Source organism: Streptomyces sp. NPDC030183, assembly GCF_055573455.1.
In genome coordinates this window covers 115,344-230,686 of record NZ_JBVIBK010000004.1, presented here as the reverse complement: position 1 = coordinate 230,686, position 115,343 = coordinate 115,344, and the positions used below count along the sequence as shown (strand labels likewise).

84 protein-coding genes and 1 pseudogene (2 of these 85 cut by a window edge) are annotated in these 115,343 nt (G+C 72.6%); 40 read left to right on the top strand and 45 right to left on the bottom strand.

Features of this window, described 5'->3' with window-relative positions; genetic code table 11:
* The 3 genes from ACZ4Z2_RS07095 to ACZ4Z2_RS07085 form a co-directional block, all read right to left on the bottom strand.
* Positions 1-847: the 5' portion of a lytic polysaccharide monooxygenase auxiliary activity family 9 protein gene (locus ACZ4Z2_RS07095; protein ID WP_468073206.1), read on the bottom strand. Its footprint begins 227 nt before the window's first position; 847 of the gene's 1,074 nt are visible here — the first part of the coding sequence; its start codon is at positions 845-847; its stop codon lies beyond the left edge, outside the window.
* Positions 848-1,167: 320 nt separating this feature from the next.
* Complete coding sequence (acnA, locus tag ACZ4Z2_RS07090) at positions 1,168-3,885, bottom strand: aconitate hydratase AcnA (RefSeq protein ID WP_468073204.1); 2,718 nt, start codon at positions 3,883-3,885, stop codon at positions 1,168-1,170.
* Positions 3,886-4,057: 172 nt separating this feature from the next.
* A complete protein-coding gene (locus tag ACZ4Z2_RS07085; protein WP_468073202.1) occupies positions 4,058-4,276 on the bottom strand; it encodes a hypothetical protein in 219 nt (72 codons plus the stop codon).
* Positions 4,277-4,744: 468 nt separating this feature from the next.
* Here ACZ4Z2_RS07085 and ACZ4Z2_RS07080 point away from each other — a divergent pair, with 468 nt between their 5' ends.
* Positions 4,745-5,479, top strand: a complete 735-nt coding sequence (locus ACZ4Z2_RS07080) for a dienelactone hydrolase family protein (protein ID WP_468073200.1) — start codon at positions 4,745-4,747, stop codon at positions 5,477-5,479.
* Between the two features lie 559 nt (positions 5,480-6,038).
* Here ACZ4Z2_RS07080 and ACZ4Z2_RS07075 read toward each other — a convergent pair.
* Complete coding sequence (locus ACZ4Z2_RS07075; protein WP_468073199.1) at positions 6,039-7,061, bottom strand: hypothetical protein; 1,023 nt, start codon at positions 7,059-7,061, stop codon at positions 6,039-6,041.
* A 351-nt stretch (positions 7,062-7,412) separates the two neighbouring features.
* Between ACZ4Z2_RS07075 and ACZ4Z2_RS07070 the strand changes: the two genes are divergently transcribed.
* From ACZ4Z2_RS07070 to ACZ4Z2_RS07055, 4 genes are all read left to right on the top strand, one after another.
* Positions 7,413-7,682 carry a hypothetical protein gene (locus ACZ4Z2_RS07070; protein WP_468073197.1) on the top strand — a complete coding sequence of 90 codons (270 nt, stop codon included), beginning with the start codon at positions 7,413-7,415 and terminating at the stop codon, positions 7,680-7,682.
* Between the two features lie 160 nt (positions 7,683-7,842).
* The gene (locus tag ACZ4Z2_RS07065) at positions 7,843-8,040 is read left to right on the top strand and encodes a DUF4236 domain-containing protein (RefSeq protein ID WP_468073195.1); all 198 of its coding nucleotides are present in this window, start codon (positions 7,843-7,845) and stop codon (positions 8,038-8,040) included.
* Positions 8,041-8,183: 143 nt separating this feature from the next.
* On the top strand, positions 8,184-9,713 hold the full coding sequence (locus ACZ4Z2_RS07060; RefSeq protein WP_468073193.1) for a helix-turn-helix domain-containing protein: 1,530 nt from the start codon (positions 8,184-8,186) through the stop codon (positions 9,711-9,713).
* A gap of 162 nt (positions 9,714-9,875) precedes the next feature.
* Positions 9,876-10,439 (top strand): GNAT family N-acetyltransferase, encoded by a 564-nt coding sequence (locus tag ACZ4Z2_RS07055; RefSeq protein WP_468073191.1) that lies wholly within the window; start codon positions 9,876-9,878, stop codon positions 10,437-10,439.
* Between the two features lie 75 nt (positions 10,440-10,514).
* On the opposite strand, the gene ACZ4Z2_RS07050 is transcribed toward ACZ4Z2_RS07055, so the two are convergent.
* Together ACZ4Z2_RS07050 and ACZ4Z2_RS07045 are read right to left on the bottom strand one after the other, a co-directional pair.
* Positions 10,515-11,174, bottom strand: coding sequence for a DUF305 domain-containing protein (locus ACZ4Z2_RS07050; protein WP_468073189.1), 660 nt, complete (start codon positions 11,172-11,174; stop codon positions 10,515-10,517).
* 130 nt (positions 11,175-11,304) lie between these two features.
* Entirely contained in the window at positions 11,305-11,799 is a 495-nt protein-coding gene (locus tag ACZ4Z2_RS07045; RefSeq protein WP_468073187.1) for a DUF6153 family protein, read from the bottom strand.
* 126 nt (positions 11,800-11,925) lie between these two features.
* Between ACZ4Z2_RS07045 and ACZ4Z2_RS07040 the strand changes: the two genes are divergently transcribed.
* Together ACZ4Z2_RS07040 and ACZ4Z2_RS07035 are read left to right on the top strand one after the other, a co-directional pair.
* A complete protein-coding gene (locus ACZ4Z2_RS07040) occupies positions 11,926-12,294 on the top strand; it encodes a BlaI/MecI/CopY family transcriptional regulator (protein ID WP_468073185.1) in 369 nt (122 codons plus the stop codon).
* Complete coding sequence (locus ACZ4Z2_RS07035) at positions 12,291-13,256, top strand: M56 family metallopeptidase (protein ID WP_468073183.1); 966 nt, start codon at positions 12,291-12,293, stop codon at positions 13,254-13,256. Before ACZ4Z2_RS07040 ends, ACZ4Z2_RS07035 begins: the two co-directional genes overlap by 4 nt.
* 92 nt (positions 13,257-13,348) lie before the next feature.
* Here the strand turns inward: ACZ4Z2_RS07035 and ACZ4Z2_RS07030 are convergent, their stop codons facing one another.
* A complete protein-coding gene (locus tag ACZ4Z2_RS07030) occupies positions 13,349-13,960 on the bottom strand; it encodes a DUF418 domain-containing protein (protein WP_468073181.1) in 612 nt (203 codons plus the stop codon).
* Between the two features lie 829 nt (positions 13,961-14,789).
* Positions 14,790-15,497 (bottom strand): DUF5134 domain-containing protein, encoded by a 708-nt coding sequence (locus tag ACZ4Z2_RS07025; protein ID WP_468073180.1) that lies wholly within the window; start codon positions 15,495-15,497, stop codon positions 14,790-14,792.
* A 201-nt stretch (positions 15,498-15,698) separates the two neighbouring features.
* Between ACZ4Z2_RS07025 and ACZ4Z2_RS07020 the strand changes: the two genes are divergently transcribed.
* The 4 genes from ACZ4Z2_RS07020 (at position 15,699) to ACZ4Z2_RS07005 (ending at position 18,796) form a co-directional block, all read left to right on the top strand.
* Positions 15,699-16,220, top strand: coding sequence for a DUF4396 domain-containing protein (locus ACZ4Z2_RS07020; RefSeq protein ID WP_468073178.1), 522 nt, complete (start codon positions 15,699-15,701; stop codon positions 16,218-16,220).
* Positions 16,221-16,396: 176 nt separating this feature from the next.
* Positions 16,397-16,909, top strand: a complete 513-nt coding sequence (locus ACZ4Z2_RS07015; RefSeq protein WP_468073176.1) for a hypothetical protein — start codon at positions 16,397-16,399, stop codon at positions 16,907-16,909.
* 134 nt (positions 16,910-17,043) lie between these two features.
* Complete coding sequence (locus ACZ4Z2_RS07010) at positions 17,044-17,745, top strand: class F sortase (protein ID WP_468073174.1); 702 nt, start codon at positions 17,044-17,046, stop codon at positions 17,743-17,745.
* Between the two features lie 241 nt (positions 17,746-17,986).
* Positions 17,987-18,796, top strand: coding sequence for a carbonic anhydrase (locus ACZ4Z2_RS07005; RefSeq protein WP_468073173.1), 810 nt, complete (start codon positions 17,987-17,989; stop codon positions 18,794-18,796).
* A gap of 68 nt (positions 18,797-18,864) precedes the next feature.
* On the opposite strand, the gene ACZ4Z2_RS07000 is transcribed toward ACZ4Z2_RS07005, so the two are convergent.
* Positions 18,865-19,302, bottom strand: a complete 438-nt coding sequence (locus ACZ4Z2_RS07000; RefSeq protein WP_468073171.1) for a DUF6299 family protein — start codon at positions 19,300-19,302, stop codon at positions 18,865-18,867.
* 288 nt (positions 19,303-19,590) lie between these two features.
* Here ACZ4Z2_RS07000 and ACZ4Z2_RS06995 point away from each other — a divergent pair, with 288 nt between their 5' ends.
* A complete protein-coding gene (locus ACZ4Z2_RS06995; RefSeq protein WP_468073169.1) occupies positions 19,591-19,773 on the top strand; it encodes a DUF5999 family protein in 183 nt (60 codons plus the stop codon).
* A gap of 37 nt (positions 19,774-19,810) precedes the next feature.
* Here ACZ4Z2_RS06995 and ACZ4Z2_RS06990 read toward each other — a convergent pair whose 3' ends face one another.
* Both ACZ4Z2_RS06990 and ACZ4Z2_RS06985 read right to left on the bottom strand, forming a co-directional pair.
* On the bottom strand, positions 19,811-20,209 hold the full coding sequence (locus tag ACZ4Z2_RS06990; RefSeq protein WP_468073167.1) for a RidA family protein: 399 nt from the start codon (positions 20,207-20,209) through the stop codon (positions 19,811-19,813).
* Entirely contained in the window at positions 20,206-21,345 is a 1,140-nt protein-coding gene (locus ACZ4Z2_RS06985; RefSeq protein WP_468073165.1) for an acyl-CoA dehydrogenase family protein, read from the bottom strand. The genes ACZ4Z2_RS06990 and ACZ4Z2_RS06985 overlap by 4 nt, the downstream gene beginning before the upstream one ends.
* A 140-nt stretch (positions 21,346-21,485) precedes the next feature.
* Here ACZ4Z2_RS06985 and ACZ4Z2_RS06980 point away from each other — a divergent pair, with 140 nt between their 5' ends.
* Both ACZ4Z2_RS06980 and ACZ4Z2_RS06975 read left to right on the top strand, forming a co-directional pair.
* Entirely contained in the window at positions 21,486-23,084 is a 1,599-nt protein-coding gene (locus ACZ4Z2_RS06980) for an AMP-binding protein (protein WP_468073364.1), read from the top strand.
* 15 nt (positions 23,085-23,099) lie between these two features.
* Positions 23,100-23,918: a PaaX family transcriptional regulator gene (locus ACZ4Z2_RS06975; protein WP_468073163.1), complete on the top strand. Its 819-nt coding sequence runs from the start codon at positions 23,100-23,102 to the stop codon at positions 23,916-23,918.
* A gap of 56 nt (positions 23,919-23,974) precedes the next feature.
* Here the strand turns inward: ACZ4Z2_RS06975 and ACZ4Z2_RS06970 are convergent, their stop codons facing one another.
* Entirely contained in the window at positions 23,975-26,365 is a 2,391-nt protein-coding gene (locus ACZ4Z2_RS06970; protein WP_468073161.1) for a bifunctional salicylyl-CoA 5-hydroxylase/oxidoreductase, read from the bottom strand.
* Positions 26,366-27,193 (bottom strand): enoyl-CoA hydratase family protein, encoded by an 828-nt coding sequence (locus tag ACZ4Z2_RS06965; protein ID WP_468073159.1) that lies wholly within the window; start codon positions 27,191-27,193, stop codon positions 26,366-26,368.
* 332 nt (positions 27,194-27,525) lie between these two features.
* Here ACZ4Z2_RS06965 and ACZ4Z2_RS06960 point away from each other — a divergent pair, with 332 nt between their 5' ends.
* Positions 27,526-27,984, top strand: a complete 459-nt coding sequence (locus tag ACZ4Z2_RS06960; RefSeq protein WP_468073157.1) for an ATP-binding protein — start codon at positions 27,526-27,528, stop codon at positions 27,982-27,984.
* A 57-nt stretch (positions 27,985-28,041) separates the two neighbouring features.
* Here the strand turns inward: ACZ4Z2_RS06960 and ACZ4Z2_RS06955 are convergent, their stop codons facing one another.
* The 4 genes from ACZ4Z2_RS06955 to ACZ4Z2_RS06940 form a co-directional block, all read right to left on the bottom strand.
* A complete protein-coding gene (locus ACZ4Z2_RS06955) occupies positions 28,042-28,854 on the bottom strand; it encodes an amidohydrolase family protein (RefSeq protein ID WP_468073155.1) in 813 nt (270 codons plus the stop codon).
* A 142-nt stretch (positions 28,855-28,996) separates the two neighbouring features.
* Positions 28,997-29,818 (bottom strand): aminoglycoside phosphotransferase family protein, encoded by an 822-nt coding sequence (locus ACZ4Z2_RS06950; protein ID WP_468073154.1) that lies wholly within the window; start codon positions 29,816-29,818, stop codon positions 28,997-28,999.
* A gap of 87 nt (positions 29,819-29,905) precedes the next feature.
* The gene (argF, locus tag ACZ4Z2_RS06945) at positions 29,906-30,913 is read right to left on the bottom strand and encodes an ornithine carbamoyltransferase (protein ID WP_468073152.1); all 1,008 of its coding nucleotides are present in this window, start codon (positions 30,911-30,913) and stop codon (positions 29,906-29,908) included.
* A gap of 153 nt (positions 30,914-31,066) precedes the next feature.
* Positions 31,067-32,290, bottom strand: coding sequence for an arginine deiminase (locus tag ACZ4Z2_RS06940; protein WP_468073150.1), 1,224 nt, complete (start codon positions 32,288-32,290; stop codon positions 31,067-31,069).
* 147 nt (positions 32,291-32,437) lie between these two features.
* Between ACZ4Z2_RS06940 and ACZ4Z2_RS06935 the strand changes: the two genes are divergently transcribed.
* Positions 32,438-33,553 (top strand): SPFH domain-containing protein, encoded by a 1,116-nt coding sequence (locus ACZ4Z2_RS06935; RefSeq protein WP_468073149.1) that lies wholly within the window; start codon positions 32,438-32,440, stop codon positions 33,551-33,553.
* Entirely contained in the window at positions 33,550-34,449 is a 900-nt protein-coding gene (locus tag ACZ4Z2_RS06930) for an NAD(+)/NADH kinase (RefSeq protein ID WP_468073147.1), read from the top strand. The genes ACZ4Z2_RS06935 and ACZ4Z2_RS06930 overlap by 4 nt, the downstream gene beginning before the upstream one ends.
* A 121-nt stretch (positions 34,450-34,570) precedes the next feature.
* Here the strand turns inward: ACZ4Z2_RS06930 and uppS are convergent, their stop codons facing one another.
* The 5 genes from uppS to ACZ4Z2_RS06905 form a co-directional block, all read right to left on the bottom strand.
* Entirely contained in the window at positions 34,571-36,358 is a 1,788-nt protein-coding gene (uppS, locus tag ACZ4Z2_RS06925) for a polyprenyl diphosphate synthase (protein WP_468073145.1), read from the bottom strand.
* Positions 36,359-36,548: 190 nt separating this feature from the next.
* On the bottom strand, positions 36,549-39,155 hold the full coding sequence (locus tag ACZ4Z2_RS06920) for a polynucleotide kinase-phosphatase (protein WP_468073143.1): 2,607 nt from the start codon (positions 39,153-39,155) through the stop codon (positions 36,549-36,551).
* A complete protein-coding gene (locus ACZ4Z2_RS06915; protein WP_468073141.1) occupies positions 39,152-40,792 on the bottom strand; it encodes a 3' terminal RNA ribose 2'-O-methyltransferase Hen1 in 1,641 nt (546 codons plus the stop codon). Before ACZ4Z2_RS06915 ends, ACZ4Z2_RS06920 begins: the two co-directional genes overlap by 4 nt.
* A 266-nt stretch (positions 40,793-41,058) precedes the next feature.
* Positions 41,059-41,802 (bottom strand): SDR family NAD(P)-dependent oxidoreductase, encoded by a 744-nt coding sequence (locus ACZ4Z2_RS06910; protein ID WP_468073139.1) that lies wholly within the window; start codon positions 41,800-41,802, stop codon positions 41,059-41,061.
* A gap of 122 nt (positions 41,803-41,924) precedes the next feature.
* Complete coding sequence (locus ACZ4Z2_RS06905) at positions 41,925-44,825, bottom strand: NACHT domain-containing protein (RefSeq protein WP_468073137.1); 2,901 nt, start codon at positions 44,823-44,825, stop codon at positions 41,925-41,927.
* Positions 44,826-44,978: 153 nt separating this feature from the next.
* Between ACZ4Z2_RS06905 and ACZ4Z2_RS06900 the strand changes: the two genes are divergently transcribed.
* Positions 44,979-45,605, top strand: coding sequence for a class I SAM-dependent methyltransferase (locus ACZ4Z2_RS06900; protein ID WP_468073135.1), 627 nt, complete (start codon positions 44,979-44,981; stop codon positions 45,603-45,605).
* A 70-nt stretch (positions 45,606-45,675) separates the two neighbouring features.
* Here ACZ4Z2_RS06900 and ACZ4Z2_RS06895 read toward each other — a convergent pair whose 3' ends face one another.
* Positions 45,676-46,599 (bottom strand): LLM class F420-dependent oxidoreductase, encoded by a 924-nt coding sequence (locus ACZ4Z2_RS06895; RefSeq protein WP_468073134.1) that lies wholly within the window; start codon positions 46,597-46,599, stop codon positions 45,676-45,678.
* Positions 46,600-46,839: 240 nt separating this feature from the next.
* Here ACZ4Z2_RS06895 and ACZ4Z2_RS06890 point away from each other — a divergent pair, with 240 nt between their 5' ends.
* Positions 46,840-47,007, top strand: a complete 168-nt coding sequence (locus ACZ4Z2_RS06890) for a hypothetical protein (protein WP_167738935.1) — start codon at positions 46,840-46,842, stop codon at positions 47,005-47,007.
* Between the two features lie 177 nt (positions 47,008-47,184).
* Here ACZ4Z2_RS06890 and ACZ4Z2_RS06885 read toward each other — a convergent pair whose 3' ends face one another.
* From ACZ4Z2_RS06885 to ACZ4Z2_RS06870, 4 genes are all read right to left on the bottom strand, one after another.
* The gene (locus tag ACZ4Z2_RS06885) at positions 47,185-47,661 is read right to left on the bottom strand and encodes a DUF6099 family protein (protein WP_468073132.1); all 477 of its coding nucleotides are present in this window, start codon (positions 47,659-47,661) and stop codon (positions 47,185-47,187) included.
* Positions 47,662-47,844: 183 nt separating this feature from the next.
* The gene (locus tag ACZ4Z2_RS06880; protein ID WP_468073130.1) at positions 47,845-48,195 is read right to left on the bottom strand and encodes a nucleotide pyrophosphohydrolase; all 351 of its coding nucleotides are present in this window, start codon (positions 48,193-48,195) and stop codon (positions 47,845-47,847) included.
* Entirely contained in the window at positions 48,182-49,543 is a 1,362-nt protein-coding gene (locus ACZ4Z2_RS06875) for an AAA family ATPase (RefSeq protein ID WP_468073128.1), read from the bottom strand. Before ACZ4Z2_RS06875 ends, ACZ4Z2_RS06880 begins: the two co-directional genes overlap by 14 nt.
* Before the next feature lie 814 nt (positions 49,544-50,357).
* The gene (locus ACZ4Z2_RS06870) at positions 50,358-50,747 is read right to left on the bottom strand and encodes a cell division protein SepF (RefSeq protein WP_468073362.1); all 390 of its coding nucleotides are present in this window, start codon (positions 50,745-50,747) and stop codon (positions 50,358-50,360) included.
* 335 nt (positions 50,748-51,082) lie between these two features.
* Here ACZ4Z2_RS06870 and ACZ4Z2_RS06865 point away from each other — a divergent pair, with 335 nt between their 5' ends.
* On the top strand, positions 51,083-55,288 hold the full coding sequence (locus tag ACZ4Z2_RS06865; protein WP_468073126.1) for a molybdopterin-dependent oxidoreductase: 4,206 nt from the start codon (positions 51,083-51,085) through the stop codon (positions 55,286-55,288).
* 22 nt (positions 55,289-55,310) lie between these two features.
* Here the strand turns inward: ACZ4Z2_RS06865 and ACZ4Z2_RS06860 are convergent, their stop codons facing one another.
* Positions 55,311-55,913: a response regulator transcription factor gene (locus ACZ4Z2_RS06860; protein ID WP_468073124.1), complete on the bottom strand. Its 603-nt coding sequence runs from the start codon at positions 55,911-55,913 to the stop codon at positions 55,311-55,313.
* Positions 55,910-57,172, bottom strand: a complete 1,263-nt coding sequence (locus tag ACZ4Z2_RS06855; RefSeq protein WP_468073122.1) for a sensor histidine kinase — start codon at positions 57,170-57,172, stop codon at positions 55,910-55,912. The genes ACZ4Z2_RS06860 and ACZ4Z2_RS06855 overlap by 4 nt, the downstream gene beginning before the upstream one ends.
* Positions 57,173-57,334: 162 nt before the next feature.
* On the opposite strand from ACZ4Z2_RS06855, the gene ACZ4Z2_RS06850 reads away from it, so the two are divergent.
* The 5 genes from ACZ4Z2_RS06850 to ACZ4Z2_RS06830 all read left to right on the top strand — a co-directional run bounded on the left by ACZ4Z2_RS06850 (position 57,335) and on the right by ACZ4Z2_RS06830 (position 60,283).
* Positions 57,335-57,934: a hypothetical protein gene (locus tag ACZ4Z2_RS06850; protein WP_468073120.1), complete on the top strand. Its 600-nt coding sequence runs from the start codon at positions 57,335-57,337 to the stop codon at positions 57,932-57,934.
* A gap of 199 nt (positions 57,935-58,133) precedes the next feature.
* On the top strand, positions 58,134-58,544 hold the full coding sequence (locus tag ACZ4Z2_RS06845; protein WP_468073118.1) for a sortase-dependent protein: 411 nt from the start codon (positions 58,134-58,136) through the stop codon (positions 58,542-58,544).
* A complete protein-coding gene (locus ACZ4Z2_RS06840) occupies positions 58,541-59,215 on the top strand; it encodes a class F sortase (protein ID WP_468073116.1) in 675 nt (224 codons plus the stop codon). Before ACZ4Z2_RS06845 ends, ACZ4Z2_RS06840 begins: the two co-directional genes overlap by 4 nt.
* Before the next feature lie 110 nt (positions 59,216-59,325).
* On the top strand, positions 59,326-59,826 hold the full coding sequence (locus ACZ4Z2_RS06835) for an RNA polymerase sigma factor (RefSeq protein ID WP_468073114.1): 501 nt from the start codon (positions 59,326-59,328) through the stop codon (positions 59,824-59,826).
* Positions 59,810-60,283, top strand: coding sequence for a hypothetical protein (locus ACZ4Z2_RS06830; RefSeq protein WP_468073112.1), 474 nt, complete (start codon positions 59,810-59,812; stop codon positions 60,281-60,283). The genes ACZ4Z2_RS06835 and ACZ4Z2_RS06830 overlap by 17 nt, the downstream gene beginning before the upstream one ends.
* A gap of 43 nt (positions 60,284-60,326) precedes the next feature.
* On the opposite strand, the gene ACZ4Z2_RS06825 is transcribed toward ACZ4Z2_RS06830, so the two are convergent.
* Positions 60,327-64,256 (bottom strand): BTAD domain-containing putative transcriptional regulator, encoded by a 3,930-nt coding sequence (locus ACZ4Z2_RS06825; RefSeq protein WP_468073110.1) that lies wholly within the window; start codon positions 64,254-64,256, stop codon positions 60,327-60,329.
* Between the two features lie 198 nt (positions 64,257-64,454).
* Here ACZ4Z2_RS06825 and ACZ4Z2_RS06820 point away from each other — a divergent pair, with 198 nt between their 5' ends.
* Entirely contained in the window at positions 64,455-65,696 is a 1,242-nt protein-coding gene (locus ACZ4Z2_RS06820; protein ID WP_468073108.1) for a serine hydrolase domain-containing protein, read from the top strand.
* 137 nt (positions 65,697-65,833) lie between these two features.
* Here ACZ4Z2_RS06820 and ACZ4Z2_RS06815 read toward each other — a convergent pair whose 3' ends face one another.
* Positions 65,834-66,025 (bottom strand): response regulator transcription factor, encoded by a 192-nt coding sequence (locus tag ACZ4Z2_RS06815; RefSeq protein ID WP_468073107.1) that lies wholly within the window; start codon positions 66,023-66,025, stop codon positions 65,834-65,836.
* Between the two features lie 185 nt (positions 66,026-66,210).
* Entirely contained in the window at positions 66,211-66,711 is a 501-nt protein-coding gene (locus ACZ4Z2_RS06810; RefSeq protein ID WP_468073105.1) for a GNAT family N-acetyltransferase, read from the bottom strand.
* Positions 66,712-66,896: 185 nt separating this feature from the next.
* Between ACZ4Z2_RS06810 and ACZ4Z2_RS06805 the strand changes: the two genes are divergently transcribed.
* Entirely contained in the window at positions 66,897-68,237 is a 1,341-nt protein-coding gene (locus tag ACZ4Z2_RS06805; RefSeq protein ID WP_468073103.1) for a jacalin-like lectin, read from the top strand.
* A 172-nt stretch (positions 68,238-68,409) separates the two neighbouring features.
* Here the strand turns inward: ACZ4Z2_RS06805 and ACZ4Z2_RS06800 are convergent, their stop codons facing one another.
* Both ACZ4Z2_RS06800 and ACZ4Z2_RS06795 read right to left on the bottom strand, forming a co-directional pair.
* Positions 68,410-68,721 (bottom strand): putative quinol monooxygenase, encoded by a 312-nt coding sequence (locus ACZ4Z2_RS06800; protein ID WP_468073101.1) that lies wholly within the window; start codon positions 68,719-68,721, stop codon positions 68,410-68,412.
* A 55-nt stretch (positions 68,722-68,776) separates the two neighbouring features.
* The gene (locus ACZ4Z2_RS06795; RefSeq protein WP_468073099.1) at positions 68,777-69,739 is read right to left on the bottom strand and encodes a carbohydrate kinase family protein; all 963 of its coding nucleotides are present in this window, start codon (positions 69,737-69,739) and stop codon (positions 68,777-68,779) included.
* 248 nt (positions 69,740-69,987) lie between these two features.
* Between ACZ4Z2_RS06795 and ACZ4Z2_RS06790 the strand changes: the two genes are divergently transcribed.
* The 4 genes from ACZ4Z2_RS06790 to ACZ4Z2_RS06775 all read left to right on the top strand — a co-directional run bounded on the left by ACZ4Z2_RS06790 (position 69,988) and on the right by ACZ4Z2_RS06775 (position 74,166).
* Positions 69,988-71,016, top strand: coding sequence for a substrate-binding domain-containing protein (locus ACZ4Z2_RS06790; protein WP_468073097.1), 1,029 nt, complete (start codon positions 69,988-69,990; stop codon positions 71,014-71,016).
* Positions 71,017-71,207: 191 nt separating this feature from the next.
* Positions 71,208-72,203 carry an ABC transporter permease gene (locus tag ACZ4Z2_RS06785; protein ID WP_468073095.1) on the top strand — a complete coding sequence of 332 codons (996 nt, stop codon included), beginning with the start codon at positions 71,208-71,210 and terminating at the stop codon, positions 72,201-72,203.
* Positions 72,200-73,036, top strand: a complete 837-nt coding sequence (locus ACZ4Z2_RS06780) for an ATP-binding cassette domain-containing protein (RefSeq protein WP_468073093.1) — start codon at positions 72,200-72,202, stop codon at positions 73,034-73,036. Before ACZ4Z2_RS06785 ends, ACZ4Z2_RS06780 begins: the two co-directional genes overlap by 4 nt.
* A 77-nt stretch (positions 73,037-73,113) precedes the next feature.
* Positions 73,114-74,166 carry a LacI family DNA-binding transcriptional regulator gene (locus ACZ4Z2_RS06775; protein ID WP_468073091.1) on the top strand — a complete coding sequence of 351 codons (1,053 nt, stop codon included), beginning with the start codon at positions 73,114-73,116 and terminating at the stop codon, positions 74,164-74,166.
* 166 nt (positions 74,167-74,332) lie between these two features.
* Here the strand turns inward: ACZ4Z2_RS06775 and ACZ4Z2_RS06770 are convergent, their stop codons facing one another.
* Entirely contained in the window at positions 74,333-75,127 is a 795-nt protein-coding gene (locus ACZ4Z2_RS06770) for a MerR family transcriptional regulator (RefSeq protein WP_468073360.1), read from the bottom strand.
* 115 nt (positions 75,128-75,242) lie between these two features.
* Positions 75,243-75,779 (bottom strand): annotated as a pseudogene (locus ACZ4Z2_RS06765) (VOC family protein).
* A 367-nt stretch (positions 75,780-76,146) separates the two neighbouring features.
* On the opposite strand from ACZ4Z2_RS06765, the gene ACZ4Z2_RS06760 reads away from it, so the two are divergent.
* Both ACZ4Z2_RS06760 and ACZ4Z2_RS06755 read left to right on the top strand, forming a co-directional pair.
* The gene (locus ACZ4Z2_RS06760; protein ID WP_468073089.1) at positions 76,147-77,535 is read left to right on the top strand and encodes an alpha/beta hydrolase; all 1,389 of its coding nucleotides are present in this window, start codon (positions 76,147-76,149) and stop codon (positions 77,533-77,535) included.
* A 157-nt stretch (positions 77,536-77,692) separates the two neighbouring features.
* Positions 77,693-78,316, top strand: a complete 624-nt coding sequence (locus ACZ4Z2_RS06755) for a TetR/AcrR family transcriptional regulator (RefSeq protein WP_468073087.1) — start codon at positions 77,693-77,695, stop codon at positions 78,314-78,316.
* On the opposite strand, the gene ACZ4Z2_RS06750 is transcribed toward ACZ4Z2_RS06755, so the two are convergent.
* Positions 78,234-79,682 (bottom strand): MFS transporter, encoded by a 1,449-nt coding sequence (locus ACZ4Z2_RS06750; protein ID WP_468073085.1) that lies wholly within the window; start codon positions 79,680-79,682, stop codon positions 78,234-78,236. The two genes, ACZ4Z2_RS06755 and ACZ4Z2_RS06750, sit on opposite strands and share 83 nt — an antisense overlap.
* A 341-nt stretch (positions 79,683-80,023) precedes the next feature.
* Positions 80,024-83,245: a cytochrome P450 gene (locus tag ACZ4Z2_RS06745; protein ID WP_468073083.1), complete on the bottom strand. Its 3,222-nt coding sequence runs from the start codon at positions 83,243-83,245 to the stop codon at positions 80,024-80,026.
* A 217-nt stretch (positions 83,246-83,462) separates the two neighbouring features.
* Between ACZ4Z2_RS06745 and ACZ4Z2_RS06740 the strand changes: the two genes are divergently transcribed.
* The gene (locus tag ACZ4Z2_RS06740; RefSeq protein WP_468073081.1) at positions 83,463-83,648 is read left to right on the top strand and encodes a hypothetical protein; all 186 of its coding nucleotides are present in this window, start codon (positions 83,463-83,465) and stop codon (positions 83,646-83,648) included.
* A gap of 51 nt (positions 83,649-83,699) precedes the next feature.
* On the opposite strand, the gene ACZ4Z2_RS06735 is transcribed toward ACZ4Z2_RS06740, so the two are convergent.
* Positions 83,700-83,834, bottom strand: a complete 135-nt coding sequence (locus tag ACZ4Z2_RS06735; RefSeq protein ID WP_468073080.1) for a hypothetical protein — start codon at positions 83,832-83,834, stop codon at positions 83,700-83,702.
* A 208-nt stretch (positions 83,835-84,042) separates the two neighbouring features.
* Here ACZ4Z2_RS06735 and ACZ4Z2_RS06730 point away from each other — a divergent pair, with 208 nt between their 5' ends.
* A complete protein-coding gene (locus ACZ4Z2_RS06730; RefSeq protein WP_468073078.1) occupies positions 84,043-85,536 on the top strand; it encodes a cellulase family glycosylhydrolase in 1,494 nt (497 codons plus the stop codon).
* A gap of 52 nt (positions 85,537-85,588) precedes the next feature.
* Here the strand turns inward: ACZ4Z2_RS06730 and ACZ4Z2_RS06725 are convergent, their stop codons facing one another.
* Genes ACZ4Z2_RS06725 through ACZ4Z2_RS06700 form a run of 6 tightly spaced genes read right to left on the bottom strand, consistent with a single transcriptional unit; the run spans position 85,589 to position 93,061 of the window.
* Positions 85,589-88,267: a non-ribosomal peptide synthetase gene (locus tag ACZ4Z2_RS06725; RefSeq protein WP_468073076.1), complete on the bottom strand. Its 2,679-nt coding sequence runs from the start codon at positions 88,265-88,267 to the stop codon at positions 85,589-85,591.
* Positions 88,268-88,296: 29 nt separating this feature from the next.
* Positions 88,297-89,121: an SDR family oxidoreductase gene (locus ACZ4Z2_RS06720; protein ID WP_468073074.1), complete on the bottom strand. Its 825-nt coding sequence runs from the start codon at positions 89,119-89,121 to the stop codon at positions 88,297-88,299.
* A 35-nt stretch (positions 89,122-89,156) separates the two neighbouring features.
* A complete protein-coding gene (locus tag ACZ4Z2_RS06715; RefSeq protein WP_468073072.1) occupies positions 89,157-89,867 on the bottom strand; it encodes a thioesterase II family protein in 711 nt (236 codons plus the stop codon).
* 20 nt (positions 89,868-89,887) lie between these two features.
* Positions 89,888-91,006 carry an LLM class F420-dependent oxidoreductase gene (locus tag ACZ4Z2_RS06710; protein WP_468073070.1) on the bottom strand — a complete coding sequence of 373 codons (1,119 nt, stop codon included), beginning with the start codon at positions 91,004-91,006 and terminating at the stop codon, positions 89,888-89,890.
* Positions 91,007-91,055: 49 nt separating this feature from the next.
* Positions 91,056-91,979, bottom strand: coding sequence for an ABC transporter permease (locus ACZ4Z2_RS06705; protein ID WP_468073068.1), 924 nt, complete (start codon positions 91,977-91,979; stop codon positions 91,056-91,058).
* Entirely contained in the window at positions 91,976-93,061 is a 1,086-nt protein-coding gene (locus ACZ4Z2_RS06700; protein ID WP_468073066.1) for an ABC transporter ATP-binding protein, read from the bottom strand. The genes ACZ4Z2_RS06705 and ACZ4Z2_RS06700 overlap by 4 nt, the downstream gene beginning before the upstream one ends.
* Before the next feature lie 139 nt (positions 93,062-93,200).
* Between ACZ4Z2_RS06700 and ACZ4Z2_RS06695 the strand changes: the two genes are divergently transcribed.
* The 5 genes from ACZ4Z2_RS06695 to ACZ4Z2_RS06675 form a co-directional block, all read left to right on the top strand.
* Entirely contained in the window at positions 93,201-94,958 is a 1,758-nt protein-coding gene (locus ACZ4Z2_RS06695; RefSeq protein ID WP_468073064.1) for a fatty acyl-AMP ligase, read from the top strand.
* The gene (locus ACZ4Z2_RS06690; RefSeq protein WP_468073062.1) at positions 94,955-96,610 is read left to right on the top strand and encodes an acyl-CoA dehydrogenase family protein; all 1,656 of its coding nucleotides are present in this window, start codon (positions 94,955-94,957) and stop codon (positions 96,608-96,610) included. Before ACZ4Z2_RS06695 ends, ACZ4Z2_RS06690 begins: the two co-directional genes overlap by 4 nt.
* Positions 96,607-98,337, top strand: coding sequence for an acyl-CoA dehydrogenase (locus ACZ4Z2_RS06685; protein WP_468073060.1), 1,731 nt, complete (start codon positions 96,607-96,609; stop codon positions 98,335-98,337). Before ACZ4Z2_RS06690 ends, ACZ4Z2_RS06685 begins: the two co-directional genes overlap by 4 nt.
* A gap of 171 nt (positions 98,338-98,508) precedes the next feature.
* Positions 98,509-98,793, top strand: a complete 285-nt coding sequence (locus ACZ4Z2_RS06680) for an acyl carrier protein (RefSeq protein WP_468073058.1) — start codon at positions 98,509-98,511, stop codon at positions 98,791-98,793.
* A 2-nt stretch (positions 98,794-98,795) separates the two neighbouring features.
* Positions 98,796-115,343, top strand: the 5' portion of a protein-coding gene (locus tag ACZ4Z2_RS06675; RefSeq protein ID WP_468073056.1) for a non-ribosomal peptide synthase/polyketide synthase. 5,652 nt of this gene lie beyond the right edge of the window; only the first 16,548 of its 22,200 coding nucleotides appear in the window; its start codon is at positions 98,796-98,798; the stop codon falls past the right edge of the window.

The following is a 115,343-nucleotide window of genomic DNA, read 5'->3' as shown; positions in this document are numbered from 1 at the left end:
TGTTCTTGACGACGACCTCGGACTGGTAGCCGCCGCTCCATGTGCCCGTCGTACGGCGGGTCGCGGTGCACTGGCCCGGAACGGGCTCGGTGGGGTTGCCGGGCTCCTTGATGCCGGTCACCTCGCCGTTGCCGCCGTCGAAGACGACGTCGGAGCAGGAGTAGAAGGTCTCCTGACTGTCGGAGCGCTGCCAGACCATGTAGATGATGTGGCGGCCCGACTTGTTCGCGGGGAGCTGACCCCGCCAGGAGTAGTTGGCCTCGACCGTGCCCGGGCTGCCGTTCAGCGGCGGGTGGTCGACGCTCAGGAACGGCCGGTCCTCGATGTCGTTCCAGGTGAGCGTCTTCGTCGGGTCGAAGCCGTCCTTGGTGATGTACACATAGAACCAACCCGGGTGCGCCGCCCACGCGTTGTACGAGAAGTCGACGTTCGCGCCGGCGGTGAGGTGGGTCAACGGCCAGTCCCTGCTGGGCGTGTTGAACCCGGCGAAGTTGGTGTTGCCGCCGCTGCACAGCTGGCCGTCCGGGACGAAGCCCCGGGTGCGGCCGCCACCGTCCGAGCGGAGCACCGAGAACCAGTTGTAGAACGGGGTCGTCCCGCTCGTCTGCTGCGCCGCCCGGCAGGCCGGGTTGACCGGTTTGATCTCACCGGTGTCGGTCAGCGCGTCCTGCCAGCACAGGAAGGTACGGCTGCCGGGCTTCATCGGCGTGCCGTGCGCCTCCGCCTTGCCGCTGCCGGCGGTGACCACCAGGCCGAGCGCCGGGATCGTGGTCACGAGGGCCAGCAGGACGAGCAGCAGCGCCCGGTGGCGCCTGGGCAGCCTTAATCGCAATGTTGTCACAGGCATGACAAACGCTCCTTGGTGTACGGCCTTGAGGAACGTGCGTGTGCGCATGTGCGTGCGTACGGGTAAGTGGTGCGGGGCGGGAGCGGTCCCTGAGGGGCGGGTTCCGGTCCACCACTCGCATGGGAGCGCTCCCACCCCCACCTGCTCGGAAGCTAGCGCGAAGTGGTTCCGTTGTAAACGGTTGGCGCAGGAAGGGGGCGGAGGGCGGACACGGCGGAGGGCGAGGGCGGACACGGCGGGCGGACACGGCGGAGGGCCGCACCCCCGTCGCCGGGGATGCGGCCCTCACCTGCCCTGGGGCTTGTGCCCTACCGGATCGCTCAGTTGCGGATCAGGTTGCGCAGCACGTACTGCATGATGCCGCCGTTGCGGTAGTAGTCGGCCTCACCGGGGGTGTCGATGCGGACGACCGCGTCGAACTCGACGCCCGTGTCGGTGGTGACCTTGACCGTGCTCGGGGTGGTGCCCTCGTTCAGCTCGGTGACGCCGGTGATGGAGAAGGTCTCCTCGCCGGTCAGACCGAGGGAGTCGGCCGACTGGCCGGCCGGGAACTGCAGCGGCAGGACGCCCATGCCGATGAGGTTCGAGCGGTGGATGCGCTCGTACGACTCGGTGATGACGGCCTTGACGCCGAGGAGCGCGGTGCCCTTGGCCGCCCAGTCGCGGGACGAGCCGGAGCCGTACTCCTTGCCGCCCAGGATGACCAGCGGGGTGCCGGCGGCCTGGTAGTTCTGCGACGCGTCGTAGATGAAGGAGACGGGGCCGCCCTCCTGCGTGAAGTCGCGGGTGTAACCGCCCTCGGTGCCCGGCGCGATCTGGTTGCGCAGGCGGATGTTGGCGAACGTGCCGCGGATCATGACCTCGTGGTTGCCTCGGCGGGAGCCGTAGGAGTTGAAGTCACGACGCTCCACACCGTGCTCGGTGAGGTACTTGCCGGCCGGGGTGTCGGCCTTGATGGCGCCGGCCGGGGAGATGTGGTCGGTGGTGACCGAGTCGCCCAGCTTGGCCAGGACGCGGGCGCCGACGATGTCGGTGACCGGAGTGGTCTCCATCGTCATGCCCTCGAAGTACGGGGGCTTGCGGACGTAGGTCGACTCCGGGTCCCACTCGAAGGTGTCGCCGGTCGGGATCGACAGGGCCTGCCACTGGGCGTCGCCCGCGAAGACGTCCTGGTAGGACTTGGAGAACATGTCCTCGCCGATGGCGTTGGCGACGACGTCGTTGACCTCGGCCTCGGTCGGCCAGATGTCCTGGAGGTAGACCGGCTTGCCGTCCTGGTCGGTGCCGAGGGCGTCCTTGGTGATGTCCACCTTCATGGAGCCCGCGAGGGCGTACGCGACGACCAGCGGCGGGGAGGCCAGGTAGTTCATCTTGACGTCGGGGTTGATCCGGCCCTCGAAGTTACGGTTGCCGGAGAGGACCGAGGTGACCGCGAGGTCGTGGTCGTTGACGGCCTTGGAGACCTCCTCCGGCAGCGGGCCGGAGTTGCCGATGCAGGTGGTGCAGCCGTAGCCGACGAGGTTGAAGCCGACCTTGTCGAGGTACGGGGTCAGGCCCGCCTTGTCGAAGTAGTCGGTGACGACCTTGGAGCCCGGGGCGAGGGTGGTCTTGACCCACGGCTTGCGGGTCAGGCCCTTCTCCACGGCCTTCTTCGCGACGAGCGCGGCGGCGACCATGACGTACGGGTTGGAGGTGTTGGTGCAGGAGGTGATGGCCGCGACCGTCACCGCGCCGTGGTCGATCTCGTACGTCGAGCCGTCGGGGGCGGTCACGGTGACCGGGTTGGACGGGGTGCCGTTCGGGATCGTCGACGGGGCGTCGGAGCCGGGGAAGGACTCCTTGCTGGCCTCGTACTCGTCGTTGACGTAGTTGCGGACGTCCTGCTTGAACTGCTCGGCGGCGTTCGCGAGGACGATGCGGTCCTGCGGGCGCTTCGGGCCGGCGATGGACGGGACGACCGTGGAGAGGTCCAGCTCCAGCTTCTCGGAGAAGTCGGGCTCGGCGGCCGGGTCCAGCCAGAGGCCCTGCTCCTTGGCGTACGCCTCGACGAGCGCGAGCTGCTGCTCGGAGCGGCCGGTGAGCTTCAGGTAGTTGATCGTCTCGGCGTCGATCGGGAAGATCGCGGCGGTGGAGCCGAACTCCGGCGACATGTTGCCGATGGTGGCGCGGTTGGCCAGGGAGGTGGCGGCGACGCCCTCACCGTAGAACTCGACGAACTTGCCGACGACACCGTGCTTGCGCAGCATCTCGGTGATGGTCAGCACGAGGTCGGTGGCGGTGGTGCCCGGGGTCAGCTCACCGGTGAGCTTGAAGCCGACGACGCGCGGGATGAGCATCGACACCGGCTGGCCGAGCATCGCGGCCTCGGCCTCGATGCCGCCGACGCCCCAGCCGAGCACACCGAGGCCGTTGACCATGGTGGTGTGGGAGTCGGTGCCGACGAGGGTGTCGGGGTAGGCCTGGCCGTTACGGACCATGACGGTGCGGGCCAGGTGCTCGATGTTGACCTGGTGGACGATGCCGGTGCCCGGGGGGACGACCTTGAAGTCGTCGAAGGCGGTCTGGCCCCAGCGCAGGAACTGGTAGCGCTCCTTGTTGCGGCCGTACTCCAGGTCGACGTTCTGCTTGAACGCGTCGTTCGTGCCGAACTTGTCGGCGATGACGGAGTGGTCGATGACCATCTCGGCCGGGGAGAGGGGGTTGACCTTCGCCGGGTCGCCGCCGAGGGCCTTGACGGCCTCGCGCATGGTGGCGAGGTCCACCACACAGGGAACGCCGGTGAAGTCCTGCATGATCACGCGGGCCGGCGTGAACTGGATCTCCTGGCTGGGCTGAGCCTGGGAGTCCCAGTTGCCGAGGGCACGGATGTGGTCGGCGGTGATGTTCGCGCCGTCCTCCGTGCGGAGCAGGTTCTCCAGCAGGACCTTGAGGCTGTAGGGCAGGCGAGCCGAGCCCTCCACCTTGTCCAGCCGGAAGATCTCGTACGACTCGTCGCCCACCTGCAGCGTGCTGCGGGCGTCGAAGCTGTTCGCCGACACGACAGTCTCCTTCATTCCATGTGCGCGTTCCACCGCATCCTGCCGCCACGTCCCCTTGGCCGATCCGCTAAGGTAAGGCTAAGTTAGGTACCCCTTACCGGGGTGGCGGCCGCAGTGCGCCTCGGCAGATATCTCGATGTCGAGATAACTCTAGTACATGGGCGCGGACAGGTCATGCCCGGGCGGCCGTGACCGCTCTCATCCAGTCGAGTCGTTTACTCAGCGAACCCGGTCCTTTCACCTTCTGTCTCAGTGAACGCCGTACGTCGAGCTGTCGTACGTGGACGCCGTACGTCAGCGGCAGCGGCATCCGCTGCTGGATGGCGTGACGACCCGGTTCGAGGACGTCGAGCCGGTGCGACCGCTCGGGTGATCTCGTGGTGAGCGTCACTTACCGGGTTGGCCGGGCGGCGACGACCGGGCGGCACGTGGGCTTCGAGGCCTGGTTGGAGCGCGCCGGCTACTGCTCTTGGACTTCGATCCGCAGGTGTCGGGGATCGCCGCACCAAGTCTCTCGCCGTGTCATCCGCCTCGCCTCGGACACGATGCAACCGCCAAATGGCAGTTCGGATCCGCCTGCCACACCGCCGCGAGGCCGGCACCTTTCGCGGAAGACAGGCCATCCAGGTCAGCCCCCAGCCGGGCACGCCGACGGCTTTTGCCCGGTGGATTACGCTGTGCGGTTATGAATACCGGGAGGGCATCGCGCCACACACGGATTGGTGACCCGGTGCTCTCCTGAGCGCCCCACGGGCCGGAACGGGCCCGCTGTTCGATCGAGGATCCTGCGCTGCTGCGCGGGCTCCACCTCCGTCGTGTTGATCACAGGTTCAACCCATCAACCACGACAGGGGAAACCATGCCCACCAAGACGCTCCAGATTTCCACCGCGGACGGCCAGGCCGACGCCTTCGTCGCCTTCCCCGACGGTGGTGAGCGGCACCCAGGGGTGCTGATGTATGCGGACGGTTTCGGTATCCGACCGGTGCTTCGGGAGATGGCCCGCGAGTTGGCCGGGCACGGGTACTACGTACTCGTCCCGAACCTCTTCTATCGACACGGCCCGGCACCGGTGATCGGCCTTCCCGAGCACATCGGGGAAGAGGCCCGGCCCGAACTCATGGCCCAGCTGATGCCGTTGATCGAGGCGCACACCGCCGAACGTGCCCTGAGCGACGCCGACGCCTACCTCAAGTTCCTCACCGCCCAGCCCGAGGTCGCCGCCGGACCGGTCGCGGTGACCGGCTACTGCATAGGCGGCCTCCTGGCGGTGCGCACCGCCGCGGCCCACCCCGGCCAGGTGGCCGCCGTCGCCGCGTTCCACGGCCCCGTGGGTGCCGACGGGCCCGACACCCTCGCCAAGATCACCGCCCAGGTCCACTTCGGCCACGCCGAGACCGACCTGACGCCCGAGGCCCTGGGCGAGCTCAACCGGGCCCTGGACGCCGCGGGGGCCAGCTACACCTCCGAGATCTACCCTGGCACCGTCCACGGGTTCACCATGTCCGACACCGACGCCTTCGACTCCGCCGGACTGCAGCGCCACTGGGACCGCCTGCTCCACCTCCTCGACCGCACACTGGCCAACGGCTGAAGCTCCGGCTCGGCAACCAAACCGGAAGCACACGGCTGGGCGGGCCGCACCGATGTCGACATGACTGACCCGCCGGCCCGCCCGGCCACCGAACGCTAGATGGCCGGCGAGCAGCCCAACTCCTTCCGGGAGCTCTCGGCCGGCGCGGGGGAAGCGCTCGCTCGCCATCGTCGGGGGGCCCCGGCAAGCCGGGCATCCCAGGCCGTGACGGCTGTCTCAGACAATCCAGTCCGCGCAGGTCAGCGGAATCCGCAAGCGACCAACTGCCCTGCGACAGGACAGCCGTGCTGTCCCGGCGAACGGGGCAGTCTCGGTCTTTCCGCGGCATCGGGAGCGGGCCTCAGTCTTTCTCGGGCGAGTAGCGCGGCGTCCTGAGCCTTCCCGGGATGGATGCCGTCGCGGCCCACGGATGTCCGCCCACGGGTCGGCCGTCAAGCCCTACGAGAACGAGCCGGCCCGCCGCACAAGCCCGCGAGACGGGTGGCGGACCGCAACGCTCCCGGACGGAAGGCCGGTGGACCCGTCTCCACCGTCGCGTGGGCTCATTCCCCGATGGCGGTCAGCGTCGCGCCGGTACGTCACCCAGGAGTTCCGCGACCCGCTGGGCGGTCTCGCGACCCCGGGCGATGATCACCCCCGGAAGCGTCGGTGAGCCTTCGGTGATCGCCCGGTAGAGCATCTTGCTCGCCTCCCAGGCCGTCATCGGGGTGCCCTCGACGTCGTGCAGCCGGACCGTGAGGCCGTGTGCGGTGGCGACCAGCAGGATGGCGCTGTCGAGGACCTCGCCGGACGGATGGATGGCGGCCGGGACCCGGTGGTTGAGGACGGCCTGGATGATCGCGGAGGTCGTCTCCTCCTGGAACTCGATCTTCGGGAACTCCTTGGTCAGCAGGTCGGCCCGCGCCACCATCGACCAGGGGAAGACGAGGTACCCCGCCCCGGGGGTGACGGCGGGGGTGTCCTCCGTCAGCATCTCCCACTCCCCGTCGGGCCACAGGCGGTACGCCGAGGTGCAGTCGGCGATGAGGGCGGACTCCAGCGTGACCGTCGCCGCGGCGAGCGGCGGGCTCGGCAGCCAGACCAGCACCGAGAGGGAGGCGGCGCGCGCGTCACCGCGGATCCGGAGCGACTCCAGGCAGCCCGTCTCCGACACGGAGACGACCGGCCGCCCCTCCAGGACGTGGCGCCGGAGGAGCTTCAGTCGCTCCTCGTGGTTCCCCTCCGCCCCGATCAGGGCGATCGGAGTGCCCATCTCTTCGCCGAGGCTGTCCAACACGTCCCGTGCGGCACCGAAGAGCCGGGCGCGGAAGTCGGCGCGCTCCTGCTCCTGGGAACGCCCGCGGACCGGCACCCCCGCGGGCGGGTGCAGCGTCGGGTGGTACGTGTGCGGGTTCCGCAGCGCACGCAGGGCTTCGGAGGGGTCGTACCCCGGAAGGTGCGCGGGGGCTTGATCGACACTTACGGGCCTGCGGGCCTCGTAGAGGCTCTCGCGCTGCCGCGCGTACAGCGCTTCGGCGACGACGGTCGCCACGCGCACGGAGGCGGGGTGTCGCGGGGTGCCGCAGGTACCAGACCGGTTCATCCGAGGTCCAACTCCCTCTGGGATCAAGGGCGGTGACTGAGGTCCCCCACGCTTGCGCGTCCTCCGGCGCAGAGTACCCCGTGTGGGTGCCGTGTCGCACACATGACGCAAATCTCAACGTTTCGTGAAGTTTGAAGTATCAAGGGGGAATTGGAAGTGCGTAGCGCGTTCACGAAGGCGAGTGCCCGCACTACGGAGCTTCTAGAAGTCATGAAGTGCGATGTACTCTGACCGAGTTGAGCGAACTGTGCCTCATGGCCGTATTACAACTCAGTACATACCGGGGAGGCGTGCCCGCCCTCTCGCCCTTCTGAGATCCGGCACGCCCGACGCCCCACCGAAGGGATTCACGTGTCGAATGAACGGAAGAGCAGCCACACCGAAGCCAAGGATCGCCAGGTCGTCGTCTCCGTCCGGTTCCCGGCCCAACTGCTGCAACGGATCCACGCGGTGGCGGCCGTCGAGGACACCACGGCCAACGCCGTGATCCGCGAGGGCATGGACCACTACATACGTGAACTGGTACGCACGACCTCGTTCCAGGAGGCCGGCCGCGCCTACGTGGAACGCGCCCAGGCCCAGGTCGCCACAGCCCTGATGGATCCGTCCGAGCAGGAGTAGGGACGCGGGACCCAGGGAGGTGGAGACCCGACGGGAGTACCGGGTCTCCACCCCGCCGACACCGGCCTCCGCGCCCACCCCCGCCTCTGCCCCCGCCCCCGCCTCCCGCATGGCAATCGGCGGACGGGGTACCCGAGTTGGACATCGGAAGGAGGCACCCATGCCGCTCACGTTCCGCAAGAGTTTCCGGATCCTGCCGGGTGTCCGGCTGAACATCAACAAGCGCTCCTGGTCCATCACGACCGGCGGCAGCAACGGCCCGCGGCACACCCACAGCAGTACGGGACGCCGTACGACGTCGATGGACCTGCCCGGCCCCTTCGGCTGGCGCCGCACGCGTGGCGCGAGGCGTCACTGAGCGAGCGGAGCGGAGGACCGCGGCGAGCGGAACCGGCGCCCCCCTCCGTCTGCCTGAGGGCCTGTCACTCGAGTGGTCCCGCCGCACCACCCCAACAGACCCCTCAAGAGGCGCCATCTCATATCTGAGATAACCTCGCCCTCATGGCAGACGACTACCTCGAACGCATCGGCAAGCTCATCCGTGACGCACGGCAGCACCGCGGCTGGACACAGTCACAGTTGGCGGAGGCCCTCGGGACGAGTCAGAGCGCGGTGAATCGAATCGAGCGCGGCAATCAAAACATCAGCCTTGAGATGATCGCTCGAATCGGTGAAGCGCTGGACAGCGAGATCGTCTCGCTGGGCTACGCGGGTCCGATGCATCTGCGGGTGGTCGGCGGGCGTCGGCTCTCCGGCTCGATCGACGTGAAGACCAGCAAGAACGCGTGTGTCGCGCTGCTGTGCGCCTCCCTGTTGAACAAGGGGCGCACGGTGCTGCGCCGGGTCGCCCGGATCGAAGAGGTGTACCGCCTGCTGGAGGTGCTCGGCTCCATCGGCGTGCGCACCCGCTGGATCAACGACGGCGTCGACCTGGAGATCGTGCCGCCGGCCGAGCTGGACCTGGCGTCGATCGACGCCGAGGCGGCCCGCCGCACCCGCTCGATCATCATGTTCCTCGGCCCGCTGCTGCACCGTATGGACCACTTCAAGCTGCCGTACGCGGGCGGTTGCGACCTCGGGACGCGGACGATCGAGCCGCACATGATCGCGCTGCGCCGGTTCGGGCTGGACATCACCGCGACCGAGGGGCTGTACCACGCCGAGGTGGACCGGTCCGTGACCCCCGGCCGCCCGATCGTGCTGACCGAGCGCGGGGACACGGTCACCGAGAACGCGCTGCTCGCCGCCGCCCGCCACGACGGCGTGACCGTCATCCGCAACGCCTCGTCCAACTACATGGTCCAGGACCTTTGCTTCTTCCTGGAGGCCCTCGGTGTCCGCGTCGAGGGCATCGGCACGACCACGCTCACGGTGCACGGCGTGCCGCACATCGACGTGGACGTCGACTACTCGCCCTCCGAGGACCCGGTCGAGGCGATGAGCCTGCTCGCGGCGGCGGTCGTCACCGAGTCGGAGCTGACGGTGCGCCGGGTGCCGATCGAGTTCCTGGAGATCGAGCTGGCGGTCCTGGAGGAGATGGGCCTCGACCACGACCGCTCGACGGAGTACTTCGCCGACAACGGCCGTACGCGACTGGTGGACCTCACCGTCCGGCCCTCGAAGCTCCAGGCGCCGATCGACAAGATCCACCCGATGCCGTTCCCCGGCCTGAACATCGACAACGTCCCGTTCTTCGCGGCCATCGCCGCCGTCGCGCAGGGCAAGACCCTCATCCACGACTGGGTCTACGACAACCGCGCGATCTACCTCACCGACCTCAACCGCCTCGGTGGCCGCCTCCAGCTCCTCGACCCGCACCGGGTGCTCGTCGAGGGCCCGACCCGCTGGCGCGCCGCCGAGATGATGTGCCCGCCGGCCCTGCGCCCCGCCGTCGTCGTGCTCCTCGCGATGATGGCCGCCGAGGGGACGTCCGTCCTCCGCAACGTCTACGTCATCAACCGCGGCTACGAGGACCTGGCGGAACGCCTCAACACCGTGGGCGCGCAGATCGAGACGTTCCGGGATATCTGACGGCCCATCAACGCCCGGGCGGCTGGCTGCGGGGGCTGGGGGAGTCGGCAGAGCACCGCCCCCGCTCGGGCCGCCGCTCGGCGTACCCCCTCTTCGGTGATGCTCGCACCGGCGTCAGCGGTTATTGCATACTGATTGCAATAACTCTCCAGGGGTGGGGCGATGAGCGTGCGGGTTTTCGAGGGCGCCGATGTCCTCGCCCACGTCGGCGCACTGCGCGCCGTCTACGTCGACGTCTTCCGCTCCCCGCCCTGGAACGAGGACGAGAGCGCCGGGGACGAGTTCGTGCGGAGGTTGGAGGGGGACGTCACGCGCGGCGGATTCACCGCGGCGCTCGCGTTCGCCGGGGCGGAGGTCACCGGGTTCGCCACCGCGTTCACCACGGCGACCCCCTTCCCCACCGGCCGCGCCTATCCGCAGGCCGCCGCCGGTCTGGGCCCCGAGCGCACCGCCGAGTGGCTGTGCGGGGCACGCGAGATCGACGAGCTGGCCGTACGGCCCGGCGCCCGCGGTCGCGGTCTCGCCGGTGAACTCCTGGCGGCGGTCACCGTGGACGCGCCCGGGGGACGTTCCTGGCTGCTGACGTCCGCCCGGTCGCCCCGTGCCGTGTCCTTCTACCGCCGCCAGGGCTGGACCCAGGCGACCCGTCCCTCGCCCGACGGCAAGGGCATCGTCGTCTTCCTGGGTCCCGACCATCCGGCCCGCGGTCTCGCGGGAGTCGCGTAGGCGGGGGCAGGAGGCGGCAGGCGGTCAGCTGCCCCGCCCGCCGCCCGCGCCGCGACATCGGTCCGTCCGCGAACGTCAGCCCTTGCCGAGCATCTTGTTCATCTGCTCGATCTCCGCGGTCTGGGCCTTGATGACGTCGTCGGCGAGGTCGAGCGCGGGGCCGTACTTCCCCTTCGCCTTCTCGGTCTCGGCCATCTCGACGGCGCCTTCGTGGTGTTCGACCATCAGCTCCAGGAACTTCTCGTCGAACGCGGCGCCGGACGCCTTCTCCAGGGCGGCCATGTCCTCGCCGCTCATCATTCCGGGCATGCCGGACGCCATGTCGTGACCCATGCCCGCCATGTCCTCGGGGACCTTCTCCCCCCAGGCGGTGAGCCAGCCGGACATGGTCTCGATCTCCGGGTCCTGAGCGCCCTTGATCTTGGCGGCGAGGTCCTTGACCTCCTGCGAGGCGGCGCGGCTGTCGGCCAGTTCGGCCATGTCCACGGCTTGGCGGTGGTGCTGGATCATCTCCTCGGCGAAGCCGACGTCCGCCTTGTTGTGGCCGGACTCGCCGTCGTCCGCCTTCGCCGAGCCGGACGAACCGGCCTTGGGTGAGCCGGACGCGGAGTTCATCGAGCCCATGTCGTGGCCGTTGCCGTCGCTGTCGCCGCCGCAGGCGGTGAGAACGAGAGCGGCGGCACCGGCGGTGACGGTGAGAGCGGCACGGCGGAGGAATCGACCGGATGCGGTCATGGTGGTACTCCTGCGTTGTTTCGGAGGGAGAAGCCGGGAGGGGGCGATCCGGAGCACGGCGCCGCGGCCCGGCGGGCAGACGGCCCGGCGGGCAGACGGCCCGGCGGGCAGACGGCGGCGTGCGGCTTCTCTAGATCCGAAGGAGCTGGAGTTCGGCGAGGGTGGGTGGCGCGCGGCCGCCTTCGGGGCCCGAGCCCGTCATCGACGCCCCCGCGTCCACCTGTGCGGCCCGCGCCACCACGTCGGGCACCAGCACGGGCACGACGACCGGGGCCTGGCCGACGGACGCCGAGGAGCAGGTCGGGTCCGCGTGGCTCATGTGCCCGGTACCGCCGCCGGCGTCGTGGCCGCACGCACCCGGCATCGACACCTGAGCCGACGCCTCCACGCCCCGAGTCGACACCTGAGCCGACGCCCTCGTGTCGGCGTTCGCCTCGGTCGTCGCCATCCGGTCGTGCCCGGTGGCTCCGTGGAGGGCGGGGACCGGTCCGAGGCCGTGCATGCCGAGCAGCCCCAGGAGCAGCGCGCACAGCACCAGGCCGCGGGTCCGCGCGGGCGGCGGACACGGCCGGCGGTGCGGCGGCGCTCCGGGGCCGGTCACGGCCTGGCCGCGGGCAGGGTTCATGGGTCCCTCGTGCAGTGCGTGGGTGATGCGTTGCCGTGACCCCCGCGGGAGGGCCACCAGGTCTACTAACCTACTATGCACTTACGTAATCGTTGTGCACGTCGGGTGGGGCGAAGGAGTCAGGGCATGCGGCGGCTGGGGGAACTGGAAGCGGAGATCATGGACCGCCTCTGGACGTGGAACCGTCCCGCGACCGTGCGCGAGGTCGTCGACGACATCAACCGGACCCGGCCCGTGGCCTACACGACGGTGATGACGGTCACCAACATCCTCTACAACAAGGGCTGGTTGCTCCGGGGCAAGCAGGGGCGCGCCTGGCTCTACTCCCCCGTGCGCAGCCGCGAGGCGTACGCCGCCGCGCTGATGGAGGACGGTCTCGGCGCCAGCAAGGACCGTCCGGCCGCGCTGGTCCACTTCGTGGAGAACATGACCGGGGAAGAGGTGGCCGCGCTGCGCAAGGCCCTGCGGACCGTGGGACGACAGGCGAAGCCGTGAACGCGACCCCCGTCCTGGTCGCCTACACGGCCTTGGTGGGCTTCGTCGCCCCGCCGCTGCTCGTGCGGGCCGCATGGCCGCACCGGGCGCCCGCCACGGCCCTCGCGGTCTGGCACGCGCTGGCCCTGTCGTTCGCGCTGGGGGTCGCGCTGACCGCGTATCACCTGGCGATGCCCGCCGGGCACCCGCACGAGGGCCTGGTGGGTCTGCTGCACTCCTGCGGGCTCGCCGTCCTCGGGGACGGCCACGGGGTCGCCGCCCTCGGGGGCCCCGGTGTGCTCCCCGTACTCGGGTACGACACCGGTCCGCGGACCGCCGCCGGGCTCGCCGTGGCCCCGCCCGCCGCGCTGGGGCTCGCCCTCGCGGGGAGCTTCGCCTTCCACGCCGTACGGGGCCGCCGGGCGCGGGCGCGGCACCGGCGGGCGGTGGATCTGGTGGGGCGCCGGTCGGCCCGGCTGGGTGCGGTCGTCCTGCCGTACGACGTGCCCGCCGCGTACTGCCTGCCGGGCCGCCGGCCCAGGATCGTGGTCAGCGACGGGGCCGTCCGTGAGCTGACGGCCGAGCAGCTCGGCGCCGTCCTGGAGCACGAGCAGGCGCATGTGGCGGGCCGTCACCACCTGGTCCTGGCCGCGGCGGAGGCGTTCCACTCCGTCTTCCGCCGACTGCCCGTGGCCCGCCACGTGCGCGAGCAGACGGCGCTGCTGCTGGAGATGGTCGCCGACGACCGCGCCCTGCACGGGCACTCCCGCGAGGCCCTGGCGACCGCGATGTACGAGATGGCGGCGGCCCGGGCGCCGCGCGGCGCGTTCGGGGCGGGCGGCCGGGCGGTACTGATCCGGATGCGTCGAGTGCTCGGACCGCCGAGAGCACCCCATCGGGCCCTGACGCCCATCATGACCGCCGTGGCGGTGACGGTGCCGCTGCTGCCCCTGCTCGCCCTCTGCCCGCCGGGCCTCACCTGACCCGCCTGGGCCTGACGTGACCCGCGTGGGCCTCACCTGACCCGCGTAGGCCTCACCTGACCCGCGTAGGCCTCACCTGACCCGCGTAGGCCTCACTTGATGCGGCGGGCGACCAGCGTGGTCACGTGGAGGGCGTGTTCCAGCGGGCCGCGTCGGAAGCGTCGGGTCCACAGGGTCGCGAACAGCGTGGCCGTTCCGGTGAACGCGAGCAGCGCGATCAGTGCCGGGCCGGTCTCCTCCTCCATGCCGACGGCGCGGATCGCGAGGATGTGCAGGACGTACGCGGTCAGCGTGATCGTGCCGATGGCCGTGACCGGGCCGGCCCAGCGGGTGAGGCGGGGCATCCGGCCGGTGACGGTGACGCACGCGGCGAGCACCGCGAGAGCGACCCCCGTGTTGCCGAGGATCGAGAAGGTCGTCTGGCTGTGCGGCGCGCCCACCAGCAGCCACTCCGGCGGGGTGTGGTCGACGAGGTCGCCGACCGTGTCGGACCACCAGGCCGAGGCGCCCGAGTCGCCGTCCGTCGCGGCGGCGACGGTGGCGCGCGCGTGCGGTACGAGAGTCAGGGCCAGCCAGGAGCCGCCGTGGCCGAGCACGGCCAGGGCGCCGCCCGTCCGGGCGAGCCGGACGCGGACCGCCGCCCGGGTGAGGTCGAGCCGGGCCACGGCCATGCCCGCGACCATGAACGGCATCCAGGTGAGCACCGGGTACTCCCCGGAAGAGCAGCTCGACGACGCCGTCCGTGCCGCCGATCCGGGCCAGCGGGTCCGCGTCGATGACCGTGTCGACCCAGGTGCCCTCGTCGATCGACCGGCGTACCGCGTACAGCACTTGGGGCATGACCAGCGCACCCGCCGCGGCGACGGCGGCGAGCGGCACGGCGCCCAGAGCGCGCCGGTCTGCTGCGGGCGCGGCCGGAGGGGGAGGCGGGGTGAGGCGCCGGCCGGCGGTCCGGTCGTACCGTCCGCCGGCGGTGCTGTGGGACGCCGTGCCGGTGGCGGCGGCGCTGGTGGACGTCCGGATCCACTTCGCGCCGGACGAGCCGCTGCGCATGGTCTGCGCCCTGCTCGCCGCCCTCGTCCTGCCGGCCCTCCGCCGAGCGCCCTCGCTGACGTTCCTGCTCGCCCTGCCGTCCGCCCTGGTCTCCGACGCGGTGTTCGCCACGCTCGCCGCGCTCTACTCCCTCACGTCCCTGTCCCGGCGCCGGATCCTGCTGGCCGGGTGCGCGCTGGCGTACGCCGCCTGCGATCTGACCTGGTGGTCGTGGCCCGCCCCGGAGTTCCTCGAACCGCACGAGAGCTCCGCCCTCGTCACGGTCACCTACAGCGTGGCTACGGGGGTCGCCCCCGTCTTCCTCGGCCAGCTCGTCCAGGCCCGCCGCGAACTGTCGCTGCGGCTCGCCGAGATCTCCGAGGCCCGCGAGCACGAGCGTCTGCTGCTGGCCCAGGGCGTGCTCGCCCGGGAACGCGCGCACCCGGAGGCGCGCAGCCGACGGCACGACCTGACCAGGCGGACCGTCACGCCGTCACGCCGTCACGCCGTCATCATCAGCAGCATCGTCGCCATCGAGCCGCCCATCGCGACGTGGCCGGCCAGGCGGGCGTTCGGCGCCGAGAGCACCGAGAGCGAGGGGGTGCGGGCGGCGCGACGGTGGCGGGCCCTCGGGGCGGCCGCCCCGGGTGACGCGAGCGTGCCCCGTATGCGGGCGCGTACGGCCAGGGCCACGAAGACCAGGAAATAGGCGGCCAGCGCCCAGAAGGCGGCGCGCCACAGCACCGCCGAGCCCGAGGACGCGGCCGCCTCGGTCATCCCGTGGCCGCCGCCCGTGCCGGCCGTCGCCCCGTGCCCGTGCCCGTGCCCCGAGGCACCGGCCAGGGCGAGCGTCGGCCCGGAGCCCTCGCCGGGCATGGCCAGGGTCATGAGCACCATGGCGGCGCTGCCGATCACGAGATGGGCGCCGTGCCCCAGCCGTCGTATCCCGCCGCGCCGGACGTGCCGTACGGACAGGACCGCGCCCCCGGCGCAGAACAGGGCGAAGACCGCCGCCCACCACAGGCCGTACGTGCCGTAGTGGAGTGCCGTCGGGGGCGCCGCCATCACGGCCATGCCCGCGCCCATCACGGCCTCGGCTCCCGCCTCGAACCGGGCCCAGCCGCCGACCAGCGCCACGCGGACGAGGTTGCCGACGGCGACCCCGGCTCCCAGCACCACCAGCGTCCAGCCCAGAAGGTGTCCCGTCACATCGCCACCACCGCTCGTCGTCCACTACGTACCTCCTTAGTACGTGAGGGGCGGCGATCCGACTCAGCGGGGCACCCGGGAATCCGCGACGGAAGAGTCCGACACCGGCCCGCGGACCCTCTCGCCATATACCCCCCAGGGGTATAGTCTGCTGGGTGTCGAGGGACGGATCACCACGGACGAGGATGGGGATGACAGGTCATGGACCACAGTGCTCACCATGACGGCGGCGCGCACGACCACGCCGCACACGGAGGACACGCGGGACACCCGGGACCCCCGGGACACGGCGGAGCATCCTGGGGCACGGCCGTGAAGGCGACGCTGCACTGCCTGACCGGGTGCGCCATCGGGGAGATCCTCGGGATGGTCGTCGGCACGGCCCTGCGGTGGGGCAACGTACCGACCATGGTGCTGGCCATCGCCCTGGCGTTCGTGTTCGGGTACTCCTTCACGCTCTTCGCGGTACGCCGCGCGGGTCTGGACCTCCGGGGCGCGATCAAGGTGGCGCTGGCGGCCGACACGGTCTCCATCGCCGTGATGGAGCTGGTCGACAACGTGATCATCGCCCTGACCGGAGCGATGGACGCCCACCTCTCCGACGGGCTGTTCTGGTCGGCGCTCCTCGGCGGGTTCGCGGTCGCCTTCCTGATCACCACACCGGTCAACAAGTGGATGATCGGCCGCGGCAAGGGCCACGCCGTCGTCCACGCCTACCACTGACGGCACGGCCGGAGCCGAACGGGTGGTCGCGGGAGGGCTCGGGGCCCTCTTGTTCACCCGCGTGAGCGCCTTGAGTGGTGGCGAGCGGAGATCCGACTGACGGTGGATCACGTCGAGACCGGGTCCCTTCAGCTGACGAAGCGACAGCTGCCCGGTCCTGACGGAAGGACCATCAAATGCGTTCAGCCCGCATGCTCTTCGCCACAGCGGCGGCCACGGCCGTCCTCGCCGTCACCGCCCCCGGAGCCTACGCCGACGGGGACGACTGGAACCGCGAGGACCATGGGTACAGCAAGGAGCACCACAAGGACGGCAGGCACGACGGCCCCCGCGGCGGTGTTCACACCGGCGGCGGCGCCCTGACCGCGGCCCAGAACGACGAGTGGACCTCAGAGGGCAAGGAGGAGAAGTCCTGGGGCGACGAGGACAAGCAGAAGGGCGAGGGGGGCGGTTACGGCGACCACGGCAAGGAGTCGTGGAAGGACGACAGTGACAAGGAGTCCTGGAAGGGCGACCACGACAAGGGCGGCTGGAAGGGCGACCACGACAAGCCGCGTGGCGGGATGCACACCGGCGGCGGCGCGCTCGCCTCTCCGGCCATGACCGCGGGCGGCCTGGCGGTCCTCGCGGTCGCGGGCACCGGCATGTACGCCCTGCGTCGCAAGAACACCGGCGGAAGCGTGGCCTGACGTATGCCCGGCGCGATATCCGGCCCGATAGCGGCCGCGGCCGTCACACCGTGCATCGTGTGGCGGCCCGGCCGCCCGGATTCCCGTCCCCCGCCCCGCCCGTTCCGCTGCCGTGCCTTGTGAGGTGGTGTCCTATGGCAGCCCATCCCTCTTACCCCGGCGGCATCGGTCCGGGACCGACCCGCCGCGGAAGCCGTCCGAACGTCACCATGCTGGTCGCCCTGGGTCTGGTGATCCTCACCCTGATCCTGTTCGGACGCGAGGGCCCCTCGCCCGACACCCCCCCGCCGCCGGACGCCCGGCACGCCCCGCTGGCCGCGTCCTCCTCCCCGACGGCCTCTCCCTCCCCCTCCCCCTCCCCCTCCCGCCCCGCGAGCCGCGGGCTCCCCCGGTCGCGACCGGTGCGGCTGCTCATCCCGAAGATCTCCGTCGACGCCCCTTTCACCCCGCTGAAGATCGACTCCAACGGGCAGCTGGAGGCGCCGCCCCCGGACGACGTCAACCTCGTGGGCTGGCACGCCGGCGGCGCCACCCCTGGTGAGACGGGTACGGCGATCATCGCCGGACACGTCGACACGGCCACGTCCCCGGCGGTGTTCGCGGCACTGGGCACCCTCACCAAGGGCGATGTCTTCGACGTCGTCCGGGCGGACGGGCGCAAGGCGCGCTTCGTCGTCGACGAGATGGACACGTTCGAGAAGGACGACTTCCCGGACGAGCGGGTGTACGCCGACGCGGCCCGCCCGGAGGTCCGGCTGATCACCTGTGCCGGCGACTACGACCACGCGGCCAAGGACTACACGGAGAACCTGGTCGTCTTCGGGCACCTCACCTGAACCCGGCATCCCGCCCGACCCGGGCACCCCGCCCGGCCCGACGGCTCCCGGTCCCGTACGAGTGCCGGGCACAACCCTGGGAGCGCTCCCGGCGCTCGGCGAACGGCAGATGACCGGCTGTCCAAGATCTTTCCCGCACTCGGCCAAGAGCTGTTCAACGGCCGCCCATGATTGGCCCACGCTCGTCCATGATTGCGCAACACGAACGTTTGGACGTTTGGCCGGACGTACGTTCCTCCGCGTGAACTCTGACCAAGCACCACACAGAGGCGCCGGCGCCGCGACCTCCGGTTCCGCCGACGGCCCGATATCCCTCCCGCGGCCCCGGGGGCGGCGGTCGCTGCTGCGCGCCGCGCTCGCCGGTACCGCCGTCCTCGGCGGCGGGCTCGCGGTCGGCTCCTTCCCCGCCCAGGCGGAGCCCGCCTCCCGCACCAAGCACTCTGTCCCGGCCTCCACCCCCACGCGGCCGGACACCCCCGAGAAGGCGCTGAAGGAGCTGTCGAAGGGCAACCGCCGCTGGCGGACCTTCCACGAGCAGCACCCCGACCAGGACGCCGCCACCCGCAAGGCCCTGACGACCGGTCAGCACCCCTTCGCGCTCATCCTCGGCTGCATCGACTCCCGCGTCCCCCCGGAGCTGGTCTTCGACCAGGGCCTGGGCGACCTCATGACCGTGCGCAGCGCCGGCGAGGTGCTGGACGAGGCAGTGCTCGGCAGCGTCGCGTACGGCGTACTCGAACTGGACATCCCGCTGGTCGTGGTGCTCGGCCACCAGTCCTGCGGTGCCGTGAAGGCGGCCGTCCAGGCGGACAGCACCGGTGAGAAGCTGCCGGCCCACATCCAGTACGTGGCCGACCAGATCGCCCCGGCGATCGACCACCACGTGGAGGGCGACGCCCGGGTGGCCGCGACCATCGACGCGAACGTCCGGCTGGTCCGCGCGAAGCTGGCGGCCGAACCCGACCTCGCCGCGAAGGTGAAGGCGGGCGAGGTGGCCATCGTCGGCGCCCGTTACGACCTGACCACCCAGCGCGTGCACCTGCTGAAGTAGGCCCGGCGCGACACGCACGACAGGGGTCCCGGCGGACGTCCGCCGGGGCCCCTCGGTGTCGCCGGGGCTCAGCCCGCGACGAGCGTGATGTCCTGCTGGCGGACGGCGTGGAACCGGGGCAGCGGCAGTCCCGCACCGGACAGTTCCATGACGGTGGCCTCCACGCGGGCCGGCCCCGGTGCGAAGCGGCCCGGCTCGGCGCTGTCGGTGTGGGTCCAGGCGTGGTCGGCGCCGTCGCAGATCGCCGAGGAGCCGCCGACGCCCTTGCGGACCCGGCTGTCGCCCTGTTGCAGCGACGAGGAGACGAAGACGGGTCCGTTGCCGCCGAGGCAGCGGTAGGTGCCGGACAGGGTGAGGGTGCCGTCGGGGGCGACCTTTCCGATGGGGTCGATCGTCACCGTCTCGGACGGTTCGGCCGTGGCGTCGGCGGCCGGGGCGGCGGCGAGCAGGAGCAGCGCGGCGCAGGCGGCCGGGCCGAGCGTCCGTGAGATGCGGGAAGCGGGCATGGGGACCTCCTTGAGCTGGGCTTCCAGAGGTACCGCCCGGGGCTTTCCGCACAGGTGATCGTCACCCCTCCGTCGGCGCGTCGCCTCCGCCGTCCCCCGTACATTCCTGTCACGTCGCCTCCGCCGACCCCCGTACGCCCTCGTGTTGTGTCCGCGTCGTGTCACAGGACGTCCGGGTGCTGTCACGTCTCGCCGCGACGCCTTGTCGACGGGTTCGGGGGGCGTGCATCGTCTGTACTGCGAGGCGGTGACTCGCCGCCGGCACTCACAATGACGTGGAGGTGCGCCATGTGTTCACACCAGCCCCTGTGCCCCGCGGCCGACAGCACGGACGCCGCGCACATCGTCGCGTTCCACCCCGAGCAGGGCTGGAACCTGCTGTGCAACGGGGCGATCGTCTTCGACGACACCGGTGAGATCCTCCCCGACGGCCGCGTCGTCGCCCCGAGCCGGCTCGCCGTCGCCGCCTGAGACCCTCCGCGCCACGGCCGTCCGGCGCCCCTCGGCGCTACGGGAGGACCGCGAAGCCGTCCAGTTCCACCAGGGCCCGCTCGTCCCAGAGCCGTACGACACCGACGACCGCCATCGCGGGATAGTCCCGCCCCGCCAGCCTCCGCCACACCTGGCCGAGTCGCGACACATGGGAGCGGTAGTCGGCGACGTCGGTCGTGTAGACGGTGACGCGGGCCAGGTCGGCCGGTGTGCCGCCGGCCGCCTCCAGCGCGGTGAGCAGATTGCCGAGCGCCCGCTCGAACTGCTCGACCAGCGTCTCCCCCACGACCTTGCCGTCCGCGTCCAGCGCGGTCTGGCCCGCCAGGAAGACGACCCGGCCGCCGGTGGCCACCACGGCGTGCGAGAAACCGGTGGGCGGCGACAGCTGCGCCGGGTTCACCCGTTCGAGGTTCATGACGACGGCTCCCGTTCCTCGGTCCGCGCGTACAACTCCTTGGCGATGACGGCCCGTTGCACCTCGCTCGCCCCCTCGTAGATCCGGGGCGCCCGCACCTCCCGGTAGAGGTGTTCGAGGAGGTGGCCGCGGCGCAGCGCACGGGCGCCGTGCAGTTGGACGGCGGCGTCGACGACGTACTGGGCCGTCTCCGTGGCGAGCAGTTTCGCCATCGCCGCGCGCCCGGGAACGTCCGGGGCGCCGGAGTCGTACGCCGTGGCCGCCGCGTAGACCATGAGGCGGGCGGCCTCCGTGCGCAGCGCCATCTCGGCGACCTGGTGGGCGACGGTCTGGAGGTCGCGCAGCTTCCCGCCGAACGCCTCGCGCCGGGAGGTGTGGTCGAGGGTGGCGTCGAGCGCGGCCTGGGCCATGCCGACCGCGAAGGCGCCGACGCTGGGGCGGAACAGGTTGAGGGTGCCCATGGCCACGCGGAAGCCCCGGTCGGGCGCGTCGAGGACGTCGTCGGCGGTGACGGGGACGGCGTCGAGGGCGAGGGTGCCGATGGGGTGCGGGGAGAGCATGTCGAGGGGGGTGCCGGTGAGGCCGGGGCGGTCGGCGGGGACCAGGAAGGCGGTGACGCCGCGGGCGCCCGCGCCGGGGGTGGTGCGGGCGAAGACGGTGTAGAGGTCGGCCTCGGGGGCGTTGGAGATCCAGCACTTCTCGCCGGTGAGCCGCCAGCGGCCGGCGCCGTCGGGCTCGGCTCGCAGTTCCAGCGCCGCCGCGTCCGAGCCGGCCCCGGGCTCGCTGAGCGCGAAGGCCGCGACCGCGTCGCCGTCGCTCACCCGGGGGAGCCAGCGGGCGCGCTGCTCCTCGCTGCCATGGGCGTGGACCGGGTGGGCGCCCAGTCCCTGGAGGGCGAGCGCGGTCTCGGCCTCGGTGCAGGCGTACGCCAGGGACTCGCGCATCAGACAGAGATCGAGGGCGCCGGAGGTGAACAGGCGGCGCAGCAGGCCCAGTCGGCCGAGTTCGGCGACGAGGGGGCGGTTGACGCGGCCGGGTTCGCCCTTCTCGGCGAGCGGGCGCAGCCGGTCGGCGGCGAGGTCGCGCAGTGCGGCACACCGGGCGAGTTGCTCCGGTTCGAGCGAGAATGCGGTCATTGCCGTCCCCTCTCCCCCATCGGGCCGCTTCAGGCTATCGCGATCTGTTGACTGTCGTCACCAAGGCGATACGCTCCAGTGGCGAGCCCACCACGACGTGCGAGTCCACCACCGCAGGGACCGAGCAGGGGGCGAACGTCATGAACTCCAGGGTCACCGCCCACGTCGACACCTTCGCCCGTGACCGTCTGCCGCCCCCGGCCCAGTGGCCGGAGCTGGTCTTCGACCTGCCGGAGCTGCGCTACCCCGACCGGCTCAACGCCGCCGCCGAACTGCTCGGCGGCACCGACCCGGGCCGGCCCGTCTTCCGCACCCCCGCCGGGGAGACGTGGACGTACGGCGAGCTGTCCGCCCGCGTCGACCGCGTCGCCCACCTCCTGACCTCCGTGCTCGGTGTCGTCCCGGGCAACCGGGTCCTGCTCCGGGGGCCCACCACCCCCTGGCTCGCCGCCTGCTGGCTCGCGGTGCTCAAGGCGGGGGCGGTCGCGGTGACGGTGCTCGCGCAGCAGCGGCCGCACGAGCTGTCCACGGTCTGCGAGCTGGCGCGGGTCTCGCACGCGCTGTGCGACATACGGTCCGTGGACGACCTGGTGAAAGCCGAGGTACCCGGGCTGCGGATCACGACGTACGGCGGTGACGGGCCGGAGGACCTGCTGCGCCTGCCCGCTGAGGACGAACCCTTCCCGGCGGTCGACACGGCGGCCGACGACGTGGCGCTGATCGCCTTCACCTCCGGCACGACCGGGCGGCCCAAGGGGTGCGCGCACTTCCACCGGGACCTCCTGGCCGTCGCGGACACCTTCTCCCGGCATGTGCTGCGGCCCCGGCCCGACGACGTGTTCGCCGGGTCTCCCCCGCTCGGCTTCACCTTCGGCCTCGGCGGTCTCGTCGTCTTCCCGATGCGGGCCGGGGCCAGCGCCCTGCTGCTCGAACAGGCGGGCCCGAAACAGCTGCTGCCGGCGCTCGCGGCGCACCGGGTGTCGGTGCTGTTCACCGCGCCGACGGCGTACCGGGCGATGCTCGGCGAGCTGGACGGGCACGACCTGTCGGCGCTGCGGCGGTGCGTGTCGGCGGGCGAGAACCTGCCGGCGGCCACCTGGCGGGCCTGGCACGAGCGGACCGGGCTGCGGATCATCAACGGCATCGGCGCGACCGAGCTGCTGCACATCTTCATCTCCGCCGCCGACGACGCCGTACGGCCCGGCACGACCGGCGTTCCCGTACCGGGGTGGCACGCGCGGGTGCAGGACGCGGAGGGGGTGCCGGTGCCGGACGGGGAGCAGGGGCTGCTCGCGGTGCGCGGGCCCGTGGGGTGCCGCTATCTCGCGGACGAGCGGCAGCGGGAGTACGTGCGCGGCGGCTGGAACGTCACCGGTGACACGTATGTCCGTGAGCCGGACGGGTACTTCCGGTATGTCGCCCGCGCCGACGACATGATCATCTCCGCCGGGTACAACATCGCGGGCCCCGAGGTCGAGGACGCGCTGCTGCGCCATCCGGACGTGCTGGAGGCGGCGGTCGTCGGGCGGCCCGACGAGGCGCGCGGGCAGGTCGCGGTGGCGTACGTGGTGGTCGCGGCGGGGGCGGTGCGGGACGACGAGGCGCTGCGCGCGTTCCTCCGGGCCGAGCTGGCGCCGTACAAGTGTCCGCGCGAGATCGTGTTCCTGGACGCCCTGCCGCGCACAGCGACCGGCAAACTCCAGCGGTTCCGCCTGCGCACCACAGGTGACCAGCACTGATACCGAAGACCTAAAATGATCAACGTGTCCGAACAGCATGCACCACGTTCGCTCATCGTCACCTTCTACGGCGCGTACGGCCGTTCGGTGCCGGGTCCCGTGCCCGTCTCCGAACTGATCCGGCTGCTCGCCGCGGTGGGTGTCGACGCGCCCTCCGTCCGTTCCTCTGTGTCCCGGCTGAAGCGCCGCGGACTGCTGCTGCCCGCCCGTACCGCGACGGGCGCCGCCGGGTACGCGCTGTCCGACGACGCGCGGCAGCTCCTGGAGGACGGCGACCGGCGGATCTACGCGACGGCACCGGAGCAGGACGAGGGCTGGGTGCTCGCCGTGTTCTCGGTACCGGAGTCCGAGCGGCAGAAACGGCACGTGCTGCGCTCCCGGCTGGCCGGGCTGGGCTTCGGCACGGCCGCGCCGGGGGTGTGGCTCGCGCCCGCCCGGCTGTACGAGGAGACCCGGCACACCCTGGTGCGGCTGCGGCTCGACCCGTACGTGGAGCTGTTCCGGGGCGAGCACCTGGGGTTCGCGGCGACCGCCGAGGCGGTGTCGCGGTGGTGGGACCTGGCCGGGATCGCCAAGCAGCACGAGGCGTTCCTCGACCGGCACGCGCCCGTGCTGCACGCCTGGGAGCGCCGCGCCGACACGCCGCCGGAGGCGGCCTACCGCGACTACCTGCTGGTCCTGGACTCCTGGCGCCATCTGCCCTACGTCGACCCCGGGCTGCCGGCCGCGCTGCTGCCGGCGGACTGGCCGGGGGTGCGCTCGGGGGCCGTGTTCCGGGCCCTGCACGAGCGGCTGAGGGACGCCGGGGCGGTGTTCGCGGGCCTCGGGACGTAGGGTCCGGGACAGGCCGCGCACCGCCGGGGGAACGCGGCCTCGTGCGGCCGTCCGGGTTACGGGGGGCCGCCCAGGGTGAGCCGTGGCTTGGGGGCGTCGGTGCGGCCGGTGTTCGGGCGGCGGCTTCCCGCCCGGTAGGGGGCGGGCCAGCTCACCGCCGGGCCCTCGTAGCCCTGTTCGACCGCCGCGTGGAGGGTCCAGTGCGGGTCGTAGAGGTGGGGGCGGCCCAGGGCGCAGAGGTCCGCGCGGCCCGCCAGGATCAGCGAGTTGACGTCGTCCCAGGAGGAGATCGCGCCCACGGCGATCACCGGTGTCCCCGCCTCGTGGCGGATCCGGTCCGCGAACGGGGTCTGGTACGAGCGGCCGTAATCGGGGCGCTCGTCGGCCACCACCTGTCCGGTCGAGACGTCGACGGCGTCCGCCCCGTGCGCGGCGAAGGCCCGGGCGATCTCCACGGCCTCGTCGGCGGTCGTGCCGCCCTCCGCCCAGTCGGTGGCGGAGATACGGACCGTCATCGGCCGTTCCTCGGGCCAGACGGCCCGCACCGCGTCGAACACTTCCAGGGGGAACCGCAGTCTGCGGTCCAGGGGGCCGCCGTAGCGGTCCGTGCGGCGGTTCGTCAGCGGGGAGAGGAAGCCGGAGAGCAGATAGCCGTGCGCGCAGTGGAGTTCGAGGAGGTCGAAGCCGCTGCGGGCGGCACGGCAGGCGGCCGATGTGAACTGCTCCCGGAGGTCGGTGAGCTGGGCGCGGGACAGCTCGCGCGGGGTCCGGCTGGCCGGTGTGTACGGGAGGGGGGAGGCGGCGACGAGGGGCCAGTTGCCGTCGTCCAGGGGCTCGTCGATGCCCTCCCACATGCGTTTGGTGGAGCCCTTGCGGCCGGAGTGGCCGAGCTGGACGCCGATGGCCGTGCCGGGGGCCTGGTCGTGCACGAAGGTGACGACGCGGCGCCATGCCTCGGCCTGCCGGGCGTTCCACAGTCCGGCGCAGCCGGGGGTGATGCGCCCCTCGGGGCTCACGCACACCATCTCGGTCATCACCAGCCCGGCACCGCCGAGCGCCCGCGCCCCCAGGTGGACGAGGTGGAAGTCGCCGGGGAGGCCGTCGGTCGCCGAGTACATGTCCATGGGGGACACGACGACGCGGTTGCGCAGGGTCAGGCCGCGCAGCCGGAACGGGGTGAACATCGGGGGCGTGCCCGGCGGGCAGCCGAACTCCCGCTCGACGGCGTCCGTGAAGCGGGCGTCGCGCAGCCGGAGGTTGTCGTGGGTGACACGGCGGCTGCGGGTGAGCAGGTTGAACGCGAACTGCCGGGACGGCTGGCGCCGGTAGCGGCCGACGTTCTCGAACCACTCCAGGCTGGCCCGCGCCGCGCGCTGCGTCGAGGCGACCACCGGGCGCCGCTCCTCCTCGTACGCCGCCAGGGCCCGTCCCAGGTCGGGCTGTTCCTCCAGGCAGGCGGCCAGCGCGAGGGCGTCCTCGACGGCCAGTTTCGTGCCGGAGCCGATCGAGAAGTGCGCCGTGTGCGCGGCGTCGCCGAGGAGGACCAGATTGCCGTGGGACCAGCGTTCGTTGACGACCGTGCGGAACGTCGTCCATGTGGAGTTGTGGGAGCGCAGGGGCCGCCCGCCGAGCGCGTCCGAGAAGAGCTTCGCGCACCGCTCCACCGACTCGGCGGTGTCCAGCTCCCCGAAGCCGGCGGCCCGCCAGACCTCCTCGCGCATCTCGACGATGACGGTGGAGGCGCCGGGTTGGTTCCGCGGCCCGGAGGGCTTCGTCGAGGGATCGTGGCCGGGGTCGGGGGACGGGCGGGTGTAGGGGTAACCGTGCAGCTGCATGAAGCCGTGTTCCGTCTCCAGGATCTCGAAGCGGAACGCGTCGAAGGCGAAGTCGGCGGCCAGCCAGATGTAGCGGCAGCGGTGGGTCTCGATGACCGGCCGGAACATCGCCGCGTACGCCTCGCGTGTCGCGCTGTGCACGCCGTCGGCCGCGATGACCAGGTCGTTCGTCCGGCAGAGCCAGTCCGGGTAGGGGGCCTCCGTGCGGAAGCGGAGGGTGACGCCGAGGGCGCGGCAGCGCTCCTGGAGGATCTGGAGGAGTCGCCGACGGCCGAGGGCGGCGAAGCCGTGCCCTCCGGAGGTGTGCCGGACGCCCCGGTGGACGATGTCGATGTCGTCCCAGCGCACGAAGTCCCCTCGCAGGGCCTCGTGGACGACCGGATCGGCGTGTTCGATGCCGCCGAGGGTCTCGTCGGAGAGGACCACGCCGAAGCCGAAGGTGTCGTCGGGGGCGTTGCGTTCCCAGACGGTGATGTCGCGGGTGGGGTCGAGGCGTTTGAGGAGGGCGGCGGCGTAGAGGCCGCCCGGCCCGCCGCCGATGATCGCGATGCGGTGGGGCCGTGTGTCGACGGTGCCCGGCGCCCCTGACCGCGCTGTTTCCCGGGCGGCCATTCAGCGGCCTCGCCACTTCGGCGGGCGCTTGTCGGTGAACGCCGCGTGGAACTCCGCGTAGTCCTCCCCGTTCATCAGGAGGGCCTGGGTGGCGGCGTCCAGTTCGACGGCCGCCGCGAGCGGCATGTCCAGTTCGGCGGTGAGCAGGGCCTTGGTCTGGGCGTGGGCCAGGGCCGGGCCCTCGGCGAGACGGTGGGCCAGGGCGTGGGCGGCCTGGTCGGCCTCGCCCTCGTCGGTGAGCCGGCTGATGAGGCCGATGCGTTCGGCCTCGGTGGCGTGGACGGGGTCGCCGAGCATGAGCAGGCGGGTGGCGTGGCCGAGGCCGACGACGCGGGGCAGGAGGTAGGCGGCGCCCATGTCGCCGCCGGAGAGGCCGACGCGGGTGAAGAGGAACGAGAAGCGGGCGGTGGGGTCCGCGACCCGGAAGTCGGCGGCCAGGGCGAGGACCGCGCCGGCGCCGGCCGCCACGCCGTGCACGGCGGCGATCACCGGGAAGGGGCATTCACGGACGGCGCGTACGACCTGCCCGGTCATGCGGTTGAAGTCGAGGAGCTGGGCGGTGTCCATCCCGAGGGTGGCGCCGATGATCTCGTCGACGTCGCCGCCCGAGCAGAAGCCGCGCCCCTCGCCGGCCAGCACCAGGGCGCGCACGGCCCGCTCCCGGGACAGCTCGGCGAGCAGATCGCGCAGGTCGGCGTAGGCGCCGAAGGTGAGGGCGTTGAGCTTGCCGGGGCGGGCGAGGGTGACCGTGGCGACGCCGTCGGTGATCGAACACCGCAGATGTCGCCAGTCGGAGGTGCGGGCGGCGGAGCCGGTGAAGGGACTCATGACGGGCGGCCTCCTCGGAGGGCTACCGCGACGCTGCGGCTGCTTTACCTGCTCCTACGAAGCTATCACCTTTATCTGACTGTCGTCACGAGTGCGCGATAACCGGAAGGTCCGAGGCGCGTGGGGCCCCCGGTCCGGCCGGCGCCGTGACTCGGTCACGGCCCTTCGACAAGCACGTAACGGCGGGCTCCGCCGTGGGCGGCGGGACGTCGGTATGGGTACATCGCCGGCAACGGGGCCGACGGTCCCGCACGGCGCCCGCCGAGTGATCGCGAATGGGCGCGCCGTACCATTCGTAAACGCTGAAAGCAGGACGAGCCATGACCTGCTCCATGAACGGACCCGCCACCTTGCACGAGCCCTCCACCCCCTCCTCCTGGCGCATCGCGCTGCCGCACACCGCCGCGGCGGTGCCCGTGGCCCGTGCGCTGGTCCGGACGGCTCTGACCGACCTGAAGCACGGGACGGACTGCGACACGGCGGAGCTGCTCACGGCGGAGCTGGTGGCGAACGCGGTGGAGCACGCGGCGGGGGACGGTCCCATAGAGCTGGTCGTCGAGCTGCTCCCGTCCGGCTGCAAGGTCGAGGTGCACGACCCGGACCCGGCGCCGCCGGGTGACCTCACGGCACCCGGGTACGACGAGCCGGACCCCTGGCAGGAGCACGGCCGGGGCCTGCTGCTGATCCGCGCCCTCAGCTCGGCCTGCGGTCACCGCCCCACGGACTCGGGCAAGGCGGTCTGGTTCCGCCTCCCGACGGTGCCGCACCAGCAGCGGCCGGGGATCGCCTGAACCGTCCTGGCGGACGAGCGGTCCCACCGCGGGCCGCCACCCCGGAACCCGGCAACGTCAGAGCCTGAAGATCCGTCGCGCGTTGCCGGACAGGAACAGTTCGGTGGCTTCCTCGTCCAGGCCCAGCTCACCGAGGTGCTCCAGTGCCCGGCCGGGGGTGATCATCGGGTAGTTGCTGCCGAACAGGACCTTACGGCGGCCCCGGCCGCGCAGGTAGTCGACCAGTTCGCGCGGGTAGCGGCGGACGGTGTAGGCGCTGGTGTCGATGTACACGTTGGCGTGCTTGTCGGCCATCGCGATCATCTCCGTGGTCCACGGGTAGCCGATGTGCCCGCAGACGATGGTCAGCTCGGGGAAGTCGAGCGCGACCTGGTCGATGTACGGGATGGGGCGGCCGGTCTCGGACGGCCGGAGGGGGCCGGTGTGTCCGACCTGAGTGCAGAAGGGGATGCCGAGGTCCACGCAGGCCGCGTACAGCGGGTAGTAGAGCCGGTCGGTGGGCGGGAGCCGCCACAGCCAGGGCACGAGCCGCAGGGCCACGAAGCCGAGTTCCTCGACGGCGCGGCGCAGTTCCCTCACGGCCCTGACCGGGCGGGTGAGATCCGCGCCGGCCACCCCCCGCAGGCGCCCCTCGGACTCCGCGACGAACCCGGCGACCTCGTCGTTGCCGATGAGTGGCCCCTCGGGGCCGTACCAGGCCGCCGAGAGACCGATCTCCACATCGGCCGCCGCCATCGCGGCCACCGTGGCCCCGACCGGCAGCGGCTCCTCCAGCAAGCCCTGCCCCGTCCACCGCCGCAGTGACTCGAACATCTCATGGTTGGAGTGACGGAGCGTGGGGTGCTGCATCCACGCGTCGATGACGGACATCGGGTACCCCTCCCTCTCTCGCGACGCCGCCGACCACGCCGACCACACCGAAGGCGACTAAGCGGACGCTTACCGCGACCCTAGCCGGTGCACCCCGCCGCAACCACCCCCACCAAGTCCCGGACCGGCGGCGTGCCGGTGGTCAGGGCCGCTGCTCGCCGGCAGACGTCGCGGGCGGGGGTGGCCGCTCGACCAGATGCCGGTGCGACTTGGTCCAGTCGATCCTTTTCTCCAGTTCGCTCATGTGCCCATCGGCAGCCCAGGTGGCCTGGGGCTCGTGCCCCTGCTCGGCCAGCCGGCGTACGAGGTCGGCGGTGTCCCGCTGCCCGGCGATGACGGCGTCGAAGATCCCCGCAGTCGAATCGAGGCCGTACGCGGCGCAGAAGCTCTCCAGGCGCGAACGACGGTCGGGCGGCGCCGGGTAGTGCAGCCAGCGCAGACACTCGGCATCGTCACGGAACGGGGCGACGTACTCCAGGGCGTAGGCCACATCGTGCAGGCGCGGCGCCGGGCGGGCGAAATCCCAGTCGATGATTCCCACCGGCCGAATGCCCTGCCAGACGACGTTCCAGGGTCCGAAGTCCCCATGGCAGACCACCTCGCCGTCGCCTGGGCCGCCCGCGCCCATGGACCAGGGCGCGTCCGGTGGAACAGAGAAGCCTTCGCACGCATCGTGGTAGTCGCGCAGCAGCCGGGCGAAGTTCCTCAGACCCTGGCCGTCCACCACCTTGGCCCAACCCGACGGCCCGGATTCACCCTCGATGCAGGTGAGGACCTCACGACCCTCGTCGTCGATTCCCAGCGGCCGCGGCGCATAGGCGAAGCCGGCCTTCTCCAGGTGCCGCAGCAGCGCGTGGACGGTGGGCGTCCACGGCTGGACGGGCCTGCGGACCGTGTCACCGATCCGCACCACCCGGCGATGGGCACCGTCCTGCAACACTTCCTCGCCCGACACGCGATGCACGCTACCCGGCCGATCGCGGCACGGACCGGGGGAAGGCCCCGGCCCGTGCCGGTGGCAGGGCAGGCCGAGCCGTGTCCCGGGTCCCGCTCAGGCCAGGGTCGCCACGAGGACCGCCTTGATCGTGTGGAGGCGGTTCTCCGCCTCGTCGAAGACGATCGAGTGGTCGGACTCGAAGACCTCGTCGGTGACCTCCAGCGAGTCCAGCCCGTGGCTCTCGTGGATCTCCCGCCCCACCTTCGTGCCCAGGTCGTGGAAGGCGGGCAGGCAGTGGAGGAACTTGACGTCGGGGTTGCCGGTGGCGCGCAGGACGTCCATGGTCACCGCGTACGGGGAGAGCGCGGCGATCCGCTCGTCCCAGACCGACTTCGGCTCGCCCATCGACACCCAGACGTCCGTGGCGACGAAGTCGACGCCGCGCACGCCCTCGTCGACCTGCTCGGTCAGCGTGATCCGCGCCCCGCTGATCTCCGCGAGCTTGCGGGCGTGGGTGACGATCTCCTCGGCGGGCCAGTAGGAGCGGGGGGCGACGATACGGACGTCCATGCCGAGCAGCGCGCCGGTGACCAGGTAGGAGTTGCCCATGTTGAAGCGGGCGTCCCCGAGGTAGGCGAAGGCGATGCCGGTCAGCGGCTTGTCGCTGTGCTCGGTCATGGTCATCACGTCGGCGAGCATCTGCGTGGGGTGCCAGTCGTCGGTGAGGCCGTTGTAGACGGGCACCCCGGCGTGCGCGGCGAGTTCCTCGACATTGGCCTGGCTGTCCCCCCGGTACTCGATCGCGTCGAACATCCGGCCGAGCACCCGGGCGGTGTCCCGCACCGACTCCTTGTGGCCCATCTGCGAGCCGGAGGGGTCGAGGTAGGTGGTCGAGGCGCCCTGGTCGGCCGCGGCGACCTCGAACGCGCAGCGGGTGCGCGTAGAAGTCTTCTCGAAGATCAGCGCGATGTTCCGGCCCGTCAGACTCCGGGTCTCCGTCCTCGCCTTCTTCGCCGCCTTCAGCTCCACGGCCAGCTCGATCAGCCCGCGGAACTCCTCCGCGGTGAAGTCCAGCTCCTTGAGGAAGTGGCGCCCGGCGAGGGCGGGGAGGGCGGTCGCCATGGGGACGCTCCAGGATGGGTCGGGGACGGGAGGATGCGGGACGGATGGAAGTCTATACGACGTTCCACATTTCTATACAGGCCCGTCGACCTGACCGTCGACCTTCCCGTCGACCGGACCGTTGGCCTGACCGTTGACCTCCCCATGGGCCGCTCACACGGGCGCCCTTTCCACCGGGCAGCTCATGCAGCGCGGGCCGCCTCTCCCCCGCCCCAGTTCGCTCCCGGGGATCTCGATCACCTCGATGCCCCGCTTGCGCAGATGCGTGTTGGTGGTGACGTTCCGCTCGTAGGCCACCACGACCCCCGGCTCCACGGCGAGGACGTTGCACCCGTCGTCCCACTGTTCGCGCTCGGCGGCGTGGACGTCCTGGGTGGCGGTGAGCACCCGGATCTCGTTCAGCCCGAGCGCGGCGGCGATCGCGCGGTGCATGTGCTCCGGTGGGTGGTCGGTGACCTTGAGCTCCTTCTCGCCGACGCCCGGCTCGATGGTGTACGAGCGGAGCATCCCGAGCCCCGCGTACTGGGTGAAGGTGTCGCCGTCGACCATGGTCATGACGGTGTCGAGGTGCATGAAGGCCCGGCGCTTCGGCATGTCCAGCGCGACGATGGTCCGGGCGGAGCCGGCGGCGAACAGCTTGTGGGCGAGCATCTCGACGGCCTGCGGGGTGGTGCGCTCGCTCATGCCGATGAGGACGGCGCCGTTGCCGATGACGAGGACGTCACCGCCCTCGATGGTGGAGGGGTAGTCGGCCTGCCCCTCGGACCAGACGTGGAACTCCTCAGTACGGAACAGGGGGTGGTGCCGGTAGATCGCCTCGAAGTGGACGGTCTCGCGCTGACGGGCCGGCCAGCGCATGGCGTTGATGGAGACCCCGTCGTAGATCCAGGCGGAGGTGTCGCGGGTGAAGAGGTGGTTGGGCAGCGGGTCGATGAGGAAGTCGTCCAGCTCCATGACGTGGAAGCGGACGCTCGTCGGCTCCATGTGCGCGTCGAGGAACTCCCGCTTGGTCATCCCGCCGATCAACGCCTCGACCAGTTCGCCGAGGGGCAGGGACTCGAAGGCGGCCCGGAGGTGGTCGGTGGCGAGCGGGCCGTACTCCTTCTCGTCGAAGACCCGGTCGAGGACGAGCTCCCGGGCCGCGGGGATGCGCATGACGTCCGTCAGCAGATCGCCGAAGAGGTGGACGGCGACTCCCCGATCGCGCAGCACGTCCGCGAAGCCGTCGTGCTCCGCGCGCGCCCGGCGCACCCACAGCACGTCGTCGAAGAGGAGCAGGTCCTTGTTGCTGGGGGTGAGCCTTTTGAGCTCTAGATCGGGCCGGTGCAGGATGACGCGGCGCAGCCGCCCGGCCTCGGAGTCGACATGGAATCCCATGCCTCCATCCTGACCATTCGGGCGTGCGTTCACCCACAGGTCGGCCGAAACGATTCCTCAATCTCGTCTCCTTGACGATAATCAGCTCCGACCATTATCGTCTACCTGACGCGAACGAGTCCGTTGGGACGACGAGGGGGATCATCCATGGCCGACATCACCAGACGGTTCGGCTGGCGGCACCTGCGCGGAGCGCCCACCGCGCACATCCGTCACCACCGCTCCGGGCGACTCGTGCACGACGGACCGGGGCTGAGCTTCTGGTACCGGTCGCTGACCGCCGCGCTGTCCGAGGTCCCGGTCGACGACCGCGAGCTGGCGATGACCTTCCACGCCCGTACGTCCGACTTCCAGGACGTGGCCGTGCAGGCGACGGTGACGTACCGGGTCAGCGACCCGGCGATCGCCGCGGCGCGGCTCGACTTCTCCATCGACCCCGACACGGGTGTCTGGCGGGGCGCTCCCCTGGAGCAGTTGTCGACGCTGCTGACGGAGACGGCCCAGCAGCACGCGCTGGACGTCCTGGCCCGTACGCCCCTGGCGTCGGCCCTGGTCGACGGGGTGGCGGCGGTACGGGAGCGGGTGGCGAGCGGCCTGGCGGCCGAGCCCCGGCTGCCGGCCACCGGCATCGAGATCGTCGCCGTGCGCGTGGTGGCGCTGCGGCCCGAGCCGGAGGTGGAGCGGGCGTTGCGGACGCCCGCGCGGGAGCAGATCCAGCAGGAGGCGGACCGGGCGACCTACGAGCGGCGGGCCGTGGCCGTCGAGCGGGAGCGGGCCATCGCGGAGAACGAACTGGCCAGCCAGATCGAACTCGCCCGCCGCGAGGAGCAGTTGGTCGAACAGCGGGGTACGAACGCGCGGCGCGAGGCGGAGGAGAGGGCCGCCGCGGACGCCGTGAAGGCGGGCGCGGAGGCGGCCCGGACCCTGCGGCTCACCGAGGCGGAGGCCGCCCGCACCGTGCAGCTCGCCGAGGCGGAGGCCACGCGGAGCGTGAAGCTCGCCGACGCGGAGGCGGTGCGCCAGGTCAGGCTCGCGGAGGCCGAGGCCACCGCCGCACGGGCCGTCGGCGAGGCGCGTGCCGAGGCGCAGGCGGCCTGGCTGCGGGTGCACGGCGAGGTGGACGCGGCGACACTGCACGCGCTGACCGGGACGCGGCTCGCGGAGAACCTGCCGCGCATCGAGAGCGTGACCGTCTCGCCCGACGTGCTGACCGGGCTGCTGGCGAAGCTGGGCGGGGCGGGCGGTTCCGGGGAGAGCGCGTGAGTCTCGCGCCACGGGTGGTGCTGGTCCACCGCACCACCGAGTACGAGGAGTTGGTGGCCCGGCACGGTACGCACGGGCAGGCCGCCTTCTTCCTGAGGTCGCGGGGGCGGGACATCGAGGACGTGGCCGAGCGGCACCGCCGGGAGCGGCGGGCGCTGGCCGAGGTCACGTCCTCGGTGCCGCTGACCTGGCGTCAGGCCCGGGTGGAGCGGGCGGACCTGGACCGGTTCCTGTTCGCTCCCGAGGACGTCGTGGTCGTCGTCGGGCAGGACGGGCTGGTGGCCAACGTGGCGAAGTACCTCGCGGGCCAGCCGGTGGTGGGGGTCAACGCCGACCCCCGGCGGAACCCAGGGGTGCTGGTCCGGCACTCGGTCGCGGACGTGGGCAAGCTGCTCGGCCCGGCGGTGGGGCGGGGCGCGGCGGTGGACGAGCTGACCATGGTGGAGGCCGTCGCCGACGACACCCAGCGGCTGGTGGCGCTCAACGAGGTCTATCTGGGCGCCGCGGGGCACCAGACCGCGCGGTACCGCCTGGGGCTCGACGGCGACAGGGGTGCCGTCGAGTCCCAGGCGTCCTCGGGGGTGCTGGTGGGGACGGGGACGGGGGCGACCGGGTGGATCCGGTCGGTGTGGCAGGAGCGCGCGAGCCGGCTGGAGCTGCCGGGGCCCGGGGAGGCGCGGCTGGTGTGGTTCGTGCGGGAGGCGTGGCCGTCGCCGGTGACCGGGACGTCGTTGGTGTCGGGGGCGCTGGGGGCGGCCGCGCGGTTGCGGGTGACCGTGGAGTCGGATCGGCTGATCGTGTTCGGGGACGGGATGGAGGGGGACGCGTTGGAGTTGACGTGGGGGCAGACGGTGGAGGTGGGGGTGGCGGGGGTGCGGTTGCGGCTTGTGGGGTGAGGGTCTCGCCCCCGCCGCCCCAACCCGTCCCGTCCTCCAAGGGCCGCGCGCCCCTGAGAGGCGGGGGCTGCGCCCCCTGCCTCTCGGCTTCGCCCGGCCCCCTCGCCTTTCCCTCGCCCCGCTACTTCGTCTCCGTCGCCGCTCCCTTGCGGCGTTTTCTCTGGGTGTAGGTCTCCAGGGCCTGCCAGAGGTCTCGGCGGTCGGCCTCCGGCCAGGGGGTGTCGGTGAAGTGCAGTTCGGCGTAGTGGGCGTGCCAGGGGAGGAAGTTGGAGATGCGCAGTTCGCCGCTGGTCCGCCACAGGAGGTCCACGTCGGGCATCGCGTGGTGCGGGAGGTGGGCGGCGAAGAGCTGTTCGGTGACGCGGGAGGGGTCGATGTCGCCGGCGAGGGCGGCGCGGGCCAGGGCCGCGCCCGCCTGGGCCAGCTCGGCGCGGCCGCCGTAGTTGACGCAGACGTTGAGGGTCAGGCCCGTGCGGTGGCGGGTGGCGCGCTCCTGGGCGCGCAGGACGTCGACGACGTCGTCGGGCAGGCCCTCCGGGGAGCCGATCCAGCGCAGGCGTACGTCGTGTTGGAGCAACTCGCCGTCGAGGAGTTCCGCGCGCATGATGGCGAACAGCTTGGAGACCTCGTCGGGTGAGCGTTTCCAGTTCTCCGTGGAGAAGGCGTACACCGTCAGATGGCGCAGACCGATCTCCAGGGCGCCCTGGACGACGTCACGCAGGGCGACCGCCCCCGCGCGGTGGCCCTCGTCGCGGGGCAGGCCGAGGCCGGTGGCCCAGCGGCCGTTGCCGTCCATGACGATGGCGACGTGGTTCGGGAGTTGGGCGAGGGGGATGTCGGGCGGGCGTACGCCGTCGACGTGGGGGCGCGGCGGCAGGGGCGGTTCGGCGACCGGCACCGGCTGCCACTCGGGGGTGGGGTGCGCGGTGTCGTCGTCGGGGGCGGTGGCCGGGCGGCCACCCGGGGTGGCCGTGGCGGGCGGCAGGGTCAGCCGCCAGATCGCGGCGGCGCGGGCGCGGGCCGGGCCGAGGACGCGCCACTGCTTGAGGCGGGGGACGTGTACGGGCCGGCTCAGCGCGGCGGGACCGGCAGCTGTGATCGCGTCCAGCTCCGCCGTGAACAGGTCGACGGTGGTGTCCAGCACGATCGCGGGGCCCAGCGGCAGACTGCCGCGCAGCACCCGGCGGGCGCCCTCCAGCCAGTCGCGGGCCTCACCCGTGAGGTGGGCGATGAGCCGCCGGACGGCGGGGGTCCACCGGCGGGCGATCAGATCGGCCGGGGCGACCTGGAAACGGTCGAGCACCTCGGTGGGGAACCAGACGTGTCCGCCGTCGAGGTCCTCGGGCAGGTCGCGGAGCATGTCCGCGAGGAACAGGCCCTCCACGAAACGGGTGAAGCCGGGGACGTCCCGCAGCCGTACGGGGACGGGCAGGCCGCACCGCACCAGCAGCCGCATGAACTGCTCGGGCCAGCTGATGTTCTGGGCGTGGGACCGTTCCCGCCACTCCTGCCAGGTGGCGACGGACTGCCGGTCGCCGTCCCGCTGGACCGCCTCCAGCGCGCCGAGCAGATCGCCGAGGTCCAGCCCCCACTGCCAGACCGCGTCGGTCAGGGCGAGCCGGATCGGGTCGTCGCTGGTGCCGCTCGTGAGGTCGGCCTCCAGCGCGGCCCGCCACTCGCGGAGCCGGGCCGCGCGCTCCTCGGGGGTGCCGTCGGTGGAGTCCAGCAGGTCGTCCGCGTGGGCGAACGCCGCGTACAGGGCCCAGCAGGCGGGCCGGGCCGCCGGGGGCATCAGACCCATCAGGGCGTACTCGGTGGGCCGGGTCGTGCGGACCAGGCGGCGGCACTCGTCGTAGGCGGCGTCGAGTGCCGATCGCTCTCGCCCGGACTGCGCTGCGCTGCGACGCATGGGGTACCCCGCATACCTTCGAATGGAACCGATGGGACCGACCCGGGTGACAGCGATCGCCTGCGATTGGCTGCGATCGCTGCCCCCGAGCAGTGCCGGAACCGCTGAAACCATTCGAACGCGGAGCACGGCCACGCCTGTCTGCGACATTATCAGCCGCAAAGTCGCCGCACAGGCGCGGGCCCGGCGGTCACAGCCGGGGGTCGACCGGCTCCGACTCCAGTGCCAGTACCCCGAACACCGCCTCGTGCACCCGCCACAGCGGCTCGCCCTCGGCGAGCCGGTCGAGGGCCTCCAGACCGAGGACGTACTCGCGGATGGCGAGCGACCGCTTGTGGTTGAGGAAACGGCCGCGCAGCCGCGCCAGGTTGTCCGGGCGGGTGTACTCCGGGCCGTAGATGATGCGCAGGTACTCCCGTCCCCGGCACTTGATGCCGGGCTGCACCAGCCGCCCCTGCTCCGTACGGACGACGGCGCCGACCGGCTTCACCACCATGCCCTCGCCGCCGCGGCCCGTCATCTCCAGCCACCAGTCGACGCCGGCGCGGACCGAGTCCTCGTCGCCGGTGTCCACGAACAGGCGGCGGGTGGTCTGCAGCAGTCCGCTCGCGTCGAACTCGACGAGCCGGTCGATCAGGGCGAGCTGCTCGTCGTGCGGCAGCGCGGCCAGGCTGCGGCCCTGGACGGCGAGGATCTGGAACGGGGCGAGCCGCACCCCGTCCAGGCCCTCCGTGGGCCAGCAGTAGCGCCGGTACGCCTCGGTGAACGCGGCCGCGTCGGCGGCCCGCTCCCGCTGCTTGTCCAGCAGTGCGCCCACGTCGACGCCCCGGGCCGCCGCGCCCTCCAGGGCGGCCAGCGCCCCCGGGAACACCGCGCCGGAGGCGGCGCCGACCGCCGCGTACTGGGTGCGCAGCAGCCCGGACGCCTTCAGCGACCACGGCATCAGCTCGGCGTCGAGCAGCACCCAGTCGGTGTCCAGCTCCTCCCACAGCCCGGCCGCCGTCATCGCCTCGCGCACCCGGCCGAGGACCAGCTCGGTGCGGGCCTCGTCGTCGAAGAACGGACGGCCCGTACGGGTGTAGAGGGACCCGGTGGGCCCTCCCCCACTCTCGGCTGCGCTCGAGCGGGAGGTGCCCCCAACGCCGAAGCGGCGGCGCGCCGCGTCCGCGTCACGGCAGACCAGGGCGACGGCCCGCGAGCCCATGTGCTTCTCCTCGCACACGACGCGCGCGACCCCGTCCTCCTTGTACTGCGCGAACGCCTCCGCCGGGTGCTCCAGATAGCCCTCCACATGCGACGTGGCCGTCGGGGCCATGGTCGGCGGGAGGTACGGCAGCAGCCGCGGGTCGATGGCGAAGCGGCTCATGACCTCCAGGGCGGCGGCCGCGTTCTCCTCGCGGATGGAGACACGGGCCTGGCCGTCGTAGCGGGTCTCCACGATCCGGCGGCCGTGCACGTCCGCCAGGTCCAGCGGCCGGCCCTCGTGCCCGCCGGGCGCCTCGGTGGCCAGCGGCCGGGTCGGCTCGTACCAGACCTGCTCCGCCGGTACGTCGACCAGTTCCCGCTCCGGCCAGCGCAGCGCGGTGAGCTTGCCGCCGAACACGGCGCCCGTGTCCAGGCAGATGGTGTTGTTCAGCCAGGTGGCCTGCGGAACCGGGGTGTGGCCGTAGACGACGGCCGCCCGGCCCCGGTAGTCCTCCGCCCACGGGTAGCGCACGGGCAGCCCGAACTCGTCGGTCTCCCCCGTGGTGTCCCCGTACAGGGCGTGGCTGCGCACCCGGCCGGAGGTGCGGCCGTGGTACTTCTCCGGCAGGCCGGCGTGGCAGACGACCAGCTTCCCGCCGTCGAGGACGTAGTGGCTGACGAGGCCGTCGATGAACTCGCGGACCTGCTTCTTGAACTCCTCGCTCTCGCCCTCCATCTGCTCGATGGTCTCGGCGAGCCCGTGCGTGTGCTGGACGTTGCGGCCCTTGAGGTAGCGGCCGTACTTGTTCTCGTGGTTGCCGGGCACGCACAGCGCGTTGCCCGAGCCGACCATCGACATCACGCGGCGCAGCACGCCCGGGCTGTCCGGGCCGCGGTCGACGAGGTCGCCGACGAAGACGGCCGTCCGGCCCTCGGGGTGGACGCCGTCGACGTAGCCGAGCTTGCCGAGGAGCGTCTCCAGCTCGTTCGCGCAGCCGTGGATGTCGCCGATGATGTCGAACGGGCCGGTGAGGTGGGTGAGGTCGTTGTAACGCTTCTCGGTGACGATCGTGGCGTTCTCGACGTCGGCCACGCCCCGCAGGACGTGCACCTTGCGGAAGCCCTCGCGCTCCAGGTGGCGCAGGGAGCGGCGGAGTTCGCGGATGTGGCGCTGGATGACGCGGCGCGGCATGTCGGCGCGGTCGGTGCGGGCCGCGTTACGCTCGGCGCACACCTCCTCGGGCACGTCAAGGACGATGGCGATCGGCAGCACGTCGTGCTTCCTGGCCAGGTCGATCAGCTGCTTGCGGGACTCCGACTGCACGCTGGTCGCGTCGACGACGGTACGGCGGCCTGCGGCGAGCCGCTTGCCGGCGATGTAGTGCAGTACGTCGAAGGCGTCCTTCGTCGCGCTCTGGTCGTTCTCGTCGTCGGAGACGAGGCCCCGGCAGAAGTCGGAGGAGATGATCTCGGTGGGCTTGAAGTGCTTGCGGGCGAAGGTCGACTTGCCGGAGCCGGAGGCGCCGATCAGGACGACGAGGGAGAGGTCGGTGACGGGCAGGGTGCGCCCCTCGGCCTTCCGCACGCCGGTCTCCACGGTGGTGTCGCTCATGCCGCCTTCGCCTCCTTCTCGTTCACGTCGCTGATGCTGAACACGGCCATCTGGGTGGGTGGCCCCACCTCCGGGTCGTCGGGTCCGACGGGGACGAACGCGACGTCGTAGCCGTGCCGTTCGGCCACGGTGGCCGCCCAGGCGCGGAACTCCTCCCGCGTCCACTCGAAACGGTGGTCGCCGTGGCGGACGTGGCCGGCCGGGAGGGTCTCCCAGCGGACGTTGTACTCGACGTTCGGGGTGGTCACGAGGACGGTACGGGGGCGGGCCGAGCCGAACACGGCGTACTCCAGGGCGGGCAGCCGGGGCAGGTCGAGGTGCTCGATCACCTCGGAGAGCACGGCGGCGTCGTAGCCCTTGAGCCGGTTGTCGGTGTAGGCGAGGGAACTCTGGAAGAGCCGCACGCGCGAGGCCATCCGCTCCCCCATGCGGTCGAGCTTGAGGCGGCGGGAGGCGATGGTGAGCGCGCGCACCGACACGTCGGTGCCGACGATCTCGGTGAACCGGGGGTCCTTGAGCAGCGCCTGCAGCAGCTGGCCCTGCCCGCAGCCGAGGTCGAGCACGCGGGCGGCGCCGGCGTCCTTCAACGCGGCGATGATCGCGTCGCGGCGCAGCACGGCGAGCGGCGTGGGCCTGTCCTCGTCGGCGACGGCCTGGGCGGCGGGGGTGGTGGCGGTGCCGGTGGCGGTGGTGACGGCGAGGCCGTCGGCGGCGGTGGCGGGGGCGCTCTCCGTGCCCTCGGCCGCAGCGGCGGCACCGGCGGTACCGGCCGCCTGCCGCTCCTCACGCCCCTCCGTCTCCTCCGGCTCCTCCAGTTCCTCCGGCTCGTCGACGGCGTTGTCGATCTCCTCGACCTCGCTGTCGTCGGCCTCGGCCAGCCGTACGAGCTCCAGGCGCTCCATGGCCTGGCGGGTCAGCGACCAGCGGCGGGAGAGATAGCGGCTGGTGATCAGCTTCTGCTCCGGGTGGTCGGGCAGCCAGCCCTCACCGGCCCGCAGCAGCTTGTCGACCTCGTCGGACGACACCCAGTAGTGCTTGGCGTCGTCGAGGACGGGCAGCAGGACGTACAGGTGGCGCAGCGCCTCGGCCAGGGTCAGGGACTCCGACTCCAGGATTAGGTGGACGTAACGGGAGGCGCCCCACTCCGGGAACTGCTCGTCCAGCGCGACCGCGTCGGCGGTGACGGTCCAGCCGAGCGGCTCGAAGAGCTTGGCTACGAGGTCGGGACCGCCGCGCGCGGGCAGGGCGGGTATCTCCATGCGCAGGGGGCGGGCCTCGCCCGGGGCGTCGGGCCGGGCGTTGCAACGGCCGCTCATCGCGCTGGAGAAGACGCTGCTCAGCGCGACGGCGAGCAGGGAGGAGGCCGCGTAGGGGCGGTCGTTGACGTACTGGGCGAGCGCCGCGTCCGGGGCGCCGCCGCGGCCCTTGCCCTTGCCCCGCCGGACCAGCGCCACCGCGTCCACCTCCAGCAGCAGCGCGGCCGTGCACCGCTCGACGCCGGCCTCGGGGTAGAGGACGTGCGCCTTGCCGTAGGACGTGGAGAACGCTTGCGCCTTGTCGGGATGCTTGTGCAGCAGGTAACCGAGGTCGGTCGCGGGGCGCTCTGGGGTGCCGGTGGTGCTGATCGTCAGGAACACTTGGGGTTGGCCTCGAGTCGGGTTGGAAGTGTCCCTACAACCTACAGAGAACGTGCTGTGGGCAGTGAGAATTTTCGGCCCTGAGCCTGGACCTGGACCTGGGCCTGGACCTGGCCGTGGCCCTGGCCGTGGCCCCCTGGTTCTGGCCGGATGCACGGCCGGTGGGTGGGGCACCGGCCGTGCCGCCGTCCTCATGCGGTTGGTCGAGGGGGTTGTCGGCGGTCGTTCAGGGGTTGTTCGGGGGTTGTACCGGGGCTGTTCGGGAGTCAGGCGGTGAAGCCGCCGTCGACGTGGATCGAGGCTCCGGTGATGTACGCGCCGTCGGGGCCCGCCAGGTGGGCGACGGTGGCCGCGATCTCGGCGGCTTGCGCGTAGCGGCCGACGGCGGTGAGGCCGGCGATCGTCTCGGCGTTCGGCCCGTCGGCGGGGTTGGCGTCCGTGTCGGTGGGGCCGGGATGCACCAGGTTGACGGTGACTCCGCGCGGGCCGAGCTCTCGGGCCAGGCCCTTCGTCATGCCGATCAGGGCGGTCTTGCTCATCGAGTACAGCGCCAGTCCGGGGAAGACCGCGCGCTCGGCGACATTGCTGCCGATGCTGATGATGCGGCCGCCGCCCCGGCCCATGTGCCGCACCGCGGCCTTGGACGCCGTGAACGGGGCCCGGACGTTCACGGCCAGCGTGCGGTCGATCTCCGCCGGCTCCAAGTCCTCGATCGGGCCGACGTGGAAGACGCCGGCGTTGTTGACCAGGATGTCGAGTCGGCCGATCGTCGCGGCGGCCTCGTCCACCGCGGCGGTGAGCGCCTCGGGGTCCGCGCTGTCGGCCCGCACGGCGAGGGCCCGGCGCCCCCTCGCCTCGATCCGCTCGGCCACCCGCGTGGCGCGTTCCGCGTCGTTCTCGTAGGTCAGGACGATGTCGGCGCCTTCCTCGGCCAGCCGAACCGCCACGGCGGCACCGATACCCCGGCCACCACCCGTGATCAGGGCCACGTTGCCCTCAAGTCGATTCATGACGACGAGCATCACCGCGACCGACACAGAAAACCGGCGGAAATCAGACCTGGCGTTCGCCTTTCGGGGAGGGCGCCCCTCTGCTGACCACCAAGCCACGCCGGGTCACGAAGCCACCCGGCTCATGGGGAGAGACCGTCCTCACTGAGGTCCACGGCCAGCATGCGACGGAAGGGGTTGGCGAGGTTTCTCTCGCGGCGTCCGATGTGCCGGTTCGCCAGCCCTTTCAGAAGCAGGAGCGCAATGATCGCACCCCAGGTGACCCAAGCACCGGTCCAGGCGGTCAGCAGCTCTATGGAGAGGAAAAGGAGACAGGGGACCCAGAGAAACAGACACATGGTGTAGATGAGTTCCCAGGAATCCGAATCCTGTTTCATTCCCCGGTTGATCGTACGGACCACGAACACCGCGACGGAAAGAGTCGCACACATCCAACTGGCCACTCCGGACAGGGCCGACCACGGAGGCTGTGCGGCCGGCACCCAGGACAGTTCGTATCCGCTCATCGTGGTCAGGGCCCTCGCGCCGGCCGCGAACACCAGAAGCGCGACGGACATGCGGAAGACCCATTGCATGGCGTTCTTCAGCAGGAGAGGAGAGCGAGGAGGAGGCGCGCATGCCTCTTGCCACGCGTCCTTCGTCAGAGGGGTGTGATTCTCCTTGTGCTCGATGAGGCGGACCAGGATGAGATTCTCGATCTCTGCCGGCAGCAGTGCCGGCAGGTGACGGTAGAGCGGGGGCAGTAGCCGATGCCTGCCGAACACCTCGGCGAACTCCGCACGCCGCTCCTGGGCGTTCAGTGAGCTGACCCACTGATGGATCTGCTGACTGGTCGGGGGAAATCGTCCATGCCGCAGGTGCGGCGGGAGGGACGGCTGGTTGTAGCGGTACCGTTCGATTCCAAGAGCGGCCAGGGGAATTCCGATCCTCCGGTCGATCTCCCGCACTTCGATCGGCTCGTCCGGTTTCGGCGGGTCGGTCACGTTCCCGTCCAGGTGACCGTTGTCCAGCAGAAATCCGATGCGCCCCGCTATGAGGCGGAGCTCCTCCGACGGCTCGTCGGGGTCCCACAGCCAGCCGTAGGTGCCTCTCCCGTCGACGGCCTGCGGTATCTCGCACTCCCGCAGCGCCTCCTCCACATCCGGAATTCTCATCAGCCAGGCCAGCAACCAGGCTGATCGACGGGCCACGGCAGACGTCGTCCACAGCAGCGAGGCGAGTTCGGTCGCCGCCGCGGGTGTGCCGATCCTCGCCAGAGCGTCCACGGCCCACACTTCCGAACGGGCGCGCGCCGCATGCGCGAGCTGAGGAATGGCGATCTCCCCCATCGACCGCAACGCCGCACGGGCGCCGGCACGGCGGCTCTGATCCAGTTCGATCTCGCCGAGGTGGATCGCCGCTTCCTGCCGGTCGGATGCGGCCAAGGCCCGGAGCGCTGCGCCCTGACGCTCCGACGGCGCGTCCCGAGCGATGCCGTGGAGGAGTTCGAGAGTCTCGTTCCCGCGAGGGGTGTTGTTCGCCGCCAGTGCTCCGAGCGCGCTGATGACGGCGGCGCTCTCCTGCCCGGCGAGGTCCAGGCGGCTCATGAAGTAGCCGATGATCTCCTCGGCCGTCTCCGCTTTGACGGAGATGACGTCCGCGAGACTTTCCAAGGCGAGGATCTTGCCGTCCAGGGACGAGCTTCCGAAGATGCTCCCGATGACCGGAGTGCAGTCGACACTGGCGACGGCACACCAGAGTTTGACGACCTCGCGCCAAGCGTCGGGGTCTTTTTGGTAGAGCGTCAACAGCCTGGTGGGAGAGTCGTGCAGCGCCTGGGCCGTCAGGAACTCCTGCAGCGTCAGATGCGCGAATCCATACTGACTCTTCACCGCGTCCAGCGGACGCAGCAACTGGCTTCGTTCGACGATCTCGTCCCGCAACAGCAGCAAGTCGTCGGTCTGCATGTCGAAGCCGACGAGCAGCTCACGGATGACCGTCTCCAGACGCTCCCCGGAAATGGCGAGTCGGTCGTCGCGACCGGGGGGAACGTCATGCATGGCCAGCGCGATGCGCTGAAGTGTGAGCAGCTTGCGATTGGCATGGAATCGCGCGATGGCCCGTGTACGACCCAACTGCCGGTCGCGGTCGAGGAGATGAGCGACGGCCTCCTTGTAGAAGCCGGCGCGAGAGCTGGGAAGCGGACCGAACGCCTCCGCCCGGTCTCCCGACTGGAGATACGCGATGATGGTGAGCAACAAGGGCCTGCGCGCGATACGCATCAACTCACGGTTGCTACGGAGCGACGATATGACGCGCTCCACGTTCAACTCAGCCTCGACCTTGTTCCAGTTGTACAGAAAACGCCTCATGGACGCATCGTCGAATTCCGCTATTCGAGCGACGTGGTCAAAGTCGGGATTGAGCTGCCCGTCGTACACGGCAGTTCGACAGGTGACGATCATCGGGCATTCGGCATGTGTACGGGCGAACTCACGGAGTTGCTGTTCGACCCGCTCGCGGTCTTCCCTGCCCACCTCGTCGAGACCGTCGAAGAACACCCTGAGTCGACCGGCGTCGAGCAGCCTGCCGACCAACGATGAGGCTCCGGAGACCTTTGCCTGGCTGAACTCCGCCACGATCAGGTCCCACAGGCTGTTGTCGGACGCATTGCACTGGTGCAGGTTGACGATGACGGGGACCTGCTCCTCGTCCCCCCGTTCAGCCCATCGCAGTATCTCGCTCTTCAGAAGTAACGACTTCCCCGCACCCGGTTCGCCCAGCACGACGATCCGCGAAGCGCCGCTCAACGTCTCGCGCATATCGGTGCGCTCGGTGCCCGTGGCAGACTGCAGGGGAACGTAGATTCGCCGAATATCGATGTTGGCCGTGTCGAAGCCCAGTGGGTGCTTGCCGTGCCAGGATTCAGCGCGCTGGCGATACCTGCGCAACTGGCGGCTGTCGGCTCGCCCGACTGTGCCCCGTCTGTGAAACAGCGTTCGGTACGTGCGCGTCATGAACTCTTTCACCGAGTCGTTCCCCACGGGGGCATCCTAGGGAAGCCGCCCCTGAGGCGGCGCGCATTGCTTGAAAGCGTCAAGTCGATTGCCGATGATCTGGATGATCTATGTGTCCGCCAGGGGGCGGGAGGGCAGTGCCTCGATGCTGAAGCGGGGCCGAGCGGAGGGAAGGCGGACATGGCGGCGCAGCGAGATCGTTGGGCGGAGCTGACGGGCGGACAGGGCGGGGAGGAGTACGCCCGGCGGTTCGCGCGGCTCGCCGAGTCCGGTCAGGACATCCACGGTGAGGCGTCCTTCTGCGCCGCGCTGCTGGAGCCCGGCGCCCGGATCCTCGACGCCGGCTGCGGTACCGGGCGGGTCGCGATCCGGCTCGCCGAGCTGGGGTACCACTGCACGGGGGTGGACGTCGACCACTCCATGCTCGCCGTGGCCCGGCGCGAGGCACCCGCCTCGCGGTGGCTCCACGGGGACCTCGCCCGCCTGGACACCCTCGGTCTGGAGCCCGACTTCGATCTGGTCGTCGCCGCCGGGAACGTCATCCCCCTGCTGGCCCCCGGCACCGAGCCGACCGTGGTCCGGCACCTGGCCGCCGTACTGCGCCCCGGCGGACTGCTGGTCACCGGCATGGGCCTGGACGCCGCCCACCTGCCGCTGCCCGAAGCGACGGTGACACTGACGGACTTCGACGACTGGTGCGCACGAGCGGGGCTGACCCTGCGACAGCGGTACGCCACCTGGGACGGCGCCCCCTACGAGGAGGGCGGCGGCTACGCCGTCAGCGTGCACGTACGCGCCGTCGGCTGAGTGCTGGGGGCGGGGCCCCGCGCTCCTCGGCGGGGCGCGGGGCCTTGTCCGGGTCGTCCGGGGGTGGGTCCTACGACAGCTGGGACTGCACCTGCGAGGAGATCAGTTCCAGGTGGTCCAGGTCGTCGAGGTCGAGGATCTGGAGGTAGAGGCGCTGCGAGCCGATGGCCTGGTAGCGGCCGATCTTCTCGACGACCTCGGCGGGGGTCCCGGCGAGGCCGTTCGTCTTGAGCTCGTCGACCTCGCGGCCGATCGCGGCGGCGCGGCGGGCGACCTCGGCGTCGTCCTTGCCGACGCAGACGACCAGGGCGTTGGAGTAGACGAGGTCGTCGCCCTTGCGGCCGGCCTCCTCGGCGGCCGCACGGACCCGCCCGAACTGCCGCTCACTGTCCTCCAGCGAGCCGAACGGCATGTTGAACTCGTCGGCGTAGCGCGCGGCGAGGCGCGGGGTGCGGCTCGCGCCGTGCCCACCGATCAGTACGGGCACCTTGGCCTGCGCGGGCTTGGGGAGCGCGGGCGAGTCGGTCAGCTGGTAGTGGGTGCCCTCGTAGGAGAACGTCTTGCCGACCTCGGTGGCCCACAGTCCCGTGACGATGGCCAGCTGCTCCTCCAGGCGGGCGAACTTCTCCTTGGGGAAGGGGATGCCGTACGCCTTGTGCTCCTCCTCGAACCAGCCCGCACCGAGGCCGAGTTCGACGCGGCCGCCGGACATCTGGTCGACCTGGGCGACCTGGATGGCGAGCACACCGGGCAGGCGGAAGGTTCCCGCGGTCATCAGGGTGCCGAGCCGGATCCGCTTGGTCTCACGGGCGAGGCCGGCCAGGGTGATCCAGGCGTCGGTGGGGCCGGGCAGACCGTCCACGGAGCCCATGCGGAGGTAGTGGTCCGAGCGGAAGAAGGCGTCGAAGCCGAGGTCCTCCGTGGCCTTGGCGACGGTGAGCAGCGTGTCGTAGGTGGCCCCCTGCTGGGGCTCGGTGAAGATGCGAAGATCCATGCTCTTCATCCTGCACGCTCGGGAGACGGTCAACTCCACCGGTCCTGTGGCCGATCGCGGTGCCCGGGCGGGTGAAAATCCGCCAATCCGGTGTATGGGGCGGACGGTGCCAGTGACCGGCGGGAACGGTGATCGTTGCTCGGGAGGAGCCGGACCGCCCGGCACCCGTCGCCGGCGGTCGCTGCCGGGGCGCTCGCACACGTGCCCCCTTTGAGGGGCGAGGGCCGAGGAGGCCGTCACATGTCCCAGGAAGCCGTGCCGGAGCAGGCCGCCGTGCCTGCGCAGCCCAAGGGTCTGCTCCAGCAGATGGAGGAGTTGATGGCTGCCCTGAACGCGGACCTGTCCCAGCTCGACGCCGATCTGTCGGCGCCGCGTCCCGCCCCGGCGGAGGGCGCGGACTCCGTCTGATCGTCCCCCGCGGTCCGGCCCGGAAACGCCGGGTCGGACGGCGGGTGCGGGTGGTCGTGACCCGGATGCGGCGCCGGACCGCAGCGCCCACGCCCCGCGCCCGTCCGTAGCCGTAGCCGTAGCCGTAGCCGTAGCCGTAGCCGTAGCCGTAGCCGTAGCCGTAGCCGGGGGAACGGATCAGCTGGCCGCCGCGTCCCGTTCCGCGAGGACCTGGTCTCTCACCGCCAGGCGGCGGAGCATCTCCAGGACTCTGTCGCGGGCCTCGTCGGCGGCGTCGATCGCCTCCATGCACTGCCAGTAGGTCGACTCCTCGTCGGCGGCGCTGGCGAGGCCGACCAGGGCGATACCGACCTCGCCGAGGAGGCCGCCGAGGCGGGTGAGGGAGTCGTGGGCGTCACCCAACTCGGTGAGCTGGGCGGCGCGTAAATCGCCCAGGCCGAGCGGAGGGGCACCGAGTATGCCGCAGCCGCTGCCGGCCAGTTCGGTCAACCCCAGCGCCTCGCCGCGCAGTTCGGGTGGCCCTGAGACGGCCAGGCGGCTGCCGATCGCCTGGGCGAGGGCGTACGCCTGCCATGCCTCCGCCATGAGTTGAGGTTCCTCGACGCTGCCCGCCAGAGCGCGCCTGCTCGCCAAGATGAGCCGCACCGCGTCCATGCGCTGCTCCCGACTGTCCCCGACGCGCTCTCACACGTCCGCCCGACCTCTTGTCTGTTCATTACCCACAGTGAGGGCGACTGAGACAGAAAGCCAGAGGAAGCCCGAAATCTGTGGATAACAAGTCGACAGAGGACCATTCTGCGACTACAGAGAGTAACAAAGGGGTGGAGCGGCTCGGCTTCACGGGCCCTCCGGAGCCGGGAACCTCCGTTCGTTGCGGTCGATCTTCGCGTCCAGCGCGGCCAGCGGATCGATGTCGAGGACCTCGCAGAGCTGGAGCAAGTAGGCGAGGACGTCCGCGACTTCGTCGGTGACGCGGTGGGCGGTGTCGGGGTCCGACATCACGCGGGACGACTCCTCTGGTGTCAACCACTGGAAGATCTCCAGGAGTTCGGATGCCTCGACGCTGAGGGCGGAGGCCAGGTTCTTCGGGGTGTGGTACGGCCCCCAGTCCCGGGCGGCCGCGAAGTCGGCGAGTCGCCGCTGGAGGGTGGGGACGTCGAGTCCGTCCGGGGTTTCAGGATCCTTCACGGTCCAGGTGTACCACCGTCGCTCCCGGGACCCCGGCGGCCCAAGAGGCGTCGCTCACCGTGCCGACCAGCCGGATGTGGCCGCGCTCGCCCATGCGGGCGGCCACGCGCAGGAGTTGGTCGCGTTGGCGGGGGTCGAGGGAGCGGTCGAGGCCGTCGGCCAGGACGGTCAGCGTCTGGAACGCCGCCGGCACCTCGGCGGCCGGGTCGACCTCCAGCACGCCGGGGCCGGTGAACAGCACCAGGGCGAGCGCGAGGTACCGCAGCTCGCCGTCGCCCAGCAGGGCGAGCGGTGTCCGTACGCCGTGGCCGCGGTCGAGCACCGCCCGCACGGTGCGATGGCCTGCGCCGGAGCCGGATCCGGGCTCGACGCCGGCCCCGGTCGCGGCCCTGGCTTCACTCCCGGTCCCGGCCTTGGCCCCGGCCACAGTCCCCGCCACGGTTCCGGCTCTGGTTCCGGCTCTGGTTCCGGAACGGCGGCCGTCGGCGCCTGCGGCCCGGGACACGGTGGTCTGGCCGTTTCCGGCCGTGGCGGGCTCGGCGAGGAGGTCGACGACCGGTCCCGCGCAGCCGTCCCGGACGGCCGCGACGAGTTGCGCGTGGCGTCGGCCGCACTCCGTGCGCGTGCGCCACAGCACGTCGGCGAGGTTGTCGCAGCCGCGCAGCAGGCGACCGGAGCCGAGCGGTACGGCGTCGCGCATCCGGTGGGGACGGGGGTCACAGACGAAGACCGAGCGGAGGGCGACCACCATCTGTTCGGCGGCGGCGAGGACCCGGCGCTGGCCGTCGGTCTTGCCGGCGACGCGCAGCGGCAGCAGGGCGGTGCCGAGACGGTCGTCGGGCAGGGGGCCGCGGGTGACCGGGGTGGTGCCCGCCGTGTGCCAGGCGGCCTGGACGACGGGGCGGTTCGGGTCGACCAGGGCGGTCTCCAGGAGGGTCAGCCCGCCGGAGGTCAACCGTTCGCCGACGATACGGAGTTCCGGTTCGGCCTGGACGGCGATGTCGAGCCGGACGGGGCCCTCGGGGCCGTCGGCGGTGCAGCCGACGCGGAAGCCGCGGCGGCGCTGGGCGTCCGGGCGGGCCCGCTCGGGCACGCAGCCGTGCGGGTCGGGGAACGCCTCGTCGAGGCGGGCGCCGCCGCCGAGCCTGGCGAGCGCCTCGTACGCCTTGAGCGCCGTCGTCTTGCCGCTGCCGCTGTGCCCGGCGAGGAGGGTGAGCGGGCCCAGCGGAACGGCCACGCCCCGGTGCCCGGCGAACGCCGAGAGCCGCAGTTCGGTGACGCACGGCCGCTCGAAGCGGACACCGGCGTCCGTGCGGGGCCGCACCGAGGGCGAGGATGACACGGTCATATGCGGACCGTAGGACTCCCCAACGCAGGCAAACCGTTCCCTCAGACGGATCTTCCTACGTTCGAGGGAGCGCTCCCGCACGGGGGCGCGCCGGGGGCGAACGGGGAGCGCCGGGGAGGGGGCGGGCAGCGGGGAGACCGGACACTTCCGGGGACCTGGGAGGAGGGGAGGGCGTGGAGGGCCGAGGGGATGGGGAGACGGCGCCGCAAGGTCGGGGGCACGGGAGGCCGGCATGAGTGGGTGGCTCCCCGCCTGGGGATCCGCGGAGGGCCCTTGGGGCTCCGGGCCCGACGGATCCGAGGGCCCGGACCGCGTCGGACGGTGGAGCGGCTCGGGCCGCGCCGGGCGCCCGAAGCGGCTCCCGGCACGTCGTGTGCCGGGGCCGCCTGGAGTCCGTCAGCCGCCGGGGCGGCGCCCCTCCCGCCGCACCTTCCTCACCGCCTCCACGGTGGCCGTCGCGGCCACCGCCGCCTGCGCGAGCCGACGACCCTCGGGCCGTCGCGGACACCGTGGCCGCCCCGGATACGAGGCCGTCAGGGAAGGCGGGACCCTCACAGACGGCAAGGACGCTCGCAGACGGCGCGGACCGCCGCGCACAGCGACGGCAGCGCGCACAGCGACGGCGGCGCGCACAGCGACGGCGGCGCACACAGCGACGGCGGCGCACACAGCGGCGGCGGCGCTTACAGCGGCGCCGCAATGGACGGCGGCGCCGCAGCGGTAGGCGGCGGTGACGTAAGGGGCGGGGCAAGGCGGTGCGTTTGGGTGGCGGCTCCGAGCCGGCACCGTGGGGAGCGCATCGGCCCCGCAGGACTCAGACTCCCGGGACTCCTGCGTTTTCCATCAGCCCGCGGACCTCTGTTCCGTTGGGCGTGAGGAGGAACACGTTGCGGTCGACGCGGTGCATTCCGCTCGCCAGGCCGAAGACGACGCCCGTGCTGAAGTCGAGGACGCGTTTGGCCACCTCGGCCTCCGCACCGGAGAGGTCGAGGAGGACCGGAATGCCCGCCATGAGCGTCTCGGCGACATCGCGGGCGTCGGCGAAGACATTGACGCGGAGGACGACGAAACGGCGCCGGGCCTCGGTCTCGGCCTCCGGTATGGCCCGGTGGTCCACCGCGGACGGCCATGCGTCCCGGCCCCGCAGCGGCACGACCTGTGCGAGCCCCTCCCACTGTTCGTCGGTGACATCGTGGCTGTTCACCCTGTTCACCGGCCTTCCCCCTGGCTCGCACTGATTGACTGCATCGACCAATTCTTACGCATGGTCACCCGTTCGGCCCAACAGCGACACGGACCGCGACACCCCCGTCCGTCACACCGGGCGGGATCACACCCTCACATCCTCCTGCCCGGCGGTGTGTGGCGGGCGTAACCCCTCATGATCAGGTCATGTGACATCGGCGTAACGGGCAATTCGTACGATCGAGCCTGCCCGGCGGCCATCAGGACGCTGAGCGGAAGCCGACCGGACGCCGTACCAGACGGCGTCCCGGTCAGGGACCGGACACCCCGGACGCCGACAGAGAGGGGCCGCCCGTGGCCGCACAGGGCCCGCAGAGCACCACCACCCAGGTGCGGACCGTGTGCTCGTACTGCGGTGTCGGCTGCGGCATACTCCTGGACGTCGGGACGGGTCCCGACGGTCGGCGTACGGTCCTGAAGGCGACCGGCGACAAGTCCCACCCCGCCAACTTCGGCCGGCTGTGCACCAAGGGCGCGACGACCGCCGACATGCTGGCCGCGCCCGGCCGGCTCACCACGGCCCTCGTGCGGGACGACCGGGGCGACGAGCCGGTGCCCGCGCCCGTCGCGGACGCCATCACCGAGACCGCCCGGCGGCTGCGCGCGATCATCGACGAGCACGGGCCGGACGCGTTCGCGTTCTACGTCTCCGGCCAGATGAGCATGGAGGCCCAGTACCTGGCGAACAAGCTCGCCAAGGGCTTCATCCGCACCAACCAGATCGAGTCGAACTCCCGGCTGTGCATGGCGAGCGCCGGCACCGGCTACAAGCTGTCGCTGGGCGCCGACGGGCCGCCCGGCTCGTACGAGGACCTCGACAAGGCCGACGTCTTCCTCGTCATCGGCTCGAACATGGCCGACTGCCACCCGATCCTCTTCCTGCGGATGATGGACCGGGTCAAGGCGGGCGCGAAGCTGATCGTCGTCGATCCCCGGCGGACGGCGACCGCCGAGAAGGCCGACCTGTTCCTGCAGATTCGTCCGGGCACGGACCTCGCGCTGCTCAACGGGCTGCTGCACCTGCTGCACGCGAACGGGCACACCGATCCCGAGTTCATCGCCGCGCACACCGAGGGCTGGGAGGCGATGCCCGGCTTCCTCGCCGACTACGCGCCGGACGCCGTCGCGGCCGTCACCGGGCTCGCGGCGGACGACATACGGCAGGCCGCGCGGCTGATCGGCGAGGCGGCCGAGTGGACGAGCTGCTGGACCATGGGGCTCAACCAGTCCACGCACGGCACCTGGAACACCAACGCCCTGGTCAATCTGCATCTCGCGACCGGCGCCATCTGCCGGCCGGGCAGCGGGCCGTTCTCGCTGACCGGGCAGCCCAACGCCATGGGCGGGCGCGAGATGGGCTACATGGGGCCGGGGCTGCCGGGCCAGCGGTCGGTGCTCGTGGACGAGGAGCGGGCGTTCGTCGAGGAGCTGTGGGGGCTGGCGCCGGACACGCTGCGCCCGGACGGTTTCGGCAAGGGCACCGTCGAGATGTTCCGGAGGATGGCCGACGGCGAGATCAAGGCGTGCTGGATCATCTGCACCAACCCCGTGGCGTCCGTGGCCAACCGGAAGACCGTCATCGAGGGCCTGGAGGCCGCCGAGTTCGTCGTCACGCAGGACGTGTTCGCCGACACCGAGACCAACGCGTACGCCGATGTCGTGCTGCCCGGGGCCCTGTGGACCGAGTCCGAGGGCGTCCTCGTCAACAGCGAGCGGAATCTGACGCTGGCCGCCGCGGCCGCCGATCCGCCGGGCGAGGCGATGGCCGACTGGCGCATCATCGCCGCCGTCGCCCGGGAGATGGGCTTCGAGAAGGGCTTCTCGTACGACAGCGCCGAACAGGTCTTCGAGGAAATCAAGCAGGCGTGGAACCCGAAGACCGGGTGGGACCTGCGGGGCGTGACGTACGAGCGGCTGCGGTCGACGACGGTGCAGTGGCCGGCCGCGGAGCAGACCGGGCCCGCGCGCAACCCCATCCGGTACGTGGACGCGAACGGCGGGTTGACGTTCCCCACCGCGAGCGGGCGGGCCGTGTTCCACGCGCGGCCGCACATGGCGCCCGCCGAACTGCCGGACGACGACTTCCCGTTCGTGCTCAACACCGGGCGGTTGCAGCACCAGTGGCACACGCTGACGAAGACGGGGAAGGTGGCCAAGCTCAACAAGCTGAACCCCGGGCCGTTCGTGGAGGTGCATCCGCAGGACGCGGAAACGCTGGAGTTCGCCGACGGTGATTTCGCCGAGGTCGCCTCGCGGCGAGGGCGGGCCGTGCTGCCGGTGGTCGTGACGGACCGGGTGCGGCCGGGGTGCCTGTTCGCGCCGTTCCACTGGAACGACCTGTTCGGGGAGTACCTGAGCATCAACGCGGTGACCAGCGACGCGGTGGACCCGCTGTCGTTCCAGCCGGAGTTGAAGGTGTGCGCGGTGGGGCTGACGAAGGTGGCGGCGCCCGCGCCGGTGCCGCTGCCGCTGCCGGTCGGGGCCGAGCCGGTGAAGGGCCGAGGGGCGGAGGTGGAGGCGGGGAAGGCACCAGGGGGCAGGGTCCCGGTGGGCGACGGCCCTGGAGGTGAGGTGCAGGCGGTCGGGGCGCTCGTCCCGGTCTCGGTCACCCCCGGCGGCAACCCCTTCGGGCTCGAGCCCGCTCCCCCGCCCGTCCTGTCCGCCCAGGAGCGCCAGTACCTCACCGGTTTCCTCGCCGGGCTCGGGTCCGGGGTCACGGGGGTGCCCGTGCTGCCGCCGGACGCGCCGTTCAGCCCCGAGCACGCGCTGTGGGTGAACGGGGTGCTCGCCGGGATGTACTCCCGGTCGGCGGAGCCCCCGGTCGCCCCCTCGGTGCGCACGGCGGGGCGGGACGTCGTGGTGCTGTGGGCCTCGCAGACCGGCACCGCGGAGGAGTTCGCGGTGGCCGCCGCCGAGCATCTGGGCGCGGCCGGGCACCGGGCGACCCTGATCGGCATGGACGAGGCGGCCCCGGCCGAACTGCCGCGCGACGCCGATCTGTTGCTCATCACGAGCACCTTCGGCGACGGGGACGCGCCCGACAACGGCTCCGGCTTCTGGGAGGCCCTCGCGCACCGGGAGGCGCCACGGCTGGACGGCGTACGGTACGCGGTGCTGGCGTTCGGGGACTCGTCGTACGACGACTTCTGCGGGCACGGCCGGCGACTGGACGCCCGGCTCGACGAGCTGGGCGCGGTACGGCTGGCGCCCCGTACGGACTGCGAGCCGGACTACGAGCCGTCGGCGGACGCCTGGCTCGGCCAGGTGCTCACCGCGCTCGGCGCCGGGGCGGAGGCGTCCGCTCCCCAGGGGCTCACGGAGGCCGCCACCCAGGGCGCGCCCGTCGCAGCGCCCCTCGCCGCCCCTGTCGCCCCCCGTTCCGCCAGGCCCGTGCCCTCGCCCGCCCGGCTGGTCGGCAACCGGCTGCTCAGCCTGCCGGGGGCGGCGAAGGAAGTACGCCGGTTCACCTTCGACACCAAGGGGACGGGGCTGTCGTACGAGGCCGGGGACGCGCTCGGGGTGCGGCCGGTCAACTCGCCCGACCTGGTCGCCGAGTGGCTCGCGGTGACCGGTCTGGACGGCTCGGCCGCCGTCGAGGTCGGCGGTGTCGGCGAGCTGCCCTTCGCCGAGGCGCTGCACCGGCATCTCGACATCACCCGGATCACCCCGGACCTGCTCCGTTTCGTCTCCGAACGGACGCGGGACAACCGGGAGTTGAAGAAACTGATGCGGCCCGACAACAAGGACGGGCTCGCCCAGTGGTCATGGGGCCGGCAGGCCGTGGACGTGGTCGCCGAGTTCGCGGTGCGGGCCTCCGCGGCCGAGTGGGCCGGGATGTTCAAGCGGCTCCAGCCGCGGCTGTACTCCATCTCGTCGAGCCCGCTCGTCGACCCGCACGAGGTGTCGCTGACCGTGTCGGTCGTGCGGTACGAGAACCTGAACGGGCAGCCGCGCGGCGGGGTCTGCTCGCCGTTCCTCGCGGACGGCGAGGCGGGCATGGAGGTGCCGGTGTTCGTGCAGCGGTCACCGCACTTCCGGCCGCCGGCGGACGCCACGACCCCGATGGTCATGGTCGGCCCCGGCACCGGCGTCGCCCCCTTCATCGGCTTCCTCCAGGAGCGGCAGGCCCTCGGCCACCGGGCGCCCAACTGGCTGTTCTTCGGCGAGCAGCACCGGGCCACGGACTTCTACTACGAGGACGAGCTGACACAGCTGCGGCGGGCGGGGGTGCTGGACCGGTTGGACACCGCCTTCTCGCGGGACCAGCGGGCCAAGGTGTACGTCCAGGACCGGATGCGGGAGCACGGCCCCGAGCTGTGGCACTGGCTCCAGGACGGCGCCCGCTTCTACGTCTGCGGTGACGCCTCCCGGATGGCGAAGGACGTCGACCGGGCGCTGCGGGACATCGCGGTCGCCCACGGCGGGCTGAACGAGGCGGAGGCCGCCGCGTACGTGAAGCAGCTGGCCAACGAGAAGCGGTACGTGCGGGACGTGTACTGACGGCACGTGCTCGGGGGCCGGGTCAGATCCAGCCCTGCTGCCACGCGTGGTGGGCCGCCGCGTGGCGGGTGGGCGCGCCCAGTTTGGACATCGCGGCGGAGAGGTAGTTGCGGACGGTGCCCTGGGCCAGATGGACCGCGGTGGCGATCTCGGCGACGGAGGCCCCGGTGCGGGCGGCGCGCAGGACCTGGAGTTCGCGGTCGCTGAGGGGGCAGTCGTCCTCGGTGAGCGCGGACGCGGCGATGTCCGGGTCGACATAGCGGCGTCCGGCGGCGACATCACGGATGATCTCCGCCAGCCGGGCGGCCGGGGTCGTCTTGGGGACGAAGCCCCGCACCCCCGCCGCGAGGGCCCGGCGCAGCACGGCGGGCCGGGCGTGCCGGGTGACGATGACGGTACGGGTGGGCAGTTCGGCGCCGATCTCCTCGGCGGCGCGCAGTCCGTCGGTCGGCGGCATCTCCAGGTCGAGCACGGCGATGTCGGGGCGGAGTTCGCGTGCGAGCCGTACCGCGTCGGTGGAGGTGGCGGCCTCGGCGACCACGCACAGGTCGTCCTCCAGGGCGAGCAGCGCGGCCAGGGCGCTTCGGAGGAGGTCCTCGTCGTCGGCGATGAGAAGCCGGATCATGGGGCCACTTCCTTCATCTGGCCGGCCTTTTCAGGGGTTTGGGGGGCCGTGTCGGCGGAGGCGAGCGGCAGGGTGGCCGTGATCTCGAAGCGGTCGCCGTCGCGGTGCCACGTCAACTGGCCGCCGGCGGACCGCAGTCGCTCGCCGAGGGCGGTCAGGCCGGTGCCGTCGCCGGTGCTGTTGCCCGTGCCGGGGCGCTCGTCGGCGCCGTCGTTGGCCACGCGCAGCCGGGCGCGACCGCCGGTGGCCCGGTAGTCGATCTCCGCGTACCGGGCGCGGCTGTGGCGGAGGACGTTGGTGGTGGCCTCCCGCATGACCAGGCCGAGCAGATGGCGGGTGGCGTCGGCCATGTCATGGGCGGCAGAGGCGGTTCGGGGGGCGGTGCGGATGTCGATGCCGGCCGCGGCCAGTACCTTCCCGGCGTTGGTGATCTCGTCGTCGAGGGTCGTACGGCGGTAGCCCAGCACCACGGCCCGGGTGTCGCGGAGGGCGTCGGCGGACATTTGCCGTACCTCGCGCATCTCGGCGGCGGCGCGCGCCGGGTCCCGTTCCACGAGCCGCGCCGCCAACTCGCTCTTCAGGGCGATGACCTGGAGGTGGTGGCCCTGGATGTCGTGCAGGTCGGCGGCGAAGCGGAGCCGTTCGTCCCGGACGGCCAGCTCGGCCTCCAGGCGTCGCGCCCGATCGAGGCGCCCGGCGATGTTCCAGGCCCACAGGGGACCGAGCACCGTCCACGCGGTGAAGGCGACCAACCCGGCCGGGAAGAGCACGGCGAACAAGACCTTGCCGTCGCCGGCGGCGAGGCTGACGGCCGCGCCCGGCAGCGTGGCGAGGAGCACCGCCCCGGCGAGCAGCGACCGGCGGTGGCGCGGGCGGAGGTGGGGAGCGCACATCGCCGTGGTGACGGCGGGGGCGACCGCCCACAGTTCGTAGGCGCGCCGGGCCAGCGGCAGCGCCGCGAGCACGACGGTGGCGACGACCGCGGCGAGTATCCAGTTCCTCGGCGGGCGCACCGGGTGAGCGCCGTCGGCGGCCGCCGACGGGCTCAGCGGGCCGCCGAGCAGGACCGCGGCGGCCACGGCGTCGACGACGAGGGCGACGGCGACCGGGATGCGCGCCCAGGCCGGGACGTCCGGGTCCAGGACCCACTCGCCGTAGAACAGCAGCAGGAGGCACACGGCGGTCCCCGGCACCGTCCACCAGGTGAATCGGCGGAAGCTCGTCAGCCCCGCCCCGCGTTCGCTCTCCCCGTCCCGCACCGGGCCATTCTCGTACGGACGCGGCCCCGCATGACAGATGTCACGCGCGGACGTGACAACTCCACGTGCTCGCATGCGGATACGGCACTACTGGCGGCGGTCGTCCGGGAGCAGTCTGAGGGACGTGGGAAATACCCCGCCCCCGTATCTCAGGAGATCTCCATGTGTGCGACGACCTCGTCGAGTGTGTCCGAGGAGCGGCGTCCGGCCAGGGCGCTGCTGCGGCGCTGGCCCACGGCCCTCGCCCTCGCGTTGACCGTCCCCGGGCTGGTGCTGGGCGGCTCGGAGGATTCGGCCGGCGCCGTCCGGGGATACGGCGAGTTCCTGCCCCTCCTGCCGCTGCTGTACGTGGTGGTCCATCAGGCGGGGAGGGCGAAGGCGACCTGGCCGGTGCTGGGCGCGGGCGTGGTGTTCGCGTTCGCCCTGCAACTCCTGGACCTGGTCTCGCCCGCCGGGGTCATGGTGGGCGTCGCGCTGGCCGTGCTGTTGTGGGGCGCTCTGCGCGGAACTCCCCACGGGCGGCCCCTCCTCGGCGTCCAGGCGGCCGGCGCGGTCGTGTTCGGCGCGCTCGCGGTCGCCGGGTTGGTGCTGGACCCCGATGTGGGCCGGTACCTGGTGGCCGCCGGCTGGTTCCTCCACGGCGTCTGGGACTTCGCCCACTTGAGGATGCGCCGGCTCGACGGTGTCGTCGCGCCCAGCTTCGCCGAGTGGTGCGGGGTGGTGGACGTGATGGTCGCCGTGGAGCTGCTGTTCCTCGTGTGACCCGTGGCGCGTGTGACCAGGGCGGGTCCCGCGGTCGCCCGGGCCGGGGGTGCCGCGGCGGCCGTGCCGACTCCGGGCCCCGGCAACGGCTTTGCCATCTCTTTACAACGGGGTCGGCCGCTGTCTCGTCTCTCCGCTCGATCCGCAACGCCGCCCCGCCGGGTCACCGTCCGGGCGGCCCGACGAGAGAGAGCGACACATGCGCCGTACCGTCCTCAGTGCCGCGGCACTGGCCTGCACCGCCGTCCTGGCGGGTGCGCTGCCCGCGTTCGCCGACGCCACCGCCCCGTCCGCCGCGCCCCGCTCGGCGACCTCCACAGCCAGCCCCGTGCCGTCCACCGCCGGGCCCGCCGAGGATTCACCCACGCCCGGGCCCGCCGAGGACTCGACCACGCCCGGGCCCGCCGAGGACGGCGACGCCACCGACTCGTCTCCGGTGCCGAGCCAGGTCTCCGTGGTGCCGAGCGGTGCGCCCGACACCGGGGAGGCGGCGGGGTCGGACGGGTCGGGGACCGGCGCCGTGCTCATCGGCTCGGGCGCTGTCGCGGCCCTCGTCGGCGGGGCCGGCGCGATCGTGCTCGTCCGGCGCCGCCGGAGCGACACGGCATGACACCGCCCACCGCGGCGCTCTCCCGGCGCTCCCTCATCGCCGTGGCGGCGGCCTCGCTGCTCGTCGGGTGTCAGGGGAGCGGCGGTGCCGGGGGCCGGGACTCCGGCCCTCCCCCGCTCGACACAGCCCCGTCCGCCCCCTCGTCGAACGCGGCCCGCCGGTCGTCCTCCTCGGGCGGGTCGCCGTCGCCGCTGGCGCGCTCGGTGCCGGTCAGGCTGCTGATCCCGGCCATCGGAGTGGACACGCCGGTCATGGGGCTGGGGCTGGCGGCGGACGGGAGCGTGGAGGTGCCGCCGGTGGTGGAGCACGACCGGGCGGGGTGGTACCGGCACTCACCGACACCGGGTCAGACCGGCCCCTCGGTGATCCTGGGGCATGTCACGGTCGGGGCCTACGGCGACGGTGTCTTCCGCCGGCTCGCGCGGCTGCGGCGCGGCGCGCGGATCACCGTGCGCCGGGCCGACGGCTCGACGGCGGAGTTCACCGTCGACCGCGTACGGACCGTCGCCAAGGCCGACTTCCCGGCGGCGGAGGTCTACGGGAACGTGGACCTCCCCGAACTCCGTCTCATCACCTGCGGTGGACCCCGCTCCGGCGAGGAGTACCGGGACAACGTCATCGTCTTCGCCTCGCTGAGCGCCACCGGCCGTACGGGCGAGCCGGTGCGGTGACCGGTCACCCCTCACCCGCCGCCCGCCCGTACGGCCACCCCGGGGGCGGGCCTCGTCCCTTCCCGTACGACCGCCCGCACGACATGACGAGCCCACGACCCTGGAGAGCGTTGAAACGGTCCCGCGAGAAGGCCGCGTCCGAACTGTTCGCCGCCCTCTACCCCCGCCTCGCCGGCTGGTGCCGCAGGCTGGTCGACGACGACGAGACGGCCCACGAGATCGCGTCGGAGGCGTTCACCCGGCTCTGGGCCCGCTGGACCTCCGTCTCCGAACCGCACGGCTTCCTCTACGTCACCGCGGCGAACCTCGTACGGGACCACTGGCGCAAGCTCGAACGGGAACGCCGGGCGATGCGCCGGGCCACGGCCGAGGCGGCGGTGCGCCCGGGGGGCGATCACACCGAGCAGGCCGACCCCTCGGTGCGGCTGCTGGTGCAGTCGCTGCCGGAGCGACTGCGCGTCCCGATCCTGCTGCACTACTACGCTGACATGCCGATCCGGGAGGTGTCCGTCCTGACCGGACGCAAGGAAGGAACCGTCAAGGCCGATCTCCACGCGGCCCGCGAACTGCTCCGCGCCCATCTGAGGAGAAGCCTTGATCACACATGCTGACGACGGCCCGGAGTTCGAGCCCGACGATCCGCTGGCCGTCATCCTGCGCCCGCCCGCCGAGCACCTCGGTGCACCGCCCGGCCGCTACGAGGCGATCCGCCGCGCCGCGGGCCGCCGCCGTCTGCTGCGTGCCGCCGCCGGAACCGCCGTCACCTGCGCGGTGGCCGCCCTCATCACCGTCCCCACGCTGTTCGCCACGTCCGGGACGCGCACGCCCCCGTCGCCGCCGCTCGCCCCGCCACCGGCGAGCAGTCCCCCTCCCACGCCCCCCCGCACGGAGTCGCCCTCACTGCCGCCGCCCGCCACGGAATCGCCCTCGTCCGCCACCCCCGTTCCCGATCCCGCCGAGGACTCCTCCACGGGGCGGTCCGCGACGCCGGGTGCGTCCTCCCCGACCGAGGAGCCCTCGGCGGCGCCGACCCCGTCCACTGCCCCTTCGGCGACCGACGCGCGATGAGGGCCGCCGCACGTTGAGGGGCCGCTGTACGGCGACGGTCGCCTCACCCTCGTGCCGAACGTCCCTCGGGGCGGAACTCCCGCGTCAGCGAACGGAGTTCGTGGAGCACCGGCGCGTCCGTGCCCTCCAGGGCGGTCAGCGCGCCGCGCCAGTGGCGCTGGGCCGCCCCGTCGTCCCCGAGGGCCCGCAGGACATGCCCATACTCGTACTCGGCGAGGCCCCGCCCGTACGCGTCGCCGCGCTCGGCGGCCTCCCGGAGCAGCGCCCCGCACGCCTCCCGCGCCGGGTCGAGGCGGCCGAGGGCCCGCAGTGCCTGCGCCCGGCCCAGCCGGGTCTCCCGCTCGGCGTTCCAGTGGGCCGCGCCGGACGCCATGACCCGCAACGCGTCGTCGAAGCTGCGCAGGGCTCGGGCGGGTTCACCGAGGGCCAGCTGGGCGCGGCCCGTGTTGCAGAGGGCGACCTGCTCGATCACCGTGCTGCCCGCCCGTCGGGCCAGTTCCCGGCTGCGCCGGTGGAGGGGGACCGCCGAGCGGGGGTCGGTGAGTTCGGCGACGTACCCCTGGTGTCCGGCGAGGAGCGCCTCCTCGGCGGGGGCGAGGGTGTCGGGGCGCAGGGCGAGGCACCGCGCGAGCGTCGCCCGGGCGTCCGCGCCCCGGCCCAGTTCCCGCAGCAGGGCGGCCCGGTTGCCGAGGTGCCGCATCCTGGTCCGGTCGTCGGCGAGGTGCTCGCTCAGCCGCACGGCCTCGTCGAGGAGGCGCAGCGCCTGCCGGATCTGCCCCGCCGAGTAGTGCGCGGAGGCGAGGTGGCCCAGGGCACGCCCCTCGGCCGCCGCGTCGCCACCGGCCCGGGCCAGGACGACGGCGTGCCGCGTCAGCCGTTCGAGATCCCGGGCCCGCCCGCGATCGTGCAGATAGGGGAAGAGGTCGTGGATCAGTTCCAGGGTCTGGGCCGGGTCCAGCGGCCCTTGGGTCGGGGCCTGTCGCGAGGGGCCGTTGACTGCCCTGGTCGGGTCCAGCGGGCCGTGGGTCCGGGCCGCGTCCAGCGGGCTGTGGGTGCGGGCCGGGTCCAGCGGGCCGTGGGTGCGGGCCGACGCCGGCGAGCCATGGGCCTGGGCCGCGTCCAGCGGGCCGTGGGCGCAGGCCGGGTCCAGCGAGCCGTGGGTACTGGTCGGGTCCAGCGGACCATGAGTGCGGGCCGACGCCGGCGAACCATGGGCCGCGTCCAGCGGGCCGTGGGCGCAGGCCGGGTCCAACTGACCGTGGGTACTGGTCGCGTCCAGCGGGCCATGAGTGCGGGCCGACGCCGGCGAACCATGGGCCGCGTCCAGCGGGCCGTGGGCGCAGCCCGGGTCCAACTGACCGTGGGTACTGGTCGCGTCCAGCGGGCCGTGGGTGCGGGCCGACGCCGGCGAGCCATGGGCCTGGGCCGGGTCCAGCGGGCCGTGGGCGCAGGTCGAGTGCCGCCGGTCGTGGGTGCTGGTGCTGGTCGGGACCGGTGGGCCGGGCGCGCCCGAGCCGGCCAGGAAGAGGAGGTTCGCCGACTCCAGGTCGCCCCAGGCGAGTGCCTCCGCGGCGTCGGCGAAGGCCGGGCCGCCGCCGGAGAGCTTGGGCGGTCCCCCGCGTCCCGGCCGCAGCGCGGCGGCGCATCGCGCGAGCCGCCGCCGGTACCAGCGCAGGGAGCGCTCGACCGCGTGGGCGTGCCGCGCGTCCGGCCGGGCGGCGAGTTCCCGGGCGAAGTCGCGGACCAGGTCGTGCGGAACGTAGCGGCCCCAGCCCGTCTCCTGGAGCAGCGCCACCTCCGTCAGCCGGTCCAGCGCCCGCTCGGCGCTCCGCTCGGTGCGCTCCGTCGCGACGGCCATCAGCGGGGCCCCGTACTCCGGCAGGTCCAGCGCGCCGATGAGGACCAGGGCCGCGGCGGCGTCGGCGTCGCACGGGTCGCCCGACGCGAGGAGCGCCTCGTAGGCCGCCAGCAGGGAGCGGCGCACGCTGAGGTCCTCCAGGTCGAGGTGGTCCAGACGGTCCTCCTGCCGGGCGAGACGTTCCGTCAGGCGGGCCACCGGCAGCGCCTGCCTGCTCCTCAGCCGGGCCGCGCAGATCCGGAGCGCGAGGGGCAGGTGACCGCACAGCGCCGCCAGCCGGGCGACCGGTTCGGCGTCGGCCGCGCCCCACGACCGGCCCGAGGCCCGCTCCAGCAGCAGGGCGCCCTCGCGCGGGGAGAGCGGGTCCAGGCGGACCTGGGCGGCGGCGCCCAGGGTGGCGAGCGGCTGACGGCTGGTCACCAGGACGGCGCAGCCCGCCCCGGCCGGCAGCAGCGGGCGTATCTGGCTGACCGAGGCCGCGTCGTCGAGGACGAGCAGTGTCCGGGTCGGGGCGAGCGCGGAGCGCAGCAGCGCGGAACCGGCCGCCACGCCGCCGGGGACGCGGCGGGCGTCCACGCCCAGTCCGTGCAGGAGGGCGGCGAGGGCCTCGGCGGGCGTGAGGGGGGTCCGGCCGGGGGTGGCTCCGTGCAGATCGAGGTAGAGCCGGCCGTCGGGGAACGCGGGGCGGAGCTGGGCCGCGATGTGCAGGGCGAGGCCCGTCTTGCCGACCCCCGGCATCCCACTGACCACGGCGAGCGCGGCCCGGTCCCGCTCCGCCTCCAACACGGCCCGGATCTCCGCGACGGCCCCGATCCGGCCGACGAACCCGACCGGGGGCGCGGGTAGTTGATCCGGACGGGGGAGCGTCTCGTACTCGGGAGGCGTGAGGGGTTCGTCCTCCCGCCCTGGGAGCGTCGCACCGTGCTCCGGACGCGGGAGCGTCTCGTGCGGGGCGACGGGTGTGGTGGACGGGGCGGTGGTTACGGAGGGCGCCACGGGGACGGCGGCGAACCCGGTGGAGTCAGCAGGGGCGGCGGACGCGATCGAAACGGCGGACGTGGTGGACGTGCCGGACGCGGGCGGCGCGGCGGACGGATCCGGCGCGGTCGGCTCGGCGGATGCGGTCGGCATCGTCGGCGCGGCGTCCACCGACAGCGCGGCCGGCACCGACGACGCGGCGGACACGGGCGACGCGGCGGACACGACCGGCACCGTCGGCGCGGCGGACACGGGCGACGCGGCGGACACGACCGGCGCGGCGGACACGACCGGCACCGTCGGCGCAGCGGACACGGGCGACGCGGCGGACACGACCGGCGCGGCGGACACGACCGGCACCGTCGGCGCAGCGGACGCGGGCGGTTGTCGCGGGCCGGTGACCGTCCCACCGAGTACCTCGCGATGGGCCTCCTGGAGGGCCGCGCCCGGCTCGACCCCCAGCTCCTCGACCAGGGTGCGGCGCAGGGCACGGAAGTGGGCCAGCGCCTCGGCCTGACGGCCCGTGCGGCCGAGGACGAGCATCAGCCGGCTGTGCAGGGTCTCCCGGAACGGATGCTCCTCGACCAGGGCGCCCAGTTCCGCGGCGAGCCCGTCGAGGCGGTCGAGGCGCAGCAGGGCCTCGAAGCGGCACTCCAGCGCCTCCACCCGCTGCTCCTGGAGATACGTGACGACGGGGTGATCGGCGACAGCGGGCACATCGGCGAAGGGCGCGCCCCGCCAGAGCGCGAGCGCGGCGCCCGCGTCCCGCACCGCCGCCTCCCACTCCCCCCGGTCGCCGGCCTCCTGCGCCCGCCGTACCAGCCCCTCGAACACCTGCCGGTCCAACTCGCCGTCCTCGACCCGCAGTCGCAGACCGTGGCTCATGGTGCGCAGTCGGGTGCCTTCGCCGTCGCGGAGGCCGCGCCGCAGCCGGGCGACATGGTTGTGCAGCGAAGCGGTGGCCGTGGGCGGCGGCTCCTCGCCCCACAGCACCCGCCTCACCGATTCCAGCGGCACGGTCCGGTCGGGCTCCAGCAGCAGCGCGGCCAGCAACGCCCGGGACTTGGCCCCTCGGAGGACGACGGCCCCACCGTCGTCGTCGACGGCCGTCACCGCTCCCAGTACTGCGAACCTCACCGGCACTCCCCCGCGCCGGCCGCGGAACAGCGGGCGCCCGGCGTACGACGTCGATCGAACAGCACCCCCATCCTCGTGCACCGCGGGCCGTGCTCAAAAGGCGCTCAGGGCACCGCCGTTAGCGGCGCGTTGGTGGCCCGTTGAGGGCGGTCGGCACCATGCGGCGAGTACCCGAGCCGAGAGACGAGAGAGAGGCCGATGCCCATGTCCACCCGCCTGATACGGACGACGCTGGCCGGCGTGACAGCGATCGCGGCGGCAGGAACGGCCCTGTCGGCCACCCCCGCGGCCGCGGCCGGTCCTTCGACGCCCACCACCCGGTCGGCCTCCAGCCCACCGTCCATCCAATCCGCCCCGTCCGCCCGTTCCGATCACGCCGCCACCCGGGCCGCCATGGACGCCGCCGTCGCCGCGGGCGTGCCCGGAGTCGTCGCGGAGGTGCGTGACGCCCACGGGGTGTGGAAGGCGACCTCGGGCGTCGCCGACCTGAGCACACGGCAACCGCGTGGATTCGGGGACGCGTTCCGCACCGGAAGCGTGACCAAGTCGCTCGTGGCCACCGTCCTGCTGCAGCTCCAGGCGGAGGGGAGACTCGACCTCGACGCCACCGTCGACCACTATCTGCCCGGCCTGGTCCGGGGCAGCGGCCACGACGGTACGAAGATCACGGTGCGTCAGCTGATGAACCACACCAGCGGCATCTTCAACTTCGCCGAGGACGCCACCTTCGTGAAGCAGGTGCTCGGCATCGAGTTCCTGAAGACGCGCTACGACGACTGGACCCCGGAGCAGGTCATCGCCCTCGCCCTGCGGAACCCTCCCCAGTTCGAACCGGGCACCTCATGGAGGTACTCCAACACCAACTACCTCCTGCTCGGCCTGATCATCGAGAAGCTGACCGGCAGGCCCTACGCCGACGAGATCGAACGACGCGTCACCCGGCCCCTGGGGATGCGCTCGACGTACTTCCCCGGCACCGATCCGCACGTGCCGGCGCCCACCCGTCACTACTCCACCTTCACGGAGGACCCCGGCACGACCTACGACGTCACCGAGCTGAATCCGTCCTGGGCCTGGGCGGCGGGCGAGATGATCACCACCGCGTCCGACCTCAACCGCTTCTACACCGCCCTGTTCACCGGCCGGCTGCTGCGCCCGGCCCAACTGCGGCAGATGACCGACACCGTCCCGACCGAGGGCAACCTCCCGAACCAGCGCTACGGTCTCGGCCTCATCGAGTACGAGACCACCTGCGGCATCAAGGTATGGGGCCACTCGGGCGGCATCCACGGCTCCTCCACCCAGTCCTTCGGCACCCGGGACGGCCGCCACATGATCACCCTCAACTTCAACGGTGACTGGGTCGGCGGCGGCAAGAAGGTCGTCTCGGCAGAGTTCTGCCCACCCGAGCCCCCGGCCTCACCCACCGGCTCCCGGTGAGGCCCGCGCGACCCGACGCTGATCACCCGCGCCGCCATCACCCTTGTGAGCGCGAGGGAGGCACGGGTGGACGGTTTCGGTGCACGGGCCGGCGAACCGGTCTTCGCACGCGGGTTCCTCGCGAGCCGACGGCTCGCTCACGACCGCCCCGGTGTGATCAGCCCCGACTCGTGGGCCACGACGACGAGTTGGACACGATTCCGGACTCCTAGCCTGGCCAGCAGCCGGGTCATGGGCGTCTTGACGGTCTGCTCCGCCACCACCAGCGTCGCGGCGATCTCCCCGTTCGACGGAGCCTGCGCGACCAGCGTCAGGAACCTCGGTCTCACGGGGAGTGAGGCCGTTCAGCCGCAGGCCCGCCTCCTTGCGCGGGGCGGGGCGGCGCCGGGTCCACGGTGGACAGGAGGGAACCAGGGGCCACCGACCCGGCCCACCCGATCCCGACCCCTCAGACCCCCGGCCCCTCAGACCACAGGTCCCCTCAGCCCTCCGGCTCGCACAGCCCCCGGCCCCCTCAGACCCCCCGCCGCATGCACACCAGCTGATCCCTCGGGTCCCACGACTCGGTGGCGGTGAAGCCGAGCCGTTGGTAGAGGGCGATGGCTCCGGTGCGCCACCCCCACACCGACAGCCGCAGGGCGGTCACCCCGGTGTCCGCGGCGTGCGCCAGCGCCGCGCCGACCAGGCCGGACGCGACGCCCCTGCCCCGGTGGGCGGGGTCCGTCCAGAGACGTTTGATCTCGGAGCATCCGTCGACGGGCGCGGTCACCACCAGGCAGCCCACCGCGGCCTGTCCGCTCATCGCCAGCAGCACGGCATCGGCGGCGAACGCGGTCCGTGGATCCGCGACCTCCGCCCGGTAGCGCTCGGGCAGTTCGTCCACCCCGGCGACGGCTCGGCCCTTCTCCGCCTCGGTCCGCAAGTGGTAGTCCGCCAGCAACCGGGCGGGCCCTTCCTCGTCACCGGGGGCACGCCCCGGCCAGCGGACCACCACGACCTCGCGCCTCCCAGTCATGCCGCCAGCATCACACGCGCCGAGCGAGCCGCCGAGCCCGGGCGTACACGACGGCAACTCCCTTTGAATGCTGCCCAAACTCTCGACACAACCCGAGTAACCGTGGGTAACCTCAGCCACGATTCACCCGGCAACCGCTTTCCCCCGACCTCCACGGCTCCACTTCAGCTCCAGGAGAACTCCCCATGCGCAGACTCCTCGCCTGCCTGACGACGGCGGCCGCCGTCCTCGGCGGGCTCACCGCGGCCGCCCCCTCCGCCGCGGCCGCCGGCTCCGGTACCTTCAACGTCCTCAGCTACAACGTCGCCGGCCTGCCCGAGGCGATCTCCAGCGCCCCGACGCCCCGCGAGCCCAGCACCACGACGATCGGCCAACGCATCGCGTCGTACGACGTCGTCCACGCGCAGGAGGACTTCAACTACCACGCCCTCCTCTACGCCGCCGACACCGCGCACCCGTACCGCACCCCCACCAGCGGCGGCGCCGGCATCGGCAGCGGTCTCAACACGCTCTCGAAACTCCCCTACGACGAGGACGACTTCGAGCGGGTGCGCTGGAACAACTGCACCTTGGGCTCGGGCGACTGCCTGACCCCCAAGGGCTTCACCTTCATGCGCGAGCGGCTCGCCGAAGGCGTCTACGTCGACTTCTACAACCTGCACACCAACGCGGGCACCAACGACGACGACCTCGCCGCCCGCCGGGCCAACCTCAGCCAGCTCACCGACTTCATCGCCTCCCACTCCGCGGGCAACGCCGTGGTCGTGATGGGCGACACCAACACCCGGTACACCCGCTCCGGCGACACCATCGCCGAGTTCGCCGCCGCCAACGGCCTCACCGACCCGTGGGTCAAGCTGATCCGCGGTGGCGTGGCCCCAGCGAAGGGCAGTGACGCCCTGGTCTGCGACCAGACGGGGACCACCGTGCCCAACACCTGCGAGGTCGTCGACAAGATCCTCTACCGTGGCAGCAAGCTCGTCTCGCTGAACGCCACGCGCTACAACAACGAGCACGCCAAGTTCCTCACCGACGGCGGTCTGATGCTCTCCGACCACGACCCGCTCACGGTGGACTTCTCCTGGTCGCGCAACGCCGCCTTCCAGCTCAGCGACCAGTTCGGCGGGCCGCACGGCGACTACTTCAACGACATCGACAGCATCCCGGCCGGGGCCCGCGCCACCACCGTGGCCCTGCGCGCCGGTACCCGTGTCGACCAGCTGAGCCTCACCCTCGCGAACGGCACCGTGCTCGCCCACGGCGGCACCGGGGGCACCGCGTCCTCCCTCACCCTGGGCAGCGGCGAGTACCTCACGGCGGCCACCCTGTGCCAGGGCCAGAAGGACGGCCGCACCCGGATCTTCTCCGCCAAGTTCACCACCAACCTGGGCCGCACCCTGGCCGGCGGCACCACGACCTCCACATGCGTGACCCGCACCGCCCCGTCCGGCTGGCAGATCGCGGGCTTCCACGGCCGCGCGGGCGAGGAGGCGGACAAGATCGGCTTCATCTACACCCAGCGCTGACCCGGCCGACCGACAGCGCACCTCGTCCGGGGCGGCTCGGCCCGACCCGCCCGGGACACCCTGCGCCCCACCGGCCGTGACCCACCGGCCGTGACCGTGCCGCGCCCCACCGGCCGCGCCCCACCGGCCGCGGCCCGGTCACGCCGACGGATCGGTCACGCCGACGGACCGGTCACGCCGGCGGATCGGCGACCGTCAGCGGATCGAGGAACGTCAGTACGGAGGCGTCCTCCTCGATCAGCGGCACGAGCGCGGCGTTGAAGGGTTTGCCGTACGGGGCGTCGAGGTGGGCCCGGAAGGCGTCCTCGTCGCGGTACACCTCGAAGATCCAGAAGGCGCGCGGCTCGGCCGCCTTCGTGTAGACGTCGAAGGCGAGGTTGCCCTCCTCCTCGCGCACCTTCAGGGCGTACTCCGCGATCAGGCGGGCCACCTCGTCGCGCGTTCCCTCACGGGCGGTGAACTCGGCGAGCAGGGTCTTCTTCACGGTCTCGTGTCCTTGTCGGTCGGGTGGATGGGACGGTGTGGGCGCGGGCCGCGGTTCAGGCGCCCGCGACGGGCGTGAGCTGGGCCAACTGCTGCTGCCACGGCGGATTGGGGCCCGCCACCGAGCAGGTCAGGGCCGCCACCCGGGCGCCGAACCCGCACGCCTCCGCGACCTCGTCGAGAGCGAGCCCGTCCAGCCGGCCGCCAAGCAGGCCGAGGGTGCCGAGGTGGTGCAGGAGGCCGGCCGTGAAGGAGTCGCCCGCGCCGACCGTGTCGACGACCTTCGTGGGCACCGCGGGCACCCGCACCCGCTCGCCGTCGAGGGAGGCGAGGGCGCCGTCGGCACCGAGGGTGATCACGACGAGCCGTACCCCCGCGGCGTGCCAGGTGTCGCACGCCCGCTCGGGCGACGTGCCAGGCAGCAGCAGGTCCAGGTCGTCGGAGCTCAGCCGCAGGATGTCGGCGAGACCGCACCAGCGCGTCAGACGTGCGCGGTAGACCTCGGGGCGCACCAGCAGCGGCCGGACGTTGGGGTCGACGCTGACGGTGGCCCGGGAGGCCGCCGCCTCCAGGAAACGTTCCACCACTTCGCCGCCGGGCTCGCGGACCAGCGCCAGCGAGCCGGTGTGCACACAGGCCGTCCCGGACAGGTCCACCCGGGCCAGTTCGTCCGGGGTCCACTGCCAGTCGGCGGTGTTCTGGGCGTGGAACGAGAACGCGGCCTGCCCGGTGGCGTCCAGCTCCGCCACCGCCAGCGTGCTGGGCTCGGCGGCGGCGACGGCGTACGACAGGTCGACGCCCGACGCCTCCAGATGGGCCCGGAACAGACGGCCGAACACGTCCCCCGACAGCCGGGCGAGGAAGCGCGCCGGGGTGCCGAGCCGGGCCAGGGCCACCGCCGTGTTCGCGGGTCCACCGCCGGGCAGCACCCGCAGCGCGAGTTCGTCGGCGGCGGGGGCCGGCTCCGTGAAGGCGTCCGCGACGCACTCTCCCAGAACAGTGATCCGACTCGGACTCATGGGCTGCTCTCTCTCGAAAGAAGGCCCGGAAGGACCGGGCGAAGGGGCCGGAACGACGACAGGGGGCTCACCGGCCGTAGGGGACGACGGCCGCGTACGTTGCCGATTTGTGACGGGCGGAAGGCATTGACGTTGCCCGGATCCGGAGTCCATCATCCTCGCCATGCAGTGTCAACGATGACATAAGTCAACGATGACACCCCGGGTGGCCCAGCTCCGTGCCGCTCGCTATCCCACAGGAGTCGAACATGTCTCGCACCTCTCGTCTGTCCTCCTCCCTCCTCCGAGCGGCCGCGGTCACGGGCGTCGCGGCCCTCACGCTGACGGCCTGCGGCCCCGGCTCCGGTTCGGACTCCTCCTCCTCGGGTTCCGGCTCCGGCTCGGGCACCGTCAAGGTCGGCCTGATCACCAAGACCGACACCAACCCGTTCTTCGTGAAGATGAAGGAGGGCGCGGAGAAGGCGGCCAAGGAGAACGGGGCCGAACTGTCCACCGCGGCAGGCAAGTTCGACGGGGACAACGCCGGGCAGGTCACCGCTCTGGAGAACATGGTCGCCGCCGGTGTGAAGGGCATCCTGATCACCCCGAGCGACTCCAAGGCGATCGTGCCCGCGATCGAGAAGGCCCGCGCCAAGGGCGTCCTGGTCATCGCGCTGGACACCCCGACCGACCCGGAGAAGGCCGTCGACGCCCTCTTCGCCACCGACAACCTCAAGGCCGGTGAACTGATCGGCGAGTACGCCAAGGCCGCGATGAAGGGCAAGAAGGCGAAGATAGCCACCCTCGACCTGGCGCCCGGCGTCTCGGTCGGCGTCCAGCGGCACGACGGGTTCCTCAAGGGCTTCGGCGCCTCGGACAAGGACGTCGTCTGCGCCCAGGACACCGGCGGCGACCAGGCCAAGGGCCAGACCGCGATGGAGAACTGCCTGCAGAAGTCCCCCGACATCAACGTCGTCTACACCATCAACGAGCCTGCGGCCCTCGGCGCCTACACCGCGCTGAAGGCCAAGGGCCGGGAGAAGGACGTCCTGATCGTCTCCGTCGACGGCGGCTGCACCGGCACCCAGGCGGTCAAGGACGGCAAGATCGCCGCGACCTCGCAGCAGTACCCGCTGAAGATGGCCGCCGAGGGCGTGAAGGCCGTCGTGGCGTTCGCCAAGGACGGCAAGAAGGCGTCCGGTTACACCGACACCGGCGTCACGCTGATCACCGACAAGGCGCAGGACGGCGTCGACTCCAAGGACACCGCCTACGGCCTGGAGAACTGCTGGGGCTGAGCCTCCCCGGGACCGTACGACCCCGCCACCGCCCTCAGCCGGGCGGCCGCCCCCTCCCTGACCGGGGACGGCCGCCCCCTCGTACCGGTGGCGGGGGCTCCTCCCCCAGTCCTCCGACCAGGACGCCACGTCCGCCGACCAGGACACCTCGTCCGCCGACCAGGACTTCTGTCTTCCGACAAGGACTTCGCATGACAGCGACGACATCGCCGTACTCGGAGCTCAAAGCGCCGACCACGGTCCGCAGACTGCTCACGGCACCGACCACCGGCCCCCTGGCCGCCCTCCTCCTGGCGTGCGCCTTCTTCTCGTTCTCGACCGACCAGTTCCTCACCGGCGGCAACTTCTCGCTGATCATCCAGCAGGTCATGGTCGTGGGCACCCTCGCCATCGGACAGACCCTGATCATCCTCACGGCCGGGATCGACCTGTCGTGCGGGGCGGTGATGGCGTTCGGCAGCATCGTGATCGCCAAGATGGCGGCCGAGGGCTCCGTCCCGCCGCTGGTCGCGATCGCGCTGGGCCTGGTCGTCTGCGGCGGTTTCGGGCTGCTCAACGGCCTGTTGGTGCAGAAGATCCCGCTGCCGCCGTTCATCGTCACCCTCGGCATGCTCAACGTGGCGTTCGCGCTGACGCACATCTACTCCGAGGAGCAGACGGTCAGCAATCTGCCCGGCCCGCTGACCGCCCTCGGCGAGACCTTCCCCCTCGGCTACACAGACGTCACCTACGGCTCCCTGGTCACCATCGCCCTGTTCCTGCTCTTCGCCTACGCGCTGAGCAGCACCGGCTGGGGCCGGCACGTCTACGCCCTGGGCAACAGCGCCGAGGCCGCGCGGCTCAACGGCATCCGCACCTCCCGCCTCACGGTCGGCGTCTACACGGTGGCCGGTCTGCTGTACGGCGTCGCCGCCCTGCTGCTCATCTCCCGCACCGGCGTCGGCGATCCGCAGGCCGGGCAGACCGACAACCTCGACAGCATCACCGCCGTGGTCCTCGGCGGCACCAGCCTCTTCGGCGGCCGCGGTTCGGTGCTCGGCACCTTCATCGGCGTCCTCATCGTCGGTGTGTTCCGCAACGGTCTCCAGCTGATGGGCGTCGCCTCGATCTACCAGACCCTCATCACGGGCGTCCTGGTGATCCTCGCGGTGACCGTCGACCAGATCTCCCGGAAGAAGGCACGATGACCGCGACCCCCGCCCCCACGCCCGTGCTGCAGGCCCGCGGCCTCGTCAAGCGGTACGGACACGTCACCGCCATCGACGGCGCCGACTTCGATCTGCTGCCCGGTGAGGTGCTCGCCGTCATCGGCGACAACGGAGCCGGCAAGACCAGCCTCATCAAGGCCCTGACCGGCGCCGTCGTCCCCGACGCGGGCGAGATACGGCTGAACGGCGAGCCCATCACGTTCTCCGGCCCGCAGAGCGCACGCGCCCACGGCATCGAGACGGTCTACCAGGACCTCGCGGTCGCCGCGTCGATGGACATCGCCTCGAACATGTTCCTCGGTCGTGAACTGCGCCGCCCCGGTGTCCTCGGCAGCGCCTTCCGCATGCTCGACAAGAAGCGCATGCGGCAGGAGGCCGCCGAGCACATGGCCGACCTCAAGATCGGTCTGCGTTCGCTCACGCAGGCGGTGGAGACCCTCTCCGGCGGACAGCGGCAGGCGGTCGCGGTCGCCCGCGCCGTGGCCTGGGCCCGCTCGGTGGTCGTCATGGACGAGCCCACCGCCGCGCTCGGCGTCAAGGAGTCGGGCCAGGTCCTCGATCTGATCCGCCGGGTCCGCGACAAGGGCATGCCCGTGGTCCTCATCAGCCACAACATGCCCCATGTCTTCGAGATCGCCGACCGGATCCACGTCCACCGGCTGGGCCGGCGGGCCGCCGTGATCAAGCCTTCCGACTACTCCATGGCCGAGGTGGTCGCCATCATGACCGGCGCACTCACCGTCGACGCGGCCGGAGATACTGTCGTCGCGGATTCGGAGGCCGCGAAGGCCGCCGGTGTCCGGGCCACCTGACAGCCCAACCCCGCTCTCCCGTCTCCGGCCGAAGGCCGCGGCCGGAGAGGAGAGCCCTTCAGGAGACGGTTTCCTCCATGGCAGCGAACCGCCGCCCCACCCTGGCCGATGTCGCCCGAGAGGTGGGGGTCAGCGCCAAGACGGTCTCCCGGGTCCTCAACGAGGACGGGCCCGTCTCCGCGCGGACCAGGGAGCAGGTACTGGCCGCAGTGGCGAAGCTCGGCTTCCAGCCGAACCTCATGGCCCGCAACATCCGCGTCGGCGGCCCGGACACCACGATCGGGCTGGTCATCCCCGACCTCGCCAACCCCTTCTTCGGGGCGGTCGCCCGGGCCATCGAGGACACCGTCGGCGACCGCGGACTGACGCTGCTCATGGGCTCGTCCGCGGACGACCCCGTGCGGGAACGGGCCCTCACGGACAAGTTCCTCGCCCGCCGGGTCAGCATCCTGATGGTCGTCCCGTCCGTGGGCGCCGACCACTCCCATCTGAAGTCCCACCGCACGGCGGGGCTGCCCGTGGTCTTCCTCGACCGGCCCGGGGTCGGCCTGGTCACCGACAGCATCGTCAGCTCCAACCGGGCCGGGGCCCAGGAGGGCGTCGCGCACCTCGTCGCCCACGGGCACCGCAGGATCGGCTTCGTCGGCGACCTGCCCCCGAAGCTGTACACCCGCCGTGAGCGCCAGGCGGGCTACCGCTCGGCACTGCTGGAGGCGGGCCTCCCGCACGACCGCGCCCTCGTCGCCAACGCCCACGACCAGAAGGGCGCCGAGGCCGCGACCGCCCAGCTCCTCGCTCTGGCCGATCCCCCGACCGCCCTGTTCGCGGGCAACAACATCATGGCGCTGGGCATCGTGGCGGAACTCGCCCGCAGCAAGCGCAAGGAGGTCGCCGTGGTCGCCTTCGACGACGTGGCGCTCGCCGAGGCGCTGGAGCCGGCCCTGACCGTCGTCGCCCAGGACGCGGAGGAACTCGGCCGGGCGGCCGCGACCACGGCCCTGGCCCGCCTCGACGGTGACCGGGGCCGGGCCCGGACGATCACCGTCCCCACCCGCCTGATCATCCGAGGCTCGGGCGAACAGCCCGCCCCCCGGCCGCGGCCCCGCACCGCGCAGCCCAGCGCCGGGTAGGCCGGCACTACGTCGGGGGAGGCCGATCGAGCGGCGTACGAGTGCCGTCCGCGGTTACCGGCACCGCACCACCCGACGCCGCCGGCCCGCACCCGTGCAGCCCCGCACCGCGTGTGTTCGCCCCTGGCCGGCCGGGGCGGCGAGACGTGGTCTTCCCCCCGGGGCTCTACTCCCAGGTCGCGGTGTCCGGGTCGATGTCGTGGGCGCGCGCGTCGGCGTCGACGGCGCGACGGAACCAGGCGGCGAGGCCGGGGCGGACGCCGTCGTAGTGGGCGGCGAACCCCGGGTCGGCCTCGTACCTGCGGGCGAGGCAGACCTGCATCCGCCGGGTGAGGGGGAAGTACGCGGAGAAGACCTCGCGGTGCCGCTCGACGAGCCGGTTCGCCTCCGGATCACCGGGGGCGACACCCGCGTCCATCGCCTCCCCGAGGGCACGTTCGAGGCCGGCGGCGGAGTCGGCGACGGCCTGCCACTCCTCCGGGCCGCGCGAAGCGGAGCGTTCGGCGTACTGCTGCCACTGCTCCGTGTCCCCGTAGCGCCGCCGGGCCTCGGCGGGCCAGTCCGGGTTCCATGCCGGGCCGAAGATCGCCGCCTGCTGCTCCACGGTCAGCAGCGGGCCGCGCTCATGGGCGTCGATCATCCGGTCCAGTCCGGTACCGAGCCGCCGGAGGCGGTCGATCCGTTCGGTGACCCGGGCACGCTGCGCGCGCAGCGCGGCGGACACCTCGGCGGTCGCGTCGTCCAGGATGGACCGGATGCCGTCGAGGCCGACGCCGAGTTCGCGGTAGACGACGACACGGTGGAGGCGTTCCATGTCGGCGGGGGTGTAGAGCCGGTATCCGCCGGCCGTGCGCAGTGACGGCCGCGCCAGACCGATCTCGTCCCAGTGGTGCAGCGCGCGGACGGTCACACCGAGCCGCGCCGACACCTGACCGACGGTCAGTCCGTCGCTGTCCGCCATCGTGCCCGTGCCCGTGCCCGTGCCCGTGCCCGTGCCCGTGCCCGTGCCCGTGCCCGTGTCCGTGTCCGTGTCCGTGTCCGTCTCCATGTCCGCGTCCGCGTCCGCGTCCGTCGCATCAGGCATGGCCCCCATTGTCACGGTGACCGTCGCCCGGTGGGGTGATGCCGACTGCCGCGAGGTTCCGCGCCTCCTCACTCGCCGGATCGAAGGGCTACGCCGCGGTCAGGACGATCCGCGCGTTCTCCGGGGTGGTCACCACCACGTCGCGGGTGTTCCAGGGAGTGTCCCGCGGCCCGTCGACCGAGTCCGGGCGCAGGGAGCGGCAGTCCTCGACGAGGGAGTCGACCTGGCCGAGCAGGCACGCGAAGCTGACGCCGAGCGCCGGCGCCTGCTCCGGAACGCTCTCCGCCGGGACGAGGAGCACGTCCTGGAACACCCAACGGCGCAGGTGCACCACCCTGCCCGGGATGCTGAACAGTTCGAAGAACCCCAGACCGCGGCCCCAGAAGTCCACCGAGGCCGCCACATCGGTCGTGGGGATGGTGACGAACGCCGGCATCCCGTAGATGCCGCGGAACGGCTCCGGCGGAACCGCGTCGGGGCCGGGAGGCGGCACGGGGCTCATCTCGAACGCGTCGTAGTAGTCGCTCATGCGCCCACTCAACGGCCTCACGCCGCGTGAAGGTCAAGCCGATCCGGCCAGCCCTCGTCTGAGTGGACATCATGTTTGTTGCTTCGCACGCCAGTTGGGATCATGCTGTGACGCCTTTGAACTCCTGTCTCCTGGAGGGACATCCGTGTCATCCCACCCCCCACTGGCCCGATCCACCGCTCGTCCCAGACGGCGCGGGCGAATCACCGTCGGCGCCCTGGTCACCGCCCTGTTCGGGCAGTTGCTCACCGGAACCGCGGTCGCCGCTCCCACGGCCGAGACCCCGTCGCCCGGGCGCATAGCCTGGGAACCCTGTGAGTCCCCCTCCGGTCAGGGCACCTTCGAGTGCGCCACCCTCACTGTGCCCGTGAACTGGAAGAAGCCGCGTGGCGCCACCCTCGACCTGGCGCTCACCCGTCATCTGGCCACCAACCCCGCGCGCAGGATCGGCTCGCTCCTGATCAACCCCGGCGGCCCGGGCGGCTCCGGCGTGGACTTCGCGTTCGGGGCGCCCGAGAGCTTCTCGCCCGCGCTCCTGGAGCGCTTCGACATCGTGGGCTTCGACCCGCGCGGCGTCGCCCGCAGCAACCCGGTGCGGTGCGACGGCGACCTGGTGGCGGCGCAGTCGGAACTGCTCTACCCGGACAGCGCCGCGTCCTTCACCTCCCTGCGCCGCGCGAACCGCGCCCTCGGCAAGAACTGCCGCGCCCTCACCGGCTCCCTCGTCGACCACATGGACACGGGGAGCGTCATCCGCGACATGGACGCGATCCGCGCCGGTCTCGGCGAGAAGCGGATCAGCTACTACGGCGTCTCCTACGGCACCGGCATCGGCCAGCAGTACGCCGAGCGCTACCCGCACCGCGTCCGTGCGATGACGCTCGACTCCAACATGGACCACAGCCTGGGCACCTGGGACTACCAGAGGACCGAGACGATCGCGATGGAGGAGTCGTACGGCCAGTTCGCCGACTGGTGCGCCCGTACGCCCGCCTGCGCGCTGCACGGCCAGGACGCCCGCGCCCTGTTCGACTCGCTCTACAGGCGCGCGGCCGCCGGCGAGCTGGTCCTGCCGGGCGACCCGCCGCACACCGTGACCACCCAGGAGCTCCAGGGCGCGGCGTTCGGCAACATGTACGACCCGGCCGTCTGGTTCGAGTTCGCCCAGTACCTCGCCGACCTGAACGCGGGCGCCCCCGCCCCGGCAGGACCCCTCAGGCAGCGCGGCGAACCGACGGAGTTCCCGTACCTCCCGGTGACCTGCCAGGACTACGACTTCGACGTCCCCTCGTACGGCACGCTCGCCCGCTACGAACGCAAGCTGGCCCGGCTCGCCCCGGTCACCCGGCTGAGCTCCCTGGCGTGGACCGATCTGACCGGCTGCCAGGACTGGCCGGCCGAGGTGGCCAACCCGCCGCACCGGCTCCGTGTCGACGGCACCCCGAAGATCCTCGTGACCAACAGCCGCTACGACGTGGCGACACCGTACTCCTGGGGCTCCAACGCGGCCCGGCAGATCGGCCGTGAGGCCGTCCTCCTCACCTACGACGGCGTCGGCCACGGCGACTACTGGCTGAGCCCGTGCGCACGGAAGGCCATCGACAGGTACCTGCTCACCCTGAAGACCCCGCGCAAGAACACCCACTGCCCCGCGATCTGGCCGGCCGCCCCCACCGCCCAGCGCCAGTCCCCGAGCGGCGACCTCATCAACCCGCTGCCCGGCCTGCTGAGCACAGGCCGCCTCGGACAGCACTGAGCACCCATGTGATTCCCTGAGGATCGCTGCATGACAGAGGTCCCCTCCCGCTCCCGGCGGGAAGCGGGAGGGGACCGGTCGTGACGCACCGGCCCGGGACCACTCTCCGACATGATCGAACGACTTGTTCGCGGGACTAAGTCGGTATAGTGGATTTATGGCTCACGTTTCCGCGGCAGAGCGCCGTCCCCAGCTGATCAAGGCCGCCATCGACCTCATGACGAGGGAGGGCGTGGCCGCCGGCAGCACCCGTGCCATCGCGGCCGAGCTGGGCGTGGCCCAGGCCACGGTGCACTACACCTTCGGCACCAAGGAAGACCTGTACCGCGCGGTCATGGAGCAGCTCACCCACGATCTGATCGCCCAGGTCGAACGGGCGGCGCCCACGGACGCCGGCTTCGAGGAGACGGTCGCGGCACTCGCCGCCGCCCTGTGGCGGACCGTGCGCGAGCAACCGACCACGCACCTACTGCTGACCGAACTGACCATGTTCGCGCTGCGGACGCCCCGGCTGAAGGAGACCCTGGAGGGCCACTACCGCGAGGTGACGGCCGTGACGACGAAGCTGGTGGCCGAGGCGGCCGAGCGTGCCGGTCACCGGCTGGCCCAGCCGCCGGAGACCCTCGCCCGTTTCTTCCTCGCCGGCTTCGACGGCCTCTCGTCGCAGCGCCTCTCCCTGCCCGACGAGGAGGCCGAACTCACCTGCCTCCAAGCCCTGGTCTCCGCCGTCGTCGCCCTCGCGGGCGGCCGGATGGAGTTCGTGCCCCTGCCGACGCAGTGACCAGCCGATGCACGGATGAGCCGATAGCTGACGAGCCGATGAGCTGACAGGACGCGAGAAGGGGTCGGCGCGGACGGTCTTCGTCCGCGCCGACCCCTCGGCAGTTGATCGGCAGGTCCGTGGGCACGCTCCGGCCGTGCGGCCTCCTCAGCCCGCCGGCACGCGTCCGGGCTGGGGCGCGGCGGCGGTCCGCCCACTGGCCACCGTCATCCTCAGCAGGGGCAGCGAGGCGAGGCAGGTGCCGCTCGCCAGGGGCGATGCTCAGTACGCCGGCCCCGGCCCCGTCGAGCACGGCGCCGACGGCCAACGGACCCACGCCGGTGCCCAGCGCCCCCGCACCGCTGAGGGAGGCGACCAGCCGACCGGTCGGGTCGAGGAGCGCCGCCGCGGCCAGCATCTGCACCAGGACGGCCAGTTGGCAGCCCTGCCAGAGGACGGCCGCCACGGTGAAGAACACGGGGTCGTGGGTGAAGATGAGGACCGCCATCGCGAGGGACTGCGCCAGGACGAAGGCGGCCATCGACCGCATGCGCCCGAAGTACCGCGCGGTGACGGGCCCCACGACCGCGCCGACGAGTGCCACGACGCTGGAGACGGCGAGGACGGCCGACACGGCCGAGTGCGACATGCCGGTGTGCTGGCGCCCCAGGACCGAGGCGTACGACCACGCGCCCTGGGTGACGGCCCACAGGAGCCCGGTACCGACGAGCAGCACGACCGACGGCCTCGACGACGCCGCCCTTCGCCCACCGGCGGACCCGGCGCGCGGCGGCGTGGGACCGGCGCCCGTCGCTGTGGGACCGGCGGGGCCGTCGGGGAGCCGCCGCACCAGCGGCCAGGCTGCGAGACAGCACAGCGCCATGAGCAGGAAGCCTGCGCCCTCCCCCAGGTCGTGGTTGGCCATGGGCACGCCCATGATCAGCAGCGCCGTCACCCCGACGACACCGCAGATGGTGACCGCTGACGCCTTGTCGGCGTCGTCGGTGGCGGCGAGCGCGGCCGTGGCCGCCGCGTAGACCGCGCCCAGACCCGCGCCGAGGACCAGGTTGGCGAGGACCAGGGTGACCGGGTCGGTGGCCGCCGCCGCGCCGAGGAAGCCGACGCACGAGACGGCCAGGCCCAGACGGGCCATCCGCACCCGCCCCGGCCGCGCCGCCCGCCCGGCCAGCAGGAGCGTGACGACGGCGGTCGCCATCAGCTGGGTCGCGGCCACGAGGCCGGCGGCGGAGTCGGACAGCGTGAAGCGTGTCGCGAAGTCGTCGACGAAGACGGGCATCACGTTCGCTCCGCCGTTGCCCAGGGTCACCCCGGCGACGAGGGCGACCGCCACGCCGAAGGTGAGAGCGGAACCGCCGCGCGCGTTCACCGTCCGCTCCTTCGAGGGGTGGTGGGTAGGGCAGCTGGTCGTCGGCGGGGCGCCGAGCGTGCGATGAGCATGAGAACCTCACGAGTTCGTCAGCAGGGATTCAGGAGCACGGGTTCAGGAGGGCGCGGGAGGCGGCGCGGTGCGAAAGAGACAGGGCCACGGATGTGGGGGGTGTCCGTGACCCTGTCGGTCTGTGGCCAGGTGGCGCGGCGTTGTGGTGGCGCAGTGACGCGGCGTTGTGGTGGCGCGGTGGTGCGGCGTTGTGGTGGCGCGGTGGCGCGGTGGCGCGGCGTTGTGGTGGCGCGGTGGCGCGGCGTCGTGGTGGCGCGGTGGCGCGGTGGTCAGCCGGCCCAGACGTCCTCGACATAGGTCCCGGACTCGATCAGGGCGTTCAGCCAGGCGCTCGCCTCGTCGTCCCCGGCACCGGTGTGCGTGCGGTAAATCGCCATGAACGCCTCCCGCACGGCGGGGGCCATACGGCGGCCGTCGCCGCAGACGTAGACCCGGCCGCCGGCCTCCAGGACCCCCCAGACCTCGTCGCTCTCCTTGGCGATGCGGTCCTGGACGAAGCGGGCCCCGTCCTCGGGCGCGCAGGAGAAGGTGGGCCGCATGCTGACGGCTCCGGCGGCCTCGGCCGCCTCGAACTCCGCGCGGTGCAGGTAGTCGACGTCGGGATGGTCGCAGCCGAAGTAGCACAGCAGGGTGCCGTTCGACCGGGCGTGGTGGCGGTCGAGGACGGCGCCGCGGAAGGGGGCGAGACCGGTGCCCGCGCTGACCAGGATCACCGGCACCGAGTCGTCCTCGGGCAACCGGAAGGTCTCACTACAGGGCAGTACCCGGGCCTGGACCGTGTCGCCGGCGCTCACCGTCTGGAGGTAGTGCGAACCGATGCCGCGGAAGGTGCCCTCGCCGCCGCGGTGGGGCGCGGCGAGCAGCGACACCATCAGGTCGACCTCGCCGGGCGAGGCCGCGGCGGACGAGGAGATCGAGTAGTGGCGCGGGCGCAGCACGGGCAGCAGCTCCAGGAAGACCTCGAACGGCAGCTCGCAGGCCCGGTACTTCTCCAGCAGGTCGAGGAGGCTGCGTCCGGCGGCGGTCACCTGCTCGCGGAAGGTCTCCTCGTCCGCCGAGGCGAGTTCGGCCAGGGGACGCTTCTCGGGCGGGCACGCGGTGTGCGCGGCGAGGAGGGCGACCTGCTCCCGGGTTGCGGGGTCCTGGAGTTCGACGAAGTCGGTGAGCAGGCGGCGCAGGGTCAGCGGGCGGTCGACGGGCAAGGCGCCCCGGCTGCGGCGGCGGGCCCGGAGCCGGACGGTGCGGTCCAGGTCGAGGGAGAACCGATCGGCCACCCGCCGGACGAGGTCGGCCGGGTTGCTCGGGAGCACGGCGAGGTGGTCGCCGGTGCGGTAGGTGACGCCCTCGGGCAGCCGCAGCTTGAGGAAGCGCTTGGAGCGGCCCAACCCGTGGTTCATGTCGACGAGTTCACCGGCGTCGAGCACCTCCATCGGCTGGACGCCGTGGCGTGCGGCGAGCACGCCGATGACCGACTCGGTCGCGTCCTCCAGTTCGTACAGTCCCGTGCCCTGGTCGTCCTCCGGTTCGGCGGCAGCCGCTTCCCCGGCGGTCCCGTACCGCTCCAGCAGGGTGGTCCACAGGTCGGCGGTCCAGCGGTCCACCGTGCCGGCGAAGTCACCGGCGGCGTCGGCGGCGCCGCGCTCCAGCAGCGGTGTGGCGCCCGCGGCGGCGAGCCGCTCGTCGATGAGGGTGGGCACGCGCTGGTAGGTGGCGGCCCAGTTGCGGTCGCCGACACCGAGTACGGCGTACCGGAGGCCGTCGAGCGCGCCGGGCTCCAGCCCTTCCAGCCAGGTGACGAACTCGGCGGCGTCGTCGGTGGGCCTGCCGTTGTAGGAGGCGGCGACGATCACGACCGGCCCGTCGGCCGCGGCGAGCTTGCCCACGGCGTCGTCGAGGGGGGCGACGGAGGCGGTGAAGCCGCGCTCGCCGCCGTCGTCGGCCAGGTCGCGGGCGATGCCCACGCAGGTGCCCAGGTTGGAGCCGTGCAGGAGGGTCAGCGCGGTCCCGGCGGCCCGTCGGACGGCGGGGCGGTCCTTGCCGGCGACGGCAGTGGCGGCGGCGTGGGCCCGGGCGGCGGGCAGGCGCCGCTCGTCGCCGGTGCGCCGGGCCAGGTTCAGGGTGAACTCGTCCGGCTTGAGGGTGAGCGACTGCTTGATCTTCAGCCGGTAGTTGGTGTGGTCGATCAGACGGTAGCGGTGGATCACCAGCGCGAGGACCAGCGTGGCCTCGTGCAGCGCGAACTGGCGGCCGATGCAGGCGCGTTCACCGTTGCCGAACGGCTTGAACAGATGGACCGGCCGCTCCTCCTCCCGTTCGGGCAGGAACCGGTCGGGGTCGAACAGTTCGACGTTGTCGCCCCAGGCGGGGTCGCGGTGCAGCTGCGGGATGAGGATCTGGATCGACTCGCCCTTGCGCACGGCGTACTTCCCGCCGATGACCGTGTCCTCGATCGGCTCCACCGCGAAGGCGGGCGCCGTCGGCCACAACCGGAGGCTCTCGTTGAGCACCTGGCGGATGTACGTCAGCTTGCCGATGTCGCCGTAGTCGGGCTCGGGGGCGTCCGTGTCACCCCACAGGGCGTCGACCTCGGCCTGGGCGCGGGCGAGGACTTCGGGGTGCTTGGTCAGGTAGTAGAGGGCGAACGACAGCGCCCCGCTGGTGGTCTCGTGACCGGCGATGAGGAACGTGATGGCCTGGTAGCGGATGTTGACGTCGTCCAGCGGCTCGCCCGTCACCGCGTCACGGGTGTGCAGCATCCGCCCGAGCAGGTCGTCGGTGCTCAGGTCCCCGGACTCCCGGCGCTGCCGGATGACTTCGTCGACAAGGCCCTCCATCAGGGCCACGTCCTCACGGAACTGCTCCGCCTGTTTCCACTTGAACAGTTCCGCGCCAGGGATGGACTCCCCCTTGTCCTGGGCGAAGGCGAGCGCCCGGGCGAGCGCGGTGACGAAGGGGTGCGGCTCGTCGCGGTCGAACGACTCGAAGTCGTAGCCGAAGCCGCACAGGCCGATCGTGTCGAGCGTCAGGCGCGTCATGTCGTCGGCCACGTCCACGGGCTCCGCGCCGGCCGCCGCGTCCCACTTGCCGATGAGCTGCCGGGCGACCCGGAGCATCGTCGCGTGGTAGCCGCGCATCGCGCCGAGTGAGAACGCCGGCATCAGGACGTCGTGCGCCTTCCGCCAGTTGGGCTCGTCGTTGTACGCGGTGAACAGTCCGTCGCCGCCGATGCCCCGGAGGATCACCAGGTCGGGGTGGACGTTCTTGCGGAACCGGCTCTCGTCGGCCAGCTCGGTGACCAGGTCGAGCCCGGAGGCGAAGTTGATCTCGTTGCCGAACACGCGGAGCTTGAACAGCGGCCCCAGCTCCCTGGCCTCCTTCATCACATAGAGCAGGCCGTCGGCCCCACTCGGGATGTCGAACGCGTGGCCGACCAGAGGCAGGGCGGGCCGCTGGGGGATCGGTTCGGTTCCGCGCAGGGTCTCGTGGGTCATGAGCTTGCCTTTCGCTCCGCACAGGCTGTCGATGACTAGAACCATACAAGCGACCTTGTCACTCGACAATGTCGCTCGATTGTGGCGCCTGACACAGTCAATCGCTTGATCGAGTGCCCTCATCGGCTCCCTAGCCGCGCTGCTCTTCCGGCTCCGAGGACCCGACCTCGCTCCCACACTCGACGAGACCCTGCGCCTGCCCGGTCTCACGTCCGCGGTGGTCACGGACGCGAAGTCGGTCTTCGTCACCGGCCTGCACGCGGCGGTGGCGGTGGCCGGCCTCCTCCACGTCGCGCTCGGCGTCCTGGCGCTTCGCCGACTGCCCAAGACCGCGGCCGAGCAGCCGGCCTGGGGCGCCCTGGCCGAGGAGGAGTTCGAACGGGTGGAGAGCACGCCTCGTTGACGACACCGGTCCCGGCGGCGCGGACACCGTCCGCTCGAAGAAGGGGACGGCTCACCCCATGCCGTCCGCGTCGGGAATCCGCGGGCCGGCGATGACGTCGGGCGGGGCCAGGGCCGGCAGGAGGCCGCGCCCCATGTCGGTGATCCGTCGCGGCGGGTCGGCGCGGCCCGTGGAGAGCTGGGACACAACCCCGTCCAGGTCTGGGGCCGCGTAGCGTCCCCCGCCCGGCATCACTCTTTCAAGCCAGTAGTTGACTTGAATAGCATGAGCCTTTTCTCTCCGACCGACCACTCGGTATTCAGAAGTCAACAGAATGCGCATTGACTTTTATAAGTCACTGATTTGACGATGATGTTTCGCGCTCATCGATCCCTTAACGCAACGAGGAGATCAGGTGAAACGTCGTCATGTTTTGGTGGCCACCGGAGCCGCCGGTGCGCTCATCCTGGGTGGTCTTGCCCTCGCCACCCTGCCGGCTTCGGCAGCCGCGACCGGCTGCTCGGTCGCCTACAAGGTGCAGAGTCAATGGCCGGGAGGGTTCAACGCGGACCTGGCCATCACCAATCTCGGCTCCCCCGTACGAGGGTGGACCGTGACGTTCGACTTCCCGGACGCCGACCAGAAGGTCACCAACGGCTGGAGTGCCACGTGGACCCAGTCCGGAAGCCGCGTGTCCGCCACCAGCCTCGACTGGAACGCGGCTCTGAATACCGGCGGTTCGGCTTCCATCGGGTTCACCGGCGCGTGGAATGGCGCCAATCCGGAACCCGCGTCCGTCGCGCTGAACGGCGTGACCTGTACCGGCTCGACCTCCCCGTCTCCCAGCCCCACCGCCACTCCGACCGGCGGTCCCAGCGGTCCGGCCCCGGAGCTGAAGGTGTCCGGCAACAAGATCGTCACCGCGAGCGGCAAGCCGTACCGGCTGCTGGGTGTGAACCGCTCCAGCGGTGAATACGCCTGTGTGCAGGGCAAGGGGCTGTGGGACGGCGGCCCGGTCGACCAGGCTTCCGTCGACGCGATGAAGACCTGGAACATCCACGCGGTACGCCTGCCGCTGAACGAGGAATGCTGGCTCGGCATCAACGGCTCACCCAAGGGCGCCACGTACCAGCAGGGCGTCAAGGACTACGTCGACCTGCTGGTGGACAACGGCATCACCCCGATCCTCGACCTGCACTGGACGCGGGGCGCCTATGCCGACGGGCCGGACTGGCACTGCAAGGACACCACCGCGACCTGCCAGAAACCGATGCCGGACGCGCAGTACGCCCCCCAGTTCTGGACGAGTGTCGCCAACGCCTTCAAGGGCGATGACGCCGTCGTCTTCGATCTGTTCAACGAGCCCTACCCGGAGATCGCCGGCGACTGGGACAAGACCGTCGGCTGGCGGTGCTGGCGGGACGGCGGTACCTGCACGGGCCTGTCCTACGAGACGGCCGGCATGCAGGACCTGGTCGACGCGGTCCGGACCACCGGCGCGACCAACGTCCTGATGCTGGGTGGCCTGGAGTGGGCCAACGACATGCGCGAGTGGCTGGCGCACATGCCGACCGACCCGCTGAACAACATCGCCGCGTCGTGGCACGCGTACAGCTTCAACGCCTGTGCGACCGCATCCTGCTGGGACAGTCAGATCGCGCCGCTCGCACAAAAGGTGCCGGTCGTCATCGGAGAGTTCGGCCAGGACAACTGCGGCTTCGACTACATGCGGCGGTTGGTGGACTGGGCCGACGCGCACGGCACGGGGTATCTCGCGTGGACCTGGAACCCGTGGGGCTGCAGCACGGGCGCCGTTCTCATCAAGGACTGGGCGGGCACCCCGGAGCCGGGCGTGGGCGAGGGCCTGAAGTCTCACCTGCTCAGCCAAGACCCCTATACGACCTCGTGAAGGAGGGGTGCGGCCGTGATGCCGGTGGCCGCACCCCGCTGCCGGCGTACGGTCACTCCCCCGGCGTGCTCAGGTTCGCCGCCGTGGCCCTGATCGTCGGGTGGCGGTACAGCTCGCGGAGTCGGAGGGAGGGGAGGCCGCGGGCGCGCAGGGCCGCGCCTATGCGGACGGCGAACAGGGAGTTGCCGCCCAGTTCGAAGAAGTCGTCGTCGGGGGTCACGGGCACGCCCAGCACCTCGGTCCAGATCTCGCACAGGGTGCGGGTGAGGTCGTCGTCGGGGGCGGACTGGTGCGGCTGTGCGGTACTCGCCGGCCCGCGCCGTACCTCCGGCGGGGGGAGTTTCGACGGGTCGAGCTTGCCGTTGGGTGTCAGCGGGAGCTTGTCGAGGGCGGTGACCGTGGCGGGGAGCATGTACTCGGGCAGGATGTTCGCGGCCCGTTCGCGGACCGCGGCGGGGTCGCCGCCCGGGGACAGCGTCACGTACGCGTCGATACGGGCGGCGGCCGCGTCGGAGGGGTCGTCGCGGTGGACGACGGCGGCGGCCGTACGGACGTCGGGGTCCTCCAGCAGGACGGCACGGATCTCGTCGAGTTCGATACGGAAGCCGCGGATCTTGACCTGGCTGTCGATCCGGCCGAGGTGTTCGAGGCGCCCGTCCGGGCGCAGCCGGCCCAGGTCGCCGCTGCGGTACATCGTGCCGCCGGTGAACGGGTCCGGCACGAACCGCCGGGCCGTCAGCTCCTCCTGCCCCAGGTAGCCGAGCGCGACGCCGGCCCCGCCGACGCAGATCTCGCCCGCCACGCCCGGTGGCAGCAGCCGGCCCTCCTCGTCCCTGACGTACAGGTGCCAGCCGGGCAGGGCACGGCCGACGGAGCGGGTGGCGGCCAGGGCCAGCGTGCGGGTGAGTGTCTGCTCGGTGACGTGGACCGTCGTCTCCGTGATGCCGAACATGTTCACCACCCGGCAGGTCGACTCCGGGTGGCGGTCGAACCAGCGGAGCATCATGCGGGCGTCGAGGGGTTCGCCGCCGAAGACGACCAGGCGGACGCTCAGCTCGCTGTGGTCGGTGTCCAGGAGCTGGGCGAAGGCCGACGGTGTCTGGCTGAGCACCGTGACCTTCTCGGAGGTCAGCAGGTCACGGAAGCGGTCGGGTTCGCGGGAGACGAAGTACGGCACGACGACCAGGCGGCCACCGGTCAGCAGGCAGCCCCAGATCTCCCACACCGAGAAGTCGAAGGCGCTGGAGTGGAACGAGGTCCACACGTCCTCGGGGCCGAGGCCGTACTCGTCGCGGGTGGCGTCGATCAGGGCGATGACGTTGCGGTGGGGGACGAGGACGCCCTTGGGGCGGCCGGTGGAGCCGGAGGTGTAGATGACGTAGGCCGGGGTGTCCGGAGTGTGCCCGGGGGTGGGGGCGGTGGTGCTGTGGGGGGCGGCCGTGTGCCCGGCCGCGTCCCGCAGGTCGTCCGGGGACGTCGGTGCGCAGCCGGGGACCGCCGGGAACTCCGGGTGGCGGGTGATCACGACACCGATGCCCGCGTCCCGTGCCGTGTGGGCGAGGCGGTCCGCCGGGTAGGCGGGGTCGACCGGGACGTAGGTCGCGCCGGCCTTCAGGACGGCGAGGAGGGTGATGACCAGTTCGGCGGTGCGGTCCAGGCAGACGCCCACCCGGTCGCCGGCGGTGACGCCTCTGGCGCGCAGTCCCTCGGCCAGCTTCGTCGCGTGGGCGTCGAGTTCGCGGTAGGTGAGGCTGGTGGTGCCGTCGGTGACGGCGATGCGGTCGGGGGCGGTCGTCGCGATGCGGGCGAAGGCGTCCGGGATGGTGGTCGGGGTGGTGTGCAGCGGACGGGGCGGGCGGCCCAGGGCGGCGATGCGGGTCCGTTCGGCGTCGTCGAGGAGTTCGACGTCGCGCACGGGTGTTCGGGGGCGGCGCAGGACTTGATCGTGTACGTGGGCCAGGTGGCGGGTGAACTGGACGGCGATCTCCGGGGACACATGGCTGCCCAGGTGGTCGCAGCGAAGGTGAGGGCCGTGGGAGTCGTGGACGACGGAGAAGGTCAGGGGGAAGGGCGGGGCCAGGCAGGGGGTGTACTCGCCGGGGAGGGCACGGTCGGTGAACAGCAGCCCGGCGAGAGCGGCGCCGCCGGGCTCGGCGTCCGCCGGAGAGGGCTTCAACTCGGCCAGTGTGGAGGCGGGTTCGCAGGAGAAGGTGCCGTGGTCCGTGCCGATGACGGGGGCTGTCCGGGGGTCGTAGCGGTGCAGGGTGACCCAGAGGGCGCTGAGCCAGCTGTCCTCGTCGCCCACCTCGTCCAACGGGAGGGTGTGGTGGCTGTGGGCGGCCGTGTCGTCGGTGGGCAAGCCCCACGCGGGGGCCGGTGGGAGGGTGGGGGCGCTCGCCCGGACACCGTCTGCCCCGGCACCGCTCACCCGGACGCCGCTCGCCCCGGCGGCGGGAAGGCCGACCCCGACCGCCGCCAGGCCGGTCAGGGCTTGCCCGTCCCACCGGTGCCGGTCGGCCACGGTGATCAGGTCGCAGGAGCCGTCGCCGTAGCGCAGCAGGACTCGCCGCACGTCCTCGGCGGGGCGGGCCAGTTCGGCGGCGCGGCGGCGTTCGGCCAGCGGGTGGGACGACGGGGCGGGCACGTCCTCGATCCACAGGTCCGGCAGGCCGGCCAGGTCGGGGACGGCCTCGAAGGGGAGGCGCAGGGCGTGGCAGTGGGGCGCGGACAAGGCGCGTACTCCTCGGTGTTCGCGGGGCTTCAGCGCGCGCTGAAGCCGCCGTCCACGGTCAGGACGGAGCCGGTGATCCGGCGGGACTCGTCGGAGGCGAGGAAGACCACCGCGGCGGCCACGTCCTCGGGTTCGACGAGGGCGTTCATGGGCTGGGCCGCCAGGAAGGTCTGCTCGTGCTCGTGGACGGGGACGTCGAGGGCCCGGGCGATCTCGGCGAGCATGCGTCCCTCGGCGGTGGCGTCGTCGCGTACGGACCCGGGGCAGACGGCGTTGACGCGTACCTTCGTCGGCGCGTAGTCCAGGGCGGCGGCCTTGGTGAGTCCGACGACGGCGTGCTTGGCGGCGACATAGCCGGCGAAGTGGCGGTAGCCGACCAGACCGGCGGTGGAGGCGATGTTGACGATGCTGCCGGCGCGGCGGGCGCTCATGGCCTTGCCCACCTCGCGGATGACACGCCAGGCCCCGGAGAGGTCCACGTCGATCATCAGCGACCACTCGTCCTCGCTGATCTCGTGCACCGGCTTGCCCGACGGCGCGGCGATGCCGGCGTTGTTGACGGCCACGTCGATCCGGCCGAAGCGGTCCTCGGCGCGGGTGACCGCCTCCCGTACGGCGCGGGTGTCGCGGATGTCGGCCTCGGCGGTGAGCACGGCGGCGCCCGCCGCGCGGCACAGGGTGGCCGTGTGCTCCAACTGGCCGGGTGTGCCCAGCGGGTAGGGCACACCGGGCAGGTCGGCGCAGATGTCCACCAGGGTGAGATCGGCGCCCTCGGCGGCGCAGGCGACGGCGGTGGCTCTGCCGAGTCCGCGGGCGGCGCCGGTGATGAGGACCGACTTGCCGTGCAGACGCATGGGGGTGCTCCTTGGGTACGAAGGGGGGCGGGTGGTCACAGCACCGTCGAGGCGATCAGGCGGATCAGGGCGGGCGCCGTGTCCGTCAGGTACATGTGGCCGCCGGGGACCTCCAGGTGATCGAAGTCGCGGCCGGCCACCTTGCTCCAGGACTCGGCGTCGTCGTAGGAGACCAGGTCGTCGTCCTCGCCCCGGATGACCGTCAGGGGCGCGTCCAGGGGCAGGTCGGTGCCGGGGGTGTAGCTCTCGTGCATCTCCACGTCCGCGCGCAGGGCGGGCAGGATCATCTCGCGCATCTCCGGGTCGTCCAGCGCGGGATGGTGGTAGCCGGCGAACTCGGCGACCCGGGCGAGGAATTCCTCGTCGGACAGGCCGGTCGCGTGGCGCTCGCGGCCCCGGGCCGGTTCCGGGGAGCCGCTCACGAACAGGTGGACGAGTTCGACGCGGGGCTCGGCGGCCAGGCGGTGGGCGAGTTCGTAGGCGAGCACGGCGCCGAGGCTGTGGCCGAAGAGAGCCACTCGGGTGTCGCCGCCGTCGAGCCGTTCCGTCAGCTCGGCCAGCAGGCCGTCGACCGCCCGGTGCACGTCCCGGTACGGCTCCTCGTCGATCAGGCGTTCCCTGCCCGGCAGTTGCAGGGCGACGATCTCCAGCGTGTCCGCGGCCAGGGTCTTCCAGGGGCGGTAGAACGAGGCGCCCGCTCCGGCGTACGGGAGGCAGACCAGCTGGGTCGTGGCGGGGGAAGTCATGGGTGGGGGTGTCTCCTTGTTCAGCGCTGGTGGTGGGGGGCGAAGGCGAACAGCCCGGTGAGTTCCGCCGCCTCGGCCGCCGTGCGTAGTGCCTGGGCCGCGCGGTTAGGGCCGGGCATCCCGGGGCCGACGGGCATGACGTTGAGCGTGGTGACGCCGGCCTCGGCGTACTGCGCCATCCGCTCGGCGATCCGCTCGCGCGGCCCCAGCAGCGAGGTGGCGTCGAGGAATTCCAGCGGTACGGCGGCCATGGCGCCCGGGTAGTCGCCGGCCAGGAACCTCTCCTGGACGGTACGGGCCTCGGCACCGAAGCCCATGCGCTCGGCGAGCAGGGTGTAGTGGTTGTCGTCGCGGCCGCCCATACCGCCCAGGTACAGGGCGGCGTAGCCGCGGACGCGCCGGGCGCACGCCCGCCAGTCGGTGCCGGTCACGAGGGGGACGCTGGGGGCGATGTCGAAACAGGGGCCGTCGGGGCCCTCGGACGCGCCGAGGGTGCGTCCGGACCTGGCCAGCCCCGCCCGCAGCGCCTGGAGTTGCTTGCCCGCGTGCTCGGGTGAGAAGAACACCGGCAGCCAGCCGTCGGCGATCTCCCCGGCCAGTTCCAGGTTCTTCGGGCCGAGGGCGGCGAGGTACACGGGGATGTGCTCGCGCGGCGGGCGGATGGTCAAGGAGAGCGCCTTGCCCGGCCCGTCGGGGAGCGGCAGCGTGAAATGGGTTCCCTCGTAGGCGAGCGGCTCACGGCGCAGCGCGCGGCGCACCAGGTCGACGTACTCCCGGGTACGTCCCAGCGGCGACGCGAACCTGACGCCGTGCCAGCCCTCCGAGACCTGGGGGCCGGAGACGCCCAGGCCGAGGCGGACGCGGCCCTCGGAGAGGGTGTCGAGGGTGGCGGCGGTCATGGCCGTCATGGCGGGCGAACGGGCGGGGATCTGCAGGACGGCGGTGCCGACGTCGATGCGGGTGGTGCGGGCGGCGATCCTGGTCAGGACCGTCACGGCGTCGGAACCGAACGCCTCGGAGACCCACACCGCCGAGTAGCCGAGTTCCTCGGCGAGTTGGGCGAGAGCGAGCTGGGAGGCGTCGTTGCCACCGACCCAGTAGCCGAGGTTGAGGCCGAGCCGTAAGGAAGGGGCGGTCATGGGGACTCCTGTGCGTATGGCGCGTGTCCGGTGCGGGCCGGGGACGGGCTCAGTGGCCCGTGCGGGTGCGGTAGCGCCACGTCGAGAGGGTGGTGAAGACGGCGATGAGCAGCACCGAGCAGGCCACGGTGTAGAGCGCGGGGTGCTGGGCGGGCCAGCCGTGCTGCGCGGGGAAGCCCGGCGGGGGCGTGTTGCCGAAGAGCCGGCGCAGGGCGCCCGCGAGCGAGGTGATCGGGTTCCAGGCGGCGACGGTGGCCAGCGGGCCGGGGAGGGTGGTGCCGGAGACGAAGCCGGAGGAGATGAACGTCGCCGGGAACAGCCAGATCAGGCCGAGGCTGCTGGCGACCTGGGTGTTCGGGGCGACGAGGGCGACGAACACGCCGATCCACGACATGGCGAAGGCGAACAGCAGCACCAGCAGGATCCCGGCGGCCACGTGGAAGGGCCCGTTGAGCGGGCGCCAGCCCATCAGCAGGCCGCAGGTGGTGGTGACGGCGACGCTGGCCACACAGGTGGTCAGGTCGGAGGTCGTCCGGCCGAGCAGCAGGGCGACCCGGGAGATCGGCAGGGTGCGGAACCGGTCGACCATGCCCTGCTCCAGGTCCCTGGCGAGCCCGACCGTGGTGAACGAGGTGGTGAAGGCCACCGTCTGGGCGATCAGTCCGGCCACCAGATACGAGCGGTAGGCCGGGCCTCCCAGGCTGTTGCCGAAGACGTAGCCGATGAGCAGGGCGAACAGGACGGGCTCGAACAGACAGGAGATGAGCAGTCCGGGGCTGCGCCGCAGGTGCAGCAGGTTGCGCAGGGCGAGGTCGGTGCTCTCCGCGGCGACCCTGACCACGAGGTGGCGTCGGGGGCCGGCCGGGCGGTAAGGACGGGGGTCGCCGCCGGCTGCGGCGGCTCGGCCGCTTCCCGTGCCGGTTTTGATGCCGGTTCCGGCACCGGTGTGGGCCGTACGGGCGGGCGCGCTCACCGCGTCACCCCCGACTGCGAGCCGGCCTCGCCGTGCGGGACGTCGAGCGGGACGTCGTGCGCCCCGGATCGCTCGCGTCCGGGCCCGCGCGCCGGGCGCGGTCCCCCGACGGCGGGTCCCGTGCCCTTGCCGGAGCGTGCGGCCCGCCCGGTCAGCCCGAGGAACACGTCGTCGAGCGTGCACCGGTGCAGTCCCACCTCCAGCACGTCCACCCCCTCTTCCTCCAGGGCGGCCAGCGCCCGGCTCAGCGCCGCCCTGCCGTCGGTCACCGCGGCCTCCACCCGCCGGGCCCGGCGGTCGACGGCCGGCGTCACGCCGGTGGCGCGGGCGGCGGCCCGGGTGGCGGGGGTGAGGTCGCGGTCCTCGGCGACGTGGAGGACGAGGCGGTTGCCTGCCGCGGCCTTCAGCGCGTCGCTGGTGCCCTCGGCCACCACCCGGCCCTGGTCGATGACGGTGATCCGGTCGGCGAGGCGGTCGGCCTCCTCCAGATACTGGGTGGTGAGCAGGACGGTGGTGCCGTCGGCGACGAGTTCGCCGACCGCCTCCCAGGTGTCCAGCCTGCTCTCGGGGTCGAGTCCGGTGGTGGGCTCGTCCAGGACGATCAGGGGCGGGGCGCCGATGAGGGCGGCGGCCAGGTCGAGGCGGCGGCGCATGCCGCCGGAGTAGGTGCCCGCCGGGCGGCCGGCCGCGGCGGTGAGGCCGAATCGGGACAGCAGGTCGTCGGCGACGCGGCGCGCGGTGCGGCGGCCCATCCCCCGCAGTCTCGCGATCAGATACAGATTCTCCGAACCGGTGAGCATACCGTCGACCGTCGAATACTGGCCGGCCATACCGATGGTCGCGCGCGCCTTTTCCGGCTCTTTCGCGACATTCCAGCCGTTCACGAAGACCTGTCCGGAGTCCGGTCGCAGCAACGTCGTCAGAATTTTTACCAGAGTGGTTTTGCCTGCGCCATTGGGGCCCAGCAGGGCCATGACCTCTCCCGGGTGAACCTCCAGTTCAACTCCCCGCAATGCATGGTTCCCTCGGAATTTCTTGTGTAAGTCCCGGATAAGGATGGTCGACGTGGTCGTCTGATGCACAGGTCCGTTCTACGCCGCTCGCCCTGCCACGTCGACCCAGGTAGTCCCAAGGATCCTTGGCTGTTCGATGGCGTTTCTTTAGGTTCGCTTGGACATTCTGTTGTCGTTCCATGGATCATGATCATCTACGGTCTGCCATGTGCCAGAATTAATCACGTCGCTCAGGGAACGTGCGGCCCGTGATCCGCACGAACCGGCCGTATTCTTTGTTTCCGGTTCCCACGAAATTCACGGCTCCAGCCGAACCTTCTCGGAACTCGAACTAAGTGCCCGGCGCACGGCCTCATGGCTGCAGGAACGGTACGAGCCCGGCGACCGGGCCCTTCTCGCCCATTCACCGGGACTCGAATTCGTCACCGCTTTCTTCGGCTGCCTCTACGCGGGCCTCATCGCGGTACCCGCCCCGGTGCCGGCCCGCTCCGGGCACCAGCACCGCCGTCTCGCCGCCATCGCACGGGACGCGGGCGTACGGGTGCTCCTCACCCAGGAGGAGGACCGGGCGACCCTGGAGAAATGGGCCGCCGAGGCGGGCGTCGACGGTCTGACCGTCCACACCACCGACGCCGGCGACGGCGATCCCTCCGCGTGGTCCGAGCCCTCGGTCTCACCGGACACGGTGGCGCTGCTGCAGTACACGTCCGGATCGACCGGCGACCCCAAGGGGGTCATGGTCAGCCACGGCAACCTGCTCACCAACGGGCAGCGCATCTTCGGCTCGATCGGCGTGGACGGCTCCGCCCGCGCCGGAGGGTGGATACCCCTCTACCACGACATGGGCCTGATCGGCCTGATGCTGCCCGGCATCCTGCTCGGCCGGGGGTACGCGCAGCTGGACCCGGTGAGCTTCCTGCGCAATCCGTACCAGTGGCTGCGGATGATGGACTCACTCGACGTCAACATCACGGCCTCGCCCGACTTCGGCTACGACATGTGTGTCCGCCGGGTCACCGACGAACAGCTCGCCACCCTGGACCTGTCCCGTGTCGCCGCCGCCGTCAACGGCTCCGAGCCCGTGCGGGCCGGCACCCTTGACCGTTTCCAGGAGCGGTTCGGACCCGTGGGATTCCGGCCCGAGGCGATGCTCCCGATGTACGGCCTGGCGGAGGCGACCCTGATGGCCTCCGGAACCGGCGGACGCAGGCCGGTGACCACACCGGTCGGCGCGGAGGGCCTGGAACGGGGACTCCTCGCCCCGGCCACGGCCACGGAGCCGTCCCGGACACTCACCGGCTGCGGGGCGGACACCGGCTCACAGGCCCTGATCGTCGATCCGGACACCGCGCGGCCACTGCCGGACGGGCGCATCGGTGAGATCTGGCTCAGCGGCCCCTGTGTGGCCGGGGGCTACTGGCGCAACGAGCCCGCCACGCAGGCCACGTTCGGTGCCCGCACCGCCGACGGCCGGGGACCGTTCCTGCGCACCGGCGACCTCGGCGGCCGGCTCGACGGCGACCTGTACATCACCGGCCGCCGCAAGGAGGTCCTCGTCGTCCACGGCCGCAACGTGTACCCGCACGACATCGAGGACGAACTCCGCCTGCGCCACGAGGAGCTGGACGACCTGCTCGGTGCGGTGTTCCTGGTCGGCGGCGCCGACGGCGTGGCAGCCGAACCCGCGGTCGTCGCCGTGCACGAGATCCGTCCGCAGCCGGACACCGAACGGCTGCGCTCACTCGCCACCGCCATGAAGCAGACCATCGCCCGCGAGTTCGGCGTGCCCGTCGGCGCCGTCGTCCTGGTCCGGCCGCGCTCGGTCCGCCGGACCACCAGCGGCAAGATCCAGCGCTCGGCGATGCGCGACCTGTACCTCTCGGGACAGCTGGAGCCCTTCTTCCTCAGTGAGGACCCGCGGCTCACCTCCGCACTCGCGGCCCACCGCGAGCGGGGCCCGCGATGACCACGGCGAGCGCCCTGGACGCGCTGCTCACCGGGGACGGGACCGAAGCGGTGGACGACGCCTTCTCCCCCGCGGCGCTCGCCGCGCTCGACGCGGACGAGGAGTTCCCGTCCCGGGCGGTCCTCGCCCTGGACGAGGCAGGGCTCCCCGCCCACTACGTCCTGTCCGACGGCGCCGAACTCAGCGAGACCGTACGGCTGTTGCGGGCGGTCGCCCGCCGGGACCTGACCGTGGCGATCGCCCACGGCAAGACGTTCCTCGGGACGGCCCCGGTGTGGGTGGCCGGCACGGCGGAGCAGATCACCGGCCTGGCCGGGCGGGTGCGCGCCGGGGACGCCGTGTGCTGGGGGCTGACGGAGCGCGGACACGGCGCCGACCTGCTCTCGGGTGAACTCACGGCGGTTGCCGAGGACAGCGGCGGCTGGCGGCTCGACGGCGAGAAGTGGCTCATCAACAACGCCACGCGAGCCGCCCTCGCCTGTGTCCTCGCCCGCACCGACCCGGCCGGCGGCGCACGCGGCTTCAGCCTCTTCCTGGTGGACCGGGAACGCCTGCCCGAAGGGAGCTGGCGGAACCTGCCCAAGATCCGCACCCACGGCATCCGCGGCGCCGACATCAGCGGCTTCGCCCTCGACGGCGCCCGGGTCCCCGCCGACGCGCTGATCGGCGGGGAGGGCGACGGGATCCCGATCGTCCTCAAGACCCTCCAGCTCACCCGGATCGCGGTCGGCGCCCTCTCCCTCGGCGCCGCCGACCACGCCCTGCGCCTGGCCCGGGACTTCGCCACCGGCCGCGCACTGTACGGCCGCCGGCTGGCCGACATCCCGCACGTACGGCGCGTGCTGGGCCGGGCCGCCACCTCCGCGCTGCTCGCCGAGGCCGTCAGCCTGCTCGCCACCCGCTCCGCGCACACCCTGCCCGGCGAACTGAGCGTCGTCGCGCCGATCGCCAAGGCGTACGTCCCCACCGTCACCCAGGAGACGCTCACCACCCTCGGCGAACTCCTCGGCGTCCGTGGCTTCCTCACCTCCCCGCCCGGCGGCGGCTTCGCCAAGCTGGAACGCGACCACCGGATCTGCGCGATCTTCGACGGCAGCACCGTGGTCAACCGGGCCGCGCTCCTCAACCAGTTGCCGCGGCTGGCACGGCAGTTGCGTCGCCGGCGAGCCGACACCGACGGGGTGCGCGCCGCCGCCGACCTCACCGCGCCCCTGCCCCCCTTCGCCCCCGACCGGCTGTCCCTCCTGTCCGTCACGGGATGCGGCGCCGTGCAGTCGCTGCCCGACACCGTGGAGCGCGTGCGCCGCACCGGGCCCCCGGAACTGGCCGCGCTCACCGGTCCGCTCCTCGACGAACTGGACCTGCTCGAACAGGAGTCGGCCACCTTCGTGCCGGTCGCCGGCGGCCTCCCCAGCACCGCCTTCGAGCTCGCCGAACGCTATGAACGCGCCTACGCGGCCGCCGCGTGCCTCCTGCTGTGGCAGGAGAACCCCGGCCTGCGCACCGGACCGCTGGGCGCCGGCGCCCTGTGGCCCAGAGCCTGCCTCACCGCCCTCCTCGGCGCCGACGACAACGCTGTCTCGGACGCCATGGCCGGCGTCCTCCTCGACTGGAACGCACCGGAGTTCACGCTCCTGGGAGGTGCCGCGTGACCCCCCTCACGCAGACCGGCCCACCGGCCGCCGGCCCCGCCCCGAAGCGCGCCGACGAACTGGAGCATCTGCTCGGCGCCCTCGACGACCCCGCCAACCCCGTCGGCGCCGCCGCGATCCTCGACGCCGACGAGCGCGCCGAGACGCTCGCCGCCGGGGAGTCGCTGCTCCACGACTACGGACTCAACGCCGAGTTCGTCCCGCCCGAGCACGGCGGACGGCTCGACCGGGCGGACCACCTCGTGGAGGTCATGCGGAGCGTCTACCGCAGAGACCCCGTCCTCGGCCTCGGCTACGGCGCCAGCTCCCTCATCGCCGGCGTCACGCTGTGGACCGCGGGGAACGAGGAGCAGACCGCGTTCGCCGCCCGGACCCTGCTCGACGGCCGCCGTATCGCCATCGCCTTCCACGAGCTGGCGCACGGCAACGACATGGCCGGCACGGAGTTCACGGCGACCGCCGCACCGGACGGGCTGCGTCTGAGCGGACGCAAGGAGGTCGTCACCAACATCCGGCGCGCCGACGCGATGGTCGTCCTCGCCCGCAGCGACCCGCGACCGGGCCCGCGCAGCCACTCCCTGGTGCTCGTCGACCGTGCGAGCGCCGACCCTGGCCGGCTGACCGACCTGCCGCGCTTCGGCACCGTAGGTATGCGCGGCCTCCAGCTCGGCGGTCTGCGGTTCGACGCGTTGGCGGTGCCGGACACCGCGGTCCTCGGCCCCGTCGGTTCGGGCCTGGAGAACGCCCTGAAGGCCCTCCAGATCACCCGCACGGTCCTGCCCGCCATGGCGAGCGGCATCCTCGACACCGGACTGCGTCTCGCCCTGGACCACCTGACGGAGCGCCGGCTGTACGGCGCCCCCGCCACCGACCTGCCCTACGTCCGTGCCCAGCTGACGGCCGTCTTCGCCGACCTGCTGCGCGCGGAGGCCCTGGGCGCGGTGGGCGCCCGGGCGCTGCACCTGCTGCCGGGACAGGCGAGCGTGTACTCGTCGGCGGTGAAGTTCGAGGTGGCCCGGCTGCTCCTGGAGGCCATGGACCGGCTGGCGGAGCTGCTCGGCGCGCACTTCTACCTGCGCGAGGGGACGACCGCGCTGTTCCAGAAGCTGCTGCGCGACCTCGCGCCGGTCGGCTTCGGGCACATCGCCCGCGCCGCCTGCCAGATGAGCCTGCTGCCCCAGCTTCCGCTGCTGGCCCGGCGGTCGTGGTCCCGTCCGGCCGCGGACGCGCCCGGCGACCTGTTCGCGCTCGGGACCGGCCTGCCCGCGCTGCCGTTCGGCCGGCTGGCCCTGCACGCGGCCGGCCGCGACCCGATCGCCGGATCACTGCACGCCCTGGCCGACGCGCCCTGGGCTGCCGGCCACGCCGATCTGCGGGCTGCGACCGAGGCGGACCGGACCGACCTGACCGAGCTGGCCTCCGCATGCGTCCGGCTGGCGCCGGTCGACCTCGGGGTCGACGCCCGCCCCGAGCACTACGACCTCGTCACCCGGTACGTACGCCTGTGGGCCCGCACCGCCTGCCTCCAGGTCTGGCGGCACGCCGACCCCGGGACCTTCCTGGCCGACCCCTCATGGCTCCGTGCGGCCCTGCACCGCTCGGCGCCCGGCAGACGCCGGCCGGGCCCGCTGCCCGGCCCGGTCGAGGCCCCGCTCTTCGCCGAGCTGCTGCACCGGCACAGCGAGCGCCTCTCGTTCGGCCTGACCGGGCGGGCGCTGACCGTGTGACCACCCGGCCGGCCGCACGACCGCGGGACGCCGACACCGCCGTCCGCCGAGCGCCGATCACCTGACCCACCTGACCCACCTGACGCCCGAACGCGTCATGCCGCGCCCCCGCCGGGCCCCCGCACGCCCGGCCCCGCACACCACCCCTCTCGCCCCAGAAGGAAGACCCTCATGACCGCTGGCTCCCGCGACGTCCACACCTGGCTGACCGAGCGCGTGGCGACGTACCTGCGGCGTACGCCGCAGGACATCGACACGTCCATGCCGCTGACGGAGCTCGGCCTGGACTCGCTGACGGCGCTGGCCATCACCGCGGACATCGAAGACGAGTTCGAGGTGACGGTCGACGACGCGCTGACCTGGGACCACCCCACGATCGACGCGCTCGCCAAGGCCCTGGGCGACCTGCTCACGGAGCAGCCGGCGGTCGAGCACACGAGCGAGAAGCGGGCCTGATCATGAGCACTGCCAAGACGAACCGAAACGGGGCGCTGCCGCTGACGGCGGCCCAGCACGGGGTGTGGGTCGCTCAGCGACTGGACCCGGACAGCCCGCTGTTCACCTGCGGCATCTACTTCGACGTCCCCGGCCCCGTGGACCGCGCGCTGCTCGCCCGGGCCGTGGCACGCGCGGTGGCCGAGACCGAGGCGCTGAGGGTGCGCTTCCACGACGACGGGGAGACGGTCGAACAGCTCGTGGAGCCGTCCCTCCAGGGCGAGTTGGCGTACGTCGACGTCAGCGACGCGGCCGATCCGGTGGCCGCCGCCCGCGCCTGGACCGAGACCGCGCAGGCACAGCCGATACGCCTGACCGGCGACCGCCTCTTCGCCCACACCCTGCTGCGGCTGGGTACCGACCGGCACTGGCTGCACTTTCGCTACCACCACATCCTCCTCGACGGCTACGGCCAGGTCCTGCACTGCCGCCGCCTGCTGGAGATCTACACCGCGCTCAGCGCCGGCCAGGAGCCCGGGGACTCCGGTTTCGGCGCCCTGCGGGACGTCCTGGCGGAGGAGGACGCCTACCGGGGTTCGCGGCGCCGGGAGCGGGACGCGGCTTACTGGCGGGGCCAGTTCGCGGATCTGCCCGAGTCCACCGAACTCGGCACCGGCGCCACCGTCCTCGCCCCCAGCCTGCCCGGCGCCGTCACCCGGCTGCCCGAGGAAGCGGCCCGCCGGGTGCGCGCGCTCACCGGCTCCCGCTGGTCGATCCCGGTCATCGCGGCCATGGCGGCCCACACCCACCGGGTCACCGGGGCCCAGGACGTGGTCGTACGGGTGTTCATGGCGGCCCGGCAGAGCCCGGGGGCCCTGGCGACGCCCGCGATGCTGGTCAACGACGTGCCGCTGCGCGTGCGCGTCGACGGCTCCACGACCTTCGCCGACCTGCTCGACCGGGTCGCCGCGTGCCTGTCCGAGGCGAGTCGGCACCAGCGGTACCCGCACGACGACCTCCGCCGTGACCTCGCCGCCTCCGCCCACCCGGGCACCCTCGGCGGGCCCAGCGTGAACATCCTGTCCTTCGCCGCCGCCCGTCTGCCGTTCGGCCCGGTCCTGGCGGAGGCGCATCAGCTGGCCTCGGGCCCGGTGCGGGACCTCGCCCTGCACGCGTACGGCGACCCCGAGGCCGGCGAGGGCATCGAGCTGACCCTCAACGCCCACCCCGGCCGCTTCACCCCCGAGACCGCCGCCGCCCACCGCGACCGCTACCTGCGCCTGCTCACCGCCGCCACCGGGCGACCGGACCTGCCCATCGGCGCCCTCGACCTGCTCGACGACGCGGAGCGGAAGCGCTTCCACCGCTGGAACTCCACCGGGCACGAGACCGACGGCCGCTCCCTGGTGGAGCTGTTCGAGGAACGCGCGGCCGAGGCCCCGGCGGCCGAGGCCGTCGCCTTCGACGGCGAGCGGCTGACGTACGGGGAGCTGAACGCCCGCGTCAACCGCATGGCGCACGCCCTGCGCCGCGCGGGCGTCGGACCGGAGTCGCGGGTCGCGGTGCGGCTGTCGCGCTCGGTCGACCTGATCGTGGCGCTGTGGGCGGTCCTGAAGTCCGGTGCCGCCTACGTGCCCGTCGAGACCGGTTACCCGGCCGACCGGATCGCCCACGTCCTCGCCGACTCCCGGGCCTGCTTCGTCATCGACGAGGAGAGCGTGCGCGGACTCGGTGCGGGCGAGCCGGACACCGACCCGGGCGTGGTGGTGCGCGGGGACACCACCGCGTACGTCGTCTACACCTCCGGCACCACCGGCCGTCCCAAGGGCACCCTGGTCACCCACGCCGGTATCGCCAACATGCTCGCCTGGATGCAGGACGAGTACCGGCTCACCCCGGCGGACCGGGTCGTGCACAAGACGCCCATCGGCTTCGACGTGTCCGTGTGGGAGGTCTTCTGGACCCTCACCCGGGGGGCGACCCTCGTCGTCGCCCGCCCCGACGGCCACCGCGACCCCGCCTACCTCGCCCGGCTGGTGCGCGACGAGCGGGTCACGATCATCCACTTCGTGCCGGCCATGCTCGGCCCGTTCCTCGACGAGTACGAGCCGGTCGCCTCCCTGCGCATGGTCAGCTGCGGCGGCGAGGCGCTGCCCGCCGGGCTCGCCGAACGCTTCCACCGCGAGTGCGGCGCCCAGCTGCACAACTCCTACGGCCCCACCGAGTTCTCGGTGACCGCCACCTCCCGCGCGTGCGCCCCCGGCGAGCCCGTCACCATCGGCGTACCCACCCACAACTCCCGGGCGTATGTGCTCGACCCGGCCCTGCGGCCGGTGGCGGACGGCCTCACGGGTGAGCTCTACCTCGCGGGCGTCCAGCTCGCGCGCGGCTACCTCGACCGGCCCGCCCTGACCGCCCAGCGGTTCGTCGCCGACCCCTACGGCCCGCCCGGGACCCGGATGTACCGCACGGGCGACCTCGTGCGCCGCCGGGTCGACGGCGAACTGGAGTTCGCGGGCCGGGCCGACGACCAGGTGAAGATCAACGGGCAGCGGGTGGAGCCCGCCGAGGTCGAGGCCGTGCTGGCCTCGGTGCCCGGTGTGGAACAGGCGGTCGTCGTCGTGCACGACACCGCCGCCGGAGCCCGGCAGCTCGTCGGATACGTCACCGGCGCCCCGTCCGTCGACCCGCGGGCATGGCTCGCCGACCGGCTGCCCGCCCTCCTCGTGCCGGCCGCCGTGCTCACCCTCCCGGAGATCCCGGTGACCCCCAACGGCAAGGTCGACCGGCGGGCGCTGCCCGCGCCGGCCCTGACCGCCGGGGGGCGCGCCCCCGAGACCGCCGCCGAGCGGGTGCTGCACGAGATCGCCGCCGGACTTCTCGACCGGCCCGCACTCGGTGTCGACGACGACCTGTTCGCGCTCGGCGCCGACAGCATCCACGCCATCCAGCTGGTCAGCCGCGCCCGCCGCCAGGGCCTCGCGCTCACCCCGCAGGACGTCTTCGACCACCCGACGGTCGCCCGGCTCGCCTGCGTGGCGGCACCGGCGAGCGGACCGGAACCCGACGACGACCCGGTGGGCGGCTTCCCCGAGACGCCCATGGAGCGTCGGCTCGCCGAACGCGGCGGACCCACCACCGGATTCGCCCAGTCGCTGCTCCTCACCACCGAGCCGGGGCTCTCCCACGACCATCTGCGCGCCGCCCTGCAGAGCATCCTCGACCGCCATGACGCCCTGCGGATGCACGGCCGGCGGATCCGCCCCGTGGGCGCCGTGCGGGCCGACGACTGCCTCGTACGCGCCACGGCAGGCGACGACCTGGACGAGCACCGGGAGTCGGCCCGCAAGGCGCTCTCACCGGAGGACGGCGCGATGGTCCGGGCGGTGTGGTTCGACGCCGGGCCCACCGAGCCCGGCCGGCTGCTGCTCGTCCTGCACCACCTCGTCGTCGACGGCGTCTCCTGGCGCGTCCTCCTGCCCGACCTCGCCGAGGCCCTCACGGCCGCCGCCGAGGACCGCGCCCCCGAGCCGTCCCCGGCCGGGACCTCGCTGCGCCGCTGGGCGGACCATCTCGCCGCGCTGGCCGACGACCCGGACACCCTGGCCGAACTCCCGCTGTGGACCGAACTGTTGAGCACCGAGGAGCCCGTCCTGGGCGCCCGCCCGCTCGACCCGGAGCGGGACGTGCACGCGACCGCCCGCACGGTCACCGTCACCCTCCCGGCCGCCCTCACCGACACCCTGCTGACGACGCTGCCCGCCGCCCACCGGGCCACCCCGGACGACATCCTGCTCGCCGCGCTGTCCGCGGCCGTCCAGCGCCACCGGGGCGAGGGACCGGTCCTGGTCGACCTGGAGGGACACGGCCGCGACCACCTGCCCGCCGGGTTCGACCTGAGCACCACCGTCGGCTGGTTCACCCGGATGCACCCGGTGCGCCTCGGCGCCGGCACGGACACCGGCCCTCAGCTGATCCGGCGCACCAAGGACGAGCTGCGCGCGATCCCGCACGGCGGACGCGGCCACGACCTGCTCCGCGACCGGCTCGCGCACCTGCCCGTCCCGCAGATCGCCTTCAACTACCTCGGCCGCCTGGACGCCGACGCCCTCGGCGGCTGGCACCTGGCCGACGGCACGGAATCCGTCCGGCTGCTGGCCGACGACGGCCTCGCCTGCGCCCACGCCCTGGAGATCGACGCGTACGTCCGCGACGGCGCCCTCACCGCCGTGTGGACGTATCCCGGGGGCGTGCTCACCGAGACGCAGGTGCGGGCGCTCGCCGAGGCGTGGACCGGCGCGCTGGCCGAACTGGCCGCGCACACCAGGGGCGCGCTGACCGTCTCCGACGTGCCGCTGGTGCGCATCACCCAGGAGGAACTGGACCGCTTCCGGGGCGCCGCCGACGTCCTGCCGCTGTCCCCGCTCCAGGAGGGCCTGCTCTTCCTCGCCCTGTACGAGCCCGACGACCCGTATGTGGGCCAGCTCGTCCTGGAGATCGACGGCGGCTACGACCACGACCGCATGCGGGCCGCCGCGACCGCCCTGCTGCACCGCCACCCGAACCTGCGCGCCGCCTTCCGCAGCCGCTCGGCGGGCGCGCCCGTCCAGGTCGTGCCGGACACGGTCCGGGTGCCCTGGGAGGAGCGGGACGAGGCCGACCTGGAGGCGTTCCTGGCCCGCGACCGGGCGCGCGGCTTCAGCGTCGTACGGCCGCCGCTGCTGCGGTTCACCGCGCTCGGGAACCGACTGGTGGTGACCCACCACCACCTGCTGCTGGACGGCTGGTCGCTGCCCCTGCTGGTGCGCGAGCTGTTCACGCTGTACGGCGGTGACGGGCCGGCTCCGGTGGCGCCGTACCGCGACTACCTGGCCTGGCTGGCCGGGCAGGACCGCGAGGCGTGCGCCGCGGCGTGGGGCGAGGAACTCGCCGGGCTCGCCGCGCCCACGCTGCTCGCGCCCGCCGGGGCCGTCCCCGATGGTCACGGCGTCCACGAGGTCGCCCTCTCCGAGGCGGTCACCGAGGCCCTGACCGCGCGGGCCCGTGCCCACCGGCTCACCCTGAGCACCGTCGTGCAGGGCCTGTGGGCGCTGCTGCTGAGCGGCCTCACCGGTCGCGACGACGTGCTGTTCGGCGCCACCGTGTCGGGGCGTCCGGCGGAACTGCCCGGCGCGGAGTCGATGGTCGGGCTGTTCGTCAACACGCTGCCGGTCCGGGTGCGCGTGGACCGGGGCGAGACACTGGCGGCGCTGCTGGAGCGGCTCCAGCGGCGGCAGGCGGCCCTGCGTGCGCACCAGCACGCCTCCCTCGCGGACCTCACCCGCGGATCCGGCCTCGACACGCTGTTCGACACCGTCATCGCCTTCGAGAACTACCCGATGAGCGACGGCGTCGAGGCCGGGGGGCTACGGCTCGCGCACGCCCGAATCGTCGAGCGCACCCACTACCCGGTGTCGCTGTCGGTGTTCCCCGGCGAGCGGCTCACCCTGAAGTTCGCCCACCTGACCGGCATGTTCGCCCCGGGGGCCGTCGAGCGGCTCGCCGACCGGCTGACCGAGCTGCTCACGGGCGCGGCGGGCGGACTCGACGTGCCCGCGGGCGACCTGGTGGTCATCGGCGAGGAGGACCGGCTGCTGGTCACCGGCCACCGGGCCGTCACGGACGGCGCCGGGCAGGCGACGGAGACGAAGGCGGCCGGTGGCGGCGCGCCCCGCACTCCCGAGGAGGAGACCCTCTGCCGCATCGTCGCCGAGGTCCTCGGCGTGGACCAGGTCGGCGTCGACGACGAGTTCTTCGCACTCGGCGGCACCTCGATCCTGATGATCCGTCTGGTCCACCGGGTCCGCGACGAGTTCGGCGTGGACCTGTCGCTGCGCGACGTCTTCGCCGCGCCCACCGTCGCCGGTGTCGCCGAGCGGCTGGCCGGTGTCGGCCCCGAGGCCAAGCGCATCACCGCGGACGAGCGGCCCGGCCGCGTCCCGCTGTCGTTCGCGCAGGAGCGCATGTGGTTCCTGCAACGCCTCCAGCGCGGGACCGGCACGTACAACATCCCCCTCGCCGTCCGCCTCACCGGCACCCTCGACACGGACGCCCTCGGCGCCGCGCTGGGCGACCTGGTCGCCCGGCACGAGGCGCTGCGCACCGTCTACCCGGAGGACGCCGAGGGCCCCCACCAGGTCGTGCTGCCCGCGGACACCGGCTTCACCATGGAGGTCGTCCGGGACCCCGCCCCCGACCTGGCCGGGTCCGCCGCCCGCCCCTTCGACCTGACCCGTGACGTGCCGCTGCGGGCGACGCTGTACGAGACCGGGCCGGACACCTACGTCCTGCTCCTGGTCGTGCACCACATCGCCGCCGACGGCGCCTCGCTGCGTCCGATCGCCGAGGACCTCACCGCCGCCTACCGCGCCCGGTGCGCCGGGAACGCGCCTGATTTCTCCGAACTGCCCGTGCAGTACCCGGACTTCGCGCTGTGGCAGCGCGACAGCCTGGCCGCCGACCTGCCCCGCCAGGTCGCGTACTGGAAGCAGGCCCTGGACGGCCTGCCGCCCGAGGTCACCTTCCCCGCCGACCGGCCCCGGCCGGCGGTGGCCACGCACCGCGGCGACCATGTGGAGTTCCCCGTCGCCCCGGAGCTGTACCAGCGGATCCTGGACCTGGCCGGCCGTACCCGCACGACCCCGTTCATGGTCCTCCAGGCCGCCGTGTCGCTGCTGCTGACCCGGCTCGGCGCGGGCGAGGACATCCCGCTCGGCGGTGTGATCGCCGACCGGCCGGACTCGGCGCTGGACGACGTGGTGGGCGTGTTCATCAACACCCTCGTCTACCGCGTCGACACCTCCGGCGACCCCCGCTTCGAGGAACTGCTGGTCCGCGTCCGCGAGACGGGCCTGGCCGCCTACGCCCACCAGGGCGTGCCCTTCGAGCGGCTGGTGGAGGAGCTGAACCCGGAGCGCTCCCGCTCCCGGCACGCCTTCTTCCAGGTGATGCTCGCCTGGCTGGACCTCACCGAGGCCCGTTTCGAACTGCCCGGCGTCACCGCCGACCCCGGCCCCGTCACCAGCGGCACCGCCAAGTTCGACGTCCACTTCGACTGCCATGTCGACGGTGCCGGCGGACTGCTGTGCCGCCTGGAGTACGCCACCGACCTGTACGACCGGCGTACGGCGCTGAGTTTCGCCGCCCGCTTCGTCCGCGTCCTCGACGCCGTCACCGCCGACCCGGCGCTGCCGCTCTCCCAGGTCGACGTGCTCGACGACGCGGAACGCTCCCTGCTGCGGGAGGGCTGGAACGCCACCGCCGTACCGTTCGACGACGAGGGCTCGGTCGTCGAGCTGTTCGAGGCGCGCGTGTCAGAGGCCCCGGACGCCGAAGCGGTCCGCTTCGAGGGGGAGGGCGTCACCTACGGCGCGTTCAACGCGCGGGTGAACCGGCTGGCGCACGCCCTGCGCGAGCGCGGTGTCGGCCCCGAGTCGCGGGTCGCGGTGATGCTGCCGCGCTCGGTCGACCTCATGGTCGCGCTGTGGGCGGTGCTCAAGACGGGCGCCGCGTACGTGCCGATCGACACCGGCTACCCGGCCGACCGCATCGCGTACATCCTCGCCGACTCGGGCGCCCGGCTGCTGATCTCCGACCGTGACGCGGACGGCTTCGAGCGGATCGCCCCCGACGTCCAGGGCCCCGAGCACAACCCGGGAGTGCGGGCCCACGGCGACAACGCGGCCTACGTCATCTACACCTCCGGCTCCACCGGCCGGCCCAAGGGCACCGTCAACACGTACGCGGGCATGGCGAACAGGCTGTGGTGGATGCAGCGCGACCACCGGCTCGCCACCGGGGAGCGGGTGCTGCAGTCCACCCCGGTCAGCTTCGACGTGTCGGTGTGGGAGGTCTTCTGGACCCTGATGTACGGCGGCACCCTCGTCGTGGCCCGGCCCGACGGCCACCGCGACCCGCTCTACCTGGGGCGGCTGATGGACGAGGAGTCCGTTGCCGTCGTCCACCTCAGCGCCTCCATGCTGGGCGCCTACCTGGCCGAGACCCGGCTGCCCGACCGTGTCCGTCTGGTCGTCTCCGGCGACGAGGCGCTGCCGGCCGAGCTGGTCCGCCGCTTCCACGAGGGCTCGGACGCCGTGCTCCTCAACGCCTACGGCCCCACCGAGGCCGCCGTCGACGTCACGGCGTGGGCCGCGCCGCCGGACACCGAGACCGTGCTGATCGGCGGCCCGGTCGCCAACACCCGTGTGCACGTGCTCGACGCGGCACTCGCCCCGGTCGCCCCCGGCGTGCCCGGCGAGCTGTACGTCGAGGGCGTGCAGCTCGCGCGCGGCTACCTGGACCGGCCCGGACTGACCGCCGAGCGGTTCGTGGCGAGCCCGTACGGCCCGCCCGGCGCCCGGATGTACCGCACCGGGGACCTGGCACGCTGGACGTTCGACGGCGAGCTGGAGTACCTCGGGCGCGCCGACAACCAGGTCAAGCTGCGGGGCTTCCGGGTCGAACTCGGTGAGATCGAGGACGCGCTGGCCGACCACCCGGCCGTCGCCCAGGCCGCCGCGGCCGTGCACGGGCAGTGGCTCGTCGGCTATGTCGTGCCCGTGTCCCCGGACGCCCCGGTGGACGCCGAGGCACTGCGCGACCGGCTCGCCGCCCGGCTGCCGGAGTACATGGTCCCGGCCCAGATCACCGAGCTGGCGGCCATGCCGCTCACTCCGAACGGCAAGCTCGACCGCAAGGCGCTGCCCGTGCCCGAACGGACCCACGCCTCCGGGCGCGGGCCGCGCACCGCGCAGGAGGAGATCCTGTGCGGGCTGTTCGCCGAGGTGCTCGGCGTGCCCGAGGTCCGCGTCGACGACGACTTCTTCGCGCTCGGCGGGCACTCCCTGCTGGTGACCCGGCTGGCGAGCCGCATCCGGGCCGCGCTGGACGTCGACGTCGAGCTGTCGGTGCTGTTCGAGGCCACGACCGTGGCGAAGCTGTCCGCGCGGCTGGGCGGTGGATCGCCCCGGCGGCCCGCGGTGACGGCACGGGCCCGCGAGGGACGCCTGCCGCTGTCGTACGCCCAGGAACGGCTGTGGTTCCTGCACCGCTTCGAGGGACCGTCCGCGACGTACAACCTGCCCGTCGCGCTGCGTCTGTCGGGCGTCCTCGACGTGCCCGCGCTGACCGCGTCCCTCGCCGACGTGGCGGGCCGGCACGAGGCGCTGCGCACGGTGTTCGCCGAGGACGAGCACGGCCCGTGCCAGGTGGTCCTGCCGCCGTCGGCGGTGCCGCCCCTGGCCGTCGTGCGCACCGGCGAGGACGCCCTCGACGAACGCCTCGCCGAGGCCGTGCGCACCCCGTTCGACCTGGCCGCCGAACCCCCGCTGCGGGCCACCCTGTTCGACCTCGACGGCGACGCGTACGTGCTGCTGCTGGTGCTGCACCACATCGCCGGCGACGGCGCCTCCATGGCCCCGCTGGCCCGTGACCTCGCCGAGGCGTACACGGCCCGCACCCGGGGCGAGGAGCCCGGATGGCCCGGACTGCCTGCCCAGTACGCCGACTTCGCGCTGTGGCAGCGGACCGTGCTCGGCTCCGCCGACGACCCGGACAGCGAACTCGCGCGGCAGCTCGACCACTGGCGCGTGGTCCTCACCGGGCTGCCCGAGCAGCTGGAACTGCCCTTCGACCGGCCCCGCCCGGCCCGGCCCACCCACCGCGGCGACACGGTGCCCTTCAGCGTCGCGCCCGAGGTCCACGCGTCCCTGGTCCGGCTCGCCCGTGAGCACCACACGACCGTCTTCATGGTGGTCCACGCCGCCCTGGCCGTCCTGCTGCACCGGCTCGGCGCGGGCGACGACGTCGTGATCGGCTCGCCCGTGGCCAACCGCACCGACGACGCCCTGGCGCCCCTGGTCGGCTACTTCGCCAACAACCTCGTCCTGCGCACCGACCTGACGGGCGACCCGGACTTCACCGAGGTGCTGCGCCGGGTGCGGGCCGCCGACCTGGCCGCCTACGCCCACCAGGACGTGCCCTTCGAGCGGCTGGTGGAGGCGGTGAACCCGGTGCGCTCCACGGCCCGGCATCCGCTGTTCCAGACCGGGCTGAACTTCCACACCGCCGACCAGCAAACCGCCCTCGACCTCGCCGTGGACCTGCCGGGGCTCTCGGCGCGTGTGCAGCCGGTCGCCTCGCCCGCCGCCAAGTTCGACCTGTCGTTCTTCCTCGGCGAACGGCCCGAGGGCGGGGTCTCGGGACTCCTGGAGTTCGCCACCGATCTCTTCGACCGCGACACGGCCGCCCGGATCGCGGAGCGCTTCACCTCTCTGCTCGCGGCCGTCGCAGCGGAACCCGCCCGAGGTGTACGAGAGTTCGACATCGTCTTCGAGGAGGAGCGGCGGCAGCTGCTCACCGAGTGGAACGCCACCGACCACGCGGTACCGCCCGGCACCCTCACCGACCTCGTCGAGGCCCAGGCGGCCCGCACCCCCGACGCGCCCGCCGTCGTCTTCGGCGCCACCGAGCTCTCGTACGCCGAACTCGACGCCCGCGCCAACCGGCTGGCCCGGCACCTGGCGGACCTCGGCGCCGGCCCCGAGCGGTACGTCGCCGTCCTGCTGCCGGTCAGCGAGGACATCCCGGTGGCCCTGCTGGCCGCGCTGAAGACCGGCGCCGGCTATCTGCCGCTGGACCCGGCCCACCCGGCCGACCGGCTCGCGTTCATGCTCCGCGACATCGCCCCGGTGGCCGTCGTCACCACCCCCGAACTCGCTAAGACCGTACGGTCCTCGGCGGGCGGGCCGGTGGTGCTGCCCGACGACCCGGCGATCGCCCGGCGGCCGTCCGGCCCGCTGACCGGCGTCGCCCGGAGGCCCGAGCACGCCGCGTTCGTCATCTTCACCTCCGGTTCGACCGGCCGCCCCAAGGCCGTCGTCGTAGAGCACCGCTCGCTGGTCGCCTACCTGGCGTGGGCGACCCACGAGTACGAGAGCCTGCGTGCGCGCGTCCTGGTGCACTCGCCGGTCTCCTTCGACCTCACCGCGACCGGCATGTTCGGCCCGCTGATCTCCGGCGGCCGTGTGGAGCTGGTCCGCTGGACCTCCAGCGGCCCCGACCCGGACACGCGGGTCATCCGGCCCGACTTCGTGAAGGCCACGCCGAGCCATCTCCACCTGCTCGGCGCGGTGCCCGACGAGTACTCCCCCAGCGGACAACTCGTCCTGGGCGGCGAGTCGCTGCTCGGTGACGTCCTCGACGCCTGGCGTGCCCGGCACCCCGGTGTGACCGTCCTCAACGAGTACGGACCGACCGAGACCACCGTCGGCTGCAGCCTGTTCCGCATCGAGCCCGGCGACACCGTGCCGCCCGGGGTGATCACCATCGGCACCCCGGCCTGGAACACCCGGATGTACGTCCTCGACGCCCTGCTCCGCCCGGCCCCGGTCGGCACCGCGGGCGAGCTGTACGTGGCCGGTGACCTGGTCACCCGCGGCTACCACGGCCGCCCGGGCCTGACCGCGGGCCGTTTCGTCGCCGACCCCTACGGGCCGCCCGGGACGCGGATGTACCGCACCGGCGACCTGGCGCGGTGGACGGCGGCCGGGCGGCTGGAGTTCGTCAGCCGGGTCGACGACCAGGTCAAGATCCGGGGCTTCCGGATCGAGCTCGGCGAAGTGGAGGCGGTGCTGACCGCCCAGCCCGGTATCGACCGGGCCGCCGTGGTGGTGCGCGAGGACCAGCCCGGCGACAAGCGGCTCGTCGCCTACGTGGTGCCCGAGCCGGGCGTCCCCGCCGACCCCGCCGCCCTGCGCGCAGCCGCCTCCCGGGCCCTGCCCGACTACATGGTCCCCGCCGCCTTCGTCGCGCTGGACACCCTGCCGCTGACCGCCAACGGCAAGATCGCCCGCGCGGCCCTTCCCGCGCCCGCCCTCACCGCCGGACAGCCGGGCAGGGCCCCGGCCGAGGGTCTGGAGCGGCAGGTGGCGGACGTCTTCACGGCCGTCCTCGGGGTGCCCGAGGTGGGCGCCGACGACGACTTCTTCCGGCTCGGCGGGCACTCCCTGCTCGTCGCCCGGCTGGTCAACCGCGTCCGGTCCGGCCTCGGGGCCGAACTGTCCCTGCGGGACGTCTTCGAGCGGCCGACCGTCGCCGGGATCGCCGAACTGCTCGCCGCACGGGCCGGGCGGGGCACCCGCGCGCCGCTGGTGCGGCGGGCACGGCCGGCGCGGGTGCCCCTGTCGGCGGCGCAGCGCCGGATGTGGTTCCTCGACCGGCTCGACGGCCCGTCCCCGACGTACACCATCCCGGTCGTGCTCCGCCTGACCGGCACCCTCGACGCCGACGCGCTGCGCGCCGCCTTCGGGGACCTGGTCCGGCGGCACGAGGCGCTGCGGACCCTGATCGCGGAGGACGCCGAAGGCCCGCACCAGGTCGTCGCCGACACCGAGCCGCCCTTCACGGTCGTGCCGTGCCGGCCGTCCGGGTTCGACGACGCGGTGGCCCGCGCGGCCCGGGAGCCGTTCGCCCTGGACCGCGAACTCCCGGTCCGTGCCACGCTGTTCACCGACGGCGAGCGGGAGCACGTGCTGCTCGTGCTCGTCCACCACATCGCCGGTGACGGCGCCTCCATGCGTCCCCTCGCGGCCGACCTCTCCACGGCCTACACGGCCCGTCTCGACGGCCGCGCGCCCGACTGGGCGCCGCTGCCCGTCCAGTACGCCGACTACGCGCTGTGGCAGGGTGACTTCCCGGGCGACCATTTGGAGTTCTGGACGTCCGAGCTGGCGGGCCTGCCCGAGCAGATCGAGCTGCCCACCGACCGGCCCCGGCCCGCGGTGATGTCGTACCGGGGCGGCACGGTCGCCTTCACCGTCCCCGCGCGGCTGCGCGAGCGGGCCGAACGCCTCGGCCGTGAGCGGGGGGCCAGCGCCTTCATGGTGGCGCACGCCGCGCTCGTCGCCCTGCTGGCCCGGCTGGGCGCCGGGGACGACATCGTGATCGGCACGCCCGTCGAGGGACGGCCGGACAGTGCCCTCGACGACCTCGTCGGGCTCTTCGCCAACACGCTGGTGCTGCGCGCCGACGCCTCCGGGAACCCGGCGTTCACCGAGTTGCTGGACCGGGTGCGCGGGGCCGACGTGGCCGCGTACGCCCACGCCGACGTGCCGTTCGAGCAGTTGGTGGAGGAGCTGAACCCGCGGCGGTCGCGCTCGCGGCACCCGCTGTTCCAGGTGATGCTGACGTTCAACCGGCACAGCGCGCCGCCCACCCTGCCGGACCTCGCCGTCACGGTGGCGGACGCGCCCGGCGACCGGGCCAAGTTCGACCTGTCACTGACCCTGACGGAGGACCCGGCGGGCGGCTGGAGCGGAACGGTCGAGTACGCCGCCGACCTGTTCGACCGCACCACCGCCGAGCGCGTCGCCGAACGGTATCCGCGCCTGCTGGACGCCGCCGTCACCGACCCGGGGCGGCCGATCCACGGGCTGGAACTGCTGACCGGGACCGAGCGCGAGGACCTCCTCGTACACCGGCAGGGCGCGCCGGCGGCGGGTACGGGCCGCATCCTGCCCGAGCTGTTCGAGGCGCAGGCGGCCCGCACCCCGGACGCGCTCGCGGTCGTCTCGGACGGCGCCTCGCTGACGTACGACGCGCTGAACCGAGGCGCCAACCGGCTCGCCCGGCACCTGATCGCCCTCGGCGCCGGCCCGGAGACCGTCGTCGTGGTCGTCCTGCCGCGCCGCGCCGACACCCTCGCCGTGCTGCTGGCGGTGCTGAAGGCGGGAGCGGCCTATCTGCCGATCGACCCAGCCAATCCTGCCGCTCGCGTGGACAGCCTGGCCGCCGACGCGGGTGCCCGCCTGGTCGTCACCGAGAGCGTGCTCGCCGACTGGGCGCCCGCCCTGCCCGCGTACGCCGACAGCGACCTGGGCGTGCCGGCGCACCCCCGGCAGGCCGCGTACCTGATCTACACCTCCGGCTCGACGGGCCGCCCCAAGGGCGTCGTCGTCGAACACGCCTCGCTGGCCGCGTATCTGAGCCGGGCCGCCGAGCTGTACCCGGCGGTCTCCGGTGAGTCGCTGGTGCACTCCTCGCTCGCCTTCGACATGCCGGTCACCACGCTGTTCGCCCCGCTGATCAGCGGCGGCCGGGTCCGGTTCGGCGACCTCGACGCGCACACGGACCGCCCGGACCTGCTGAAGGTCACCCCCAGCCATCTGAAGCTGCTGGAGACCCTGCCCGACCGCGCGTCGGACGCCCGCACCCTGATCGTCGGCGGTGAGGCGCTCGACGGCGAGTTGCTCCAGCGCTGGCGCGAGCGGCATCCGCAGGCCCTGGTGGTCAACGAGTACGGTCCCACCGAGGCGACCGTGGGCTGCGTCGTCCACACGATCGCGCCGGGCGAGGAACTCGCCCCCGGCTCCGTGCCCATCGGGCGGCCGCTGGCGGACGCGCGGGTGTACGTGCTGGACGCGTATCTGCGGCCCGTCCCCGACGGTGTGTGGGGCGAGCTGTATCTGGCCGGACCCCAGCTCGCCCGCGGCTACGCGGGCCGGCCGGGACAGACCGCCGAGCGGTTCGTGGCCGACCCGTTCGGCCCGGCGGGCAGCCGTATGTACCGGGTGGGCGACCGGGCCCGCTGGCGGAGCGACGGCGTCCTGGAGTTCGCCGGACGCGTCGACGACCAGGTGAAGATCCGCGGGTACCGCGTCGAACCGGGCGAGATCGAGGCCGCGTTGACCGCCCTCGACGAGGTCGCCGCCGCGGCGGTCGTCGCGCGGGAGGACCGGCCGGGCGACCTGCGGCTCGTCGCGTATGCCGTGCCCGCCGCACGGCCGTTGTCCGTCGACACGGTCCGGGCGTCGCTGGCGGCCGCGCTGCCCGCGTACCTCGTCCCGTCGGCCTTCGTGGAGATCGACGCGATCCCGCTGACGCCCAACGGCAAGCTCGACCGCGGGGCCCTGCCCGCGCCCCAGGTCGCGCGGGAGCGGGGACGCGGGCCGCGCACCCCGCGCGAGGAGGTCCTGTGCGGGCTCTTCGCCGACGTGCTCGGCGTGCCCGAGGTGTCGGTCGACGACGACTTCTTCGGGCTCGGCGGCCACTCCCTGCTGGCCACCGTCCTCGTGAACCGCGTCCGCGCGGCCCTGGGAGTCCGCGTCGAGCTGCGGCAGGTCTTCGACGCCCCGACCGTCGCCGCGCTCGCCGGGGTCCTCGCGGAGGACACCCCGTACGAGCCGCTCGTCGCCCAGCCGCGGCCGGACCGGGTGCCGCTGTCCTTCGCCCAGGAACGGCTGTGGTTCCTGCACGCCCTCAATGGGCCGTCCCACACCTACAACGTCCCCCTGGCTGTGCGTCTGACCGGCACCCTGGACGTGGCCGCGCTGCGTGCCGCGCTCGGTGACGTGGCCGCGCGGCACGAGGTCCTGCGGACCGTCTTCGCCGACGACGCGGAGGGCCCGCGCCAGATCGTCCTGCCGGTCGAGCGGGCCCGACCGGAGCTGACGGTCGTGCCGACGACGCACGACGCCCTGGCCGCCGCGGTGGCCGAGGCCGCGCGCCGCACGTTCGACCTCGCGACCACGCCCCCCTTCCGGGCCTGGGTGTTCCGGCTGTCGGCCGAGGAGTCGGTGTTCCTGCTGCTGATGCACCACATCGCCACCGACGCGGTGTCGATGGCGCCGCTCGCGCGTGATCTGTCCGAGGCGTACGCGGCACGGCTCGCCGGCACACGGCCCGAACAGGCGCCGCTGCCCGTGCAGTACGCCGACTACGTCCTGTGGCAGCGGCGGACCCTGGGCGACGCGCAGGCCGACGACACCCCGGCCGGCCGGCAGCTGGCGTTCTGGAAGGAGACGCTGGCGGGGGCCCCGGAGGAACTGGAGCTGCCCTTCGACCGGCCGCGTCCGCTCTCCCCGGCGGGGGACGGCGCGGCGGTCGGCCTGGAGATCTCTCCGGAGCTGCACCGGCGGCTGGCCGACGTGGCCCGGCGGTGCGGGACCACGGTCTTCATGGTCGTGCAGGCCGGGCTGGGCGTACTGCTCACCCGGCTCGGCGCGGGCACCGACCTGCCGATCGGCACACCGGTCGCCGGCCGCACCGACGAGGCGCTGGAGGACCTGGTCGGGTTCTTCGTCAACACCCTGGTGCTGCGGGTGGACACCTCGGGCGACCCGCGTTTCACCGACCTGCTGGAGCGGGTCCGGCGCACGGACGTGGACGCCTACGCACACCAGGACCTGCCGTTCGAGCGGTTGGTGGAGGCCCTGAACCCGTCCCGGTCGCCGGCCCGGCATCCGCTGTTCCAGGTGATGCTGTCGTTCCACAACGACGCCGGAGCCACACCGGCCCTGCGGGGGCTGGACGCCCGGCCGGCCGATGTCGCGTTCACCCCGGCCAAGTTCGACCTGTCCTTCCACCTCACGGAGCAGGCGGGCCCGGACGGTGCGCCCGGCGGCATGGCGGGCGAGATCCAGTACGCGACAGCGCTGTTCGACGCGGCGACCGTCGCGCACCTGGCCGAGCGGTTCGTGCGGGTCCTGGAACAGGCCGTCGCCGAGCCGGACACCCGCGTCGGCGCGTTCGACGTG

Excerpts from the sequence above, each read along its gene's own strand:
- ACZ4Z2_RS07080 (WP_468073200.1), top strand. The coding sequence starts at position 4,745 with ATGCCCACCAAGACGCTCCAGATTTCCACCGCGGACGGCCAGGCCGAC.
- ACZ4Z2_RS07075 (WP_468073199.1), bottom strand. The coding sequence starts at position 7,061 with ATGAACCGGTCTGGTACCTGCGGCACCCCGCGACACCCCGCCTCCGTG.
- ACZ4Z2_RS07065 (WP_468073195.1), top strand. The coding sequence starts at position 7,843 with ATGCCGCTCACGTTCCGCAAGAGTTTCCGGATCCTGCCGGGTGTCCGG.
- ACZ4Z2_RS07060 (WP_468073193.1), top strand. The coding sequence starts at position 8,184 with ATGGCAGACGACTACCTCGAACGCATCGGCAAGCTCATCCGTGACGCA.
- ACZ4Z2_RS07055 (WP_468073191.1), top strand. The coding sequence starts at position 9,876 with ATGAGCGTGCGGGTTTTCGAGGGCGCCGATGTCCTCGCCCACGTCGGC.
- ACZ4Z2_RS07050 (WP_468073189.1), bottom strand. The coding sequence starts at position 11,174 with ATGACCGCATCCGGTCGATTCCTCCGCCGTGCCGCTCTCACCGTCACC.
- ACZ4Z2_RS07045 (WP_468073187.1), bottom strand. The coding sequence starts at position 11,799 with ATGAACCCTGCCCGCGGCCAGGCCGTGACCGGCCCCGGAGCGCCGCCG.
- ACZ4Z2_RS07040 (WP_468073185.1), top strand. The coding sequence starts at position 11,926 with ATGCGGCGGCTGGGGGAACTGGAAGCGGAGATCATGGACCGCCTCTGG.
- ACZ4Z2_RS07020 (WP_468073178.1), top strand. The coding sequence starts at position 15,699 with ATGGACCACAGTGCTCACCATGACGGCGGCGCGCACGACCACGCCGCA.
- ACZ4Z2_RS07015 (WP_468073176.1), top strand. The coding sequence starts at position 16,397 with ATGCGTTCAGCCCGCATGCTCTTCGCCACAGCGGCGGCCACGGCCGTC.
- ACZ4Z2_RS07010 (WP_468073174.1), top strand. The coding sequence starts at position 17,044 with ATGGCAGCCCATCCCTCTTACCCCGGCGGCATCGGTCCGGGACCGACC.
- ACZ4Z2_RS07000 (WP_468073171.1), bottom strand. The coding sequence starts at position 19,302 with ATGCCCGCTTCCCGCATCTCACGGACGCTCGGCCCGGCCGCCTGCGCC.
- ACZ4Z2_RS06995 (WP_468073169.1), top strand. The coding sequence starts at position 19,591 with ATGTGTTCACACCAGCCCCTGTGCCCCGCGGCCGACAGCACGGACGCC.
- ACZ4Z2_RS06990 (WP_468073167.1), bottom strand. The coding sequence starts at position 20,209 with ATGAACCTCGAACGGGTGAACCCGGCGCAGCTGTCGCCGCCCACCGGT.
- ACZ4Z2_RS06985 (WP_468073165.1), bottom strand. The coding sequence starts at position 21,345 with ATGACCGCATTCTCGCTCGAACCGGAGCAACTCGCCCGGTGTGCCGCA.
- ACZ4Z2_RS06980 (WP_468073364.1), top strand. The coding sequence starts at position 21,486 with ATGAACTCCAGGGTCACCGCCCACGTCGACACCTTCGCCCGTGACCGT.
- ACZ4Z2_RS06975 (WP_468073163.1), top strand. The coding sequence starts at position 23,100 with ATGATCAACGTGTCCGAACAGCATGCACCACGTTCGCTCATCGTCACC.
- ACZ4Z2_RS06970 (WP_468073161.1), bottom strand. The coding sequence starts at position 26,365 with ATGGCCGCCCGGGAAACAGCGCGGTCAGGGGCGCCGGGCACCGTCGAC.
- ACZ4Z2_RS06965 (WP_468073159.1), bottom strand. The coding sequence starts at position 27,193 with ATGAGTCCCTTCACCGGCTCCGCCGCCCGCACCTCCGACTGGCGACAT.
- ACZ4Z2_RS06960 (WP_468073157.1), top strand. The coding sequence starts at position 27,526 with ATGAACGGACCCGCCACCTTGCACGAGCCCTCCACCCCCTCCTCCTGG.
- ACZ4Z2_RS06955 (WP_468073155.1), bottom strand. The coding sequence starts at position 28,854 with ATGTCCGTCATCGACGCGTGGATGCAGCACCCCACGCTCCGTCACTCC.
- argF (WP_468073152.1), bottom strand. The coding sequence starts at position 30,913 with ATGGCGACCGCCCTCCCCGCCCTCGCCGGGCGCCACTTCCTCAAGGAG.
- ACZ4Z2_RS06940 (WP_468073150.1), bottom strand. The coding sequence starts at position 32,290 with ATGGGATTCCATGTCGACTCCGAGGCCGGGCGGCTGCGCCGCGTCATC.
- ACZ4Z2_RS06935 (WP_468073149.1), top strand. The coding sequence starts at position 32,438 with ATGGCCGACATCACCAGACGGTTCGGCTGGCGGCACCTGCGCGGAGCG.
- uppS (WP_468073145.1), bottom strand. The coding sequence starts at position 36,358 with ATGCGTCGCAGCGCAGCGCAGTCCGGGCGAGAGCGATCGGCACTCGAC.
- ACZ4Z2_RS06920 (WP_468073143.1), bottom strand. The coding sequence starts at position 39,155 with ATGAGCGACACCACCGTGGAGACCGGCGTGCGGAAGGCCGAGGGGCGC.
- ACZ4Z2_RS06910 (WP_468073139.1), bottom strand. The coding sequence starts at position 41,802 with ATGAATCGACTTGAGGGCAACGTGGCCCTGATCACGGGTGGTGGCCGG.
- ACZ4Z2_RS06900 (WP_468073135.1), top strand. The coding sequence starts at position 44,979 with ATGGCGGCGCAGCGAGATCGTTGGGCGGAGCTGACGGGCGGACAGGGC.
- ACZ4Z2_RS06895 (WP_468073134.1), bottom strand. The coding sequence starts at position 46,599 with ATGGATCTTCGCATCTTCACCGAGCCCCAGCAGGGGGCCACCTACGAC.
- ACZ4Z2_RS06890 (WP_167738935.1), top strand. The coding sequence starts at position 46,840 with ATGTCCCAGGAAGCCGTGCCGGAGCAGGCCGCCGTGCCTGCGCAGCCC.
- ACZ4Z2_RS06885 (WP_468073132.1), bottom strand. The coding sequence starts at position 47,661 with ATGGACGCGGTGCGGCTCATCTTGGCGAGCAGGCGCGCTCTGGCGGGC.
- ACZ4Z2_RS06875 (WP_468073128.1), bottom strand. The coding sequence starts at position 49,543 with ATGACCGTGTCATCCTCGCCCTCGGTGCGGCCCCGCACGGACGCCGGT.
- ACZ4Z2_RS06860 (WP_468073124.1), bottom strand. The coding sequence starts at position 55,913 with ATGATCCGGCTTCTCATCGCCGACGACGAGGACCTCCTCCGAAGCGCC.
- ACZ4Z2_RS06850 (WP_468073120.1), top strand. The coding sequence starts at position 57,335 with ATGTGTGCGACGACCTCGTCGAGTGTGTCCGAGGAGCGGCGTCCGGCC.
- ACZ4Z2_RS06845 (WP_468073118.1), top strand. The coding sequence starts at position 58,134 with ATGCGCCGTACCGTCCTCAGTGCCGCGGCACTGGCCTGCACCGCCGTC.
- ACZ4Z2_RS06840 (WP_468073116.1), top strand. The coding sequence starts at position 58,541 with ATGACACCGCCCACCGCGGCGCTCTCCCGGCGCTCCCTCATCGCCGTG.
- ACZ4Z2_RS06820 (WP_468073108.1), top strand. The coding sequence starts at position 64,455 with ATGCCCATGTCCACCCGCCTGATACGGACGACGCTGGCCGGCGTGACA.
- ACZ4Z2_RS06810 (WP_468073105.1), bottom strand. The coding sequence starts at position 66,711 with ATGACTGGGAGGCGCGAGGTCGTGGTGGTCCGCTGGCCGGGGCGTGCC.
- ACZ4Z2_RS06805 (WP_468073103.1), top strand. The coding sequence starts at position 66,897 with ATGCGCAGACTCCTCGCCTGCCTGACGACGGCGGCCGCCGTCCTCGGC.
- ACZ4Z2_RS06795 (WP_468073099.1), bottom strand. The coding sequence starts at position 69,739 with ATGAGTCCGAGTCGGATCACTGTTCTGGGAGAGTGCGTCGCGGACGCC.
- ACZ4Z2_RS06790 (WP_468073097.1), top strand. The coding sequence starts at position 69,988 with ATGTCTCGCACCTCTCGTCTGTCCTCCTCCCTCCTCCGAGCGGCCGCG.
- ACZ4Z2_RS06785 (WP_468073095.1), top strand. The coding sequence starts at position 71,208 with ATGACAGCGACGACATCGCCGTACTCGGAGCTCAAAGCGCCGACCACG.
- ACZ4Z2_RS06780 (WP_468073093.1), top strand. The coding sequence starts at position 72,200 with ATGACCGCGACCCCCGCCCCCACGCCCGTGCTGCAGGCCCGCGGCCTC.
- ACZ4Z2_RS06775 (WP_468073091.1), top strand. The coding sequence starts at position 73,114 with ATGGCAGCGAACCGCCGCCCCACCCTGGCCGATGTCGCCCGAGAGGTG.
- ACZ4Z2_RS06770 (WP_468073360.1), bottom strand. The coding sequence starts at position 75,127 with ATGGCGGACAGCGACGGACTGACCGTCGGTCAGGTGTCGGCGCGGCTC.
- ACZ4Z2_RS06755 (WP_468073087.1), top strand. The coding sequence starts at position 77,693 with ATGGCTCACGTTTCCGCGGCAGAGCGCCGTCCCCAGCTGATCAAGGCC.
- ACZ4Z2_RS06745 (WP_468073083.1), bottom strand. The coding sequence starts at position 83,245 with ATGACCCACGAGACCCTGCGCGGAACCGAACCGATCCCCCAGCGGCCC.
- ACZ4Z2_RS06720 (WP_468073074.1), bottom strand. The coding sequence starts at position 89,121 with ATGCGTCTGCACGGCAAGTCGGTCCTCATCACCGGCGCCGCCCGCGGA.
- ACZ4Z2_RS06715 (WP_468073072.1), bottom strand. The coding sequence starts at position 89,867 with ATGACTTCCCCCGCCACGACCCAGCTGGTCTGCCTCCCGTACGCCGGA.
- ACZ4Z2_RS06710 (WP_468073070.1), bottom strand. The coding sequence starts at position 91,006 with ATGACCGCCCCTTCCTTACGGCTCGGCCTCAACCTCGGCTACTGGGTC.
- ACZ4Z2_RS06690 (WP_468073062.1), top strand. The coding sequence starts at position 94,955 with ATGACCACGGCGAGCGCCCTGGACGCGCTGCTCACCGGGGACGGGACC.
- ACZ4Z2_RS06680 (WP_468073058.1), top strand. The coding sequence starts at position 98,509 with ATGACCGCTGGCTCCCGCGACGTCCACACCTGGCTGACCGAGCGCGTG.